Raw genomic sequence first — 114,354 nt, 5'->3', positions numbered from 1 at the left:
AGCTTGAGGATAGCCGAGTAATGATTTTCACCGATCTTCTCGAAAGGCTGTTCCATGCCGCCACAGCGCAGCAGCATTGCCGGATCTTCGGCATTGTTATGCAGAGAAACGCTCAGCCGGCCGGCGCCGCTCTCCTCCAGGACCGAGCGGATGCAGACATTGTCGATCGATATGGAATCGCGTTGCACCAATGAAATCGCCCGCCATGGCCCGACGGCATGAATATCGGGGCACCAGCCCGGCATATGGCCGAGCAGAGTAGTGCGGAAATTCTTCAGGCCCGCCGGCGTGATCATCTGCGGCCGCCAGCGCGCCCGCGAACCGGGCTCGGACAACCGGGGGCCGAGCGCCCGGAAGCAGAGCGCCAGCTCGTCGCCGCCCGAAAGCGTCACCGGGAGCTCATGCGCCGTGAACATGCTTTCGGAAAAGAGGATTTCCTGACCGTTGAGGAAGACATTGCAGATCGTGGCCAGCCCGCCGAAACGCAGGATGGCTTCGCCGGGCTCGGCATCGAAAAGCCGGCAGAGATACCAGGCGTCTTTCGTATTCAACGGTTCGGGATTTTCGCGATCGAAGAGCCCGGCTTTTTCAAGCGCTGCCGCAACCGTGCCGGGAACGGGCGCAGGGATGAACTGCGCGGAAAGAGGAATATCGTGTGGTACGGCGCAGGCACCCGGCTCCGTCAGGATCAGATTCCAGCCTTCGGAAAGCACGCTTTCCCGGGCTCCGATGCTTGCCAAACGCCCCCGCATTGTCTGATCTCCGGCCTCAGATTCGCTCCGCAAGCGATGCCATCATGGAATCCCATGCATCGGCGGCGGGATCAAGTGCCGCCTGCAGCGGCTCGAACTTCCTGCGGGCGACAGCGCGGGCAAGCTGGAACTGCACGGATTTCGCCGCGTCGGAAATGCGCCGGGCATCCTCGGCGGCGGCCGTAAATTCGGGAGAGAGCCAGACCAGGTGATCAGCCGACAGCTCGAAATTGGCGCCCACCTGACGGAGTGTGTTGAAGGCATATTTGTGGAAGAAGCCGAACGGCCGTTCCGCCACCGCTTCCACCTGCTGAGGGAAGACGCGGGCGAAGGCGCGGATCGGGTTTTGGCGGGGGCGCCTTGCGAAGTGAAAACCGGCAAGCCGCCGCGCGGTCGCGCGAAGATGCGCTTCATCGGCGGGCTTTTCCGGAAACCGTGCAAATTCCGTATAGGGCAGGAAGGGTGGGTCGTTCTCCGTCAGATGCTGCTGGAACAGCCCATCGAAATCCTCGCCTTCGAGGCGGAAATAGCCGGCATTGTGGAAATACTCAACGCGCTTTGCCGCAACATCAAGCCGGTTGACCGCAACCGTCGTCTTGCCATGCTCCTGCCGGTAGGCGGTGCCGCGCGTATCCGGCATATAGAAGGAATCCATCTCGATCAGGCACAGACGACCGCGCGCGATCTGGACTTCGACATGCCGTTCGACACGGTCGTAGATCGCAAGCTCGGTCGCGCGGATGCCGTAGAGCGCTTCGAGATCTTCGAGCGGCACCTTGAAGAAGGTGAACTGGTCGCCCTCGAAATCCTGCGCCAGGGTGAAACCCAGCATCGCCTCAGGTGCAACGCCCGCCGTCGCCAGCACCTCGATCCAGAGATCGACATAGCAGTTGGTTTCCGGCCAGGCACGTTCGCCGGAATGCAGCGCGTGCTGCCGGTAGCTTTCCGGTCTGATCCCCGGGAAAACCGATGCCATCGAGTTCATCAGCCCCATAGCGCTTTCCGCACGCTGGCCGGCCATTCCTTCACGTCGAGCCCGTGATGATGGAAGAGGGCGAGCGCGATACGCTCCAGGCCGAAGCCGACGCAGGCGGTGTGCGCGACGCTGCCGTCTTCCAGATTGAGACCCCACTTCAGGCCGAAGGAATCCTGGTGATAGTTGAAGCTCATGCAGGCCGTCGGCTTGGCAACTGAGGTAATCGGGATAAGCAGCTCGAACTTCAGGTTCTGGTCACGCTGGTTGTTGACCATCATCTTGCCGGCACGGCCGAAGAACGGGTCGTTGGCGACGTCGATGGTCACATCGAGGCCGAGTTGCTTCATCATCTCGACACCGCGATCCATCCATTTCTGACGGAAATCGGTGACGTGCTGCTCCGTTCCCATGCAGACATATTCGCGCATGCGGAACAGCTGTTGGCGGGCCGGATCCTTGGACGGCTCGTGACGGAAACAATAGGATTGCAGATCGAACAGGCCGCCCGTCTTCGGCAGGTTGCCGCGCTTGGCGACCGTTGGATAAAGCGGGTAGCAGGCGGCCGGCGTCAGCACGATATCGGTCGCCTGTTGGCCCGCGGTCCAGTCCTCACCGACTTCCATGCACTGCAGCAGGCTCATATGATCGAGCTCGCTGCCGCAGAAACTGTGTACCGTGCCGGCAAGCTGCGGGAAGCTTTTCATGTAACCGCTCTTTTCGAAGAGCGCGCGGTTCATGCCGGGCGGGAAACGCATCGCCTCAGCGCCGTCGGCGCCGCCGAAAGCATCGATCAGCCGTTCGAAAGCGGTGATGACATCTTCGAACTGGCCGCTGCGGCCATAGAGACCATCAACGCCGGTATCGATCAGCAGGCCGGACTCGAAGAGCCGGTCCAGGAACGAGGTCTGCATATCCATGACTTTACCCCAGTAGGCTAGTGTCCTGCTTGTGGACGAGAAGCATGCTCGACGTGTTGCCGAGAATGCGATCGTTCGAGATCATGAGCTGTGCGGAATGGGCGTCGCGCAGATGCCGACCGAGGCTGAAGGGCGTGCCATTCTTGTAGCCCATGATGCCGCAGATCAGCATGGCATGGTTGACAATCTCCAGGATCGTCTCGGACGAGGCGATCTTGACGTTGTTCATCGCCACCGCAAAGCCCATCGAGGACAGCCGGTCCGGATCTGACTTGGCGTCTTCATAAGCCTTCAATCCGGCAACCACGTTGGATTTCACCATCTGCAGCAGGTTCGAGACTTCGGCGAGGCGCAGGGCGCCGGGCGGCTGTGCATCGGGGGCCTTGCGGGCAGCGGCGCGCACAAAGGCCTGGGCGCGGGCAACAGCATCGACCGCGATGCCGTACCAGACGCCGCTCCAGAGCAGATGCGAGGAAGCGAGCATGGATTGCGCCGCAATCTCGGCGAATGGCTTCGGCAGGATCTGCCGCGCTGGCGCTTGGCCTTTGAAGAGGAAGCCGTCGGAGCAGGTGCCACGCATGCCGAGCGTATTCCAGACATGCGTTTTCTCGAGCGTGTACTGGTCCTTGAGGAAGGCCGTCAGCACTTGATCGGAGGATGCCGCCTGCGCGTGGGCGCGCGAAGTGATGAGAATGGCGTCGGCATGCGAGCCATAGGAAATGACGGTCGCATCCTTTTCGAGACGGCAGAGATCGCCATCGATCTCGATCGCGCAAATGCTGTTGCGCAGGTTGCCGCCGATGCCGCCTTCGGTGGTGGCCGACGCGATCAGCAGTTGTTCTGCTGCGATGCCGCGCATGAAGCCGCAATGCCATTCGCTGTCGGCGCCGTGTTCAACGAGGCTGGACAGCTTGATATGGTGCATGGCGAAGACCATGGCGCTTGCGGCACAGGCTTGGCCGAGCATCGAGCACAACTCGGCGATTTGGGTGATCGAGGCCGATTCACCGCCGAGCTGGCGCGGCACCTGAATGCCGAGCAGCCTCTCGGCCTTCATCGCATCCACGGCTTCCCTGGGGAAGCGGCCTTCGATGTCGACGGCATCCGCATGTCTCGCCGCAACTTCGGCGACACGGGTGACCCTTGCGACAAGACCGTCCTCTATGATCTTGACGGGGAAGTTCATCAGGCGACCTTCCGACCATCCTGGATGATATCGACCGTCTTGGCGATGGCCGAGATGCTCGCGAAGGATTTGCGGTTCAGCAGATTGTCGGGAAATTCGATGTCGAACGCCTCTTCAATGCCGAGCATCAGCTGCACCGAGGCAAAGGACGTCAGACCTGCCGCATAAAGATCGGCGTCGTCGGCGATCTGGTCAACCGGCGTAGGAAGTTTGCCGAATTTGGCTACGAGGTCGCGGATTGTCTTATTCATCCCATCACTCCAAGGTTCTCATGATCCCGAACCGGCGTTCATCGCCTTGTCATGAGCGTCCTTTTAGTGCGGAAAACAGAACATTCCGCTAACAGGTTGGGTTAAAGATGATGGGTCCTCATAGTTAGGATTTTAACGATCCTTCCGGTGACGGCAGGAATATTCATTTTACATCAATGAGCTAAGATCATTTCAATGGAAATGCTCGACGCGGCTTCCGACGCGGCGAGTACAGAAATGATACGCAAAAGCGCGACCTCGGGTCAGTCAGCCGGCGGATAGGAATGCTCGCCGCCGCGGTAATCCGAGATGGAATAACACCCGTCGCCCGTCGTCCGAACAGTGCTTCCGCTGACAACGGCTTTACCATGGCCGCCCGGGATGTCGAGAATGTAAGTCGGCTGGCAGAGGCCGGAAATCCGTCCGCGCAGCGCCGCGACGATCCTCTGCCCCTCGTCGATCGTCAGTCTGAAATGGCTGGTGCCGGGCGCCAGATCGGGATGATGGAGGTAGTAAGGTTTGACGCGGATTTCGACGAAAGCCTTCATCAGTTCGGCAAGAATCGCAGGGTCGTCGTTGATACCCTTGAGCAGCACCGATTGGCTGACCATCGCGATGCCGGCATCGACCAAGCGCGCGCAGGCCGCCCGCGCTTCCATCGTCAACTCTCTGACATGGTTGGCGTGCAGCGCCACATAGATCGTCTTGCCACTTGCCTTCAGCGCGGCAATGAGCGCCGCATCGATTTTCTCCGGATCGACGACGGGGACGCGCGTATGGAAACGCACGATCTTCACATGGGCAATATCAGCGAGCGCCTCCATGATCTCGCGGAGTCGCCGCGGTGAAAGCACCAGCGGGTCGCCGCCGGTCAGGATGACCTCCCAGATCTCCTGATGACTCCCGATGTAATCGAAGGCTGCCTCCATCGCCGCCGCATCGAGCGTGCCGAGACCCTGCGGCCCGACCATTTCGCGGCGGAAGCAGAAACGGCAATAGACCGGGCAGACATGCACGGCCTTCAGCAGCACCCGGTCCGGGTAACGGTGCACAATGCCCTCGACCGGGCTGTGGGCGTGATCGCCGATCGGATCGGCACGTTCTTCGGGCGCGACAATGAGTTCGGCCGCATCGGGCACGAATTGCCGGCCGATCGGGTCGCTGGGATCGGAGTGATCGATCAGCCTGGTGACGGCAGGCGTCAGCGCGATGGCGTAACGCGCGGCGACCGCCTCGAGCGCTGCGCGGTCGGCAGGCGCGGCAAGCCCCGCCTTCACGAGATCGTCGACGCTCTTGATCTGTTTGACGGCATTCATCTTCCGTACTCCGCAACCGGCGCCCACAGCACCTGGTCGATCCGCGACGCCCCCGTGGCCAGCATCACCAGCCGGTCGAAGCCGAGCGCGATGCCGCTTGCCTCGGGCATCAGCGACAGCGCGGCAAGAAAATCCTCATCGATCGGATAAGTCTCACCATAGATCCGCGCCTTCTCGGCCATTTCGATCTCGAAGCGCCGCCGTTGTTCGCCGGCGTTGGTGAGTTCGCCGAAACCATTGGCAAGCTCGACGCCGCAGGCGTAGAGCTCGAAGCGTTCGGCAACCCGGGGGTCGCGCGCCGAGGGACGCGCAAGTGCGGCCTCCGAGACCGGGTATTCGTCGAGAATGGTGATACGGCCGAAGCCAAGATGCGGCTCGATCTTTTCGACCAGCACCCGGCTGAACAGATCAGCCCAGCCATCGTCATCGGCGACGCGCATGCCGACGCGCCTGAGTTCGGCCGCCAGATGCTCGCGATCGGTCGAACCGTCGGCGGCAACGGAGGCAAGAAGATCGATGCCGGCATGCCGATCGAAGGCTTCTGCGACGCTGATCCGCTCCGGCCCGGCGAAGGGATCGCTTTCGCTGCCGCGATAGGAAAGCTTGTCCGTCTTCACCGTTTCGGCCGCGAGCGCCAGAATCCGCACGCTATCCATCATCAGGCTCTCATAGCTTTCACCGGCCCGATACCATTCGAGCATGGTGAATTCTGGATGGTGCAACGGCCCGCGCTCGCGATTGCGATAGACATGGGCAAAACACGAGATGCGCTGTTCGCCCGCAGCAAGCAGCTTCTTGCAGGCGAATTCCGGGGAGGTGTGCAGATAGAACGGCGCCGCCTGACCGTCCGTCGTTATCGCTTGCGTCGCGAAGGCATGCAGATGCGCTTCGTTGCCGGGGGAGACCTGCAGCACCGCCGTGTCGACCTCGATGAAATCCTCGCGCGCGAAAAACCCGCGAAGCGCAGCCTGAATCGCATTGCGCCCGATCAGGAACGGGCGGCGGTCGGCATGCACGGACGGGGTCCACCAGGGAGACGCTTTGGCCGAAAAGTTCATTCCAAGTTTTCTTCGCCGGAGAAGCCGGTATGGGGGTGGCTATTTCCCGGATTTTAGGTTAGTTGCGCCCCCAAAGAAAAACATTTGCGTCTTGGGGCGTCTCGACAGTCCTCTACGACGCCGAAAGCCGAGTTACAAGGAAGTCTTATGGTCAAGGTCATCGCCTCTTCGGTCCGCAAGGGCAACGTTCTCGACGTGGACGGCAAGCTCTACGTCGTTCTCACCGCCCAGAACTTTCATCCGGGCAAGGGCACGCCGGTCACCCAGGTCGACATGCGCCGCATCGTCGACGGCGTGAAGGTCTCCGAACGCTGGCGCACCACCGAACAGGTCGAGCGCGCATTCGTCGAAGACGTCAACTTCCAGTACCTTTATGAAGACGGCGAAGGCTTCCACTTCATGAACCCGGCGACCTACGACCAGGTGGTCGTCAGCGCGGAAACCATGGGCGACCAGAAGGCCTATCTCCAGGAAGGCATGACCTGCATCCTGTCCATCCACGAAGGCATTCCGCTGGCGCTCGAACTGCCCCGCCACGTCACGCTTGAGATCGTCGAGACGGAACCGGTTGTCAAGGGCCAGACGGCATCCTCTTCCTACAAGCCGGCCATGCTCTCCAACGGCATCCGCACCTCGGTTCCGCCGCATATCGATGCCGGCACCCGCGTCGTCATCGCGACGGAAGACAATTCATACGTCGAACGCGCCAAGGATTGATTACTGATTTGATCGCGTGAAAAGGCCGGCTTCGACCGGCCTTTTTGCGTCCACTTGTCACAGATGCGGGTTGCGCGGCCGGTATTTCTTGACGAGCTTCTGGTTGATCTCGGCTGCACCCGGCATGTTGGCGCTGAGATAAACCGGAGCATCGCCGCATTTCGAAAGCTCCGAGGCAACTTCGGCAAAGATCGCATTGATGATGGTCACCCCGACCGCCGTCGAGACCGGTCCGACCCGAAGTCCTGTTCCTTCGAGATCGACAATGGCGTCACCCGGCGGCAATCCGTTGTCGAGCACCACGTCGGCGACGTCGGCGAGCCGACGGCGACCATTGGCGATCGCCGAGGAATAGGCGATCGACGTGATGGCGATGACCTTTGCGCCGATGTCGCGCGCATAGTCGGCCGCCTCGATCGGCGCGGCGTTCACACCCGAATTGGAGGCGATGATGATAACGTCGCCCGGCTGCATGCCGTAACGCTCCAGCATCGGCCGGACCAGCCCCTGTGTGCGCTCATAGACCGAACTGATGACGGCGCCCTCATGCAGCATGGCGGAGCCGACGAGCACCGGAACGGTGAAGGCGAGCCCGCCGGCGCGGTAGTGCACCTCTTCCGCCAGCATGTGCGAATGGCCGGTGCCGAACACATAGACGCGCTTGTCGTCGCGGGCGGCATCGAGGATGACCGCCGCGGCCTGCGCCATCGGTTCGGCGAGCGCCTGCCTCAACGTCTCCAGCCGGCCGATCAGGTTGGAGAAATAGGCATCGGTAATGTCGGTCATCCCGCTTCTCCTTGCGTTCAGGCTGCCTCGCCGGCAAGCCAGGTGGCGGTCACGGTAAGCGCATCTGTCAGATGTACGAGATCGGCGCGCGCGCCCGGCGAGAGATGGCCACGATCGGCAAGCCTCAGGAAACGCGCGGGATAGAGGGTCGCCATACGCAAGGCCTCGGCGAGCGTCAGGTCGAGATAGGTGACGCCGTAGCGGATCGCCGAGATCATATCGACGTCGGAGCCGGCGAGCGTCCCGTCGGAAAGCACGAGCTTCGAGCAGAAGCCGCCCCTTTCGCGCCGAACGGTGCGTCCGTTCAGCGTGAACGAGTCCTGTTGCGAGCCGACAAGCGACATCGCGTCGGTGACGAAGAACAGCTTGCCTTCGCCGCGCTTGGCGCGCAGCGCCGTGCGCAGGGCCTTCGGATCGACGTGATGGCCGTCGGCAATGATGCCGCACCAGGATGCGGGATGATCGATGGCCGCGCCGACCAGCCCCGGAGCACGGTGGCCCATCTGGCTCATCGCGTTGAAGAGATGCGTGACCCCGCGCGCTCCGGCATCGAACCGTTCCTCCGCCGCCTCGCTGGAACAATCGGAATGGCCGATGCTGACGGTGACGCCGGCTTCGGCAAGCTCGCGCACCTGGGCGACCGTCACCTGCTCGGCGGCGATGGTGACGAGCAGCGTGCCGATCGACTCACGTGCCCGGATGAAGGCCTTGATGTCGCTATCCTCCACCGGCCGCATCAGCTCGGCCAAATGAGCGCCCTTGCGGGCTGGCGCCAGATGCGGGCCTTCGAGATGCAGGCCGGCGACGCCGCGGTTTTCTTGCACAGCCTCCTTCGCCGCTTCGATAGCGGCACTGGTCGCCTCGGATGTGTCGGTGATCAAGGTCGGCAGCAGCGACGTCGTGCCGTAAGGCCGATGCCCGCTGGCGATGATATCCATCGACGCTGGGGAAGGCTCATCGTTCAACATTCGGCCGCTGCCGCCATTGACCTGCGCATCGATGAAGCCGGCCGACAGGATGCCGCCCGCAAGAGCGACCGTCTCGCCATCGGGCAGGTCGTTTACCGCGATGATCGCTTCGACGCGGCCGTCGGCAACAATGAGCGCCTTGTCGTCATGGAAGCGCTCGCCGTCAAAGATGCGGGCGCCGACGAAGATCTTGCGGACCATCAGATCGTCTCCGTCACCTTGAGTAGGTTCGCCGGCCGGTCGGGATCGAAGCCCTTGCGGCGCGTCACCGATTCGATCAGCCGGTAGTAGACGAGCAGCGACACCAGCGGATCGATCAGGCCATTGCCCGTCGTCGGCACGCGCAGATTGATGCCGGGAAGCGGCTGTGCCGAGAAACCGACGGTGGTGGCGCCGAGCTTCTGCAGCCGCTCCAGCGCCTGGCCGTTATTGGCAAAGGCCGCATCGTCAGGCGCGAAGGCGACGATCGGAAAGCCGGGCTGCACCAGGCGCATCGGACCGTGCATCAGTTCCGCTAGCGAAAAGGCCTCGGCATGCAGGCCGGAGGTTTCCTTCGCCTTCAGTGCCGCTTCTAGCGCGATCGCAAACGCCGGGCCGCGGCCGGCCGTATAGAGCGAGGTCGCATGGAACAGCACCTCCTCGACCGCCGCCGTTTCGATACCGGCGGTCGCCGAAAGCGCCTCCGGCAGTTTTTCAAGCGCTGCCTGCAGGCCGGACGCGCCGCCGATCGCGGCCGTCACGCCGGAAAGGGCGGCGACGGAGGCAATGAAGGATTTCGTCGCCGCCACGCTTTTTTCCGCGCCGGCGTTAAGACCGAGAACGATATCGGCCTGTTTGGCAAGCGGGCTGTCGGTGACGTTGACGACGGCGATCGTCGTCGCGCCGCCCTTCTTCGCCGCCTCCTGCAACGCCACGATATCAGGGCTGGCGCCCGACTGCGAAACAGTGAAGTGCACACCGCCCTTCAGATGGAGGGCAGCGCCGTAGACGGAAGCGATCGACGGGCCGACCGATGCGACCGGTACGCCGCAGGTGATCTCGAAGAGATATTTGAAGAAGGTGGCGGCGTGGTCCGAGGAGCCGCGCGCCGCCGTGGTCACCACGCTCGGGCGGGCGGACGAAAACAGCCGGGCGATTTCCGCAAAGACCGGTTTTTCCTTTTCGAGAAGCGTGGCCACCACCTCCGGCGACTGGCCGGCTTCCTGCAGCATCAGCGACTGGTTCTCACTCATGGTCATCTCCAATTCTCAATTCGGCAACGAAATCATAGGCATCGCCGCGGTAGTGCGAGCGGGTATATTCGACGACGCGCTGGTCTTCCAGGCGCGAGACACGTTCGATCAGAAGCGCCGGTGCGCCTGCCTTGACGTTCAGCATCGCGGCATAGGACGCATCGAGCGTGACGGCGGTCAGCCGCTGCAGCGCACGCACCGGTCGGTGGCCATTCGCCGCCAGCGCATCATAGAGCGATCCCTCGCCGCCGGCGTTCTCCCCCAGAAACTTGACCGGCACGACGGCGCGCTCGATCGCCAGCGGCAGGCCGTCGGCGAGGCGCAGACGGTCGAGTCTCAGAACCGGTTCGCCGGCGCCGAGGCCGAGCAGAAAGGATTCCTCCGGAGACGGCGTGTTGACCTCGCGTGACAAGATGCGCGCGGCCGGCAGACGCCCGCGCGAGCGCATGTCGGCGGAGAAGGAGGAAAGCCGCCAGAGCGACTGTTCCATGCGCTCCACCTTACCCGATACGAAAGTACCGCTTCCGTGGCGCGATTCCAGTGCGCCCGCCGCCATGAGGTCGCGATAGGCAGTGCGCACGGTGACGCGGCCAAGCTTGAGAGCCTCGGCAAGGTCGCGCTCGCCCGGCAGCGCCGTGCCGGCCTTCAGCAAGCCCTCCTGAATGAGGCTGGTCAGCGCCTGCGCCAGCCGCTTGTAGAGCGGCCCGGCCAACGCTTCGTCGCGCAGGCCGCGTCTATTGAGTTCAGCTACTAGACTGGTTCTATCCATGGGTAGACAATAGAACCTATATAGAACCAATCGGCAAGTCTGAATCGGACAAGGCATAAAAAAACCCTCTCCGGCAAACCGAAGAGGGTTTATAACGGTCAAATTTGACAGCCGTGCGTCTCTAGAATGCTCAGCTCTTGGTGAAGATGTAGTCCGTCTCCTGGCGCAGCACTTCGCCGGGGCGCAACACTGCATTCGGAAAGCCTTCGTGGTTGATCGCATCCGGCCAGACCTGCGTTTCCAGGCAGAAGCCGGCGAACGGGCCGTATTTGCGCCCGCCGAGGCCGGGAGCACCTGTATTGAGCTTGAAGCCGGCATAGAACTGCACGCCCGGCTCGGTGCTGCGCACTTCCAGCGACACGCCGGAATAGAGGCTGCGGGCGAGTGCCACAGTCCGCTTGGCGGTGCGTTCGCGAGACAGGCAGAAATTATGGTCGTACAATGCCTGTTCATTGCCGACGAAACGCTTCATCGGAGCCATCTCGCGGAAATCGAATTCAGTGCCGGCAACGGGCCGGATTTCGCCGGTCGGCACCTGCTTTTCGTCGGTCGGCAAATAGTGATCGGCGGCGATCATGATGTCGTGGCCCAGCGCATCGTCGCGGCCGTCGAGATTGAAATAGGCGTGCTGGCAGACATTGGCGAGCGTCGGCTGGTCGCTTGTTGATTCGTAGGTGATCGACAGCTCGCCGTTGCCATGCACCCGGAACGTCGCCTGGATGGTGCAATTGCCGGGGTAGCCGGCGCGGCCGTCGGGATCGACGATCTTCATCACCAGCCGGTCGACGTCATGCTCGACGATCGTCCAGTTGCGCTTGCCGATGTTGTCGCTGCCGCCATGCAGATGCGTCACGCCGTTTTCGTTCCGCTCGAGCTGATAATCCTTGCCGTCGAGCGTGAACCTGCCGCCGCCGATGCGATTGGCGCAGCGGCCGGGCGTCGCGCCGAAATAGGCCGAGTAGAGCGGGTAGTTGTCGAACTCCTCGAAGCCAAGCTGCAGCGGCGCGTCATGTCCCGCAAGGCGCAGATCCTGGATGACCGCGCCCCAGGTGATGATCTTGGCCGTCAGGCCGCCGCCATTGATGACGACGCGATAGACGGTTTCGCCCGCCTTCGTCTGCCCGAAAACATCCCGCTCCAACTTATCCGACATAATCGACCGTCCGTTCCTTTGCGCGTCCGATAAGACGCGCGGCGCTATAGAGTTCCGGACCGGAACCTGCCCGCATTTGCTCCAAACCGCAACCGGGCAGGTCAGAAAGAAATGCCGGTCAAAGATCCATGCCGATCTCTTCGACGTCATAGGGCGTCGTCTGGTAAATCTCATTGATCCAGTTACCGAACAAGAGGTGCGCATGGCTGCGCCAGCGGTTCTGCGGCGCAAGCGTCGGATCATTATGCGGGAAGTAATTATGCGGCATCTTGATCGGCACGCCGGCATCCACATCGCGGAAATACTCATCCGAAAGCGAGGTGGAATCATATTCGACGTGGTTGAACATGTAGAGCCGCCGGCCCCTCTTCTCGTGCACGAGGCATACGCCCATCTCGCTGGATTCCATCAGGATTTCAAGGCTTGCGGATTTCTCGATATCTTCGCGGCGCACCTCGGTCCACCGCGACACCGGAACCTCGAAATTGTCGGAAAAGCCGTTCAGATAGATGGAGGAAGGCTTCAGGTTTCGGTGCCGGTAGACGCCAAAGGCCTTTTCCTTAAGCTCATATTTCGGAACGCCGTGGAAGTGATAGATCGCCGCCATCGCGCCCCAGCAGACGTTCATCGTCGAATGGACGTTGGTCTCGGTCCAATTAAAGATCTCCTGCATCTCTGCCCAATAGGTAACGTCCTCGTAGGGCAGAAGCTCGATCGGCGCTCCGGTGATGATGAAGCCATCGAACTTGCGCTGCTTCACCTCTTCCCAGGTCTGGTAGAAGGCGAGCAGGTGATCTTCGGATGTGTTCTTCGCCTTGTGGCCGCCGATGCGGATGAGAGACAGCTCCACCTGCAGCGGCGAAGCGCCGACGAGACGGGCCATCTGCAGTTCGGTCTTGATCTTGTTGGGCATCAGGTTGAGCAGGCCGATCTGCAACGGTCTTATATCCTGACGGATCGCCATCGTCTCGGTCATCACCCGCACACCTTCCTGAACCAGGGTTTCGAAAGCGGGCAGCGTATCGGGGATCTTGATGGGCATTTGCGGTCAACTCGATCGAAAATAAAAAACCGGCGGCGAAAAAATCGCTACCGGTCCGCACGCGGCCCTTTAGCGACTTTTTTAACGTGGCTGCAAGCCGGCCGGCCAAATCACCACGGAGTGCCTTAATTAGTCCCAGTTGAGCCGCGAATCAACTCCGAATGCATGCAGGAGCGGAGCGCCAAGAATCATCACAGTTTAATGACTGATAAAATCTGTTGATAGACCGGTAACGCCACCATGTTAATAATGACAGTATGGGCGGTGTTGGAAAAGCATGATGGCAGATAAGATCGAGGGGAGGCCGGGCACCAGGAGGCAGGATAAGGTTGGTTACGACTTCAGCCTGACATATCGCCTCGGAGTAATGTTCTCGGCATTCTGGAATTCTGAAGTGCGTGGCAAGGTGCTGTTTCTGGCAACCGTGCTGATCCTTGTCATCCTTCTGACAGCTTATGGCCAGGTCATTCTGAACGAGTGGAACGCCCCCTTCTATGATTCGCTCGAGCGCCGCGATCTCGGCGAATTCTTCCATCAGCTCGAAATCTTTGCGATGATCGCCGGCACGCTGCTGCTGCTCAACGTGCTGCAGGCCTGGCTGAACCAGATGACCGCGCTCTATATGCGCGAGGGCCTGTCGCGCGATCTCGTCAATCAATGGCTGAAGCGCAAGCGGGCGCTGCGGCTCGCCTCGAGCGGCCTGATCGGCGTCAATCCCGACCAGCGCCTGCACGAGGATTCCCGTAACCTCGCCGAAAGCACAACAGGGCTCGTTCTCGGCCTCTTACAGTCAACCATTCTTCTGGTGAGCTTCATCGGCGTGCTCTGGGAGCTGTCGAGCGGCTTCGTCTTCCACATCAGCGGCCACAGCTTCTCCATTCCAGGCTACATGGTCTGGGCAGCGATTTTTTATGCCGCCTCCGCCTCGGTGCTGAGTCAGGTCGTCGGCCGCAAGCTGGTCAAGCTCAATGCCGACCGGTTCTCGAAGGAGGCCGAGCTTCGTTTCACGCTGATGCATGCCAATGAGAACATGCCGGCAATCACCGTCGCTCGCGGCGAAGAGAATGAACGCCGGCGCATCAACACCGACATCAGTTCGGTGCTGAGGGTGGTCAAGCGGCTCGCCATGGCCAATACCAATCTCACCTGGGTTTCGGCCGGCTACGGCTGGCTCGTGATCGTTATCCCCATTATCGTTGCCGCACCCGCTTATTTTTCCGGCGGCCTCACCCTCGGGCAGCTGATGATGTCGGTCGGCGCCTTCAACCAAGTCAATACGGCGTTGCGCTGGTATGTCGCCAATTTCGGCCCGATCGCCGAATGGCGTGCCACGCTGATGCGCGTCACCGACTTCCGCCAGGCGCTGCTCGACATGGACGAGGACTTTGGCGTGAAGGGCAGCATCGCCTATGAAAACACCACCCCCGACAAGCTGACGCTGAAGGATGTGGTGATCAATGCCAAAATCGGCGAAGACATCGAGGAATGCGGCGGTTTTCGCCTGCGTGAAACCGATATCGTGATCAAGGCCGGCGAAAAAATCATGATCAACGGCGATCATAGCGTCAACCGCAAACTGCTGTTCCAGGCCTTGGCCGGGCTCTGGCCGTGCGGCAGCGGCACGATGGGTCTGCCGCCGATCGACGACATGCTGTTCGTTCCGCAGATTGCCTATATTCCGGGCGGCACTCTGCGCGAGGCGCTTGCCTTCCCCGAAAGCCCCGATGCCTACGAGCAGGCTGCCGTCGAGGCGGCCCTTGAAAAGGCCGGCCTGCACTCTCTGATCGCAAGGCTCGATACCCGCGCCCGCTGGGACAAGTTGCTCGACGGCGATGAACAGAAGGCGATCGGCTTCGCGCGCCTGCTGCTGGTGCGCCCGCGCTGGATCATCTTCGACGAAGTGCTCGAGGGCATGGAGCCGGAATGGCAGGAAACGATGTGCAGCGTGCTGACTTCGATACCCGAAGCCGGCATGATCTATATCGGCCGCTCTGAAACCTATCTGGAGGCGCTGCAGCCGCGGGTGCTGCATCTGCAGGCTCTGCCTTCGAGATCCGAAGAGCCGCAGCAGCAGGTCGCCCAGACCACCGGCGCCAGCGCCAGTGCGGGCGCAGCCGTCGTCCCCGCGCCGGCGCTTTAAGACCTCCCCATCAGCAGGGGTTTTACCTGCAGCGTGACGCGAGCGGCTGAGCGCGAGAGTCTCAGCCTTCGAGCTCTTCGCGCAGCATTTCGAGCTCCAACCATTCCTCTTCCATCTTGGACAGGCCGGCGCGCAGCTTTTCCATCTCGCTTGCAAGCCGATTGAAGGCGGCGGGGTCACGCGTGAAGAGACCGGGATCGGCCATGACAAGTTCGCGCTTGGCGAGCTCGGCCTCCGCTTTCGCCATCTCCTTCGGCAGATTTTCCAGCGCGAATTTCTGCTTGAACGAAAGCTTGCCCTTCGAGCCTCCGCCGGAAGCTGTTATCTCCTGCGTCTTCGGCTTCTCCGCCGCCTTCTCGGCCTTCCGGCGCTCTTCGATCGCGCCCTTGCGCTGCGCCAGCATGTCCGTGTAGCCGCCGGCATATTCGATCCATCGGCCGTCGGGCGCATCCGGTACGGCGGGCGCGATCGTCGAGGTCACGGTGCGGTCGAGGAAATCGCGATCGTGGCTGACGAGAATGACGGTGCCGGGAAAGCCGGCGACGATTTCCTGCAGGAGGTCGAGCGTCTCGATGTCGAGATCGTTGGTTGGTTCGTCGAGGATCAGGAGGTTTGCCGGGCGCGCCAGGATGCGTGCCAGCATCAGGCGGGCGCGTTCGCCGCCGGAGAGGCTTTTGATCGGTGTGCGCGCCTGTTCCGGCTGGAACAGGAATTCCTTCATGTAGCCGGTGACATGGCGCTGTTCGCCGTTGACGAGCAGGTTTTCGCCACGCCCGTCCGTCAGGTAGTTTGCAAGCGTATCCTCGGGGTTCAGGTCCTCGCGTTTCTGGTCGAGGGTGGCGATCTCCAGGTTGGTGCCGAGTTTCACTGTGCCGCTATCGGGCGAAAGCTGGCCGGTCAGCATTTTCAGGAGCGTCGTCTTGCCGGCACCGTTCGGTCCGACGAGACCGATGCAATCGCCGCGATGTACGCGGATCGAGAACGGCGTGACGATGGCCCGGTCGCCGAAGCTCTTGGTGATCTTCTCGGCCTCGATCACCAGCTTGCCGGATTCCTGCGCGTCCGAAACCGTCGCCTGCACCGTTCCTTGCGGTCCCTTATGGCCGCGATATTGCGAGCGCATCGTCTGCAGCTCACCGAGGCGGCGCATGTTGCGTTTGCGCCGGGCCGTGACGCCGTAGCGCAGCCAGTGTTCTTCGCGCTCGATCGCCTTGCCGAGCTTGTGCTGCTCCAGTTCTTCGGCCTCCAGCACCTGGTCGCGCCATGCCTCGAAATGCGCGAATCCCCTGTCGAGCCGGCGCGAGGCGCCGCGGTCGAGCCAGACGGTTGCCGTCGAGACTTTTTCGAGGAAACGACGGTCGTGCGAAATCAGCACCAGGGCGCTGCGGGTCTTCTGCAGCTCGCCTTCCAGCCATTCGATTGTGGGAAGGTCGAGATGGTTGGTCGGCTCGTCGAGCAGGAGAATATCCGGTTCCGGGGCCAGTACGCGGGCAAGCGCGGCCCGGCGCGCTTCACCGCCGGAAAGGGTGTTCGGATCTTCTTCGCCGGTCAGGCCGAGATGCGACAGAAGATAGGTGACGCGATAGTGGTCGTCGCCCGGTCCCAGCCCGGCCTCGGCATAGGCCTGAACGGTGCGGAAGCCGGCAAAGTCCGGGGCTTGTTCGAGATAGCGCACCGTCGAAGACGGATGGCGGAAGACCTCGCCGGACTGCGCCTCGACCAGGCCGGCGGCAATCTTCAGGAGTGTCGATTTGCCAGAGCCGTTACGCCCAACGAGACAGATCTTGTCGCCGGGCTCGACCTGCAGCGAAGCGCCCGCCAGCAGCGGTGCGCCGCCGAAGCTCAGGAAGATGTCGTCGAGTTTCAGAATGGGAGGGGCCAAAATCAGACTCCGGAAAGATCATAGGGTCGGGCAAGCACGATCGCCCGGCCGCTCTCGAGCGAAAAGCGAACCTTGCCTTCCGCGACATTTGAAATGGTGCGCGATGAGCCGAAAGGCAGATGGAAATCCGTGAGCGGATAGCGCGCATTCTCGATGGAGAGCCCCTTCAGCTCGCTGAACCCGGGGACGGAAAACAGGCAGCCCTTGGGAAGGTCCAGTTCGACCGTGCCGGCGAGCAGCGGAACGGCCTCTTCCTTGCCCGAGGTCAGCAGGACGTCGAAACCCTGTTCAGCAAGGCCGACGGCCGACAGCAGGTGCTGAAGCGCATGGTCGGAGCGTTCGCCGCCGAGCGCGCCGGCGAGGATCAGCCGCCGGGCGCCTCGGGCGACCGCTTCCGATACCGCGATCTCGCCGTCCGTTGCCGCCTTCGCTGCGGGATAGGGTTGCTTTGGCACATCGAGAAAGCCCGCTTCGAGCTCGGGGGGCGTCGAATCGAAATCGCCGACCCAGAGCTCAGGCATGACACCAAGCGCCGCCGCATGCCGCATGCCGCCATCGGCCGCGATGAAACGGCTGCCGCCGATCGCGTGGCGCAGGCGTTCCGTCAGGCTGAGTTCGCCGCCGAGCAGAATGGTGAAGGTGGATTGGCTCATGGGCACTGCCCTTAGCGCAAACGGGGGGGCGAGGGGAAGGGGCACCGACGGATCGGCGCATTCACCTCAACCGGGCGTATCCTTGTCGCGCGAGAGAAAGATCGCCTCGTAGCCGCCAATGAAACGTTCGAACAGCGTCGCGAAGCGCTCTATATCTTCGCGTGGCCAATCGGAGACGATCTCGGAAATGATGGCCATTTTCTGCGCGTGGATCTCGGCAAGCAGCGCCTGGCCGGCCTCGGTGATGACGACGACGATCCGCCGCGCATCGGCCTGGGAGGCTTCGCGGCGCAGCACGTTGCGCCCGACCATCTCGGCCACGACCCGGCTGGCACGCGACGGGTCGATGCGCAGCATCTCCGCGATCAAGCCGACAGTAACCTCGCCGGGCGACTCAGCCCGCCGCACGGCGTCCAGCACGTCGAGATGGGAAAGCTCAAGGCCCGGTGCGGCACTCTGGATCGCCAGCCTGCCGATCAGCCGCCGGCCGGTCATCAGGCGCATGCGTGCCATGCTCTTGCCGATGCGAGGCAGGTTCTCATCGTCTGGCTCGGCCCGACCGTTGGACAGGATCTTCGTCAGCGTCTCATTCATGACGGCACCATAGCAGAGCGGAGGTTAAAATTGAATATGCCGGAGTCACTCATGTGCCATTGACAATTACATGCTAATGGCACATAAAATGGATCGAACCCGGAAATATGCCCCATGGACATGCAACCCGCGCCTGCGCCGCTCGTGACGGATCCTCGTCGCCGGCTTATCCTCTTCTTCTTTCTGATGACCGCCATGTTCATGGCGACCCTCGATAATCAGATCGTCTCCACGGCGCTGCCGACGATCGTCGGTGAGTTCGGCCATCTCGAGCGTTTCGGCTGGATCGGCTCGGCCTACCTGCTGGCGCTCAGCGCCGTCATGCCGCTCTACGGCAAGCTCGGCGATCTCTTCGGCCGCAAATATGTGATGATGACGGCGATCGCAATCTTCACCACCGGCTCCGCGGTCTGCGGCCTCGCCGTCTCGATGAATACGCTGATCGCCGCCCGTGTGCTGCAGGGGCTCGGCGGTGGCGGCATCATGGTATCGATCTTTGCCGTCAACGCCGATCTGTTCGAGCCGCGCGAGCGGGCGCGCTATCAAAGCTATTCCAGCCTCGTGCTGATGGCTTCGGGTGCGATCGGCCCGGTGCTCGGGGGAACGATGAGCGATCTCTTCGGCTGGCGCTCGATCTTCCTCGTCAACGTGCCGATCGGTTTCATCGTGCTCACCGGCCTTGCCTTCATGCTGCCCTACCGCAAGCCGCATCGGCGCCCCAAGATCGATTATGCCGGCGCGCTCCTGATCGCGCTGACGACGACGAGCATCGTGCTTGCTACAGACAGCAGCCAATTGTTCGGCTCGTTGATCTCACCACAGAGTATCGGCATTGTCGCCTTCGGCGTAGTCTGCGCCGTCACCTGGGTGTTCGTCGAGCGCCGCGCGCCGGAGCCGATCGTTCCCCTGCAGCTCTTCCGCAATTCGACCTTCAGCCTCCTGCTGCTAATATCGGTGATGGGCGGCGCCATCGCCATCGGCATGGTCAACTATCTCGCTCTCTTCCTACAGACGACGACCGGCCTTTCCCCATCGGCCGCCGGCCTTCTGTTCATTCTTCTGACCGGTGGTCTCGTCTGCGGATCACTGTCGGCCGGGCGCATCATCTCGCTGACCGGCCGCTACAAACCCTTCGCCATCGCGAGCCTCACCTGCAGCGCCATTGCCTTCGCGCTGATGTCGCAGGTCCATGCGGGAACGCCAATCGCCTTCATCGGCGCGATCATGATGCTGCATGGCATCGGCATCGGCCTTGCGCAGCAGGTCCCCGTCATCGGCGTGCAGAATGCCGCCCCCGCCCGCGACGTCGGTGCCGCGACCGGCTCGGTGACGCTCTCGCGCATGGGCGGCGCCTCAATTGCCATTTCGATCTATGGCGCGATCATCGCCTCCGGGCTCGGCAAGGTCGGTGCTCCCATTCCCGGTGTCGCCGATATCGAACAACTGACGCCGAAGATGATGGCAGCCCTTCCCGAAGCGAGCCGCCAGGCGGTCGCAGATGTCTATGCCGCCGCCTTCTCGCCCCTTTTCATGACTTCCTGCGCCATTGCCCTGATCGGCCTTGCTGCCGCAATGATGCTGAAGCCCGTGCAGCTGCCCCGCACCGGGGAAATGAAGCGACCGCAATCGCCGGCGGCGGAAGCGGCGGAATAGCGGGCCGTACGACGGGAATATTCACCAGCGGACGTTCCATTATCGCGTAAATAAATTAAGAGTTGCGATTTTCTTGCGGGGCTGCCGTTTTCCAGCCTGTTACTTCAATCAAGCCGTCTTTTTCCGTGCCGGCGACAAATCTATGCCTGGTGACGGAACTTTCGCCATAATTTCATCCGAGCGAAGGGAACCTCGATGCCTGAGGCTTGCTAAAATGCAACGGCGCCACAATTAAACAGAGTCTCGCTATGCAACCGATGCGTAAATCAGTTACAGCAACGACGTGTATCGGCTTAGCACGCGGCGCGAGATCAGGGGTGCGCACCCGTTGAGTTTCCCTTGCCAAGGCCGGTCCCCATCTGCGGCAAACCGGCAAAACAGCGACATGATGCGGAGAACCAGACTGGACAGCTTGACGACGTGGAAATCGCCCGCGCTTTCCAGTGATGCCATCTCTGCGACGCGGCGCTTCGTCCGTCGCCTGATGCTGCTTTCAGCCGTCGCAATGGCGCTGAACGGGTGTCAGTCGCTGATCGAACAATCCTACCAGCCGAGCATCTCGCCTTCTTCCAATCCCCAGATCGTCGACGAGGTGCAGAAGAACGATCCGCGTGCGGCGATGGGCGCCCGCGAGCATCCGCGTATCGTGGCAAGCTACGGCGGCGAATATAAGGATGCCAGGACCGAGCGCCTCGTCGCCCGCATTGCCGGCGCACTGACGGCAGTGTCGGAAAATCCGAGCCAGTCCTACCGTATTACCATCCTGAACTCGCCTGCGATCAACGCCTTTGCGCTGCCGGGCGGGTATCTCTACGTCACCCGCGGCCTGCTCGCGCTTGCCAACGACGCCTCGGAAGTCGCCGCTGTGCTGTCGCACGAAATGGGCCACGTGACAGCGAACCACGGTATCGAGCGGCAGAAGCGCGAGGAAGCCGAAGTCATCGCCAGCCGCGTCGTCGCCGAGGTCCTCTCGAGCGACATTGCCGGCAAGCAGGCGCTGGCCCGGGGCAAGCTCAGGCTTGCCGCCTTCTCCCGCCAGCAGGAGCTGCAGGCCGATGTCATCGGCGTGCGCATGCTCGGCGAAGCCGGCTACGACCCCTATGCCGCCGCCCGTTTCCTCGATTCCATGGCGGCCTACAGCCGCTTCATGTCGGTCGACCCGGAAGCCGACCAGAGCCTCGACTTCCTCTCGAGCCATCCGAACTCCGCCCAGCGCATCGAGCTTGCCCGCACCCATGCGCGCGCCTTCGGCCAGGAAGGGACTGTCGGCGACAAAGGTCGCGATTATTATCTCGACGGCATTGACGGCCTGCTCTACGGTGACAGCCCGGAAGAGGGCTACGTGCGCGGTCAGACCTTCCTGCATGGCGGCCTCGGGATCCGCTTCGACGTGCCGGCGGACTTCAAGATCGACAACAAGGTCGAAGCCGTGATGGCCACCGGCCCCAACGACATCGCCGTCCGCTTCGATGGCGTCGCCGACAACCAGAACCAGAGCCTCACAAACTATATCTCCAGCGGCTGGGTGACCGGTCTCGACCCATCGACCATTCAGCAGATTACCGTCAATGGCATGGAAGCAGCCACTGCGCGCGCAAGTGCCGACCGCTGGGATTTCGATGTCACCGTCATCCGCAACAATGCGCAGATCTTCCGTTTCCTGACCGCCGTGCCGAAGGGCAGCGATGCCCTCGAACCGACGGCCAATGTACTGCGCGCCAGTTTCCGGCGCATGACACCGGCGGAAGCTGCCTCGCTAAAGCCGCTGCGCATTCGCGTCGTCACCGTGCGGCCCGGCGAGAACATCTCGACGCTTGCCGCCCGCATGATGGGTACCGACCGCAAGCTCGATCTCTTCAAGCTCATCAATGCCCTGCCGACGGGTGCGGCCGTTTCCCCCGGCGACCGCGTCAAAATCATCGCCGAATAAAAAAGCCCGGCTGGCGCCGGGCAGTCGGTGCTGCTGGAGGGTAAAGACGTTCAAGCGTAGGCCGCCATATGCGGATCGGCGCTGACCAGCGCGCTGCGAAGCTTTTCCATCGCCCGGCTTTCGATCTGGCGCACGCGCTCCTTGGAAATGCCGAGATCGGCGCCGAGTTCTTCGAGCGTGGCGCCGTCTTCCGCTAGGCGCCGGGCGCTGATGATCTTCATCTCGCGTTCGTTGAGATGTTTCAGCGCCGAGGCGAGCCAGACGCGGCGGCGCTCGCCGTCGATCATATTGGAAACCTGCTCGTCCGGCAGCGGATCGTCGCTGACGAGGAAATCCATCTTCTCCGCGCTCTCGGCATCGCCGGAGACGGAAGGCGCCTGCAGTGAGGCGTCGTTGCCGGAAAGCCTGGCATCCATGGTCTGCACATCGGCGAGGCTGACGCCGAGAGCCGCCGCGATTTCCTGATGAATGGATTGCAGTGTCAGTTGCGTATCGCCCCTGGCAAGCTTAGCGCGCAGGCGGCGCAGATTGAAGAATAGCGCCTTCTGGGCCGAACTGGTGCCGCCGCGCACGATCGACCAGTTGCGCAGGATATAATCCTGGATCGACGCCCTGATCCACCAGCTGGCATAGGTCGAAAAACGCACGTCACGTTCCGGTTCGAAACGCGCGGCGGCTTCCAGCAGGCCGACATAGCCCTCTTGCACGAGGTCGCTCATCGGCAGACCGAAATTGCGGAACTTGCCGGCCATGGAGATAACCAGGCGCATATGCGCCATGGCGATTTGGTTGCGCGCACCGCGATCATCGTGATCTTTCCAGCGGGTGGCGAGATCATGCTCTTCCTGGCGGGCGAGATATGGGGCGGCCATCGCGATTTTGATCATGCGCCGATCTGCAGACATGTTCTTCATTTCGATCTCCCGAAACAGGCCTTCGCCCTCAAAATGAACAATAAAACTCACCTTCCGGAACATCGCTGTCCGGACTGAATGGGTTCCGTATGCAAAAGGGCCTCACCCTGGACTTCTCAGGGAAAGGCCCTATTTCTTATCATGTGCCGCTAAGACGGCTGGGTCGGACCTGTTTCTTCACGTTGCCGAACGGGCAATATTGAAAAGGCATGAGCCGCTCCTCACCGAATATTGACGGAATAGCAGTTCGCCCGACGAGCCAGCGCCCGACGAGCAGTCCGCAATTACGTGTGATAAACGCGTCAGTCGGGAAAAAGTTCCAATAAAAAACCCGGCGCAAAGGCCGGGTTTTTTCATGGGAGAGACAGGCTTGCCTTAAGCGGCTTCGTCCTGCGAATCGTCTTCTTCGATCGCCTTGCCGCGCTTCGGACCCTTGTTAAGGTTGGTCTCGACGAGGCGGACGGCTTCGGTTTCCGACATCTTGTTGACGGCGGCAATTTCGCGCGCCATGCGATCGAGTGCTGCTTCGTAGAGCTGGCGCTCGGAATAGGACTGTTCAGGCTGGTTCTCTGCACGATAGAGATCACGCACGACTTCAGCAATGGAAATCAGATCGCCGGAATTGATCTTGGCATCATATTCCTGGGCGCGGCGAGACCACATGGTGCGCTTGACGCGCGCCTTGCCCTGCACAACCTTCAACGCACGATCGACGAAGTCCGTTTCCGAAAGCTTGCGCATTCCGATGCTCATCGCCTTGGCGACCGGAACCTTCAGGCGCATCTTGTCCTTCTCGAAATCGATAACGAAAAGTTCGAGCTTCATGCCGGCAACTTCTTGCTCTTCGATAGCGGTGATGGTACCGACGCCATGAGCGGGGTAGACGATCGATTCACCGGTCTTGAAGCCGTGACGTGCTGTAGAAGGCTTTTTCTGCTGAGTCGTCATTCTATTCAAAAACTCCCTGTTACGCTTCCGGCGGCGGCCGGAGCCGGGTCAGTCAGGCCCGGATGAGACGGGTAGATCCGTCGGGTGACTTCACTCTGGTCCCATCAGGCAAAAGCAAATGTGTCTTGCGCGCCATCTTGGGATGCGACGCTCAAGGCGTTGATATATCACGGAAACCGTGGGACGGATTGGTTTTGCTTTCGTGATGGTTTTGGGCATGCGTCATGCCACAAATGGAACAGTGCAGGGAACCTATCACAAAAATATGAGGAAATCAATAATTTGCTTCGCCTGAGTCATGCGAGCAACACAGATCACCCATATGCCAGACGCAGGATTTAAAACGTTTCACCACATGGCCGCTCAAATGCAGCGGCCGAATCGCGCAGGGTCTTAGTCGCCGGAACCGGGTTTTTCGGAGAAGTATTTCTCGAATTTTCCCGTCTGGCCGTCCATTTCCTTGGCCTCCGGCAACGGGTCCTTCTTAACCGTGATATTCGGCCAGATGCTGGCATACTCAGTATTGATCTTCAGCCACTTGTCGAGGCCCGGCTCGGTATCCGGCTTGATCGCCTCGGCGGGACATTCCGGTTCGCAGACGCCGCAATCGATGCATTCGTCGGGGTGGATGACGAGAAAATTCTCGCCTTCATAAAAGCAGTCGACAGGGCAGACTTCCACGCAATCGGTGTATTTGCACTTGATGCAATTGTCGGTCACGACATAGGTCATGAAGAACTCCAGGATTTCATGCGGTGGGACCGGGCAACCTGGAACGTCGCGCCTATCCCCGTGCCGGGCGAAAAGCGTGGACAGGCTTGGCAGGCAAGCACGCTTCCGGCAGGTTTTCAGTGACCTATCGGCTTTAGCGGCGGATTTCAAGGATAAACGATCTGCAAAAGCCGCCACCACAGACAGAGTTTTCTAATCCTCGTCCGACATCAACCTGTCGATTGCACGTCTTTCCTTTTTGGTCGGACGGCCGGTACCGGTCGCACGGGTCGCTTGCTCAAACGGCGTGAGACGTTTTGTCTCATCCGGCGGCAGGGATTTGTCATCATAGAGCAGGCGAGCCTCTTCATAGGGACCCCGCCGTTCCCCGGCGAGACGCACGATGAGAATGACGTCGCGCCGCTCCAGCGTCAGTTCGACGCGGTCGCCCGGCTTGACCGTCTGGCTCGGGTGACTGCAGCGCTCGCCATTGATGCGCACATGCCCTGACTGGACGTGGCTCTGGGCCAGCGAGCGCGACTTCACCACGCGCGTGAAGAACAGCCACTTGTCGATGCGCTGGCGCGAACCGCTTACCGGCTGTGTCTCCCCGCCCATGACTACTTCTTCATCTGTTCCTTGAGGGCTGCGAGCTTGGCGAAGGGCGAATCCGGATCGATCGGCTTCTCCTTGCGCGGCGGCTTGGCCTCGAAGCGCAGCGGCTGGGCGCCGCGATTGTTGTTCCGGTCGTTACGGTCATTGCGATCGTTACGCTCGCCGCGGTCCTTCCGATCGCCACGGTCCTGACGATCACCGCGCGGCTGGTCCTTGCGCTCGCCCCTTGCCTGCTGCGGCCTGCCGCCGTCGCGGCCGCCACCGTCCTTGCCGCGGCCGTGACGGTTGTCGCGCCCGTCGCCGCTGCGATTGCCCTCGCCGCCTTCACCGCCGTTCGGACGACGATTGCGCTCGCCGCGCTCCTGGTTCTGGCCGCCCCTGCGTTCGCCATGGCCGCCGCGTGCCTGGCGGTGATTGTCATTGCGACCGCCGAGACGCCACAAAAGAACCGGCTTTGGTTCCGCCGGCTCGCCAGCTTCCCCGGAAGCGGCAGTCTCTGCCGACGCGGCTGTCTCGGTCACTTCGGCCGCAGCGTCGTTGTCGGTCGCTTCTGGCGCGGGGGTCTCGGCTGCCGTCGACGCCGCCTCGGCTGCTGGTGGCTCGGAAGCAGCCTCTTCCGTCGCCGCGTCGGCATCGTCGTGATCGGCTTTTTCCGCCGCTTCTTCCCCGGACATTTCCGCGGAGGCGGCAGGGGCTGAAGCTGCGTCCTGCGCCGCAAGATGGGCCGACGCCTCTTCCGCCTTCACGGCATCGGCGCGATAGCCGAGGCCCTTGAGGATCTCTTCCATGTCCTCGAGCGTCGCCCCGAGAATCGACAGCATCGCCGTCGTCGTCGTGAAACGGCGACCGTCATAGGCGCCTTCCGGACGATTGTTCTGACCGGGCTTCCATTGCAGCAGCGGACGGATGATATCGGCAAGCCGCTCCAGAATGTCGATGCGCACGGCGCGCTTGCCGAGGAAACGGAAACCGGCGAGCTTGTAGAACATCCGCTCGAAGCTCGGATCGGTGACGACCGAGGTGCGGCCGGCGGCAAGCACGGGGATGAGATCGCCGTAGCCCGGCTTGTCCAAACCGTCGTTCTTCAACGCCCAGAGCAGCGTGATCAGTTCGGCAGGCGCCGGCTTTAGCAGGGCCGGAACGAAGATATGATAGGCCCCGAAACGCACGCCGTAGCGGCGCATGGAGGCGCGAGCCTCCTGATCCAGCGACTTCACTTCTTCGGTGACGTCGCGACGGAAGAGCACGCCGAGATTTTCGACCAGCTGGAAGGCAAGTCCCTTGGCAAGACCCTGCAGGTCTTCGGCGCGCGACAGATCGTCCAGCGGCTTCAGCACTGTGCTGATGTGATGGTTGACGAAGCGCTCGATTCGGGCGGCGACGTGATCGCGGGCATTGCCCGTCAACTGCTCGTCGGCGAGCAGGATCACGCGCGGCCGCATGATGTGATCGCTGCCGGAAAGCCGCGCCACCGGATCGCCGAGCCAACGGATCAATCCATCCGAACCGATCGCCAGATCGCTATTGCCCGCGGCATGCAGCCGGGCCGCACGGGCCTCGAACTCGAGCGCGAGCGCCTTCTGCGACGCAGCCTGAACCGCCTTGGCATCCGGTCCATCCGCTCCCGCCACCGGGGTGAAACGGAATCCGCTCAACTGCCCTACATGATGTCCTTCAACGAAGACATCGCCATTCACACTGATTTCAGCTTCCAGCATCGCATTCTCTCTCAGGCGCTTCATGAGCACAGATGTCCTGCGATCAACAAAGCGTTTCGTCAACCTTTCATGTAACGCATCGGACAATCGATCTTCGATTTCCCGCGTCTTTTCCTGCCAATGTGTCGGATCGGCAAGCCAGCCGGGCCGATTCGAAACGTAGGTCCAGGTCCTTATCTGCGCGATTCGCGCCGAAAGCGTGTCAATTTCCCCATCAGTTCGATCCGAGCGATGAACCTGCTCCGCGAGAAACTGCTCGTTCACCGTGCCATAGCGCACGAGATCGGAAAAGAGGGTCGAAATAAGATCGGCATGTTGGGCCGGAGTGATACGCCGGTAGTCGGGCAGGGCGCAAGCCTCCCAGAGTTTTTCGACGCGGGCCGGCCTGTCGGCGAGGTCCATTACCTCAGGATAGCGCGAAAGCTGCTCGAGCGCCTGCTGGTCGACCGCCGGCAGCGCCCGCGTCAGCCCGGGCACGCGCGGCCCGGCCTCCAGGCTGGCGCGGAGCGACTGAATCGAGGAGAAGTCCATCTCCGTCGTGCGCCACTGCAGAACCTTGACGTTGTCGAATTCATGTCCCTCGATGCGCTGCACCAGTTCCTCGTCGAAGGGGGAGACCTGTCCGGTGACGCCGAAGGTGCCGTCCCGCACGTGCCGCCCGGCGCGGCCGGCGATCTGGCCGAGTTCGGCCGGATTGAGGTTGCGGAACTGATAGCCGTCGAATTTCCGGTCCTGGGCGAAGGCGACGTGATCGACGTCGAGGTTGAGGCCCATGCCGATCGCATCGGTCGCCACCAGATATTCGACGTCGCCCGCCTGATAGAGCGCGACCTGCGCATTGCGGGTGCGCGGGCTCAGCGCCCCCAGCACGACCGCCGCGCCGCCGCGCTGCCGGCGGATGAGCTCGGCGATGGCATAAACCTCGTCGGCCGAAAAGGCGACGATGGCGGAACGCTGCGGCAGCCGGGTGATTTTCTTCTGCCCGGCGTAAAGGAGATGCGAAAGCCGCGGCCGCTCGATGATGGTAATGCCGGGCAAGATGTGCTGCAGGATCGGCCGCATCGTCCCGGCACCTAGCAGCAGCGTTTCATCGCGGCCGCGAAGATGCAGAATACGGTCGGTAAAGATATGGCCGCGCTCGAGATCGCCGGCGAGCTGCACCTCGTCGATCGCGACAAAGGCGGCTTTGGTCTCCCGCGGCATCGCCTCGACAGTGCAGACGGAAAAACGGGCATTGGGCGGCGAAATCTTTTCTTCGCCGGTGACCAGCGCCACGTTCTGTAGGCCGACCTTCTCCACCACTCGCGTATAGACCTCGCGGGCCAGGAGCCTGAGCGGCAGGCCGATCACGCCGGTCCCGTGTGCGACCATGCGCTCGATGGCATAATGGGTCTTGCCGGTATTGGTTGGTCCAAGCACCGCGGTCACACCGCGCCCGCTCAGAATCATCGGCTGCGAAGTCAGAGTCATCGTCCATGCAAGTGAGGCAGGCGCGCCCCGGGAAAAGTTTTGCCATCTCGATGGAGGCACAGAACACATGGACAGCTACCGCCGCAAACGCAAGGGCAGATTTCAAAATGCGTCGGGGGTTGCGACCTCTGCGAGTCGTCTCGAGGGTGCGTATTTCCGATTCGGAACAGCGGGAGAACGAATCAGAGACGAATCGCTGACTCCTGCTGATTCAGCTTTTGTTCACGGCTAAGTATTGATTTTGAATCACTTTTTCCTACCAAATGCTGAATCGCGGGACTCTCTCCTGTTTGTATTTTGTGACCCTGCCCGAGGTCTGGCGTGCGCCTTTTGCCAAGTGAAAATCCGCCGAAATTAACATCCCGATCAAATCCGGAACGAATCAGCGACGAATCGCCGACTGCTCGGCTTTCCCCTTCGTTCACGGCCATATCTGGTGGCGTCGTCATGTTCTGCCGCTAGATGCGGGGCAGGCGGCGAGGTCTCGTCACGTCGGTGTTAATCTTCCGGCGAGCAAACCCATTGGGGCCGATCAAAAACGGAACGAATCACCGACGAATCGTAGACATCGAGACCTTCCTGCTTTGTTCACCGCAACATATTGTATTTAAATGCTTTTTTAACCATACGGGCGTTTTATGAGGGGTGACGGATCACAAACCATGAATCGCCTTGGGTGCTAATTCGCGCGCCCAACCGGGAACAAAAATCGCCAATGCGTGTTTCTTGCCCATCCAGATTGCGGATGAAATGAAGGAAAAACACCATGCTTGGCACGATACTTCTCGTTATCCTCATTCTGCTCTTGATCGGAGCTCTGCCAAACTGGGGTTATAGCCGTGGCTGGGGCTATGGACCTTCCGGCGGTTTGGGGCTAGTTCTCGTCATTATCATTATCCTTGTACTAATGGGCCGCATCTAAAGCCCGACAACCTGGGGAGTTACGACATGATGAAGAAGATTGTTCTTATCGGCGCGCTCGTGGGCGCTCTCGCATCCTGCACGGCGACCGAGCAGGGCACGGCGATCGGCGCCGGCACCGGTGCGGTCATCGGTGGTGCCGTCACCAACAGCTGGGGTGGTGCCGCAGTCGGCGCCGTTGCCGGCGGCCTGACCGGCGCTCTCATCGGCCAGTCGGTCGAACGCCGCGGCTACTGCATCTATCGCGACCGCTATGGCCGCCGCTACGAGGCTCGTTGCCGCTACTGACCGACAAGTCATATCGGACTCCCAACGGGCGCTTCGGCGCCCGTTTTCTTTGCCGCCACGTTCGTCAATGTGACGTTGACGATCGGTCGTGAAAGTCAAATCTACCGGCGCTCACTAGCTTGGCGCATATTTCCTTCGTGAGCGCAGGGCAGGCACCATGGCCCGAGGCCCTGAAAGGAATATTTGCATGGACCAGATTGTCCTGAATTCCACCGTCGCCATTCTCCTCGCCGCGGCTTTTCTGACATCCGCGGTCTCAGCTCTTCGGAGAGGAGATCGCTCGCGGCAACGAATGCCTGTCAAGATTCGGGTTCAGCGAGACCGGAACACCGGCAACCGCTTCTGACCTCCCGAAAAAAGCAAAGGCGCGTCCTGCAACGCGCCTTTGCTTATCAACAAACGTTCGTCCTGTCTTAAACGAAGAACTGCCCGCCATTGGCTGTGAGCGTCGAACCGGTGATGAAGCCGGCATCGTCGGAGACGAGGAAGGTGACGCAACGCGCGATTTCTTCGGGCTCGCCGAGGCGGCCGACGGGAATCTGCGGAATGATGCGTTCATTCAGCACTTTCTCCGGCACGGCAAGCACCATTTCCGTTCCGATATAACCGGGGCAGATGGCATTGACGGTGATGTTTTTCGCCGCCCCTTCCTGGGCAAGCGCCTTGGTAAAGCCGAGATCGCCCGCCTTGGCCGCCGAATAGTTTGCCTGGCCCATCTGGCCCTTCTGGCCGTTGATCGACGAGATATTGACGATGCGGCCGAAGCTGCGGTCGCGCATGCCGCTCCAGACCTGATGCGTCATGTTGAACAGGCCGGTCAGGTTGGTGTTGATCACCTCGTGCCACTGCTGCGGCGTCATCTTGTGGAACATTGCGTCGCGGGTGATGCCGGCATTGTTGACGAGGATTTCGACCGGTCCGATCTCTCGTTCGACCTTGGTGATCCCTTCAACGCAGGCAGCGTAGTCCGAAACATCCCATTTGAATACCGCAACGCCGGTGACGTCGTGGAAGGCATGAGCCTTCTCGTCATTACCGGCATAAGTGGCCGCAACCCTGTAGCCGGCATTTTTCAGCGCCATGGATATCGCTGCGCCGATGCCGCGTGTACCTCCGGTGACCAGAGCCACTCTGCTCATGTTCCGCTCCCCCTCTGTGTTTTCGCCCGCTCGCGGCGGCATTTCAATCAATGACGGATCGTATGCTATTTAAAGTGCTTCAAAGCACATGGCGACGCCCATGCCGCCGCCGATGCAAAGCGTGGCGAGGCCCTTCTTCGCGCCGCGGCGCTTCATCTCGAACAGCAGGGTGTTGAGAATGCGCGCGCCGGAGGCGCCGATCGGATGGCCGATCGCAATCGCGCCGCCATTGACGTTGACGATCGACGGATCCCAGCCGAGATCCTTGCTGACGGCGCAAGCCTGAGCCGCGAAGGCCTCGTTGGCCTCGACGAGATCGAGATCGTTCACAGACCAGCCGGCTTTTTCCAGCGCCTTGCGCGACGCCGGGATCGGGCCGGTGCCCATGATCGACGGATCGACGCCCGCCGTTGCCCAAGAAACGATGCGGGCAAGCGGCTGAATGCCGCGCCGGGCCGCTTCTGCCTCGCTCATCAGCACGGCGGCGGCAGCGCCGTCGTTGAGGCCGGAGGCATTGGCGGCGGTGACCGTGCCATCCTTGTCGAAGGCCGGGCGCAGCTTGCCCATCGCCTCGATCGTCGCGCCGTGGCGGATATATTCGTCGGAATCGACGGTCACGTCGCCCTTACGCGTCTGGACGAGGTAGGGGATGATCTCATCGGCAAAACGGCCAGCCTTCTGCGCGGCTTCAGCCTTGTTCTGCGAGGCGACGGCGAACTGATCCTGCTCGTCGCGCGACAGCTGCCACTGCCGCGCAATATTCTCGGCGGTGATGCCCATATGGTAGCCGTGGAAGGCATCGGTCAGGCCGTCCTTGATCATCGTGTCGACCATCTTCATGTCGCCCATCTTCACACCGCCGCGCAAATGCGCGGCATGCGGCGCCATCGACATGGATTCCTGGCCGCCGGCAACGATGATCCTCGCATCGCCGGTGGCAATCTGCTGCATGCCCAGCGCGACTGCGCGCAGGCCTGAGCCGCAGAGCTGGTTGACGCCCCAGGCCGTCGTTTCCTTCGGAAGGCCGGCCTTGATCGCTGCCTGACGGGCCGGGTTCTGGCCTTCGCCCGCGGCCAGCACCTGGCCGAGGATCACCTCATCCACCTCGCCGGCATCGACGCCGGCACGCGCGAGCGCGCCCTTGATGACGGCCGCGCCGAGTTCATGCGCGGGGACCGTTGCAAAAGCGCCGTTGAACGAGCCGACTGCTGTCCGACCTGCGCTGGCGATGACGATGGATGAATTGCTCATGGGGTGGCTCCTCGTTTTTCGTCTTACTTACATAAGGGGAAACTGGCAAAGCTTTGAGCACAAGTCAAACGGGAAGACCGACCGCCGCCATTTTTCGGCGGCAGCCGTCAAGGCCGATTCGTTTGATCTCCTAAAGGTTTGCCGCAACGCACAAAGAGATTGTCACCGGCCTTCTTTTGCGTTTACAGTCTGAAGTGGAGGAACATCCAAAATCAGACGGGGGTTCAGGAGACTGATATGGCGAAGAATGAGGGTCAGATTGTCATCAAGAAATACGCCAATCGCCGCCTGTACAATACAGGCACCAGCACCTATGTGACGCTGGAAGATCTGGCGGAGATGGTGAAGAAGGGCGAAGACTTTACCGTCCAGGACGCAAAAAGCGGGGACGACATCACTCATTCAGTGCTGACGCAGATCATCTTCGAGCAGGAATCGAAAACCGGCAACACGCTGCTTCCGATCTCCTTCCTGCGCCAGCTCATCACCTATTACGGTGACCAGATGCAGATGGTCGTGCCGAGCTTCCTCGAACATTCGATGCGCGCCTTCAGCGAACAGCAGGCCCAGATGCGCGAACAGGTAAACCGCGCCTTTGGCGAGACGCCGCTCGGCAAGAACCTGCAATTGCCGATGCAGATGGTCGAGGACCAGGTTCGCCGCAATACCGAGCTGTTTCAGCAGGCAATGCAGATGTTTTCGCCATTCATGGCGCCGCCAGCGGCCAAGGAAAGCCGCAAGGCCGAGGCCAAGGACATCGACGAGTTGAAGGAGCAGCTCCGAGCTCTCCAGAATAAGCTCGACAACCTATAGGCCGATTGAGACATCCCGCCCGGCGCTTCGGATCGAAACGGCAAAACCGCCGATCACATCAATCAGAGCGATCGTCATCAAAATGAAGAACACCTGCGTCGCAGCGTCCTGGACGAGCAGAAACTCGACCAGGAAGGCGATGAAGACCAGCATCGACAATATGTGATTGAGCAGGTTGCCAGGCCCGGTTCGCGTTGCTTTCAGGATTTCGAAGAACAACACGACGAGGGCAACGACAATGAAGAGATCGCCGAGGGCCATGCTCCAGATCGCGCCCGAGAGCATCGACAGCACAATGATGTCATGCTCCAAGGCGGCGATGCCGCCGCCGCCCATCAGGCCGAGCATCGCCAGATTGTAAAGAATAAACGGAATAATCATCAGCGGCATTGCGGCTACCATCGGCAATCTCCTTGCGCAGCAAGAATACTGCCGCAAACCGCTGTCCTACTGCAAGTCGTTGCAATATTATCTTGCCGAAATGCAAAAGGCCGGCATGAGGCCGGCCTTGAAACTTGCGATCGGACGAGCCGGTCGGAAATTACGCGCCTTCCTTCGGCGTCAGAACCTGTCGGCCGCGATACATGCCGGTCTTCAGGTCGATATGATGCGGGCGGCGCAGTTCGCCGGAATTCTTGTCTTCGACGTAGGTCGGAGCTTTCAGCGCATCAGCCGAACGGCGCATGCCGCGCTTGGACGGGCTCGTTTTTCTCTTCGGTACAGCCATTTTTCTTACTCCACTTGCGGGCAAAACATTCCCACGGCCAGACTGGCGGCCGAAACGGACATGTCGCGATTTCGGAAATTTTGCGCGCTTATACATGCAAGGGGCGGCCTTGACCAGTCCCCATGCGTATTTTTTGCGAGGCCGATGATTCGAGCCTCAGACCTCGTCTTCCGCCACGATCCAAGGCTCGGCCCGGGCAGCCTCTTCCCATTTGCGCCAGGCAGGATGCGCCTTCATCGTCTCCATATAGGCGAAGGTATCCTCCCGGCTGACGAGTTCATAGATGTCGAACCGGTTGACCACAGGCGCAAACATCGCATCCGCGCCGCTGAACGCACCAAAGAGAAGCGGTCCGCCGGATTTCTGCAGAAGGTCTCGCCAGATCGTCTCGATACGGCTGACATCGGCGTCGACGCCGTCAGGCAATGCGATCGTCCCCTTCGGCCGGCGAATATTCATCGGGCAGGCATTGCGCAGGGCTCGGAAGCCGGACAGCATTTCCATCGAAACAGAACGGGCGAGCGCCCGTTCGGCACGGGCGCGCGGCCAAAGGCCGGCGTCCGGATAAAGCTCGGCGGAATATTCGATAATCGCCAGCGACTCCCAGATTTTCAACGCGCCATGCTGCAGGACCGGCACCCGGCCACTCGGCGATATCGCCTTGATCTTGGGATTGCCGCCCGCATCATCGAAAGGGATCAGGATTTCTTCGAAATCGACGCCGGCGCTCGTCAGCGCCATCCAAGGCCGGAACGACCAGGAAGAATAATTCTTGTTGGCGATGTAGAGCGTCGGTCTGTCCATAGGCCACTCCCGTTCAGGCATCGAAATCGAAGATCAGCAGTTCGTGAAAATGGTTCATGTCCTCGTACACGCAGAATGCCGGTGGCGTCAGCTCGAAAACGGGGACATTGCGGCTGACGTCCTCGACCACGTCGTCGAGCATCGCCTGCCAGCGCGGCAGGGCTTCGTCCTCCAGCCAGTCGATAGGATAGGCGAAAGTGACGTGGAACTTGTAGTCCGCATGGTTCGGCTGCCGATAGCCGAGAAGATCGGCAAAGGCGTCGCGCCAGGCGCGCATGATCCTGCGGTCCTTCTCCGTCACCCCATCGACAAGAAGACCCGAGGGACGAGCACCGATGACCGCGACATTGAAGGGCTCGGCCATCGAAAAACTGTCGAGACGCGCGGCCAGCAGCGCGGTCATGTCGTCGATCGGCGTGTCGAGAGGGAGGTCTGCAGGCCAGCAGTCCTGCCGGCGCCTGGTCTCAATGACGCCTTCGAAAAGCGTCATGTGAAGGCTCGAGATCGGCGTGAAGAGAAATTGCGACGCCTCGGGCATCGCCAGATATTTTTCACGCGCCTCGATCAGTGCCGTGAGCGTCGTTGAACCTTTCTCGGGATGACAGACGATGGTGTTGCCGGCTTCGGGCAGGAAACCGCCGATCCTGCGATAGCGGCTGCCGAGATGGGCAGGTGGGTTTTGATTGTGCGTCTTCGAGTAAAGAAGAAGTTCGGGAGAAAAGGTCGGGGCGGTCATGGGCGACTCGGGGGCTCTGATTGAACTGCATTCGCCCATATGGCAGAACCAAGAATGGCAGATGACGCCCACCGCTTCTAATGACAAGTTGTGATCTTATTCATAGATGCACTTGATGTAATCGCCTGAGCCCTGCGCACGCCTCTCGATGACGCCGGCAAGCCGGCGAAGGCCTCGTCCGGGCTTCCCGGCATTGCGGTCGATCGGGTTGGGCAGCGAAACGGCGAGCAGCGATGCCTGGCGTCGCGTCAGCTTCGAGGCCGGCACCTTGAAATGATGCTGGGCGGCGGCCTCGATGCCGTAAATGCCGGGGCCCCATTCGGCGATATTGAGATAGATTTCCATCAGCCGCCGTTTCGACAGGACGAAATCCGTGGTGACGGCGAGGGGAAGCTCCATCGCCTTGCGCACGAAGGAGCGGCTGTTCCAGAGGAAGAGGTTCTTGGCCGTCTGCATCGGGATTGTGCTGCCGCCGCGTGTCGCCTGACCTTTCAGCGTGTCCTCGACCAGCATCCGCATCTCTGCCCAGTCGACGCCGCCGTGGAAGCAATATTGACCGTCTTCCGACATCATCACCGATTGCACCAGGACCGGAGAGATCTCATCCAGCGACACCCATCTGCGGTCATAGCCGCGCAGCAGCACCAAATCGCGCAGCATCAGCGTCGAGACGGGATGGATGAAGGGCAGCAGGTAGAGGAAGATCAGTGCGTAAGGAAGGATCAGCACGGCCAGAACGGCAAGACCGACGCGTCTCAGCACAGGCCGATCTTCGAACAATCGCCGACGGGCCGGCATGTCGGCGATATCCTCTCTCTCCGTCGCTATGTCCAATGTCCCCAGCCCATTTCTCTCCCTTTCGTTCTCATAACGCCTGTGAGCCGCTTATGCCAGAGGACAAGGGAAATCTTGCGGCAGTCATCGACAATTCCGTTGCAAGCCCCGATGCCCCATGCCAAACAGCGCCCATGGACGCGAACCGGAACACTTTCGAGACGAGGCTTAGCAACAACGCCCGCGAAATCGAGGCGCTGCTCGATACATTGCTTTCGCCGAGCCCTCTTTCCGATGAAATCGTCAGGCCTGACACCCTGCGCAGCGCCATGCATTATGCCGTGCTGAATGGGGGCAAGCGATTGCGCCCATTCCTTGTGGCCGAAAGTACGGCCCTTCTCGGCGGCGATGTACAGGCGGCCCTTCGGGTCGGCGCCGCACTCGAATGCGTGCACTGCTATTCTCTCGTGCATGACGACCTGCCGGCCATGGACGATGACGACCTGCGCCGCGGCAAACCGACAGTGCACATCAAGTTCGATGAAGCCACCGCAATCCTCGCCGGCGACAGCCTGCTGACCTATGCTTTCGACATCGTTGCCGCGCCGGAAACCGCCCTTCCCGATACGAGCAAAGCGGCGTTGGTGCTGGCGCTCGCCCGCGCAGCAGGTCTCGGCGGCATGGCCGGCGGCCAGGCCCTCGATCTGGCGGCGGAAAAGCAGGCGCCCGACGAAGCCGGCATCATCCGTCTGCAGGCGATGAAAACAGGCGCGCTGATCCGCTTCGCCTGCGAGGCGGGCGCCATTATCGCGGCAAGCCCGCCCGAAGATCGCCGCCGCCTGCGTGCCTTTGGCGAAAAGATCGGCCTCGCCTTCCAACTCGCCGACGACATCCTCGACCTGACCTCGGATGCTGAGACCATGGGCAAGGCGACCGGCAAGGATGCGGCCCGCGGCAAGGGAACGCTGGTGGCGCTTCACGGCGTGGAATGGGCCGAGACCGAGCTCCGCCGGCATGTGCGCGAGGCCGAGGATCTGCTCGCCCCCTACGGGGGGCGCGCCTCCACCCTCACCGCCGCTGCGCATTTCATCGCCGACCGCAAGAGCTGAGGCGAAGGTCAGGCCGCCAATATCTCCTTGAGGGCGGAAACCAGGCGGGCGCATTCCTCGTCGGTGCCGATGCTGATGCGCAGGAATTCCGCAATGCGCGGCTCGGCGAAACGCCGGACGAGCACGCCACGCTCCCGCAGCTCAGTCAGAAGTGCAGCGCCCGGTCGGCCTGCGTGCCTCGCAAATATGAAATTCGCCTGCGACGGCAGCACCTCGAAATCCAGCGCCTCAAGCTCCCGGACGAGGTTTTCCCGGCTGGCGATGATTTTCCGCCGGCATGTCTCGAACCAAGCCTCGTCTCTGATCGCCGCCGTCGCCCCGACCTGTGCCAGGCGATCGAGCGGATAGGAATTGAAGCTGTCCTTGACGCGCACCAGCGCCTCGATCAGGTCCCGGTGCCCCAGTGCGAAGCCAACGCGCAGACCTGCGAACGAACGAGATTTCGACAAGGTCTGGATGACCAAAAGGTTCGGATAGCGAGAAATGAGCGGCACTGCGCTTTCGCCGCCGAAATCGACATAGGCCTCGTCGATCACGACTAACGCATCCGGATGAGCAGCAAGAAGCGTCTCGATCCCGGTCCGCGGCAAGCCTATACCCGTCGGAGCATTCGGATTGGGGATGATGATGGCGCCGCAAGGTCTGGCGTAATCCGACAGCCGGATCCGGAACTGATCGTCGAGCGGTATCTCGATAGTCTCGATGCCATATAGCAGGCTATAGGTCGGATAGAAGCTGTAAGTCACATCGGGATAGAGAAGCGGCAGATCGTGGTTCAGCAGCGCCTGGAACGTATGGGCGAGAACCTCGTCGGAGCCGTTGCCGACGAACACTTGTTCGCTCGTCAGCCCGAAACGGGCAGCGATCGCCTCGCGCAACTCGGTGGCGGCGGGATCGGGGTAGAGCCGCAGATGGTCGTCCGTCGCTTGCCTGATCGCCTCGATCGCCTTTGGGGACGGTCCGTAGGGATTCTCATTGGTGTTGAGCTTGACCAGGCCGGGAATACGAGGCTGCTCCCCCGCGACATAGGGCCGAAGCTTGCTGACAATATCAGACCAATACCGGCTCATTCGAACGCGCGGGCCTTCATTCCGCAGCCGTCCGCTGGCCGAAGCGCTTCTCGATATAGTCGACGACAAGCGCCTCGAAGTCGGAGGCGATATTGGGGCCGCGCAGTGTCAGCGCCTTCTTGCCGTCGATAAAAACGGGAGCGGCCGGCGTCTCGCCGGTGCCGGGAAGCGAGATGCCGATGTCGGCATGTTTGCTTTCGCCCGGTCCGTTGACAATGCAGCCCATGACGGCGACGTTCAGCGCCTCGACGCCGGGATATTTCTCGCGCCAGACCGGCATGTTCTTGCGGATGTCGTTCTGAATGTTCTGCGCCAGTTCCTGGAAGACTGTCGAGGTCGTGCGCCCGCAGCCGGGACAGGCGGCAACGACGGGCACGAACTGCCGGAAGCCCATGACCTGCAGGATTTCCTGCGCCACCTGGACCTCGCGGGTGCGGTCGCCGTTCGGCTCGGGCGTCAGCGAGACACGGATCGTATCACCGATGCCGTGCTGCAGCACGAAGCCCATGGCAGCCGACGAAGCGACGATGCCCTTGCTGCCCATGCCGGCTTCGGTGAGGCCGAGATGCAGCGCGTGATCGGAACGTTCGGCGAGCATGGAATTGACGGCGATCAGGTCCTGCACCTGGCTGACCTTGGCCGACAGGATGATGCGGTTGCGCGGCAAGCCGATCTCCTCGGCAAGGGCGGCCGACAGCAGCGCCGACTGCACGATCGCCTCGCGCGTCACCTGCCTTGCCGAAAGCGGCGAGCCGGCCTCGGCATTCTGATCCATCAGCGCAGTCAACAGGTCCTGATCGAGGGAGCCCCAGTTGACGCCGATGCGTACCGGCTTGTCAAAGCGGATCGCCATCTCGATGATCTCGGCGAACTGTTTGTCCTTCTTGTCCTTGAAGCCGACATTGCCGGGATTGATGCGGTATTTCGCCAGTGCCTCGGCGCAGGCAGGATGATCGGCAAGCAGCTTGTGGCCGATATAATGGAAGTCGCCGATCAGCGGCACGTCCATGCCGAGCCGCAGTAGCCGCTCGCGGATTTTCGGCACGGCGGCGGCACTCTCGTCGCGGTCGACGGTGATACGCACCAGTTCCGAACCCGCCCGGTGCAGGGCTGCGACTTGCGCAACGGTCGAATCGATATCGGCGGTATCCGTATTCGTCATCGATTGCACGACAATCGGCGCACCACCGCCGACAATGACGCCGCCGACATTGACGGCGACGGAAGCGCGGCGCGGTTTCGGATCAAAATCGGCGGCTGACAACATGCAGAGTTCTTGCACCCCTAGAAACAGTGCCTTTCAGGTGGATCAAGCCCGGCTCCTTGTCAACCGCCGACTATATCACTTTTGTTTGGAGGCGCTCAGTGGCCGCCTTCGGAGACCCCATCGGCATAATGGGCCAGCTTGGAGAACATGAGAACGAACAGCAGCAGCACCGGCAGCGCCATGAAGACGACGGCAAAGCCGATATGTTCGGCAACGAAGCCGATCACCGACGGCGCGACCAGCATGCCGGAATAGCCCATCGTCGTAACCACCGAGATGCCGATGCCGGGTTTGAGACCGGGTATATTGCCCGCAGCCGAGAAAGCGATCGGCACCATGTTTGAAATGCCGATGCCGCAAAGGGCAAAGCCCAGAATGGCGATCTCAGCGTCCGGCGCAAGGCTTGCAAGCAACATGCCGACGATTGCAAAGAGCGTGCAGATGCGCAGTGTCTTGACCCCTCCGAGGCGGTCGCGCACCAGGTCGCCGGCAAAGCGCATGGTCGCCATGGTCGCCGAAAAGGCTGCGAAACCGAGACCGGAAAGCGCCACCGACGCATCCATGTCCTGCCGGAGATAGAGCGCACCCCAATCCAGAACCGCGCCTTCCGGCACCATGGAGAACAGCGCCATCAAGCCGAGCAGCCACGGCAGCGGCACCATCGGCAGCCTCGTCTTCTCCTTTTTGGCATCGGGATGGGGCGGATCCGCAAGGATCATCGGCCAGGCGACAGCGAGGAAGATCGCCGCCAGCGCAGTCGCGAGCTGGGCATGGCCGAGAACGCCGAGTTTGGCAATCACGATGCCGCCGAGGCCCGAGCCGATCAAGCCGCCGAGGCTCCAGAAAGCATGGCAGGACGACATGATGGCCCGGCGCATGGATTTTTCGACGGACACCGCATTGGCGTTCATCGCCACATCCATGGCGCCGATGAAGCCGCCGAACAGGAAGAGCGAGATTGCCGCGGTAAACACATTCGGCGCGAGCGTCAGAGCCAGGAGCAGCGGCAGCACGCAGACGGCGGTTGCCCGTACAACGACGCGCGAGCCGTGCCTGGCGATCTGCGCGCCGGCGATCGGCATCATGACCAGCGAGCCGACACCGAAGACGATGATCATCATCCCGAGCTCGAACTTGCTCAGCCCGAGACGCTCGGCAAAATCCGGAATCTTCGGTGCCCAGCAGCCGACGACAAAGCCGTTCATGAGAAAGAGCAGGGAAACCGCTGCCCTGCTTCTGGTAATGAAGCCGCTGCGGACCCCCGACGGCGCATTCACATGACTGTCCATTTTCGGTCTTTCCTCGCTATCGGGCTTGGGAGCGCCCGCTTTTTCTAAACTCCGTGACGCCGGCTCAGTTCGTTTTTTCGGCGATGACGGTCCGGCAGCCGCGCTCGCGATAACCCGCAAGAATGGCGGGATCGGCATCGTGCTCGACGACCAGGCATTCGCAATGCGCAACCGGAAGGATGCTGTGGGGCGCAGCCGTGCCGAATTTCTCCGAGGTTACCGCCGCCATAACCCTTTTGCTTCTCGATGTTGCAAACCGCTTGAATTCCGCATCCTCGAATCCGAAGGCGGTGATGCCGGCCTCGAGATCGATGCCGCAGGCGCCGAGAATGCAGAGATCGGGCGAAATCTGCTCCATATCCCGCAAGGCCTTGGCGCCGAGCGCTCCACCTGTCTGCCGGTCCACCATGCCGCCGATCAGGATGACGTTGACGGCGGGCTTGTCGATCAGCGCTGCGGCAATCACCGGCGCATTGGTCGCAGCCGTCAGTTCAAGTTCGGCAGGCAGGGCGTTGGCAATCGCCAGATTGGTGCTGCCGGCATCGAAAAACACGCACGAACCGGCAGGGATCTGCTTCGCGGCAGCCCGCGCCAAGGCCTGCTTGCGGTCGGCGGCAAATCCCGTGCGCTGCGTCAGGCTTCCATGCGCCGGCGAAACCGGCAGCGCGCCGCCATAGACCCGCTCGCAGAGGCCCGCCGCCGCCATCTCACGCAGGTCGCGCCGCACCGTATCCTCGGAGACGCCGAATTCGAGCGCAAGTTCCGCCGCCAGCACGCGGCCATTCAGCCGCAGCCGCTCGGAAATAACACCTTGGCGCTCTCGCAACAGAAAATCCTGCATGTTCCTACCGAATCTGCATGTGAAGTATTGAAAACGTGCATAACCGTTTACGACCGTGCAGGCAATATGCGCGATCACACACTTTCTGACGCGGTGACACAAAGCGCCACCACCTGGCGAACTAACTATTGACCGGCTCAGAAGGCAAGATTATCGATCCACTACTCCCGATTCCGCCGGCAAACCTGCCCCCTGGTGCGTCCCCGTGAAAAATTCCGTCAGCCTGGGCATTCTGCTCACGAGCCTCGCCTACATGGCGTTCACGTTCCATGATGCGATCATCAAGATTCTGACTTCAAGCATTCCCGTCTGGCAGATCCTGTTTTTCCGCAGCCTGACGATCCTGCTCGGTTGTCTCGCCTATGGTCGCGTCAGGCTCATCCGTCAGACAATGACATCGCCGATCATCAAACCAATGATTGCCCGCAGTATCCTTCTCCTTTGCGCCTGGCTTTCCTACTACTCCGCCGCAAGCCGCCTGCAACTGGCCGAAGTCACCACGCTTTATTACGCCGCACCCGTCGTCGGCACCTTGCTTGCATGCTTCGTTCTGAAGGAGGACGTCATGCCAGCGCGATGGCTGGCCGTTGGCGTCGGTTTCGTCGGCGTGCTCATCGCCTGCGACCCGATCGGTCTCACTGTTTCCTGGCCCGTGTATCTGGCGCTACAGGCGGCGGTCCTCTGGGCGGCGGCCATGGTGCTGCTGCGCAAGACCTCGCTGCACGAAAAGACCATCGTCCAGCTTGCGGTTTCGAACGTCTTTTTCCTCGCCATGACGGGCATTGCCGTTCCTTACACTTGGCAGACACCCGACATGACGCAGTTGGCGCTTCTCATCGCAACCGGCGTAGTCGCCGGCTGTGCGCAGTTCGCCCTCTTCGAGGGAATTCGACAGGCACCCGTCTCCGTGCTTGCGCCGTTCGAATATACTTCCCTCGTCTGGGCCTTCATCCTCGGCTATCTGATCTGGGGCGATATCCCACCGCCGAATGTCGTCGGCGGCGCGGCGATGATCCTCGGCGCCGGTTTGATCATCATCGTCTGCGAAAGGCTGCGCCGCCGGGCCACGGTGTGATGCCCGTTTCCATGGAATTGATGCTTCAGAAGACGGCTTGAGAAAAATATTCGCAGTTGCTGCTTTTATTCGCAGTTTTCTACGCTTCCGGCGCCCTAGTTTTCTGCAAAGTATCGCTCATCCGATCGCAACCTCCCAAGGATGGATAAAACAATGAACTGGTTGAAAACCGTCGCCGCCGCTGCCCTTATTCAGGCCGCAGCCCTCCTGCCCGCCCATGCGGGCGAAAACCTCGCCGCCATCAAATCGGCCGGCGTCTTCAAAATCGGCACCGAGGGCACCTATGCGCCCTTCACTTATCATGACGAAAGCGGCAAGCTCGTCGGCTTCGACGTCGAGATCGGCGAAGCCATCGCCGCCAAGCTCGGCGTCAAGGCCGAGTTCGTCGAAGGCAAGTGGGACGGCCTGATCGCCGGCCTCGACGCCAAGCGTTACGACACTGTCATCAACCAGGTCGGAATCACCGAAGCCCGCAAGCAGAAATATGATTTCTCCGAACCCTATATCGCTTCCAAGGCCGTGCTCATCGTTCGCGAGGGCGACGACAGCATCAAGACCTTTGCCGACCTGAAGGGCAAGAAATCAGCCCAGTCACTGACCAGCAACTTCGGCAAGATCGCCACCGAATCCGGGGCCGAGCTCGTCGGCACGGACGGTTTCGACCAGTCGATCCAGCTTGTGCTGACCAAACGCGCCGATGCGACGATCAACGACAGCCTGTCCTTCCTCGACTTCAAGAAGCACAAGCCGGACGCGCCGGTAAAGATCGCCGCCGAGCAGGAAAATGCCGATTACTCCGGCATCATCATCCGCAAGAACGAGCCGGAACTGCTGGAAGCGATCAACAAGGCGCTCGCCGATATCAAGGCCGACGGCACTTACAAGAAGATCGCCGACAAATATTTCGGCCAGGACGTCTCGAAGTAAGCTTCGTCTAAAAAACTCCCCTCCCTCCCCACAAGGGGGAGGGGCTTTGGCCGGGGGACCGCCTCACCTCAAAATAGACGTCCCGACTTGCAGCTCGGTGGTCATTTCATGCAGCGCGGGAGGCAGATTAAGTCCCTGCCCCTTGTGGGAAACGGTTGGGGAGGGGTATTTCGAAGTATTGCTGCTCAACCGACGAGAGGGAATATCCCTTGCCGCACTGGCTCCAACTGATGGCGGAATCGCTTCCCTCGCTCCTCTGGGCGGGATTGATCTTCACCATTCCACTGACGCTGCTCTCCTTCGTCTTTGGTCTGATCCTCGGCCTGATCACGGCGATCGCCCGCCTTTTCGGCCCGACGCCCGTCGCGGCGATTGCCCGTTTCTATGTCTGGGTCATTCGCGGCACGCCGCTGCTCGTCCAGCTCTTCGTGATCTTTTACGGGCTGCCGAGCATCGGCATCCTGCTCGACGCCTTTCCTGCCGCCCTGATCGGCTTTACCCTGAATATCGGCGCCTACAGCTCCGAAATCATCCGCGCGGTCATCTCCTCCGTGCCGAAGGGCCAGTGGGAAGCGGCCTATTCGATCGGCATGAACTGGCGCCAGGCGATGAGCCGGACGATCCTGCCGCAGGCCGGCCGCGTCGCCGTGCCACCTCTGTCGAATACCTTCATCTCGCTGGTCAAGGATACCTCGCTTGCCGCCGCCATCACCGTGCCGGAGCTCTTCCAGGCGGCACAACGCATCGTCGCCACCACCTACGAGCCGCTGATCCTTTATATCGAGGCGGCGCTGATCTATCTCGTCCTCAGCTCCGTCCTCTCGCAGCTGCAGGTGCGGCTGGAACGCCGTTTCGCGCGTTATGGCGGCATGCTGGAGGCAAACGCATGATCGAGCTTTCCAACATCGAAAAGCGCTTCGGCGATGCCGTCATTCTGAAGGATATCAGCATCCGCATTCCCGAGGGCAGCGTCACCGCTCTCGTCGGGCCGTCCGGTGGTGGCAAGAGCACGCTACTGCGCTGCATCAACCTGCTCGAAATCCCGACATCAGGCGGGATCCGCCTCGGTGAGGAAGAGCTTTCCTTCGCGCCCGGCAAACGCTTGGGATGGCAGGCGATCCAGAAAATCCGCCGTCAGACCGGCATGGTCTTCCAGAATTTCCAGCTCTTCCCGCATCAGACCGCGATCGAAAACGTCATGGAAGGTCTGGTCACGGTGCTGAAATGGCCGAAGGAGCAAGCGCGCGAACGCGCCATGGAACTGCTGACCAAGGTCGGAATGGCGCACAAGACCGATGCCTGGCCCTCGACCTTATCGGGTGGTCAGCAGCAACGCGTGGCAATCGCTCGGGCGCTTGCGCCGTCGCCGCGGGTGCTTCTCTGCGACGAGCCGACCTCGGCGCTCGATCCGGAACTTTCGGCGGAAGTGGTCGATGTGCTGGGCCAGCTTGCCCGCGAAGGCACGACGATGGTCATGGCCACCCATGATCTCCGACTCGCCTCGAAAATCGCCAACGACGTCGTCTTCCTGGAAGACGGGAGCGTGGTCGAAACCGGCAGTGCGAAAGCTATTTTCAGCGCGCCTAAGCGCGAGCGTACCAAGCGCTTCATCTCGACGATCAACGCCGCCCATACATATGACATCTGAACTGTCTCACGTGAATCGTGATTCACGTGAGACGCTTTTGATTTAAGCGGCCTGCCTCAGGCCGAGGTGACGACCGAACGCGCCGCCTTCAACGCGTTGCCCCACCAGACGAGCTGATCGAGCTGGTTCTTGGCCGCCTCGTTGAGGTGCGGGTAATCGCCAAGGCTCTTACCTTCCTTGAGCACGCTCAGATATTCGCTGAAAGCGATGTGCACGCCCGTTTTCACCGAGGCGGCGCCCATTTCCACAAAGATCAGCCGAAGCTGCTCGACGGCGCGCGCACCGCCAACGCCGCCGTAACCGACGAAGGCGACTGGCTTCTGAATGAACTCGCCGAGATCGATTGCGTTCTTCAGAACCGCCGTCGGCGCATGATTGTACTCGGCAACGGTGAATATGTAGCCGTCGAATTCGCGCAGCTTCTTCTTCCAGCGCTCGGCGGTGTCGCTTTCTGCCGTGGTGGCGCGCTCTTCGCCGAAGAAATGCATGGGATAGTCGAGAAGATCGAGAACCTCGACTTCCAGATCGGAGCGCTGGCCGACGAGCGCGGCAATCCATTTTGCCGGATGTTCGGCGAAACGCCCAATACGAGTGCTGCCGACAATGACGGCGATCTTCAATTTGCTCATGAAATCGTTTCCTGATTGATCTTGGGAGGGGCAGGCAGGCAAGTCTACGAAAAAGCCTCCCCGCCGGGCAAGGCGAGGAGGCCATTCGCTTTTCGAAAAACGCGGCCTTTTAACAGCCTAGTTCTACACAATCGGGTGATTAGCCCGATCTAAGGAGGGCGGACGAAACCTTTCGTGCCGCTCGCTCATCCGCCGTAAACCACCAGCAGGTCCTTTGCGTCGATCTGGTCGCCGGCTTTGACCAGCACTTCGGCAATGGTGCCGTCCTTTTCCGCATGGATCGCGGTTTCCATCTTCATCGCCTCGATGGAGACGAGCACGTCGCCGGCGCTGACCGCCTGGCCCGGCGAGGCGAAGACGCGGCTGATGACGCCGGGCATCGGCGCGCCGACATGGGCGGCGTTGCCGACCTCGGCCTTGCGGCGCACGGCAGCGCCCGTCGCCCCATGGGCCCGATCGGGCACCTTGATGCGGCGCGGCTGGCCGTTGAGTTCGAAGAAGACAGTGACCATGCCCTGGCTGTCGGTTGCGCTCATCGCCTGGTTGACGATAACGAGCGTCTTGCCCTTCTCGATGTCGGCGAACAGTTCCTCGCCGTCCGCCAACCCGTAGAAATAGGCGGGCGTCGGCAGCACCGAAACCGGGCCGTAGGTATCCGAAGCAAGCGCAAAGTCGGTGAAGACCTTCGGATACATCAGATAGGAAGCGAATTCGAAGTCGCTGACTTCGCGCTCCAGCTTCTTCTCGATGACCTTGCGTTCCGCATCGAGATCGGCGGCCTTCAGCAGTGAGCCTGGACGCACCGTATAAGGTTTTTCGCCCTTCAATGCCTTCTTCTGCAGCGCTTCCGGCCATCCAGACGGTGGCTGGCCGAGATCGCCCTTCAGCATCGACACCACCGATTCCGGGAAGGAAACCTCGCGGTCGGGGCTGACGACATCGGCAACGGTCAAGTCCTGGGAGACCATCATCAGCGCCATGTCGCCAACGACCTTGGAGGAGGGCGTCACCTTGACGATATCGCCGAACATCTGGTTGGCGTCGGCATAGGCCTGCGCCACTTGATGCCAGCGGGTTTCCAGCCCCAGCGAGCGGGCCTGCTCCTTCAGGTTGGTGAACTGGCCGCCCGGCATCTCGTGGAGATAGACTTCGGAGGCTGGCCCTCTGAGATCGCTTTCGAAGGCGGCATACTGGTTGCGCACCGCTTCCCAATAGAAGGAGATACGGCGGATCCATTCCGGATCGAGACCAGGGTCGCGCTCGGAGCCGGAGAGCGCCTCGACGATCGAGCCGAGACAGGGCTGCGATGTATTGCCGGACAACGCATCCATTGCCGCATCGACGGCATCGACGCCGGCTTCGACCGCGGCAAGAACCGTTGCCGCCGCAATGCCCGAGGTATCATGCGTGTGGAAGTGGATCGGCAGACCGGTCGCCTCGCGCAGCGCCTTGAACAGAACCTTCGCCGCCGCAGGCTTCAACAGGCCCGCCATGTCCTTCACAGCGATGATATGGGCGCCGGCCTTTTCGAGCTCGACGGCAAGGTCGGTATAATACTTCAGGTCATACTTCGGCCGCGCCGAATTCAGGATGTCGCCGGTATAGCAGATCGCCGCTTCGCAGAGCTTGTTCTCCTCGGCAATGGCATCCATCGATACCCGCATATTCTCCACCCAGTTCAGGCAGTCGAAGACGCGGAAGAGATCGATGCCGCCCTTGGCGGCCTGGCGGACGAAGTATTTGACGACATTGTCGGGATAGTTGGTGTAGCCCACACCGTTGGCGCCGCGCAGCAGCATCTGCAGGAGCAGGTTCGGCGCCCCCTCGCGGATCAGCGCCAACCGCTCCCACGGATCTTCCGTGAGGAATCGCATCGAGACGTCGAAGGTGGCGCCGCCCCAGCATTCGAGCGAGAGCAGGTTCGGCAGCGCATGCGCATAGGTGCCGGCAATGCGGGCAATGTCATAGGTGCGCATGCGGGTGGCGAGCAGCGACTGGTGGCCGTCGCGCATCGTCGTGTCGGTCAGAAGCACCCGCTTCTCCTTGCGCATCCACTCGCCGAACTTCTTCGGACCAAGCGTGTCGAGAAGCTGCTTCGTGCCGTCCTTCACCCCATTGCCATTGGCATAGGGCACCACCGGCTTGGCGGCATTTTCCTGCGGCTTCGGCCGGTCCTTGGCCTCGGGATGGCCGTTGACGGTGACGTCGGCGAGATAGGTCAGGAGTTTCGTCGCGCGGTCCTGGCGCTTGACCTGCTGGAAGAGCTCCGGCGTCGTGTCGATGAAGCGGGTGGTGTAGCTGTTGTCGCGGAATTTCGGATGGCCGATGATTGCTTCGAGGAAGGTCAGATTGGTGGCGACGCCGCGGATACGGAATTCCCGCAGCGCCCGGTCCATGCGGGAAATGGCTTCCAGCGGGTTCGGCGCCCAGGCCGTGACCTTGACGAGCAGCGGATCGTAATAGCGGGTGATGATGGCGCCGGAATAGGAGGTGCCGCCGTCAAGGCGGATGCCGAAGCCGGAGGCCGAACGGTAGGCGGTGATGCGGCCGTAATCCGGAATGAAATTATGCTCCGGATCTTCCGTCGTCACGCGGCACTGCAGGGCGTGACCGTTGAGACGGATGTCTTCCTGCTTCGGCACACCGGATTGCGGCGTGCCGATGGCGAAGCCGTCGAGGATGTGGATCTGCGCCTTGACGATATCGATGCCGGTGACGACTTCGGTCACCGTATGCTCGACCTGGATGCGCGGATTGACTTCGATGAAGTAGAATTTGCCGGTATCGGCGTCCATTAGATATTCGACGGTGCCGGCGCCGATATAGTTCGTCGCCTCTGCGATCTTCAGCGAATAGGCGGCGAGTTCCTGGCGCTGCGCTTCGGTGAGATAGGGTGCGGGCGCGCGCTCGACGACCTTCTGATTGCGGCGCTGAACGGAACAGTCGCGCTCGAAGAGATGCACGACATTGCCGTGGGTGTCGCCGAGGATCTGGCTTTCGACGTGGCGGGCGCGCTCAACGAGCTTTTCGAGATAGACCTCATCCTTGCCGAAGGCGGCCATTGCCTCGCGCTTGGCTTCCGTCACTTCCTTGGCGAGATCGGCCTCGGAACGGATGACGCGCATGCCGCGACCGCCGCCGCCCCAAGAGGCCTTCAGCATGACGGGATAGCCGATCTCGGCGGCCATTCTGGCGACTTCCTGCATATCGTCCGGCAGCGGTTCGGTCGCCGGCACGACCGGCACGCCGACGGAGATCGCCAGATTACGCGCCGCCACCTTGTTGCCGAGCTGGCGCATCGTATCGGCCTTCGGGCCGATGAAGATGATGCCGGCCTTGTTGCAGGCATCGACGAATTCCGGGCTTTCCGACAAGAGGCCGTAGCCCGGATGGATGGCGTCGGCACCGGAAAGCTTGGCGACGCGGATCACCTCGTCGATCGACAGATAACTTTCGATCGGCCCGAGATCGCGGGCAAGATGCGGGCCGCGGCCGACCTGATAGCTCTCGTCCGCCTTGAAGCGGTGTAGCGCCAGCTTGTCCTCTTCCGCCCAGATCGCCACCGTTTTTATGCCGAGCTCGTTGGCCGCGCGGAACACGCGAATGGCTATTTCGGAGCGGTTGGCAACGAGTATCTTCGATATGGGCAAAACGGTCTCCTCCGTCGTTCAGACACGGGCATGCTGCACCCGCGAAGAAAATCCTTAACTTCTTGTCACGGGAAGTTCAATTTCTCTTGCGACTGCGAAACGCACTTTCTCGCCATGCCAGCGCATGTCGGCCGGCAGTATGCAGCGATTTCGACGGAGTGGATAAGGAAAAGCCTAGCTTATCAGACCGTGGCGGAAGGCAAGCGCCACTGCCTGCTGCCTGTTCTTTGCCTTCAGCTTGGCCTGCAGACCGTTCATATACCAGTCGACGGTATGGTTTGAGATCTTCAGCATTTTGCTGATCTCCATCGACGTCATGCCTTCGGCGAGATAGTGGAGGATTTCCATCTCGCGCCGCGTCAGCGGCGTCTCGGTCGGCAGCACCGTTTCCAGCGCCTCGGCCTCGCCTTTCAGGTCGAGTAATCGCCAGAAGGTCTTGCGCGCCACCGCCTCAAGCAGCGCGATTTCAACCGGCGACAGATCGATCGGCTTGCCGCCTAGGCTGAGGCTGCCGAGAATGCCGTTGCGCCCGTGAATCGGAAAGAGATAGCCGTCCTCCAATCCGTGGCCGAAGGCATCGACCATCATCTGCTCCATGCGGCGCTGATGCACGTCACCGTCGAAGGCTGCCATGCTCTCCCGCCAGCGGAAAGGCCGTTGCGCATGCGCGAGATAACGCACCATCGGATCGATCCGGACATATTTTTTTGCGGCATATATCTGTAGCCATTGTTCCGGCCAGCGGCCGGCAAGCGGGGCGGCGCGCAATTCGATATTCTGCTGCGCCGGGCCTTGCTGCAAATGTCGCAGCAGACCGTAATATTCGAAACCGGAACCGTGGAGGGCCTGCTCGAGTTCGGTGACGACGGCGTCCGGATTTGGGCACTCTTCCAGAATTACAAGCAATTGAATTAAAGAATTAATATTCACAAATAGCGCCTTTGTCCGGACTAGATGCCCGCAGGCCGTTGGCGGCTGTTCAGATTGGTCGCGTAACGGTCTTCTGCAGAAAATGCAGTCTCTAATTTAATGCTGCGCTAAACATTGATTAAAATGCAAGCGCAAATTGTTGCGAGATATAATCATGGTGGAATTCCGGCGCCAGACCCCGCTGCCGAAAAATCTGATGAGCCCGAGAATGTCTCTCTGTTCTATCCTATTGAGGCAGCTTCAATTTCATCGCAGATGCGATCGTGCGATCAAGTTAACCACCCGGCGGACTGAATCCCGAATACTCCGTTAATCGCCGGTTCAGGTAGCCTTTTGTAGCATCCCACCATTCCCGTTTTCGCAGATGCACAAGAGGTTAGACGTGTCGCTATTCAAGGTCTATGCAAGAGCTCTGCGCTATCTAGGCGCTTACAAGCTCCGCGTATCCCTGGTCGTTATCGCCAACATTGTTCTGGCGACCATCACCATTGCGGAACCGATCCTGTTCGGTCGCATCATCGATGCGATATCGGGCAAGGGCGAAGTCAAACCCATCCTCTTCATGTGGGCTGGTTTCGCCGTGTTCAATACTGTCGCCTTCGTTCTGGTATCCCGCGAGGCCGACCGGCTTGCCCATGGCCGGCGGGCAACGCTGCTGACGGAAGCCTTCGGGCGCATCATTTCCATGCCTCTTGCCTGGCACCATCAGCGCGGCACCTCCAACGCGCTGCATACGCTGCTGCGGGCCTGCGAGACGCTGTTCGGCCTCTGGCTTGAGTTCATGCGCAACCACTTGTCAACGGTCATTGCGCTGGCTCTGCTGGTGCCGACCGCAATATCGATGGACTTGCGCCTCTCCGCCGTGCTGATCGTGCTTGGCATCGCCTATTGGCTGATCGGCCGCGTGGTCATGAGCCGCACCAAGGATGGCCAGGCTTCGGTCGAAAACCACTACCATACCGTCTTCTCGCATGTCAGCGACTCGATCAGCAATGTCTCCGTTCTGCATAGCTACAACCGCATCGAAGCGGAAACCAAGGCATTGAAATCTTTTGCTGACCGGCTGCTCGAAGCGCAGTATCCGGTGCTCGACTGGTGGGCGCTTGCCAGCGCGCTGAACCGTATGGCTTCGACCATTGCGATGATGGTGGTTCTGATCATCGGCACGATGCTCGTTCAGTCCGGCCAGCTGCGCGTCGGTGACGTCATTGCCTTCATCGGCTTTGCCAACCTGCTGATTGCCCGTCTCGACCTGATGCGTCAGTTCGCTACGCAGATCTTCGAGGCCCGCTCCAAGCTGCAGGATTTCTATACGCTTGAGGATTCAGTGCGCGATCGTGAAGAGCCGGCCGGCAATGGTGAGATCAAGAACGTCAAGGGTGCGGTTGAATTCCGCGACGTCTCCTTCGGCTTCGGCAACAGCTCGCAGGGCCTGCACAATGTCTCCTTCTCGGTGAAGGCAGGCCAGACGGTCGCCATCGTCGGCCCGACTGGCGCCGGCAAGACGACACTGGTCAACCTGCTGCAGCGCGTCTACGACCCGCAGGGCGGCCAGATCCTCGTCGACGGCACCGATATCACCAAGGTGACCCGAAAGTCGCTCCGTCGCCATATCGCTACCGTCTTCCAGGATGCGGGCCTGCTGAATCGTTCCATCAGCGACAATATCCGCCTCGGCCGCGAAGGTGCGAGCGAGGAGGACATGCGCCGTGCTGCCGAAGCCGCCGCCGCCGCCGATTTCATCGAGACCCGTGAAGATCGTTACGATACCCATGTCGGCGAACGCGGCAACAAGCTCTCCGGTGGTGAACGCCAGCGCATTGCGATCGCCCGCGCCATCCTCAAGGATGCGCCGATCCTGGTGCTCGATGAAGCGACCTCGGCGCTCGACGTCGAGACCGAAGCGCGCGTCAAGGCCGCGATCGACAATCTGCGGCAGAACCGCACCACCTTCATCATCGCCCACCGCCTCTCGACGGTCCGCGAAGCCGATATGGTGCTCTTCCTCGATGATGGACGTGTCGTCGAGCAGGGCGGCTTCGATGAGCTCAGCCACAGCAACGGCCGCTTCGCCGCGCTGCTGCGCGCCAGCGGCATCCTGACGGACGAGGAAGTCCGCAAGGCCCACACCACCGAAGCCGCCTGAGCGCTCCGGGTTACAGGATAAGGCCGGAAGGGCAGGCGCTCTTCCGGCCTTTTGTTTTTCTTGGGAGCGAAACGACGCGTAGCTCCCTCTATCCCGCCGGCCACCCCCTACCAGGCAAGGGTAGAGACAGAAGGCGGCGCAGGGGATGTCGTCAGAGGCACTACGTGTCTGGCGGCGGGACTGATTGATCGCGCCGCCGATCCCCTCTAAATTCTTGTCCTTACCCGATACTCAGGAGAGCGGCATGAATGTCCTGCGCATCGTTGCCAATATCCAGGCGCCCGACCTCATGGCCGCCAAACGCTTCTATCAGGATATTCTCGGGCTCGATCTGATGATGGATCTCGGCTGGATCGTCACGTTCGGCGCGAATACTTCCATGAAGGTTCAGCTCAGTGTCGCCAGCCAAGGCGGTTCCGGGACTCCAGTACCCGATCTCTCCATCGAGGTGGATGATCTCGATGCTGCTTTCGAGGCGATGTCTGGCGCCGGCATTCCGATCGAATACGGTCCGGCCGACGAGCCCTGGGGCGTCAGGCGCTTCTACGTGCGCGATCCTTTCGACCGGCTGGTGAATATTCTCGTTCATAAAAGTTGAGCCGGCGGCATTACAGCGCAGCGCGTCTTTTCAGACGCGCGAAAGGCGCTGCAATGCCGTGGGGCTTTCAATGCGATTTCGGGACGCCGCTAAGCCCGCGGCCGTTCAATCAAAGCGGTGGACCCTATTTCCGATTGGTGCGGCGATAGGTATTTGCCGCTCCGCCGACCCGCACAGGCACAGGGACGGCGGCAATCTCAGTCACGAGCTTGTGCTTGATTTTGCCCAGCTGGCGCTTGTGCTCGAGATAATAGGCATAGGCGAATTGCGTCGCGATGCCCGCGATGACGAAGAACGGGCCGACCAGCGGATCCTTGTTGGTGATATAGAGCACGACCTGGCCGATCATGGCGAGGATCGTGCCGGCGACGAAGATGTTCAGCGAATGGCGGCCGAGGATCGTCAGCGGGTGGTCGGCGGGGCGCCGCAGGATGCGCGAGAACGCCGGGATGCTGATGATGAGATAGGTTAGCGCCAGCACATGCAGCAGCCGCGGCAGCGACAGGAAAGTCTTGTCGAAACCGGTGATGACGGTGGGCAGGCCAAGCGCTGCCAGCGAATTACCGAAAATCCAGAGATGGCCGGTTACCCAGACGAAGGACAGCAGGACATAGAAGGCGGCAGCCGCAAACAACAACGGATGCCGCGGGATCGTGCCGCCGCGCTTGATATGCAGGATCGAAACAATTCCAATCGAAAACAGGAACTGCCAGGAGAGCGGATTGAGGAACCAGTAGCCCTCTATCAGCAAATTGTGCGGCGCCACTTCGTAAATGCCGGCCAGCAGCCAGACCGTGCCGGAAACCGCGAGCGCCAGAAGCGGGCTTCGCTCGTTGAGGAGCAGGATGATCGGCACCATCAGCAACAATGCGCCATACATCGGCAGGATATTGTTGTAGCCGATCTGGTGGCCGAGCAGCAGCAGCGCCGGAATGCCTTCCTTCAGGTTCATCAGAACCGCCAGGATGTTGATCTCGACCAGCAGCCCCGGCCGGTGGAACAGCCAGGCACCACAGATGAAGAGCGCCAGCGTCATGAAGGTGGTGATCATATGCGCAAGGTAGAGCGTGAAGGCACGCCGCGCCGCCTTGATCGCCGTCTTGATGCGGCCGCCCGGCTTGAAGCGGGAACCATAGGCGAGACCGACGGCGATGCCGGAGATCAGGACGAAGGCCTCGGCGGCGTCGGAAAAACCAAAATTCTTCGTCGTCACATATTCGAAGATCTGTCCGGGCACATGATTGATGAAAATCATGATCAGGGCCAGGCCACGCAGCACGTCAAGCCTTGTATCGCGCCCCGTCGCAGCTGCGGATGAGGAACTGCGCTCGGTGCCGATGGCTTCGGTCAGCGTGCTTGCCATATGGGTTTCTCCTGTTGTCCGGTTTTGCAAACGCGACGACGGCCAAAAGGGTTCCCTTTTGGCCGTCGCGAATCGCCGTGTTCTTCAGCGTGGAGAACGCTGTTATCCGAGCGGATATCCCTCTTCGGGATCGGTGACTTCGCTGCCGTTGATCGACAGAGTGTAGCCGCTGGCATTGGACGCTTTTGAGACCGAAATGCGGTATTTGACGCCGCCCCGCTCCACCTCCGCCGCAAAACCGTCCCATTCCGACGGAAGCGACGGACGCACATGGAGCCGGCCGTCCTTCAACCGGATCCCCAGAATGCCCTCGACGGCGGCTCGGTAGAGCCAGCCAGCCGATCCGGTATACCAGGTCCAGCCGCCGCGCGACGTATAAGGCTCATGCCCATAGACGTCAGCTGCCACGACATAGGGTTCGACCCGGTATTGTTCGGCCGAAGCCTTGTCGAGGGCATGCGTGATCGGATTGAGGATCTGGAAGCAGCGCAGCGCGTCGTCACCCCGCTTCAGTTCCGCAAGCGCCATCACCACCCAGGTCGCGGCATGGGTATATTGCCCGCCGTTTTCACGCACGCCCGGCGGATAGGCCTTGATGTAACCGGGATCCCTGGCGGAATTGACGAAAGGCGGCGTGAACAGTCGGATGATGCGCGCCTCCTCATCGACCAGTTGGTCGAGCACGGCATCCATCGCCTTTCCGGCACGAGCCGGGTCGCCTTCGCCGGACAGAACGCTCCAGGATTGTGCGATCGAGTCGATCCGGCATTCCGGGCTCTCTTTGGAGCCGAGCAGCGCGCCGTCGTCGAATGTGCCGCGGCGATAGTAGCTGCCGTCCCACGCCGCAGTTTCGAGCGCCTTCTTCAATTCGGCGAGATGGGCTGACCAGCGCTCCACTCGAGCCGAATCGCCGCGCTCTTCGGCATAGGGAATGAAGGCGCGCAATGCACCCGCCAGGAACCAGCCAAGCCAGACGCTGGTGCCGCGCCCGCCGATGCCGACGCGGTTCATGCCGTCGTTCCAGTCGCCGCCGAGGAACAGCGGCAGACCGTTTGCGCCCTTGCGGGCGATGGCGAGATCGAGCGCCAGGGCCGCATGTTCGTAGACGCTCGCCTTGTCCTCCGAAATCTCCGGCTTGTAGAACGAGTCGTGCTGACCTTCGAGGAGAGCGGGTCCTTCCAGAAAGGCAAGCTCCTCGTCGAGCACGGTCTTGTCGCCGGTGACGCTGCAATAATGGTGGATCGCGTAGCTCAGCCAGACGACGTCGTCCGAAATCAAGGTGCGAACGCCCGCACCCGTTCCCGGCAGCCACCAATGCTGAACATCACCTTCGCGGAACTGCCGTGAGGCGGCATTCAGAATCTGACGCCGGGCGATCGAGGGTTCGTGCATTAGGAAGGCCAGCGTATCCTGCAACTGGTCGCGGAAACCGAAGGCGCCGCTTGCCTGGTAGAAGGCGGTGCGGGCCATGATGCGGCAGCCGAGGCTCTGATAGGGCAGCCAGGTGTTGACGAGATTGTTCATCCCGCGATCTGGCGTGGAGATCTGTAGCCTGCCGGTGAAATCCCGCCAGAAGGCGCGGTTTGCCTCGACCGCATCGTCGAACGAAGACTTGCGGATCTCGGCGATAAAGGCGCGCGCTTCTTCCTCCGTCGGCGTATCGCCTAGCAAGAAGGTGACGTCGCGCTCTTCGCCGGCCCCGAGTTCGATGTCGATCGCCAGAGCCGCGGCCGGATCGCCATCGAGCTCGGTGATGCCCGAAAGCGGGGCTGCGGAGGTGACGGCCTGAGGCATCTGGATCGTGCCAGCCTTGCCGATAAATTCGCGCCGGCTTGCCGAGAAGCTTGAAAGCTTCTCGCTCGCCGCGAAGAAAGCGGTTCGGTTGGAAAAATCGATGCTGTAGGGATTGGTGGCAAACAGCGCCCCCGTCTCCTCGTCATGGCTCGACAGAATGAAGGGCGCAGTGCGTCCCGGGTTGCTGCCAAGAACCCATTCGACGTAACCGTAGAGACGCAGCTTGCGGCCGGTCGAACCGGTGTTGCGCAGGCGCAGGCGCTGCAGTTTCACCGGCTTCTCGCGGTCGATCGTCTGCGTCAACTCGAGCGCAATCTCGTGCTGAACGGTGGAGAAGACCGAATAGCCGAGTCCGTGGCGGGCTTCGAAGCGGATATCCGGCCGACGCGAAAGCGCTGCGAACGGTGTCATGACGGCGCCGCTTTCGAGATCGGCGAGATAGAAGGCCTCGCCCGACCGGTTGATCACCGCATCGTTCGACCAGGACGTCAGCTGATAATCGCGCGAGTTGACGCTCCAGGTGAAACCTGCGCCTTCGGCCGACACGTGGAAACCGAAGCTGTCGTTGGAAATGACGTTGATCCAAGGCTGCGGCGTCGCATGACCGCCCGGCAGGCGAACGACATATTCGCGGCCGTCGCGCGCAAAGCCGCCAATGCCGTTCCAGAAGTCGAGGTCGCCTTCCTCCTCGATGGCAACGGCCGGCACCACGGGCGGCGGCACCGGCGCGATGCGTTTGACTGGCGCCCTGTTGCGCTCGGCGCGCTCCATCTCCTGCAGTTCATCCTTCGACGGTGCAAAGAGGGCGACGGCGCGGTTGATCTGATCGACGACCTTGCCGTTCTTCGCATGCAGGGTAACCCGGGAAGCCGCGATCAATGCCTTATAAGTGTTCTCTTCCATCAGGTCCTTGCGAACCGCGAAAATATGCTGGCGCAAGCCGTCGGCCTGGCCCATGCGGCGTACGTTCTCGCACATGGCGTCGAGCGCGTGTTGCATGTCCTGCGCATAGGAAGAGGCGCGTTCGTTCATGATGACGAGATCGGCGGTGACGCCGCGCGAACGCAGATATTCCTGCGCCAGCAGTGCCTCGCGGGCGATATCGAGATCCATGTCGTCGTCGACGCGCAACGTGAAGATCGGGAAATCGCCGGAGATAGCCAGCGGCCAGAGCGCCGATTGCGATTGCAGCCCGGCCTCGACCGTCGCCTCATCCTTGCGCAGCTGCATGTCGGGATAGACGAGGTAGCGCCCGAGATGCTGGAACGCTGCCGCCTGCTGCGAGGTGACGCCGACATGGCGCATCTGCACCTGCGTGCGCGTCCAGGCCTGGACGAGCTCGTGGTTGAAGGCGTCGGGATGACGATAGCGGTTGACCGCCTTGTCGACCTCGTCGCGGCTTGGCGCGGCAATCGTCCAGAAGAACACGCTGACCTTCTTGCCGGCCGGCACCCGCACGGTGCGGCGCAACGACATCACGGGATCAAGCGTGAAGCCGTCGCTGCCGGAAAGTGTCGCACCCGGATCGAACGCCGCCGCATCGGCAAGGCTGCGGCCGCGGCCGATGAACTTGCGCCGATCGGTTTCGAATTCGGTGTGACGGGTGTCGCCGGCATTGTCGACGATCAGATGTGCGAGGCTGATGTTCGGCTCGTTCGGATCACGCTTGTTGCGTTCGGCGCGGATGACGTCGCCGCGCTTGCCGATCTCGGTCTTGACGAACATGCGGGCGAATGCCGGATGCGCGCTGTCGGTATCATCCGAGGTGATCACCGGTTCGAGATAGGACGTGACTTCGATGAAACGATCTTCCGTTCCCATGTTGAGCAGGGTGACACGACGGGCTTCGGCATCGTGCTCGGTGGCGATGATGCACTCCACCTCGCTCGTCAGGTCGCCGACCGTCTTGGTGAACTGCGCCTTTTCGTCGGCGAATTCGACCTTGATCTTTTCGCCCTCGACACCCTTCGGCTCCGCTGTCGCCGACCACCATTCGTTGGTGGCGGTATCGCGCAGGAAGATGAAGGTGCCCCAGCGGTCTTCGGTCGGATCGGCCTTCCAGCGGGAAACGGAAAGGCCGTTCCAGCGGGAATAACCGGCGCCCGTCGCCGTCAGCATCATGGAATAATGGCCGTTCGACAGGAAGACGAGCTCGCGGTCGCGCGAAAGGGGATCGCTGATCTTCCTGATTTCCGGCCGCATGAGATCGTCCTGAATGCTGGCCGGCGTATCGGATTCATGCTTGCCGCTCATGACGGGAATGTCGCGGGGCGCCTTTTCCTGCAGCAGAAGCTCCGCCGCCTCGATCACCGGGTCGGAGTGGAAGAGTTCGCGCAGATGGCCGTTGAAGGCGACGTTGGCGACGGCCGCGATCGACATGCCGTGATGGTGGGCATAATAATTGTAGACCACCGCGCATTTCTTGCCTTCCGGCACGCGCGTCGGCGTGAAATCGACCGCGTCGTGGAAGCCGAACTTGCCGAGTGCGCCGACCTTGCGCAGCCTCTGCAGGTTTTCGAGCGCGCCCGGCGGGTCGTACTGGCTGGCCAGCAGCGAAGCATAGGGGGCGATGACGGCATTGTGGCCGAGGCCGCGCTTGAGACCGAGCGTCGGCACGCCGAAATTCGTGTACTGGTAATTGAGGTTATGGTCGCGGGCATTGAAAGCCGCTTCCGAAATGCCCCACGGGATACCGAGCTTGCGGGCATAATTCATCTGCTCGATGACGACCAGATTGTTCGTCTGATTGAGAATACCCCCGCCACGCTCCTGCATGACGAGCGGCGGCATCAGATATTCGAACATCGAGCCGGACCAGGAGACCAGCGCGCCGCGTGAACCCACCGGCACGACCTGGCGGCCCAGACGATACCAGTGTTCCGTCGGCAGGTCGCCCTTGGCGATGCCGAAGAGGCTGGTCAGGCGGCATTCCGAGGCGAGAAGGTCGTAGCAGGCCTGGTCGAGTTCGCCGCTTTCGACGCGGTAGCCGATCGACAGCAGGCGCCGTTCCGGCCGGAACAGGAAGCCGAAATCCATCGAGAAGGCGAGATCGCGGGCCTTGTCGCGCAACGCCACCAGGCGCGGCCTGAGGGCATCGACCTTGGAGAGATCGAAGGTGCTGTCTGATATATGCGCCTCGCAGACCTTGACCAGCGACGCCGCCCATTGGGTGACCTCTTCGCTCTGCTTCGACTTGACCTCATGGTCGAGATTGGCGGCGAGCTTTTCGATGTCGCGTGCGAGAACGGCGAGGTTGATGATGCGGATCGAGGCGAACTCGTGCTCGCGCTTGACGGCGGCAAGCGCATTCTGGAAGCCGACGATCCGTTCTTCCAGGCGCCGGCGCAACGGGCGCACGGTCTTGCGGTCGTCGGGCAGGTCCGCCAGCACTTCGCCGAGGATGCCGGCGGTGTCGCCGACGCCGTCGAGATTGCCCTGCATGTGGGCCGACGGCGCCTCAGCCCAGTTGCGGCAGGCCGAGGAAATCGCGATGAGGTGGCCGGCGAGATTGCCGCTGTCGACGGCAGAGACGTAACGCGGCCCGAGCGTCTGCAGCGTATCGGTGTGATACCAGTTAAACAGGTGGCCGCGGAATTTCTCCATCTTGTCGATCGTCGCGATCGTCTGCTCCAGCCGCTCGAGCGTCTCCTCAAAGGAGAACCAGCCGAAATGCCGGCCAGAAACGACGGAGAGCAGATAGACGCCGATATTGGTCGGCGAGGTGCGCGCCGCCACGATGACGTGCGGCGTTTCCTGGATATTGTCCGGCGGCAGATAATTTTGTTCAGGCGTGGTGAAGGTCTCGAAATAACGCCAGGTGCGCCGGGCGATCTTGCGCAGCTCGCTCGATACGGAATCGGCGACCTCGAGCCGGTCCTCGGTCTCGGCCGACTGGCTGACATACCAGGCGACGACAGGCGAGAGAATCCATAAAAGCGCGAAGGGGATGCCGACGAGGAAAGCGTTGCCGCCGGGAAGGGCTGCGAAACCGAGCGCCAGCAGCGCCAGTACCGGCGCATGCCACATCTGCCTGTAATAAGAGGCGAGGGTGCCTTGGCCGCCTGCCTGGACGCTGGCGGCGGTCCGCCACTGCAGCATCAGCTTGCGGCTGACGAACAGCCGGTAGAGCGACCGGCCGATCGCATCCGCCATCATCGCCGCCGAATCGGCGATGAAGACGATCCGCAATGCGACCTGCGCATTGGCGGCGGTGATATCCGACCAGACCGTATAGAGATGGGCGCGGGCGACGATATCGCTGGTGCGCGGGATGATGCCGTTGATGAGCGACAGCGTCGGCGCCACGAACAGGCAGAAGATCAAGAGAATCTGCCAGACGAGCGCGCCGAGCGGACCCATGAAATACCAGCCGAGCACGGAGGCGAAGAACCATGCGATCGGCGTCAGCGAACGGCGAAGATTATCGAACATCTTCCAGCGGCCAAGGGCCGTAACGCCGTATTTCGGATTGAACATATAGGGCAGGAGCTGCCAGTCGCCGCGCGCCCAGCGATGCTGGCGCGAGGTCTCCACCTCATAGCGGATCGGGAAATCCTCGACCAATTCGAGATCGGTGACGAGCGCACAGCGCGCCATCGAGCCTTCGAGAAGGTCGTGGCTGAGCACCGAGTTCTCCTCGATGCGGCCCTTCAGCGAGGCTTCGAAAGCATCGACATGATAGAGGCCCTTGCCGGTGAACGTGCCTTCGCCGGCGAGATCCTGATAGACGTCGGACACCGTGAAGACATAGGGGTCGAGGCCTCGGTTGATCGAGAAGACGCGCTGGAAGACCGAGGCATCCTTGCCCGTGGTCAGCGACGGCGTCACGCGCGGCTGCAGCACGCCATAGCCGCTTTCGACGCGGCCGGTCTTCGGATTGATGACCGGGCGGTTGATCGGATGATAGAGCTTGCCGACGAGCTTGGTGACGGCATCGCGCATCAGGCGTGTGTCGGCATCGAGCGTCATGACATATTGCACATTGGCCGGCACGGTGTTGGCGCCGGGCAGATAGGTCGTGTCGCGGTCGCCGCGCAGCAGCATATTCAGTTCATGCAGCTTGCCGCGCTTGCGCTCCCAGCCCATCCACACACCTTCCGAGGGATTGTAGAGGCGGCGGCGATGCAGCAGGTAGAAACGCGTCTTGCCGTCATAGGCATAGCGGGCGGAAAGATTAGCGATCTCGCGTCTTGCATAGTCGAGAACCTCGAGATCGGCAGGCGTTTCCTCGGCATCGCTGTCGGGCCAATCGCTGAGCATCGCGAAATAAATCTCTCCACGCGGATTGGCGAGATAATGAACTTCGAGATTGCGCACCTGATCGTCGACGCTGTCGCGGTTCGAGATCAGGCAGGGCACCACGAGCAGCGTGCGCGCATCCTCCGGAATGCCTTCCTTGAACTCGTAGCCGACGAGGCGGGCCGGGGTGACGAAGAAGGACAGCAGGGTATTAAAGAGACCTGTTGCGCCCTCCGAGGCCGGCAATGAGAACATGATCAGCAGGATTGCCATTTCGATGGCGCCCATTCCGGCACTTGCCATGAACCTGCCGACGATCGCCATGGCGATGATCGTCAGCAGCATGACGGGCAGCGCGATCGACAGCCAGTTGAACCGGCGCACGGCGCGCACGAAGTGCTGGGTGATCGTCGGGCGATAATTCGCCCGCGCCTCGAGCTTCGGCCGTTGCGCGCCTGACAAGAAGCCACCGACATTCGGCTCATGTGGCTGCGGCTCGTCGGAGGCCTTGGCGGCCTCGGTCATGTCGAGCGCCAGCTGGGCGATTTGCATTTCGGTCAGCGGCGAGCGCTTGGCCAGTTTCTCGATCTGCTTGCGGTATTTGTTTCGTGAACCGGAATCGAGGATGCCGTAATCCGAATGCTCCCAGAGCAGCTTGTCGACATGGCTGACCTGTTCGACCCAGACCGACCATTCGGTATCGTCGATCTCGCGCAGGCTACGGATGATGTTGCCCATCGTCACGTTGCCGGAAGAGAGACGGCTGTGTTCGGCCGTCGTCGCCTCTTCGGTGTTGCGACCGAGCTCTTCCAGGCGTTCATCGAGCCAGGTGATCGCCAGACTCGACGTCTGTGAGCCGTCACGCAGGCGATAGAGGAACTGCGTCGAGAAGGTATTATCTTCGGCAAGCGGTTCCAGCGTCTTCAGATAGGCGGCCGCCTTGGCTGGATCGGTCAGGCGCACCAATTCGTCGGCCGCCTCATTGGCGCGCCGGCGCAGGCGGCGGCTGGCTTCGACACGGCTCGAAATGCGGCGAAGGTTTTCCACCAGCACATAGCGCACCAGCGAGGGCAGTGCCCAGAGTTCGCCGATCCTCAGCGTCTCCCTGCTCTGGAAGCCGTCGACCAGCGCCGTCAGGCTTTCCTGCGAGATCGTGCTGTGGGTATGGGCGACGTAGAGCCAGGCAAGCACCAGTGTGCGCGGAATGTCGACGCCGCCGACACGCATCGTCGGCAGTTCGCGGTAGAAGCGGCGGGGAAAGTCGCGCCGCACCTCCTGGATCGCCTCTTCGACGATGTAGTGATTGTCCAGCAGCCATTCCGCCGCCGGCGTGATCGTCTCTCCGGCCTCGACGTCGGTTGCCGTGGTGCGGTAGACGCGCAGAATTTCCTTCTCGTTTTCCTTGTGGCGCGCGAAGAAATCAAAGGGTGCGAAAGCCGGCAGCTTGTCGACGCCGTTGACGACGACCGCTTCGCCCATCGCCTTGATGTCCTCGATGGAAAGATAGGTCGAGCGGATCGAATCATTGTGATCAATCTGCTTCGTATCGGATTCGCGCGGAAGGCTCGGAGAAAGATTGGCAATAGACATGGGTTCGGTTCTGGATCCAAACAAAGTTATGGCTGTTTTGCTCAGCCTTTTGCACTGCTTATCATGACTGCTACATGAACGGGGCCTGATTCTTCGAAGATCGATGAAGCCGGGTGAATGACGTCTGGGCAAGCGATGTAACCGGGCCTAGCCTTGGTCCAGCGCAGCCTGAAGGTCGATCAATACCCTCTCCGCAAAACCATGGCGAAAAGTTGGACACTATCGCGATAATTCAAGTCAAGAATGGTGAGCCGAGCGGGCCGGCGCGCTTGCTGCGCAAGGCAGAGCGCCGTGCATGTCGCAACCTTGCGGCCCGGCCGCGGCTTGTCGATAGGAGGATGGTTCGCCAGATCATGGTCTGGCTGCGCTTTGATCGGGCTTGCCCCGAGCGAGGTAACGCGCCGCATGAGGCGCAGGCGGCCCCGGCACGTGCCGAGGCCTATCATCTGCCGACTATCCGAGGACGCCGCAGACCATTGCCACCACGAACAGGAATGCCGCGGTGAAGATCGTCCCATGGAGCACCGTCTGAAGCCTGTGGCGCGTCGCGTGCGGCTTCTTGGTGGCTACCGAACCATAGTGGTTCACGTGAGTATGCGAAATACCCAGCTCTGCCATGTGTCGCCTCCGTTGTTCTCGTGCGGCCGGTTGTGCGGCTCGCTGTTATATTTCTTATTCCCTATCAGGTAGGTAGAGATAAATTTGCGTCCAGAGCGGGCGGAAGAGAAAATTCAACCGCTCTTTAGCGAAGCGTGCGCCATGCCCAGATCAGGGAGCGCTCGATGGCGTTCTCGTTCTGCTGCAGATCGGAGGTCTCGGTCCCGATCAGGCGCCGGTCCTGTTCCGCCGGTATGGAGACCGTGATCTGTTCCTTGCGATCGGCTTTTACGGGAGGATCGAGATAGCCCATGGTCATCCCACCGAGAAAGAACATGCCTCGACCTCCATCGATCACGAAAGCTAACAATCGTTAACAGGATCATGACAGAAGCGCGGCGGCTGTCAATAGTCTAGTCGAATGGTCGTCTTTTAAGGGAACATTATCCTTAACGCCCCCGCCGGCCTTTTCTTTTCAATGGCTTGAAATGATTACCTTTAGGCTTTGACGAAACCCTTGCTCGCGATCATCAAATTTTTCGTGTAATCCTCCTGGACCGTGCCCCGCGCCAGCTCATCCGAGCTCAATCGTTCGACGACAGCGCCGCTGCGCATCACCGCGAGCCTTTCGCACATATGGGTGATGACGCCGAGGTCATGGCTGACCATGACGAAAGTGAGCTTGCGGTCGCGGCGTATCTGTTCGAGCAGGTTCAGCACCTCCGCCTGCACTGAGGCGTCGAGCGCCGATGTCGGCTCGTCGAGCAGCAGGATCGACGGTTGCACGATCAGCGCCCTGGCGATCGCCACGCGCTGTCGCTGACCACCGGAAAGCTGATGCGGATAGCGGAAACGGAAACCATTGCCGAGACCGACTTCGTCGAGCGCGCGGGCAATACGCTTGTCGCTGTCGGTAACGGCGTGGATCGCAAGCGGTTCGAGCAGCAACCGATCGATCGTCTGACGCGGATGCAGCGAGCCGTAGGGATCCTGGAAGACCATCTGCACCCGCCGATAGAAGGCCTTGCTGCGCTTCGAACCCTTCAACTCTTCGCCGTCGATGCGGACCGCGCCGCCGCTGATGGGCGCAAGTCCGGCAACGGCGCGCAGCAAGGTCGATTTGCCTGACCCGGATTCACCGACGAGGCCGAAAGATTCACCGCGGTCGACGCTGACGCTGACATCCTTCAGCGCATGAAAATCATCGTAGGCGACACTGAGATTGTCGACGTGGAGGGCTGCGCTCATGCCGCCCACTCCGGCTTGCGGTCGAGCACCGGCAGCGGATGGCGGTTCGCGCCGATTTCCGGCATGCAGTTCAGCAGTCCCCTGGTATAGGGATGCTGCGCATGTTTGAGATCGGCAGCCGCCAGCTCTTCGACGATCTTGCCGGCATACATGACGATGACCCGGTCGCAGAAGGAAGAGACCAGCCTCAGATCATGGGAAACGAAGATCAGCCCCATTCCGCGCTCAGAGACCAGCCTGTCCATGATCCGCAGCACATCGAGCTGCACCGTCACGTCGAGCGCCGAAGTCGGTTCGTCGGCAATCAGCAGTTCAGGCCCGGCAATCAGCATCATGGCGATCATGGCGCGCTGTCCCATGCCGCCCGAAACTTCGTGCGGGTGCAGGTCGAAGACGCGTTTGGGATCGCGGATCTGCACCGCTTCCAGCATGGCGAGCGCCCGTTCGCGCGCTTCCGCTTTGCCGATCTTCTCATGAGTGCGCAGCGTTTCGCAGATCTGCCGTCCGATCGTCATGACTGGGTCGAGCGAATATTTCGGATCCTGCAGGATCATGGCGATGCGCTTGCCGCGCAACCTGCGCCTTTCGCCGGCGGATGCCTTGAGGAGATCGATGCCGCTGAAATCGAGCCTGTCGGCCGTGACGATCCCGTGTTTCGGCGTCAGCCCCATGATCGCCCGGCCGGTCTGCGATTTGCCGGAGCCGGATTCGCCGACGATGCCGAGCCTTTCTCTGCCGAGCGTGAAGGAGACGCCGCGCACTGCCTCGATCAGGCCGGTGCGGGTGGGGTAACTGACCTTGAGCTTGTCGACCGTTAGAAGCGTCGTCATCGGCCGCTCTCCTTCGGATCGAGCGCATCGCGCAGGCCGTCGCCTAAGAGATTAAAACCGAGACTGACGATGAGAATGGCGATGCCGGGCATGGCCGCGACCCACCACTGATCCAGAATGAAGCGCCGGCCCGAGGCGATCATCGCGCCCCATTCCGGCAGCGGCGGCTGTGCGCCGAGACCCAGAAAGCCGAGGCCGGCCGCTGTCAGAATGATGCCGGCCATATCGAGCGTCACGCGCACGATCAGCGAGGAAATGCAGAGCGGCATGACATGGCGCACGATGATGCGGAACGGCGAGGCGCCCATCAGCTTCACCGCCGCAATGTAGTCGGAACACCGGACCGTCAGCGTCTCGGCCCGAGCGATGCGGGCATAGGGGGGCCAGGAGGTGATGGCGATGGCGATGACCGCGTTCTGGATGCCGGGGCCGAGCGCGGCGACGAAGGCGAGCGCCAAAACCAGCTTCGGAAAGGCAAGAAAGATATCGGTGATGCGCATCAGGGTCGCATCTACCCAGCCTCCGGCATAACCTGAGACCGTGCCGACGATCAGCCCGATCGGCGCGGAGATGATGGCGACGAGCACGACTACGAACAGGGTCAATCGCGATCCATAGATCAGCCGTGAATAGATGTCGCGGCCCTGATCATCCGTGCCGAGCAGGTAGCCGCTCGTTCCCGGCGGCAGCAGGCGGGCATTGCGGAGATCGCCGACGACGGGGTTGTGCGTGGCGAGGAGATCCGCGAACGCGGCGACGAGGAGCAGGGCGACGATGATCAGCAGGCCGACGACGGCAAGCCTGTTGGCCGTGAACTGCCGCCAGGTGACGTAAGCGCGGCCGAGACGGGCCTGCCTTCGCGATTGCGGCCGGTCGGAAAGCAGCCATTCGCGGCGGCTCATCGCAGGAGAGGGGCTGGCAGGAGCCGTCATCGGTTTCGCGTCCTCGGATCGAGCGTCCGGTAGAGAAGATCAGACAGAAGATTGATGCCGATGAAGATCGTCCCGATGACGATCGTGCCGCCGAGCACGGCGTTCATATCGGCGTTCTGCAGCGAATTGGTGATGTAGAGCCCGATGCCCGGCCAGGAAAATACGGTCTCGGTCAGCACCGATCCTTCGAGCAGCCCGGCATAGGAAAGCGCGATGACGGTGACGAGCGGCACGGCGGCATTGCGTAGCGCATGGCCCCAGATCACCCGTGTTTCCGAAAGACCTTTGGCACGCGCGGCGACGATATATTCCTGCGAAAGCTCGTTCAGCATGAAACTGCGCGTCATGCGGCTGATATAGGCAAGCGAAAAATAGCCGAGCAGCGACGCGGGCAGGATGATGTGGCGGAAGACGTCGTAGAATACATCCCATTGCCGCTGCCAGGCGCTGTCCAGAAGATAGAAGCCGGTGATCGGCGTGAAGGTATATTCGAAAACGATGTCGATTCGGCCGGGAAAAGCCACCCAGCGCAGCTGCGCATAGAAGATGACGAGGGAGATCAGCGCCAGCCAGAAGATCGGCACCGAATAGCCGATGAGACCAATGACGCGTACGATCTGGTCGGCGATGCTGCCGCGGCGCACTGCGGCGAGAACGCCAAGCGGCACGCCGACGCAGGCGCCGATCAGCGTTCCCAACGTCGCGAGCTCGATCGTCGCCGGCATGACCCGGCGGATGTCGACCATGACAGGATTGGTCGTCAGCACCGAGTTGCCGAAATCGCCGGACAGGACGCCTTTGATATAGATGTAGAACTGCTGATAGAGCGGCAGGTTGAAACCCATCTCCTGGCGCACCCGCTCGACGACATGGGTGGGAGCGCGGTCGCCGAGAATGGCGAGCACGGGATCGATCGGTACGACTCGGCCGATGAAGAAGGTGACGGCCAGCAAGCCAAGATAGGTGGTGACGGCGGCGAACAGGAACCGCCCCAAAGCCTTGGCGAAGGCGCCGGCACGGCCCTTGCGGGGCCGCGCCTCCTGCCTGGTTTCGATGGTGCTCACGCCGTTGATCCCGCCGGATTATTCCTTGGCGATCGGACCGACGAAGTTGGTGTCGAAGCTCGGCCCCAGTTTGAAGTCCTTCAGATTCTTCCGATAGCCCGCTACCTCGGTCTGCTGGAAGATGATGACGAAGGGGCTGTTGGCAAGGAACTTCTTCTGGATATCCTCATACATTGCCGCGCGCTTGGCGTTGTCGCGTTCAAGCAGAGCAGCCTTTGTCTGCTTGTCGAGTTCCGGCGCCTCCCAAGTGTTGCGCCAGGCGAGCGTCTTCACCGTGCCGGCATCGGAATTGTCCGGATTGCTGGTGAAGGTATCGGCATTGGAATTCGGATCGAAATAATCCGAGCCCCAGTTGCCGATATAGATGTCGTGGGTGCGAGCGCGATATTTTGTCAGCGTCTGCTTGCCGTCGCCGGGAATGATTTCCAGCTTTACGCCAGCCTGCGCCAGAGTCTGCTGCATGGATTCGGCGATACCAGTGACCGGCTGCGTGTTGCGCACGTCCATCGTTACCGAAAAACCGTCGGGGACGCCGGCCTTGGCAAGGAGCTCCTTGGCCTTGGCAACGTCGAGCTTGTAGGGGTTTTCATCCAAGGCACCCAGTTGACCCTTCGGCAGGAAGGTCTGGTGGATCTCGCCGATGCCCTTGATCAAGGTCGCGCCGATCGCATCGTAGTCGACCAGATACTTGAAAGCCTCTTGGACTTCAGGCTTCTTCAGGTTCTCGTTCTTGTTGTTCAGGCTGACATAGTAGATCGTGCCTTTCGGCGCACTTGTCGTGGCGAGATCGGCATTCTTGGAAACGGCGTCGATATCGCCCGGCTCCAAATTTCGGGCGATGTCGATATCACCAGCTTCGAGCGCCAGCCGCTGGGCCGAACTTTCCTTCATATAGCGGTAGATGACGCGGTTGAGCTTGGCCTTGTCGCCGTAATAATTGTCGTTCCGCTCAAGCACGACGACTTCGTTTGCCCGCCATTCGCGCAGTTTGAAGGCGCCGGAGCCGGCATAACCGGTCTTCAGCCATTCATTGCCGAAATCATTGTCGTATTTATGCTCGGCATCCGGCGTCACCGCCTTCACATGTTCCATCACGAGCTTCTTGTCGACAACCGAGGCGACAGTCGCCGTCAGGCAGTTGAGCACGAAGCTCGGCGCATAGGCCTTGTCCACGGTGAAGACGAAGGTATTGGCATCAGTCGCCTTGGCCTTTTCGGTGACATTGTCGCCCGTCAGGCCGAACTGGGTGAGGATGAACGCCGGGCTTTTGTCGAGCTTGACGGCGCGTTCGAACGACCATGCAACGTCTTCGGCGGTAATGGGGTTTCCGGAGGCGAACTTCAGGCCGGGCTTCAGCTTGAACGTATAGGTGAGGCCGTCATCCGAAACGCTCCAGCTCTCGGCAAGATCACCCTTCACCTTGGACGTGTCGGCGAGATCGAGACGGACGAGCAGGCTGTAGCTGTTGCTGGTGATCTCCGCGGTCGAAAGCTCGAAGGCTTCGCCCGGATCCATGGTGATGATGTCGTCGATGGCAAACCCTTCGACCAGCGTGTCCTTGGGCGTCTCGGCAAAGGCGGCGGGTGCCGTCATCATCAGGAGCGATATGGCGGCCCCTGCGGAAAGTAGGCGGAAATTGCGGCTGAGCTTGGCGATCATCATGGTCTGTTCCCCTGTTCTTGATTGATTACGAAGCGTTTTGTCGGTCCCATTAAAATATTGTCCGTTTTCAGTGCGTCGAGAGGCGCGCCGCACTTTAGGCGTGGTCCTCCCGCCAAGCTTGCGCCAGAATACGAAGCCAATTTTCACGGGCAAGTTTCTTGAGGTCGGCCTCACCATATCCAACCTCCCGGAGAGCGGCAATCAGCTTCTGATTGCCGGCCGCGTCGCCGATTTCTTCCGGAATGGTTGCGCCGTCGAAGTCCGATCCGAGGCCGACGCAATCGATGCCGATGCGGTTCACCAGATAGTCAATGTGGCGGATCATATCGGCAAGCGGTGTGTCGCTGTCCGAGCGACCGTCGGGACGCAGCATGGCGGTGGCATAGTTGATGCCGACGAGCCCGCGGCTTTCGCGGATCGCATCGAGCTGCCTATCCGTCAGATTGCGCGCCACCGGCGTCAGTGCATGCGCATTGGAATGGCTGGCGACCAGCGGCTGGTCCGTCGTCTTCGCTACGTCCCAGAAGCCCTTTTCGGTAATGTGGGCGAGGTCGATAAGGATACCGAGCCGATTGCACTCTCTCACCAGCTCGAAACCGGCCTCGGTGAGGCCGGGCGCCGTATCCGGCGACATCGGGAAAGCGAAGGGCACGCCATGTCCGAAGACGTTGTGCCGGCTCCAGACCGGGCCAAGCGATCGCAGTCCCGCTGCATAAAATAGTTCGAGAGCCGAAAGGTCGGGGCCGATAGCCTCACAGCCTTCCATATGCATGACGGCGGCAAAGATGCCCTCCTGCATGGCGCCGCGGATGTCCTTAACCGTCCGGCAGAGCCGCCAGGCGCCTGCCTGGTCGAGCCGCAAAGCGATCGCCGCCATTTCGGTGGCGATGGCAAGCGACGGCAGCGGATCGAGAGGAGCCGCCATCGGCGTGATGTAGCGGCCATCGGCATCCGGATCGGCGAAGACAAGATCGCCCGAGGGAATGTAGATGGCGCAGAGGCCGCCTGAGAGGCCTCCTTCCCTGGCGCGACGCGCATCGATATGGCCGGTCGTCGTTCCGTCTGCGAATTCCGCGATCGGGTCGCTGCCGTCTTTTGAATGTGTCCAGAGCCGGAGGAGAACGTCGTTGTGGCCGTCAAATACGAATTGCATCTGTCTTCCTGCGCTGCCCGAGCGGGCCAATAAGCGGCAGAATAGAAAAGCTGACGGAATTCGCCACCTCTTTTTTTGGGCATCGGCATCGTGGAGCATGACCAAAAGCGAAACGGGGGCCGAAGCCCCCGCAAAATCATCGGATCACATGGTCGTCCTCAGTGCTTGCGGCGCTTCTTCTGTCTGTAGACGTCGATGACGACTGCCGCGACGATGATGAAGCCTTTGACGATCTCCTGGTAATAGGCGTCGATCCTGAGGAAGGTGAAGCCCGAGGTCATGACGCCAAGAATGATGGTGCCGATGACGGTGCCGGTGATGCGCCCAACGCCGCCGGTGAGCGAGGTGCCACCGATGACGGTCGCGGCGATCGCGTCCAACTCATATCCGACGCCCATGCTTGCCTGCGCAGTTTCCGCGCGCGCCGCCGTGACGATGCCGGCGAGACCCGCAAGCAATCCAGCAATCACATAGACTTTGACGAGGTGCGCTTCGATGTTGATACCGGAAACTCGAGCCGCCTGGGGGTTCGCGCCGATGGCGTAGGTGAACTTTCCATAGCGGGTGTAGCGCAGAGCGATATGGAAGATCAGCGCGACGACGAGGAAGACGACAACCGGCCACGCCTTCGTCCCGATGAAATGGAACTGCTCGGTGATCCCGGAAACCGGCTGTCCTTTCGTATACCACTTGGCGACACCTCTGGCGGAAACGAACATGCCAAGTGTTGCAATGAACGGAGGGATCTTCGTATAGGCGATCAGCGCGCCGTTCGCGAGACCCGCCGCCGCTCCGATCAGCAGACCGATCATGATGGGCACGAGCGCCGGAAGATCAGTCAGCGAGGGGAAGACGGCCCGCCCCCAGGTGGAGGACTGTGCGAAACTTGTTGCGATCATCGCCGTCATGCCGACGACCGAGCCCGATGATAGATCGATGCCGCCTGTTATGATGACCTGCGTGACGCCTACGGCGATAATGCCGATGACGGAGACCTGCAGGATCATGATTGTCAGGCGCTGCGAATTCATCAGGAAGCTTTGGCCGATGAACATCCAGCCGAGCGCTTCATAGATGAGCGCGATGCCGACAAGCACCAGGAAGATGCTGAGTTCCGGCGGCATACGCCGCCGTCTCTGCCGGGTTGCGAGCGGGGCCGTACCCTCTGCTGCCTTGGTACTCATATCAAACCTCCCTTAGGCGATCCCAAGTTGCGCATTACCGCGCAGCCAGTTCCATCACCTTGATCTGCGTTGCTTCATCGCGATTGAGGAAACCAGTCACCAGGCCCTCATGCATGACCATGATGCGGTCGCTCATGCCCAGAACCTCGGGCATTTCGGATGAGATCATGATAACCGCCACGCCGTTTCGCGCCATTTCCGTGACCAGCCGATGGATTTCCGCCTTGGCGCCGACATCGATGCCGCGCGTCGGTTCATCGAGGATCAGGATCTTCGGATGGGTGAGCAGCCAGCGCCCGATCAGTACTTTCTGCTGATTGCCGCCCGAAAGGTTTTCCACCCGCTCGTAGAGATTGGGGGTTTTCACGCGCAGCCTCTTTGCCATGTCTTCGCAGGTGGCCTCGATTGCGCCCTGCTGCACGAAACCACCCTTGACGAATTTGTCCTGCAGGACGGCGATCTGCATGTTTTCCAGGATATCCAGGATCAACAGGCAGCCGGTGTCTTTGCGATCCTCCGTCAGGAATGCCATCTGGTGACGGATCGCTTCGGTCGGCGAGGAAATCGTCACCGGCTTGCCGAACAGTTCGATCGTGCCGGAGCTTGCCGGCGTCACGCCGAACAGCGTTTCGGCGACATTCGACCGTCCGGAGCCGACGAGGCCGGCCACACCTAGAATCTCGCCGGCCCTGACCTCGAAGGAAACATTGCGGAAGACGCCTTTGAGACAGAGGTCCTTGACGGAGAGCACGACCTCGCCGATCGGTACCTGTTCCTTCGGAAACATCTGAGTGATCTCGCGCCCGACCATCATGCGGATGATGTCGTCGCGGGTGACGTCGGTCGAGGCGTGCGTGCCGATATATCGGCCATCGCGGAAGACGGAAAACTCATCGGCGATCTCGAACAGCTCGTTCATCTTATGGGTGATGTAGACGATGCCGATTCCCTCAGACCTGAGGTCGCGGATAATGCGGAAAAGATGCTCGACCTCGCGCTCCGTCAGGGCCGAAGTGGGTTCGTCCATGATGAGGACATCGGAATTATACGACACCGCCTTGGCGATCTCGACCATCTGCCGGTTGGCGACCGAGAGGTGCCGGACTTCGATATCGGGATCGATATCAATATTGAGCCGGGCAAACAGCTCCTCGGTCATGTTATGCATCACGCCATGGTCAATGAAACCGAAGCGGTTCTTCGGTTCGCGGCGGATCCAGATATTTTCGGCAACGGTCATGAACGGCATCAGGTTCAGCTCCTGATGGATCATGGCGATACCGTTCTCCAGCGCATCGAGCGGAGATTTCAGCTGGATCTCGACCCCTTTGAGGCGAATATCGCCTTTATCGGGCGTATAGATGCCGGCGAGGATCTTCATCAATGTCGATTTGCCGGCGCCGTTTTCACCCATCAGCGCATGCACGGAGGCGCGCTTCAGCCGAAACTGCACGTCATCGAGTGCGACGACGCCGGGAAACTCCTTGCGAACGCCCTCGGCGCTCAAGAGAAACTCCGCATTCGGAACGGCGCCGCTTGCACGCACGGCTGCCATGGTTGTCGGGCTGACGGCCATATCATCTCCTCCGGATACGGACAGGCGGAAAGGATGCGGGCAGAGCCCGCATCCTGCTTGGCACTTACCTCAGTTCTTGGTGACGAAGTCCTTGACGTTTTCAGGCGTGACGAGCTGGAAGGGGATGTAGACCTTCTTCTCGGTCTTTTCGCCCTTGGCAAGCTTGAGCGCCGTATCGAGTGCGCCCTTGCCCTGGCCGGCAGCGTCCTGGAACACGGTGACGTCGAGGTCGCCCGCCTGCATGGCGGCAAGCGCGTCCTGGGTGGCGTCGACACCGCCGATGACGATCTTGCTCAGGTCCTTGCCGGCTGCCTTCAGCGCCTGGATGGCGCCGATCGCCATTTCGTCGTTGTTGGAGATCACAGCGTCGAACTCGATGCCGCTGGAGAGCCAGTTGGTCATAAGATCGGCGCCCTGGGTACGATCCCAGTTGGCCGTCTGCTCTTCGACGATCTCAAGGCCCTTGCATTCATCCGTCTTGATGACGTCATGGACGTCCTGGGTGCGCATGCGGGCAGCCTGGTTGGAAAGCTCGCCCATGATGACGACGGCCTTGCCCTTGCCACCAAGAATGCGGCAGATTTCCTTGGTTTCCAGCGTGCCGGATTCCTGCTCGTTGGAAGCGACGAAGGCCTGCTTTTCCGGAAGCGTGTCGACGTTGACCGGCTGGCGGTTCACGTAAACCAGCGGAATGCCGGCATCGGCGGCAAGCTTCGACATCGCCGTCGTCGCATCGGTATCGACAGGGTTGACGATGATTGCATCGACCTTGGAGGCGATGAAATTCTGGATCTGGCTCTGCTGCTTGGAAACGTCGTTCTGTGCGTCTTCGACCTGCAGCGTGACGCCGGAAAGCGTCTTTGCATAATCGGTCATGCCGTTGCGCAGAACGGTCAGGAAGTTGTCGTCGAACTTGGCCATCGACACGCCAACCGTTTCCGCATGGGCGGCCGTCGACATGACGAGCGCCATCGCAGTGCCCAGGATAAACTTTTTCATTTTTACTTCCTCCACAAAGCGGTGCCCGGCTGCACCCTCCTCACGCCGGAGCTCCAGGCATCTGCCCTGAAGCCGCAATTTGCTGCGCCGCCTCTCCCGCGGCGTTCCGAAAACGGAACAAACAAACCGTAAAATTTGTTCTGCGGAATATTCATTCCATTTTCTGGGAGCGACGTCAAGCCTCTCTTTAGCGGCACTCGGGATATTGATGGGGCAATGCATGGGAATTGCGGGTGGCACAGGCGTTCGGCGACATTGCGCACGAAGTGGGCAGCCGCCATCTATGGAAAGGTCGAAGACAGGCCCCGCCGCAGGCCCTTCGACATCGCCGCGGCCGCTCATTTTGAAAATCCTGGAGACAGACTGATGTCCATTTCGATCTATCGCCTTACCGTTCCGATGTTCCAGCGCGGCCTCGCCAGCCTGAAGACCTATCTCGATAAGGCTGAAGCCTATGCGAAGGAAAAGAATATCGATCCGGTGATACTCGTCTCCGCGCGGCTTGCACCCGACATGCTGTCGCTGGCCGGCCAATATCAGCGGGCCAGCGACAGCGCCAAGTTCACGCTCGCTCGCCTGACCGCAACCGACGCGCCAAAGTTCGACGATAACGAGACGACGATCGAGCATTTGCGCGAGCGCCTGGCAAAGACAGAAGCCTATCTCGCCGGCTTCTCGGCGCAAGCCCTGGAGGGCGCGGAAAGCCGACAGATCACTCTGCCGGGCAAAAGCGGCATCGTGCTGCCGGGTGACGAATATGTCACCACCTTCGCCCTACCGAACTTCTACTTTCACGTCGCCACCGCCCACGCCATCCTGCGCAACCAGGGCGCACCGATCGGCAAGCGCGACTATCTGGGCTGATTCAAGGCAATTCCGGCAAAGCGCACAGCGGGTCTTGCTTGACATAAAAATAAAGCGAGCGTTGCCTCCATTCGAAGAAGACGGAAACGCTCTACCGGGGTCGGTGCGTCACCGGCCCCTTTTCCGTCAGCTCGGTATAGGCAAGCGTCTGGTCGAGATGCCGCGCTCTCAGCGAGAGCAACTTCTCGGCATATTCAAGCCGGATCGCCGCATAGGCCGGATCAGTCGCGACGTCGTCGAGCTCCATCGGATCATTGCTGAGGTTGAAGAGCAGCGGCGGCAGTGCGGCAAAATGCACATATTTGAACCGATCGTCGCGGATCACGGCGAGGTTGCATTGGTTCGGCCCCAGCCCGAAATGCCGCTCCGCCTCGCCCTTGGCGATGTCGCGGAAATCGAATTCCCAGAATATCGCGTCGCGCCAGCCTTCGGCGACCTCGCCCGTGATGAACGGCATCAGCGACCGACCGTCGAGCCCGTTCTTTGGCTCGATGCCGAGCCTTACGCACAAGGTGGGAAAAATATCCGCAGCGCTGGTGAAATCGTCAACGATCCTGCCGGCCGCAGCGGTTGCGGGATCGCGGATGATCAACGGGATATGGTAGCTGCCATCGAAGAAGCCACCCTTGCCGAGCGTCCAGTGATCTCCCGCCATCTCGGCGTGGTCCGAGGTGAAGACGACGAGCGTATTCTCCCAAGCGCCCGCATCCTTCAGCGCCTGCCAGATCCGGCCGAGCTGGGCATCGACCTCTGAGATCATCCCGTAATAAATCGCCCGGATCGCCGCGAAGTCCTCGCTGCTCCAGGCGCTGAGCGGCCCTTGCGCCCCGTGAATGAAGCTGCCCTTGTCGGTGAGCGGCATGGCATGGGCGAGATAGGGATGAGCTTCCTGTTCCGCTTCGCGGTTTTCCGCACGCGCAAAGGCCGGCCCGTCATCCGGCTTGTACATCCGGTTGAACGGCGCCGGCACTGAGAATGGCGGGTGCGGACGCAAGAAGGAGACATGCGCAAACCACGGCCGGTCCTGTTCGCCCATCCAGCGAATGAACTCGCCGGCCAGGAAGGCGGTCTGGGTCTCATCGCTGGAATAGGCTGGTGCAGCATCGGAAATTTCGCCGGCTCGCGCACCGACGGGGATGTGGATGTCGCGGCTGACGGCATTTGCATGGCTACGTGACCTGAGCCATGAGAGCCATTGCCGCTCATGCTCGGGCAGGAGTTGGCGAGCGGTAAAACCCGGCAACACGCCTTCGTAGGTGGTCAGATGCGGGTCAGCCGCATCCATGCCGCGCGGATCGGGCGCCGTGTCGGTATAGCCGAACAGCGTTGGGTCGTATCCCGCCCGCCGGGCAGCTAGAGCCAGATTGTCGAAGCGAGCGTCGAGCGGCGAACCATTGCGGCAGACGCGGTGGTTCATCTGATAAAGGCCGGTATAAAGCGTGGCCCGGGCCGGAGAGCAGGGCGCGGCCCCGGCATAATGCTGCCGGAAGAGCGTGCCTTCGCGCGCCAGTGCATCGATGTGAGGTGTTTTCACACAAGTATGACCGACCGCCGACAGGCAGTCGCCACGCCATTGGTCCGCGGTGATCAGCAGAATATTGGGCCGGCGGAGCTTTTCAAGGCTTTTTGGCTCAATGCTGCTTGGCTCAATGCTGGTTGGATTTTGCATGCCAATTCCAGGCGGAGCGGATGATCTCGGACAGATCATATTGCGGCACCCAGCCGAGCACGTCGCGCGCCTTGTCGTTGTTGGCGACCAGCGTATGCGAATCCCCTTCGCGCCGGCCGATATATTCGACAGGGAAGGGTCGGTTCGACACGTCTTCGATCGCGCCCAGCAATTCCCTGACCGTCGTACCCGTGCCGGTACCGAGGTTGAGCGCGACGGAATCGCCGCCCTTCAGCAGATATTCGACGGCGCGCACATGCGCGTCGGCAAGGTCGAGCACATGGATGTAGTCGCGCACGCAGGTGCCGTCGCGCGTCTCGTAGTCGCTACCGAACACCTTGAAGCCCTGGCGACGGCCGAGTGCGGCGTCGATCGCCAAGGGAATCGCATGCGTTTCCGGCTGGTGCCACTCGCCGATCCGACCTTCGAAATCAGCACCGGCCGCATTGAAATAACGCAGCACCACCGAGCGCAGGCCCTTGTACTGGTCGTAATCGGCAAGCGCCTGTTCGACGATATATTTCGTCCGCCCATACGGGTTGATCGGCACCTGCCGGTGCGTCTCGTCGAGCGGTACGCTCTGTGGCAGGCCATAGGTGGCGCAGGTGGAGGAGAAAACGAAGGCGTTGACGCCAGCCGCCTGCGCCGCCGAAAGCAGCGTCAAAGTGCCGATCACATTATTTTCATAGAATGAAACCGGATCCTTGACCGATTCGCCGACCTCGATCAGCGCCGCGAAGTGCAGGATTGCCGCCGGCTTGTGCTTGGCCAGCACCTCGTCCAGCCGGGCACGATCGCGAATGTCGCCCTCTTCCGCCGGCCCCCATTTGACGAACTCGCGATGGCCGTTCGAAAAATTATCGAAGACGACAGGCCTATAGCCCTTGTTCGCCAGGTCGAGGCACGTATGCGAGCCGATATAACCGGCGCCGCCGACCACAAGAATCGTTTCACCTGCCATGCACCACCCTTAATTATCAGTGAGAGATGGAAGAAACCTAGACGAGATACACGTCAATAAAAAGAAGGAACTTCGATCGGCGCGAGAGGACAATACGTCAAATGCCGAAACCGGCGGTTTTGCGATTTGGCCGAAACGGGGAAGTCGATCCATTATTCGCGTGATTTGCATGACCGCTCGATTTAAGCCGCTTGTACCATCGGGCGATGCTCAACGATCCGCGACAGACAGCAAGGAGAACGGGAATGAGGAAGGCATTGATCGTCTGGGGCGGCTGGCAGGGCCATGAGCCGGAACACTGCGCCCATATCGTCGCCGATCTCCTGCGCGAGGACGACTTCGCCGTGGAGGTGACCGGCGATCTCGGCATATTCGGATCTCCGATCCTGGCCAAGGCGGATTTGCTGGTGCCCATCATCACCGGCGGAACGCTGGAAAAGCCCCATGCTAGCGCCCTGGTCGAGGCTGTACGCGGAGGTCTCGGACTAGCCGGCCATCACGGCGCACTCGCCACCTCCTTCAAGGAAAGCGCGCCTTTCCGCTACGTCTCCGGCGTCACCTGGGTCGCCCATCCCGGCAACATCATCGATTTCCGTGTCGCCGTCACCCGCCAGGACGATCCCGTCATGGAGGGCATTCCCGATTTCGACTACCGGTCGGAGCAATATTATCTGCATTATGATCCGACGGTCGAAATCCTTGCGACCACCACTTTCACCGGCGCTTACGATCCGGCGGCGCGCAACGTGGTGATGCCCGTCGTCTTCAAACGCCATTTCGGCGCCGGCCGCATCTTCTATTCCGCTCTCGGCCATGTCGCCGCCGAGTTCGACCATCCCTTTATGCCACTCATCCTGCGGCGCGGCCTCGGCTGGGCCGCGCGCCAATAGTATCAGGACGACACATTGCTGCATCCGGGCGGGATGAGTGCTTCAATTCGACTGGAAAAGGTTTTAACGCGCCCCTTTCAGCTGAAGGCCGTTCTCGACAGCGGGGACCGCCCCGTCATAGACCCGCATCAGCCGTCCGGCCGCTTTCAGCTTCTCGATAAGGTCGTTTCCGTCGGGCGAGGCTTTGGTCAATTCCAGTTGCTCGAATTCCTTGAGCGCCTGCATCCAGTGGCTTTCCCCGCGCCCCTCCGGCCGGCCTTCCGATTCCCACAGCGAATAAGCGCGCTGGCTGACCCAGGCGTCCCGATTGTGACTCATAACAAACCCCAGCCGAAAAATTTGGAAGCAAATTTCGATAGCCAACAAGGTGCCAGAGTTGGCTTTAGGAGTGGTTACGAGGCAACGTTAGTTTTTAGATAATGCGAAGAGATGCGGATACTTAGGCCCTGATAAAGTAATAGGAACCGGCGGCAGAATTGCCGCACGTATCCTGCTGCGCCCCTTGCCAATACGGCAAAGGCCGGAGCACTGGAGGCAATCAACGGCGTTCCCGCTTGCGACGCCAGGGTGCGTCCTTCTGCCAGTCGCCGGCCATGATGCTTCCGTACGGAACGACCTCGTCGACCACCTCGGCCAGACCGTAGTGCTCGATCTGCGCACGCACATTGGCGGCGGACTTGTAGGCGCTCGGCAGTTCCGAGACGTCGGCAAAGCCCGAGAAGAAGCGAACGTCCAGACCCGCCGTCTCCTTTTCCATGATCGCCGCCATGTTGTTCGGGCTCAAGCCGCGGGCATCCGCGCCATATTCTTCCGCCAGGCGCCTAATATGGGCGCTGCGCGAAAAATTACGGCCGGCGCCGTGTGGCGAGAAGCCGAGGCCATGGGCGGCGTTGGAGCCGCGGACGATCAGGATCGGTTCCGCCATGTTCAGCGGAATGATCGTCAGATCGGTGGCATCCTCAGCCCATTTGTCGAAGGCCGGCGTCGCTCCCTTGCCGTGATAGAAGAGGCCGTCCGATTTCCGGAAAACGAAATTGTGCTCGTTCCAGAAACGATCGGCCACCTTCGCCGAGAGTGTCTTTGCCGCCATGTCATGCACGACATAATGGTTTTCCCTCGTCCACTGCCGGATGGCCTGCAGAGCCGACCAGTAGAGGTCGCCCTCTTCGGTGTCGGCGGGAATCCATGCATTGTCCCGCAGGGTTTCCGGCGAGATCTGCTCGCGAAAGCGGTTCGCGGCCTTCATGCCCTTGTCGTAGAGCCGGGCACCCGGTGCACGCGACCCGTGATGGGTGACGAGCGCGGTCTCGCCGGTCGATTTCATCGTTCCGACAAAAGCGAAATGATTGCCGTCGCCCTGCGTGCCGAAATGTTCGATGCCGGCACTGAGCGCCCCGTCCCGCAGGAACGGGTTCTGCTGGAAGGCCGACAGCGTCGCTTCGGAAGGCTTGATCTGCGCACCGCGCGGACGGCCACCAGGCCCGAAATGCGTTACCGCATGCACGGCGTCGAGAAGCGATTTCGGATCGACATCCGGAAAGATCGAGATTGCCATGGAGCAGCAGATGTCAGCCGAGTGCATGCCGGGATGGATCGCCTCGGATGCCACGACACCGCCAACCGGAATGGTGCCGACCGGCCCGGCCGGGCAGGCGTCCGGCATGATCGCCGCAGCCCGGACGACCGGCGTGCGCACCAGCGCCCGCATCGTAGCATTGACCTTTTCGACATTGTCCTGCTCGAAGGCGTTCTCGGCGCGGATATTGGAATAGATCTCGATATCGTTATCCGATCTCAGGGCGAGCGTCGGCCCCGGCTGAAAATCCCTTGCTGCTTCAAGCGCCTCCGCGGCCGAACCGCCCTGGCTCAAAACCCTGTTGGCAGCATCGAGAGCCGGACGAAACCACTTGCCCTGGCTCATGCCTGCGTCGATCAGATCCTGTCCGCTCATTATCTCGGTCATCTTCTTTTCTGCGTCTGCAGTCCTTCTTCTTGGTTACGTTTCATGCTCGCCTGGGCGACGATTTTTCCGGACGCCAGGCATTTTTGCAGCGGCGACAAAGGTGGACGAAACCGAGTGGCCCCGCTCGTGCCAGAGAGCGCCGCCGGGACAGGAGTCGAACCTGTCAGGCCACCTCGATACGGAGGCTGTAGTTTCGTCCGGCATTCGCCGCTGCAATTCTCGTCATGGCGACAAGTCCTGAGGAAACATCTTGCGCATCCTTCTCCCTTTCGGGATTCGGGCGACAAGGCGGGCCTTGAACCCGCGCCCGGCGTTACCGATGTAGTTTCCCCGGCATTCGCCATGTCCTTTACATGTCTTTCGATTGGTCCGTGACGACGAGATGTGGTGGAACACCCGCTCTATCCGCTGAGCTACGGGTCCTTGTTTTCTGGGGGACCCGACGGGATTCGAACCCGCGACCTGGAGAGTGACAGTCTGTAGTTCCATCCGGCATTCGTCACGGTGCCTCGCGCCGTTCACTGGCGGCGCGAAGCAATTTCAAAGATCGGTCGCCTCGATCCTGCGAAGCCATTCGCCCGGACCGGACTTGCCGGCCGCGAAGCTGGTGATGGCTCCGTACACGGCATCCGAGAAGCCGCCGATATTCAGCACGTCCTCTCCCGTTGCCGGCGTCTGGACGTAGGGCTGGATGTCGAGGCAGACCAGCTTCGCCGCCGGGTTCAGCCTCTTGATCCGCGCCCATTCAGCCATCATCGCGGTCGCCTGGCCGTGCCCCCGCGCATCCATCCAGGACTGGTTGTCCGAGACGAAGAGCACGAGGTCGACCGCCGCCTTCTCCTTAGCCAGCAGCCGCAGCGGCGCGGAGCAGTTCGTTCCGCCGCCGCCGACTGCCGCGAGCTTCGCCGCATTGGTCATCACGCTGTCACGCCCGTTCAGCTGGACGTTCACGACGTCCTGTTCGAACGGGATGATACGCGTCTGCCGGTTACGCCGCAGGAACGACGCAGCCACGAGTGCTGCGACATCGATGCAGCGGACGGTTGATGTCGCGCCCTTTCGGGAGCCGGTGACGGGGGACGACATGGAGCCGGAGACATCCGGGCAGACCACGATCTTCCCGCCGATCGTCGGCACGCTGGAGACTGCCACCTCCATCGCATCCTGCAGAGCATCCGCAACGACAGCCGGAACCGACCGGTTCGCCATATGCCACGCCACCATCAACTGATAGGGGAAGACACGCGCCTTGCGCACAGCTTCCGGATCGGCGATCCGCGCAGCAAGCCGTGCGGCCATGCCATTCACCTCGAACACGCCGTTTCGGGCAAAGGTGTTGAGGTTCTGCCGCACCATCTGCCACGAGCCCTTCAAGGCGATTTCCGACCACTGCTCCTTGCTCAGACCAAGCGAGGTCAACATCTGGAACGGCACGGGCGGCAGCGGCAAGCTGCTATCGCGCTTGAACGCTTCGAACGCCTTTACCTCCGCCGGCAATGCGGCGACATCATACGGCTTGCCGACTGCCCAGGCGTAGAGTGCCTGACGCTCCGCGTCTCGCGGCTTCGGATGTACCATCCGGATCACATCCGGCAGCGACGGATCGTTGCCGACCATCGCATGCAGAAACTGTTCCGTCGTCACCCGGTCGAACCAGGCCTGCACCATCTTCTTCGGCCGCGATCCGAGCGATTTCCGGCCGGTCACACCCGACCGCATAACCTGCACGAAGCCGCGCAACATCTTGCCGCTCTTCACGACACGCGGAAACGCCCGCGCAAAGGCATCGCTTTCGAGGCCCGAAAGCATCGCCAGCAGCATGACTGGCATGTCCTTCATATGGCCCTTCTCCGCCGCGTAGACCGCGAGCTTTGCCAGGAATTCCGACTCGACCTCCGCGCCAAGGCGCATCACGGCATCGAGCTGTTCCCCGGCATCCGCATAGAACGTGTCGCCGAATGTTCCGGTGACGGCATATTGCGCCAGGGCTTCACGCGGCGAGAGAGTATAGGCTGCTGCGCCTTCGTGGTTGGTCGTCGTCGTGCCGGCGAGCAGCTTTCCGAAATAGGATTTGAAGATTGCCTTGTTCACCATGGCAGCACCTCTTTGATTGGTTCTGCCGAATACAATTCAAGTGGCGTGCCAGTTTCTAAAATCCGCGACAAGTTTCCGCGAAATAGATCATAAACTTTTGATTATAATGATAAAAACTTATAAGACAATTTCTGCCTTGCAAATTGCCAAGTTCGAGAAAGGGGAATAGTCTATCTGATGATATAGGATTTTATAATTTTGGATAAATGATGAAGCGCCGAGTCGCCATCAGCATGCTTGGAACGACTCTCGACGTGGGCCGGCGTGAAGACCGATGGACGCGCTGGCGGCCGAACGTCGGCCTTTGCCAACAGGCCGGTCTCTTTATCGATCGGCTGGAATTGATCCACGACAACCATTCCGACTGGCTGGCCAAAACTGTGATCAGGGATATCGAGACGATTTCGCCTGCGACGGAGGTTCGCCAGCGCATTATCAATCTGCGGGACCCCTGGGACTTTTCCGAAGTCTATACGAGCCTCAGGGATTTTGCCCGGGACTACAGTTTCGATCCCGAGGCCGAAGACTATTTCGTCAACATCACCACCGGCACCCATGTCGCCCAGATCTGCTGGTTCCTCCTGACCGAAGCGCGCATCATCCCCGGCAGGTTGCTGCAGCTCTCTCCGCCGCGCGAGCGCGAGCCGGGACAGGATTTCGCGGGAACCCATCGCATCATCGATCTTGATCTCTCGCGCTATGACGAAATCGCCAAGCGCTTCGCATCCGAACAGGCCGATGCCGCCTCATTTCTGAAATCCGGTATTTCGACGCGAAACCCCGCCTTCAACCGCATGATCGACGAGATCGAGCGCGTTGTGATCCGTTCTACCGCACCCGTCTTGCTGACCGGCCCGACCGGCGCGGGAAAATCCCAGCTTGCCAAGCGCATCTACGAACTCAAGAGGGTCGAGCGAAAAGTCAGCGGTCCGTTCGTTGAGGTCAACTGCGCAACGCTCCGCGGCGATCACGCCATGTCGGCGCTTTTCGGCCATGTCAAAGGCGCCTTTACCGGCGCGGCAGGCGAACGGCCCGGCCTGCTGAAGTCGGCGGACAAGGGTGTGCTCTTTCTCGATGAGATCGGCGAACTCGGCCTGGATGAACAGGCCATGTGCCTGCGGGCGATCGAGGAGAAGCGCTTCCTGCCGGTCGGCGCGGACCGCGAAGTTTCCGCCGACTTCCAGCTTCTGGCGGGTACCAATCGCGATCTCGGTGAAGCCGTCCACCACGGTCAATTCCGCGAAGATCTCTTTGCCCGGCTCAATCTATGGACTTTCCAGCTGCCGGCGTTGCGCGAGCGCAAGGAAGATATCGAGCCCAATCTCGATTTCGAGCTTCGACGGTTCCTTGAACGTGAAGGGCAGAACGTGACGTTCAACAAAGAGGCGCGAAGCCGCTATCTCGCATTTGCAACCGGCTCGGAAGCTGTCTGGAGCGCGAACTTCCGCGACTTGTCCGCCTCCGTCACGCGCATGGCAACGCTCGCGCCTCAAGGCCGAATCACTGTCGAGGTAGTCGATGACGAGATCCGACGCCTGAAGGCAGCCTGGCGCGGCTCCTCGGGACGCCGGTCATCCGACGACATCCTCATCGATCTGCTCGGCGAGGACGCCGTTAACAGCCTCGATCGTTTCGACGCCGTTCAACTCGCCGCCGTTGTTCGCACCTGCCAGGAGCATGTCAGCGCCAGTGCCGCGGGCCGGGCACTGTTTGCAAACTCGCGGCTGGAAAAGAAGAGCAGCAACGACGCCGATCGGCTTGCCAAATATCTCGCGCGCTTTGATCTGAAATTCGAAGACGTAAGAAAATCCCGATAGGCGGCGTCTCCTCATCAGACCTGGCCCTTGCGAACCATCGCCAACCGGTCGCTGGCAGGCTGCCGCTTGAGTCCGTTCCGTACCTGTGTCTTCGGGATGTGCAAGAGTGCCCGGCCTGAGAGATAGGTGACGTTTTGTACCGGAGACATGGGTAACACTTTTCGCTTTTTTGCGGGAGGTGTTGATGCCGTGGAGAGAGACTTCGGTCATGGATGAGCGTCTTCGATTTGTCGCCCGGTTGCTGGAGGGCGAAGGGATGAGCGAGGTTTGCCGGGAGTTCGGGATCTCGCGCAAGACCGGCTACAAGATCTTCAATCGCTACAAGGAGGACGGGCTGGAGGCCCTGACGGACCGGTCTCGGCGACCGGTGCGCTATGCCAACCAGTTGCCCGAGCCGGTCGAGGCGATGATCGTGCGATGCAAGAAGGACAAGCCGCACTGGGGCGCGCGCAAGATCCGCGAGCTCCTGGTCCGCCGTCTGGCCGGCGACGTGCGCATCCCAGCCAGAAGCACGGTGCACGCGGTGCTCGACCGGTACGGCCTTGTGAGCCAGGCCCGCAAGAGGAACCGGGCGAACAAGGCCGTGGGCACGACGCTCTCGACAGCCATCGGACCCAACGATCTTTGGTGCGCCGACTTCAAGGGCGAGTTCAAGCTGGGCGACGGCAGATATTGTTACCCCCTGACGATCACCGACCAGGCTTCGCGCTATCTCCTGTGCTGCGAGGCCTTCGAGACGACCCGCGAACGCGGCGTCTTCGGTGCGTTCCGGCGAGTCTTTGCCGAGCGTGGGCTTCCGCTTGCCATTCGTTCCGACAACGGCCTGCCGTTTGCCAGCCCGAACGGGCTCTACAATCTCTCGAAACTGTCGGTCTGGTGGCTCAGACTCGGCGTCGCCTTCGAACGCATTCGCCCCGGCCACCCGCAGGAGAATGGCCGCCATGAACGCATGCATCTGACGCTGAAGAAGGAAGCCACCCGTCCGCCGGGACGCAATATTCTCCAGCAGCAAATGCGCTTCGACGCATTCGTCAGCGAGTTCAACACCGAAAGACCGCATGAGGCCCTGTCGATGAAGGTCCCAGCCGATGTCTACAAGGCTTCGCCGCGACCCTATGAGGGGCTGCCCGAGATCAGCTATCCCTTCCATGACCGCGATGCCATCGTCACCAACTGCGGCCGTCTGTGCATCCATCGCAAGAAGATCAACATCTCAACCGTCATGGCCGGTCAGAGGCTCGGCCTCAAGGAGGTCGACGACGGCATTTGGCTCGTCAGCTTCATGCACTATGATCTCGGATATATCGATCTGGAGCAGAGGACTTTACAAACCATCGACAACCCGTTCGGCACGAGGTTGTCACCCATGTCTTAGGGACAATCTGTTACCTATGTCTCCGGGTCGGACAGGGAAAAACTGGAGCGGGCGAAGGGATTCGAACCCTCGACCCCAACCTTGGCAAGGTTGTGCTCTACCCCTGAGCTACACCCGCTCAATCCGCATCGGTCCGGGGTAGTCGTTGGACCGTGGGCGCCGCCTCGTGGCGACGGGCGCTATATGGCCTAACGGATTTTCAAATGCAACAGGGAAATGACGGAGAAGCGAAGAAAAATTTCGGTGTCCGGCGAGGCAGAGCGGAAAGGGCGCAAAACTGGGGGTAGAGCATCGGTTGTGAAGATTGCCAAACATTGTGGACGGACTTAATCAGGACGCCTCGACTTTTCCTTATCTCCGTTCGATGGATTACCCGATGTCCGATAATACCCCCAAGACAAGACAAGAATTGTTCGCCTTCCTCGACGGGCTCGGCATCGCCCATAAGACAGTGGATCATGAGCCTGTTTTCACCGTGGCCGAATCAGTTGCGTTGCGCGACGCGATCCCCGGCGGCCACACGAAGAATCTTTTCATCAAGGACAAGAAGGACAGGTACTTCCTGCTGACGGTGGAGGAGAATGCCGAGGTCGACCTCAAGCAGGTTCACACCATTATTGGCGGGTCCGGCCGGGTCTCCTTCGGCAGAGCGGAGAAGCTGATGGAGTATCTCGGTGTCATTCCGGGAGCGGTCACTGCCTTCGGCGCGATCAACGACATCGGCGGAAACGTCACTTTCGTGCTCGATGCCGATCTGATGGCCGAGGAAATCATCAACTGCCATCCGCTCTCCAACGATGCGACAACATCGATTGCGAGCGGCGACCTCATCCGTTTCATGGAAGCGACCGGACATAAGCCGCTTGTCTTGAAAGTGACGTCCTGACATACGATTTTAGCGCTACAATGACGCCGGCAGGATCGGCGCGGCGGGAGATACCTATGAGCGGCAGCAACAACCCCTATAACGGTTCCTTCGGAAATCAGATGTCGGCGACGGCAAGCTTCGGCGCTCAGCCGGAAGCGGCGGCTGCGGCCGGCAGCTACATCAGCGACACGACGACTGCGAATTTCGGCAAGGACGTCATTGAGGCGTCGCGCAAACAGCCGGTGCTGGTCGATTTCTGGGCGCCGTGGTGCGGTCCCTGCAAGCAGCTGACGCCGGTCCTGGAGAAGGTAGTCAATGAAGCCAAGGGCCGCGTTCGACTGGTCAAGATGAACATCGACGACCATCCCTCGATTGCCGGTCAGCTCGGAATCCAGTCGATCCCCGCCGTCATTGCCTTCGTCAACGGCCGTCCGGCTGACGGCTTCATGGGTGCGGTGCCGGAAAGTCAGATCACTCAGTTCATCGACCGTATTGCCGGGCCTGCCGGTGCCGATGAGGCGGCCGAAATCGAAGCCGTGCTGACGGAAGCGGCGGAGCTGCTCGCTGCTGGCAACGTCAACGAGGCGGCGCAGCTTTACGGCGCGGTCATGCAGGCCGATCCGGAGAATGCCAAGGCGCTTGCCGGGATGGCCGAATGCATGATCGCCGCAAACCAGCATCAGCGGGCCCGCGAAACGCTGACTGATCTGCCCGAGGAGCTTGCGAAGGACGCCGGCATCCAGGCGGTGCTGAAGAAGCTCGACCAGATCGAGGAGGCGCGCAAGCTCGGCGATCCCGTCGCGCTCGAGCAGGAGCTGGCGACCAATCCCGACAATCACGAGGCGCGGCTGAAGCTCGCCAAGATCCTCAATGTCGAAGGCCGGCGCGAGGAAGCCGCCGAACATCTGCTTCTCATCATGCGCAAGGATCGCGCCTTCGACGATGACGGCGCCCGCCGGCAACTGCTGCAGTTCTTCGAGGTCTGGGGTTTCAAGGATCCGGCGACGGTTGCCGCGCGGCGCAAGCTTTCGGCAATGCTGTTCTCTTAAGATGAACATCCGCCCTTGCGTTTTCGGGCGGGGGCACCACATTCTCGTCAGGACGGGCGCGCCCGTCCACCAGAATGCGGGACGGTTTCATGCAAGTCGGTAATGCCAGATACCTGAAGCCGGGCGATCTGCCTGATGCGATCGCAGTCTTCCCCCTGACCGGGGCCCTCCTCCTGCCCGCCGGGCAGCTTCCCCTCAACATCTTCGAGCCGCGTTATCTGGCGATGCTGGATGCAGCCCTTGCCGGAAACCGGCTGATCGGCATGGTCCAGCCGGCACTCGGCGAACATGAGGACAAGGGCGGCGAGCACAACCTTGCCGCCGTCGGCTGCCTCGGTCGCATCACCTCCTTTGCCGAGACCGGCGACGGGCGCTATATCGTGTCGCTGACCGGCGTCTGCCGCTTCCGGCTCCTGGAGGAGAAGGTGACCAGCGATCCCTTCCGCACCTTCCGCATCGCGCCCTTCATTGCCGATCTCTCGGCCGAGAACGAGGAGGAGGCGGTCGACCGTACGGCGCTGCTGACCGCTTTTAAGGCCTATCTCGATGCCAATAAGCTGGAGGCCGACTGGGAGAGCGTCGAGCGGGCCAGCAACCTGACGCTCGTCAATTCACTTGCCATGATGTCGCCGTTCGGGCCGGCTGAAAAACAGGCGCTCCTGGAGGCGCCGGACCTGAAGACGCGGGCCGAGACGCTGATCGCCATTACCGAAATCGTGCTGGCGCGGGTCTTCGGTGACTCCGATACGGTTCTGCAGTAAACTGCGGTCATGGACGAAAAACTGAGCCGCGTCGATCCGAAACTGCTGGAACTCCTGGTCTGTCCGCTCTCCAAGGGCCGGCTTTCCTATGATCGCGAACACAACGAGCTCGTCTCGGAAAAGGCGCAGCTTGCCTATCCGATCCGCGACGGCATTCCGATCATGCTGGTGTCCGAGGCCCGCCGCCTCGACGAATAGCCTCTCCGAATTCGGCTAAATCGTCTGGCCGGCCAGCAGCCGCGGATTATCCTTTGCCGCTGTTCCGGCCGCCTGGCTGATGAAGAAGGATTTGAGGCGCGGCAGCCGGTCGACGATGCCGAGACCGACATCGCGAGCGATACGGATCGGCATTGCGTCGTTGGAGAAGAGCCGGTTCAGCACGTCGGTCGTCACGCCCATACGGAAGGTGTCGAAGCGCCGCCAGGTCTGGTAGCGCTCGAGGATGTTGATCGAGCCGATATCGAGACCGAGGCGGTCGGCCTCGACGATCGTTTCGGCGAGCGCCGCCACGTCCTTGAAGCCGAGATTGAGGCCCTGTCCCGAGATTGGATGGATGCCGTGGGCGGCGTCGCCGGCCAGCGCCAGACGTGGAGCGACGAAGGCGCGGGCAAGCGTCAGGCCGAGCGGAAAGGCGCGTTTGTCGCCGATGACCTTGAGCGCCCCGAGCTTGTGGCCGAAGCGGCGTTCCAGTTCCTCCTCGAAGATCAGATCGTCGGCGGCGACCAGCCTGTCGGCATCATGCGTGCGTTCCGTCCAGACGAGCGAGGAGCGGTTGTTCCGGAGCGGCAGGATGGCGAAGGGGCCGGCCGGCAGAAAATGCTCTTCGGCACAGCCGTCATGCGGCCGCTCATGTTCGACGGTCGCGACAATGCCGGACTGCCCGTAGTCCCAGGTGACGGTCCTGATGCCGGCGAGATCGCGCAGCCTTGAGCGCACGCCGTCGCAGGCAACCACCAGCCGGGATTCCAGCGTGCTGCCGTCCGAAAGCGTGACGTCGACATGGCTGTCGTGGGTTTTGAATTCGGTCGCCCCAAGCCCGTGGCGGATGTCGATGCCGAGCCGCTGGCAGAGACCGCGCAGTGCTGCCACCATTGCAACGTTCGGGATCATGTGTGCGAAGGGCCGGCCTTCCTCCACTTCGCCGTCGAACGTCAGGAATACGGGACGGACCGGATCGGAGGTCCGGGAATCGGTGACGATCATCTTGGTGATCGGCTGCGCTTCAGGCTCTATCTCGTTCCAGATGCCGAAGACTTCGAGCATCTTTGAGGCCGCCGCGATGATGGCTGAAGCGCGCGTATCGTTTTTCCAGACATGCTCGGGGGCGGCCTCCACGACCGCGACGTTCAGATGGGGCGTTGCCTGCTTGACCGCGACCGCCGCAGAAAGGCCGACATACCCCCCGCCCACAACCAGCATATCCAGCATCGCGCCGCTCCCGTACCTTGTGCCTCAGATGTGATCTATATAGATCATCGCAACTTCACTTCCTACCGCCGGGAGGCATACAAAATGACGCGCGAGACGAGCGAACCTTCGGCGATGGAGAGGCTGCTTGCGACGCTCGATCTGGAGCCGATCGAGGTCGATATCTTCCGCGGCCGCAGTCCGCAGGCCGGCTGGCAGCGGGTCTTCGGCGGCCAGGTCATCGGCCAGGCGCTGATGGCGGCACAGCGCACCATCGGGGCCGAGCGCTTCGTTCATTCGCTGCACGCTTATTTCATGCGCCCCGGCGATCCCTCGGTACCGATAATCTACCAGGTGGAGCGCATCCGCGACGGATCGAGCTTCAACACCCGGCGCGTCGTCGCTATCCAGCACGGCAAGGCAATCTTCGCGCTGTCGGCTTCTTTCCAGGTCGAGGAAGCGGGCTTCGACCACCAGATCGCCATGCCCGAGGTGGCGATGCCCGAAGAGCTGCTTGGCGAGCAGCAGATCAAGGAGCAATATCTCGCGCATGCACCGGAAGCGATCCGGAAATATTGGGAGCGCGAGCGGCCGATCGAGATCCGTCCCGTCTCGCTGACCCATTATTTTTCCGACAGGAAGCTCGAGCCCCGGCAGGACGTCTGGGTGCGCGCCACCGGTCCGGTTCCCGATGACCGGCTCTATCAGGCGGCGGTGCTTGCCTATCTCTCAGACATGACGCTGCTCGATACGTCGCTTTATGCCCACGGAACGTCCATCTTCGACCAGAGCCTGCAGGTGGCAAGTCTCGATCACTCCATGTGGTTCCACCGACCCTGCAAACTCGACGACTGGCTGCTCTATACGCAGGACAGCCCCTCGGCTTCGGGCGCCAGGGGATTAACCCGCGGGAGCCTGTTCACCCGGACAGGTGTGCTGATCGCGTCGGTCGCGCAAGAAGGATTGATTCGGAAAAAGGCAAATGAATAAATAACAGGCATATTTGCAGATTTGCGCATTATTTGTGCGCTTATTGCTCGGTCAATTGCCTGTTTATTGGCATTCCCAATTATAACATTTATTTTTCAATAAGTTAACTTCGGCTTCGAATCTGGCACGTCCTTTGAATGTATATCGCCGGTCGCTGTTCAGGAACGTCAGCGGCAAGGAGAGTCGGCTCCGCGCCGAGGATAACGAAGGATGGGAAACCAGATGAAAATTGTGATGGCTATTATCAAGCCGTTCAAGCTCGATGAGGTCCGCGAAGCCCTTACGGCGATCGGCATTCAGGGCCTGACAGTAACCGAAGTGAAGGGCTACGGGCGCCAGAAGGGGCATACCGAAATCTATCGCGGCACCGAATATGCGGTCAGCTTCCTGCCGAAGCTCAAGATCGAAATCGCGGTTGCATCGGAACTTGTCGACAGGGCGGTCGAAGCCATCGCGGCGTCGGCCAAGACCGGCCAGATCGGTGACGGCAAGATTTTCGTCTATTCGATCGACCATGCCGTGCGCATCCGTACGGGCGAAACCGATTCAGAAGCGCTGTAAGAACGGCAGATCAAGGAGCCTTTTCCAATGTCAATCTCGAAGTTTTCTTCCACCTTTGCGCGCGTCGGCGCTGCATCGGCCGCGCTTCTTGCGCCGGCCGTCGCTTTTGCGCAGGAGACTGCCGCGCCAGCTGCTGCCGCCGCTGCTCCTGCCTTCACCATGGACAAGGGTGACAATACCTGGATGCTCGTCTCCTCGGCGCTCGTCCTTCTGATGACCATCCCCGGCCTTGCGCTTTTCTACGGCGGTCTCGTGCGCGCCAAGAACATGCTCTCCGTGCTGATGCAGGTCTTCATGATCACGGCGGTCGTGTCGCTGATCTGGGTGACCTACGGCTATTCGCTCGCCTTTACCGACGGCGGCTCGCTGAACAGCTTCATCGGCGGCTTCTCCAAGGCCTTCCTCGCCGGCGTCAACACATCGTCGCTTGCCGAAACCTTCTCGAAGGGCGTCGCCATTCCGGAATACACCTTCATCGTCTTCCAGATGACCTTCGCCTGCATCACGCCCGGCCTGATGGTCGGCGCCTTCGCCGAACGCGTCAAGTTCTCGGCCGTCATGCTCTTCGTCGTGCTGTGGGTCACCTTCATCTACTTCCCGATGGCGCACATGGTCTGGTTCTGGGGCGGCCCGAGTTCCTACAGCGCACCGGCCGGCCTGATCTTCTCCTACGGCGCAATCGACTTCGCCGGCGGCACGGTCGTTCACATCAATGCCGGTATCGCCGGCCTTGTCGGCGCCATCATGCTCGGCAAGCGCACGGGCTATAAGAAGGAAATCATGGCTCCGCATTCGATGACGCTGACCATGGTCGGTGCCTCGCTGCTCTGGGTCGGCTGGTTCGGCTTCAATGCCGGCTCCAACCTCGAAGCCAATGGCTACGCATCGCTTGCGATGATCAACACCTTCGTCGCGACGGCCGCCGCCGCCGTGTCCTGGTGCATCGTCGAAAGCCTCGCCCGCGGCAAGGCCTCGATGCTCGGCGGCGCTTCCGGTGCCGTCGCCGGTCTCGTCGCCATCACGCCGGCGGCAGGTTTTGCCGGTCCGATGGGCTCGATCGTTCTCGGCCTCGTCGTCTCGCCGATCTGCTACTTCTTCGTCGACGTCGTGAAGAACAAGTTCAACTATGACGACAGCCTCGACGTCTTCGGCGTGCATTGCATCGGTGGCATCATCGGCGCTCTCGGCACCGGCATCCTCGTCAATCCGGCGCTGGGCGGTGCAGGCATTGTCGACTATTCGACGGCTGATTTTGCCGCCACCTATGCCGGCACGGCAACCCAGGTCTTGAACCAGGCGAAGGGCGTTCTCACCACCCTCCTGTGGTCGGGCATCGGTTCGGCGATCCTCTACAAGATCGTCGACGTCATCATCGGCCTGCGCGTCTCCGTCGAGGCCGAGCGCGAAGGTCTCGACCTGGCGACCCACGGCGAAGCCGCCTATCACTCGTAATCTCGGCTTTGGGCGCCCGCGTGAGGGCGCCCCACACAGCCCGTCGCGGCTCTCACCAAGAGCCGCTCTTGGCCCGAACCTTCCACCGGTTCGGGCCTTTTTATTTTCATCGCCGGCATTGGGCACGCCGCAATGCATGGTTAACATCGCTTTAACCCGGCTCTGGTTAGGTAGAGCGGACGCATTTGGCATGGCGAGGCTTCGGCGATTCGCCTGCCCTCAGGCATTGGACGGGTTAGACACATGGCAAGAAGCACGTCGCCGGCAATGGATGGCCGTCCGGATCGGTTCTCCTTCTCGGCATTCATGCTGCGGCAGATCCAGGCACTCATCGGCTTTGCGATCTTTCTGCTGCTGGCTTTCTCAGTTGCGGCGCTGGCGACGTGGAATGTCGCCGATCCGAGCTATTCCTACGCCACTGCCAACCTGCCGACGAATATTCTCGGCTACAGCGGTGCTGCCTTTGCCGATATCGTCATGCAGTTTCTGGGGCTTGCCAGTGTCGTGGCGATGCTGCCGATCGTGGCCTGGGCGCTGACGATGATCTCCGGTCGTCGCTTCGACCGCATTCCCGCCCGCATCGGCGCCTGGCTTGCCGGCTCCGTGCTTTCCTCCGCCGTCATCGGCTGTTTTCCTCCGCCGCTCACCTGGCCGATCCCGAACGGTATCGGCGGCGTCATCGGCGATATGATTCTGCGTTTTCCCGCACTCTTCGTCGGCGCCTATCCCACAGGGACCTTCGCCATGGTCGTCGGCTGCATTTTTGCCGTGCCGACGGCCTGGATGATGCTCTTCGCATCAGGCCTCGTCGGCCGCAGCGAGACCGAGGACGAAATCGAGGACGATTACGTCGAGACAACAAGCAAGGCGCGGGTGGTCGGAGACGAGGATGAGGAAGAGGACGAATCGCGCTGGGTCGCTTTCAGCGGCGCGATGACGCATGCCTGGTTCATGAGCCAGGGCCGGCTGCGCCGGCTGTTCGGCATGGGACCGCGCAAGCGGCGCCAGGGTGATTTCGAATCGCCCTATGATTTCAACGACGATGAATTCGGCACGCTGAACGAACCGGTCCGCGCCAAAGCGCCGGCCGTTCGCGGCGAGCGCCTCGAGCCGTCGATGGAGCCGCGCTCGGCTTCGCTCCGCCGCGTCGCCGCGCCATCGCTTTCCATCGACGATGAGGATGAGGACGACGATCCGCCCTTCGATACCGACATGCCGCCGCGTCCGGCCGACATTCTGCCTGACGACGATGATGACGACTGGATGATCCGTGCGCCGGCAAAAGCCGCCGCCAAGCCGGAGCCTCGCGTCGTCCCGGCGATCACGCGTCCGAAGCCCGGCGCGCGTGTCGAGCGGGAAGCGCAGGGCTCGTTCATTCGTCCCGAGGGCTTCCAGCTTCCCTCCATGCATTTGCTCGCCGAGCCCAGGAACGTGGTGCGCGATTCGACACTGTCGGCCGATGCGCTTGAGCAGAATGCCCGCATGCTCGAAGGCGTGCTCGAGGATTTCGGCGTCAAGGGCGAAATCATTCATGTCCGTCCCGGCCCCGTCGTCACGCTGTACGAACTGGAGCCGGCGCCCGGCATCAAATCGTCGCGCGTCATCGGCCTTGCCGACGATATCGCCCGTTCGATGAGCGCCATTGCCGCCCGCGTCGCCGTCGTGCCGGGCCGCAATGCGATCGGTATCGAACTCCCGAACCAGACACGCGAGACCGTCTATCTCCGCGAACTGATCGCGTCGCGGGATTTCGACGGCAGCAAGGCCAAGCTCGCCATGGCGCTCGGCAAGACGATCGGCGGCGAAGCCGTCATCGCCGACCTCGCCAAGATGCCGCACCTGCTCGTCGCCGGCACCACCGGTTCGGGCAAATCGGTCGCCATCAACACGATGATCCTGTCGCTGCTCTACCGCATGACGCCGGAACAGTGCCGGCTGATCATGATCGACCCGAAGATGCTCGAACTCTCCGTCTATGACGGCATTCCGCATCTGCTTTCGCCTGTTGTCACCGATCCGAAGAAGGCTGTCGTCGCGCTGAAATGGACGGTGCGCGAGATGGAAGAGCGCTACAAGAAGATGTCGAAGATCGGCGTGCGCAACATCGACGGCTTCAACACGCGCGTCGAACAGGCCTTGTCGAAGGGTGAGGTGATCTCGCGCACGGTGCAGACCGGCTTCGACCGCCATACCGGCGAAGCCATGTACGAGACCGAGGAATTCGATCTGAAGCCGATGCCCTATATCGTCGTCATCATCGACGAAATGGCCGATCTGATGATGGTCGCCGGCAAGGATATCGAAGGCGCGGTCCAACGCCTGGCGCAAATGGCGCGTGCGGCCGGCATCCACGTGATCATGGCGACCCAGCGCCCTTCGGTCGACGTCATCACCGGCACGATCAAGGCGAACTTCCCGACCCGCATCTCCTTCCAGGTCACCTCGAAGATCGACAGCCGCACGATTCTCGGCGAGCAGGGCGCCGAACAGCTGCTCGGCATGGGCGACATGCTCTACATGGCGGGCGGCGGGCGCATCCAGCGCGTCCACGGCCCGTTCGTTTCTGATGTCGAGGTGGAAGAGATCGTCTCCTACCTGAAGACGCAGGGCTCGCCGCAATATCTCGATGCGATCACCGCCGATGACGACGAGGACGGCGATTATGGCGGCGGCGGCCCGGCCGGCACGTCGAACCTTTCGGATTCGGAAGATCCCTATGATCAGGCCGTCGCCATCGTGCTGCGCGACGGCAAGGCTTCGACCTCTTACGTCCAACGCCGACTTGGTATCGGCTATAATAGAGCCGCCTCGCTGATCGAGCGCATGGAGAAGGAAGGCATCATCGGGCCGGCCAACCATGCCGGCAAAAGAGAAATCCTCGTTCCGACCGAGGGCGACATCCTCGACCGCTGAGACAAGCGCCATATATTTCTGATGTGACCGCTTTGGCGGAAACGTAACGGCATCAACGCCGTTGCTTTTCGCGCGCCGATCGCAACGCCTTGAAGACGCCGCCTTTCAGCGGCATGCAGATCGCATTAAGGAGATTTAGATGCGTAACTCCGATTCCTTCCTCTCCGGCCTGGCGATGACGCGCCGCGATCTTCTCGGCGCTTTCGCCGTCGCTGCTATGGCGAGCGCCGTTCCTCTCAGCGCCATCGCGCAGGCGGCAGCGCCCGCCTCCGGCACGGCGCAGGCAATCGCCGATCATTTCTCCGGCGTCACGACGATGCAGGGCGAATTCGTCCAGTTCGGTCCGCGCGGCGAACAAACCGGCGGCAAGTTCTTCATCCAGCGTCCCGGCAAGCTGCGTTTCAACTACGACGACCCGTCGCCGATGCGGGTGATAGCCGACGGCAAGAATGTCGCCATCGGCAATATGAAGCTCAAGACCTGGGATCTCTATCCGCTCTCGAAGACTCCGCTCAGCCTGCTCCTGGCGCAGCATATCGACCTTTCGGCCGGCATGGTGAAGGGCGTGAAGGAGGAGTCGGACCTGACGACGATCGCGCTCGGCAACAATACAGTGTTCGGAAACTCGACAATCACCATGATGTTCGATCCGAAGACCTATGATCTGCGCCAGTGGACGATCACCGACAACCAGGGCAAGGATACGTCGGTGATGATCTTCAACGTGAAGACGGGCGTGCAGTTCGACGACCGCGTCTTCCGGGTGCCCTACGAGAGCATTCCCGGCACGGCAGCTTCACGCGACTAAGGGTTTTCGATTGATCGCCTGAAGCCTTTGCACGCTGCCAGTTTCCTCCTGCGTGCCTTTGTTCTAAAGCCCTTCCATGAAAGTGTGAAAGGGCTTGGGCATGGGTTTTTCGATTACGACTTGGAACATCAATTCGGTGCGGCTGCGCATGCCGCTCGTCGAGCAGCTCGTGCTCAAACAGAGGCCTGACATTCTCTGCCTGCAGGAGACCAAGGTGCCGAACGAGCTCTTCCCGGCAGCACCTTTGCGGGCGATGGGCTACGATCACATCATCATCCATGGCCAGAAGGGCTATCACGGGGTCGCAATCGCCTCGCGCATTCCGCTGACGGAGGATCACCGGCAGGATTATTGCGGCGTCGGCGATGCCCGCCACATATCGGCGGTGTTCGAACGCGGCAATCGTCGTGTCCGGCTGCACAATTTCTACGTCCCGGCCGGCGGCGACGAGCCGGATCGCACCATCAATCCGAAATTTGGCCACAAGCTCGATTTCATCGAGGAGATGAAGCTGTTGAAAGCCAATGGCGAGGCCAATACCTCCGCCATCCTCGTCGGCGACCTCAATATCGCGCCGCTGGAGCACGATGTCTGGTCGCACAAGCAGCTGCTGAAGATCGTCAGCCATACGCCTGTTGAAACCGACGGGCTCATCGAGGTGATGAAGCGCGGCGGCTGGCTCGATCTCATGCGCCAGCACGTGCCGGCAAGCGAGAAGCTTTATACCTGGTGGAGCTACCGGGCCAAGGATTGGGAGGCTGCCGATCGTGGCCGTCGCCTCGACCACATCTGGTCCTCATCCGATCTCGGGCCGCATCTCCAGCGGATCGAGATCCTGAAGGAAGCGCGCGGCTGGGACCGGCCGTCGGATCATGTGCCGGTCACGGCGCATTTCGACTTCTGATGCAGTGGCTTCTTCAGCAGTTCGAAGACACCCAGAAGCTGGCCGAGACGCTCGACCAGCTCGGTATCTCGTATACATGGCACAAAGTCGTCCCGTTCGTCGGCGAGCTCATCCCCGAGCCGGTCGTCCCGGATCCCGGCTCCGTGGTGATGTTCGGCTCCTATTCACTGTGGAAGAACGCCGAGGCGAACGGCTACTGGCCGGGCGTGTTCAAGCTCCGTCCGTTCGTCCAGGAAAAGGCGTGGCATCCCTATCTCCTGAACGGAGCCGACGCGCTGTTCCTGACGCTCCGAGACATCCCGAGGCGCCTGGCCGATGATGGGAGGGAATGGTTCCTGCGCCCCGTCGACGACAGCAAGGAAGAGCCCGGCACCGTGAAATCGACGGGCGAGATCGTCCGGATGGCGGAGCGTGTGCTTGCGCTTGACGAAGAGGAAATCCCGGCAGGATCGCTTCGCCATGACACGCTGCTGATGCTCACCAAGCCTGTGCGCATCCTGCGTGAATGGCGTCTCTGGGCCGTCAATGATCGGATTGTCACCTATTCGCTCTACAAGGATGGTTCACGTGTCACCCACCGTTACGAGATCGATGACGATGTGCTGGAGTTCGGGCAGCGCATGGTGGACATCAACCCCGGCTACTCGCCGGCCTATGTCATCGATGTCTGCCGTACCGAAGAGGGACTGAGGCTGCTCGAAACGAACTGCATCAATGCCGCCGGGTTCTACGCTTCAGATCTCGTGAAGCTTGCGGCGGCGATCGACGGCCTCGGCCGCGGCTGAGCTTACGCTCCTGGGCTGCGCTCCATCATTGCCCGGCGCTCTGGCAAGATTCAGCTGAATCGATGGAACTGGCTTGCCGCCTTGGCTGCAAGTTCGGCGAGATTGTCGCGGATGCGGTTTTCGATCAGGCGGGCCGCATCGGGATATTCCTCGAGTAGCCGATGGAAGAGGGCGCGGGTGATGCGGATGATGCTTGTGTCTTCACGCGCGATCGCGGTGAACTTGCGCTCCACCAGGGTGACCAGCGCCAGCTCCGAAATCAGTGTTCCCGGTCCGGCGACAGCCTCCGCCCGCTGCATGCCGTCGCTGCTCGTCGTGCTGAGTTCCAGGCTGCCGCTCAAGACGACGTAGGCGCTCTCGGCCGGGGAGCCTTGGCGGAACAGCATCTGGCCGGCGGCGATCATGCGCCGGTCGGCGCCGAAGGCGATCAACCGCAACTGGTCCTCGCTCATGTCCTTGAACAGCGGAAGCTGGGAAAGCAGATGAATGTCGTCGGTCAGCGCCATGTCGGCTTTTCGCCTTAGAGCAATTCCAACAGAAGCGCCTGGCGGTTTTGCCAGGAAAAGCGTGAAACGCTTTTGCTGGGAGCTACGTGAAAACAAAGAGTTAGAGCATCTCTGGAGAAAACGGAATGCTCTAGGGTATGATCTTGTAGCCGCCGTTTTCCGTCACCAGAATTTCGGCGTTGGAGGGATCGCGCTCGATCTTCTGGCGCAGCCGGTACACATGGGTTTCCAGCGTGTGCGTGGTTACACCGGAATTGTAGCCCCAGACCTCTTCAAGAAGCACGTCACGGGTGACGACCTTCTGTTCGGCGCGGTAGAGATAGCGGATGATCGCCGCTTCCTTTTCCGTCAGGCGGATCTTCTGGCCATTGTCGGTGGTGAGCAGTTTCTGGCTTGGCTTGAAGAGGTAAGGACCGACGGTAAAGGTCGCGTCTTCGCTCTGCTCGTGCTGGCGCAATTGCACGCGAATGCGCGCCAGCAGCACAGCGAAGCGGAAGGGCTTGGTGACATAATCGTTGGCGCCTGCTTCAAGGCCGAGGATCGTGTCCGAATCGGTATCGTGACCGGTGAGCATGATGATCGGCGCCTTGAAGCCGCCCTTGCGCAGGAGCTTCACCGCTTCGCGGCCGTCCATATCGGGCAGGCCGACATCCATGATCAAGAGGTCGACCGGCGTCGAACGGGCGGTCGCAACACCTTTGCCGGCGTTGGCTTCCTGCAGAACCGTGAATTCCTCATAAAGCGACAATTGCTCCGTCAGGGTCTGACGAAGGTCCTCGTCGTCATCCACCAGAAGAATGGTGCGTGCGGTCATGCCGTTGCGTCCTCAAAGTTAAGTCCCCTAGTCCTACGCCAAATTGCAGCTTTGGCAAGGATCGGCCGGCGGTGCTGTTGCCGCGCAGCTTTTCATATGATTTCAATCAACGCCTCAGGCAATGCAAGACATGCGAGAAAAATGGAAAAAGCAAGGCGGAGCCGGGGCATGCGGCCATCGACGATCGTGGTGCGCCCCGCGCCAGGGAAGAAGAGCCGCGCCATCGTCCGATTCGGCGCAATCACCATCCCTGCCGCGATCGGCCGTTCGGGCCGGACCATCCTCAAACGCGAGGGCGACGGCGCCACGCCGATCGCGGCAATGCGGCTGATTACCGGTTTCCGGCGCGGTGAACGGAACGGTCAGCTCATCACCTCGCTCCCCATTCGCCGCATCCGCGCAGACATGCTCTGGTGCGACCAGCCCGGCAACGCCAACTACAATCGCCTTGTGCGGGCGCCATTCGGCGCAAGTCATGAGGAGATGCGGCGTAGTGACGGCCTCTACGATATCTGCCTTGTCATGGACTGGAACATTTCCTCGCGGCTGCGCAACCGCGGTTCGGCGATCTTCTTCCATCTCATCAGGCCTGGCTACGAGCCGACGGCCGGCTGCGTAGCCGTAAGCCTGCATGACATGCGCCGCCTTCTGCCCCACCTTCGAAAGGGAACGATTGTCCGGGTCCTCTGATTGTCTTCAGGATGCCGGCACCTATATGGTTCCGGTGACCGAACGCTCCGGCTGAAATGCGTTCCGGGACGTCCGCAGGTGCGGGCGCAATCCATGCCTCGTCCAATTCTTCAAACTCCCGGAGATATATTGTGACCGCTCAACCCATCATCACTTTCCATGACGGACATTCCGTTCCCCAGGTCGGTCTCGGCGTCTGGCAGACGCCGCAGGAGATTGCCGCGCCGACGGTACGCACTGCCATTGCCGCCGGCTATCGGCATATCGATACGGCTTCGGGTTACGACAATGAAGAGGGTGTTGGCGAAGGCATCCGCTCGTCCGGCCTCGACCGAAAGGATATCTTCGTCACCACCAAACTCAGGAATACCGACCAGGGCTACGACAATGCGTTGCGCGCCTTCGACGGCAGCCTCAAGAAGCTCGGCTCCGACTATGTCGACCTCTATCTCATTCACTGGCCGTCGCCGCATCGCGGCCTCTACACCGAGACCTGGAAAGCGTTCGTGCGCATCCGCGAAGAGGGCCGCGCCCGCTCGATCGGCGTGTCGAACTTCTATCCCGAACATCTCGAGCGCATCATCGGCGAGACCGGCGTCGTTCCGGTGATCAACCAGATCGAACTGCATCCCGACTTTCAGCAGAAGGCGGCGCAGGAGGTTCACAAGAAACTGAATATCGCCACCGAATCGTGGAGTCCGCTCGGTCAGGGCAAATTCATCTCGAACAAGGTCATCGGCGAGATTGCCAAGAAACATCGGAAGACACCGGCCCAGGTGATCATCCGCTGGCATATCGATACCGGCCCCGTCGTCATCCCGAAGTCGGTCACGCCGTCGCGCATCGAGGAGAACTTCCAGGTGTTCGACTTCAAGCTCGATGCCGACGACATGGCGGAGATTGCCAAGCTCGACAATGCTGGCGCCCGCATGGGTCCGGATCCGATGACGGCGGCTTTCTGATCGCCGGTTGCGCGAACACCGCCGATCGGCTGTAGGCGCCGCAATGTAAAAGCCGCCCGATGCGCGCAGACGCATCGGGCGGCTTTATCTTTCATTCCGTCGGACGGATCAGTTCCACTCGCGGATATCGACGAAGTGCCCGGCAATTGCGGCGGCGGCGGCCATGGCCGGCGAGACGAGATGCGTGCGGCCCTTGAAACCCTGACGGCCTTCGAAATTTCGGTTCGAGGTCGAGGCGCAACGCTCGCCCGGCTTAAGGCGGTCGTCGTTCATGGCAAGGCACATGGAGCAACCCGGCTCGCGCCAGTCAAAACCGGCAGCCTTGAAGATCTTGTCGAGGCCTTCGGCTTCCGCCTGTTCCTTGACGAGGCCGGAGCCGGGGACGATCATCGCGTTGACGGTCGAGGCGACGGTCTTGCCCTCGACGACCTTGGCAGCGGCGCGAAGGTCTTCGATGCGGCCGTTGGTGCACGAGCCAATGAAGACGCGATCGACAGCGATGTCGGTCATCTTCGTGCCCGGCTTCAGGCCCATATAGTCAAGCGCACGCCACTTGGAGGCACGCTTCGTTTCGTCCTGGATTTCATCCGGATTGGGTACGATGCCCTGGACGGAGACGACGTCCTCAGGGGAAGACCCCCAGGAGACGATCGGCGGCAGTTCGGCGGCGTTCAGTTTGACGACGCGGTCGAAATGAGCGCCTTCGTCTGATTTCAGCGTCTTCCAGTAGGCGATCGCCTGTTCCAGCGCTTCGCCCTTGGGCGCGCGCGGCTTGCCCTTGATATATTCGAAGGTGGTTTCGTCGGGAGCGATGAGGCCGGCGCGGGCGCCGCCTTCGATCGACATGTTGCAGATCGTCATGCGGCCTTCCATCGACAGCGCGCGGATCGCTTCGCCGGCATATTCGATGACGTAGCCGGTGCCGCCTGCGGTGCCGATCTCGCCGATGATGGCAAGAACGATATCCTTGGCGGTGACGCCTGCCGGCAGCTGGCCGTCGACCTGCACCAGCATGTTCTTGGCCTTCTTCTGGATCAGCGTCTGGGTGGCGAGAACGTGCTCGACCTCAGATGTGCCGATGCCGTGGGCGAGCGAGCCGAAGGCGCCATGGGTGGAGGTGTGGCTGTCGCCGCAGACAATCGTCATGCCCGGCAAGGTGAAGCCCTGTTCCGGCCCGATGATGTGGACGATGCCCTGGCGCTTATCGTTCTCGGAATAATATTCGACGTGGAATTCGGCAGCGTTCTTGGCGAGCTGCTCGACCTGGATGCGGCTTTCCTCGTTCTTGATGCCGAGATGGCGGTCGGCCGAAGTCGGAACGTTGTGGTCGACGACGGCGAGCGTCTTTTCAGGGGCGCGAACCTTGCGGCCGGACATGCGCAGGCCTTCGAAAGCCTGCGGCGAGGTGACTTCATGGACCAGGTGGCGGTCGATGTAGAGAAGACAGGTGCCGTCTGCCTGCTCGTCGACCAGGTGGTCGTCCCAGATCTTGTCGTAGAGGGTACGCGGTGCGCTCATGGCGGTAAGTCCGTTTTTGGAAGCTTTGGAAAATCGGAAAAAGCGGATCAGGCTCCGCCGGCCGTCATTCGATCAACGAAGTCGGCTGTTGAGCGCGCCGGAGACGCATGCAAAGAACCGCGCCGGCAGGCGATAATGATCCTGCAGCACGAAGATATGCGCGCCAATGCAACTGAACTTGGATTCCATGGCGCTGGATATAGCGATTTTTGATCGAAACGGCAATTCGAATCGTGAGGCGCGTCCTTTCTGCATCCGAATGGACGCAGGTGTTTAGTGTCGCGGCATCTGCTTCATCTTCTTCTCGATCCGCCGCAGCGCCAGCGACAGTCCGATCGTCAGGATCAGATAGATATAGGTGACGATCGAATAGGTCTCGAAGAAGCGGAAGGAGCCGGAGGCATAGACCTTACCCATCTGCGTAATATCGGCCACGCCGAGCACCGACACGAGAGACGAATCCTTCACCATCGAGACGAAATCGTTGGAGAGCGGCGGGAGGATGACCCGGATCGCCTGCGGGAAGACAACGAGCCGGAACCGGCGGTAGCGCGACAGGCCGAGCGACTTTGCCGCCTCGATCTGACCGATATCGACCGATTGAAAGCCGGCTCGGAAGACCTCGGCGATGAAGGATGAATAGCCGATCATCAGCGCGATGATGGCCCGCCACATCAGCGATAGGTCGCGCACCAGGATCGGCTCGGCGATACCTGATTTCACCAGGGGCGTGATGATGAAGTTATACGTCGTGACGAAACCGGGCGCACCGACGAAGGCGACGTAGAAGAGCAGCACCAGCATAGGGATGCCGCGGATGATCTCGATGTAGAAGCGGGCGATCTGGCGCAGCACGATGCTGTCCGCCAGCCCGAGCAGCGCGATGCCGAGACCAAGCACGGTTGCCAGCGCAAAGGCGACGAGCGTCACGAACACGGTGACGCCGACGCCATTCACCACGGTCCGGAAGACCTGGGTGTAAATGTCATTGGTGATGATGACGACGGCGAGAACGATGCCGATCAGGACAAGGACGGCCAGCCACCAGGGACGGTCGTCCTTCTCGTGTCGCGGGGATGGTTGTGGCGCCATCTGCGATCGCTCGGCGGATTATTCGCCCATCTTGTAGTCGAGGAACCATTTCTTGTTCAGTGCGTCGAAGGTGCCGTCAGCCTTCAGCGCTGCGATCGCGGCGTTGATGGGAGCGACGAGATCGGAACCCTTCGGGAAGATGAAGCCGAAGTCCTCGGTGCCGAGCGGCTCTCCGACCACCTTGAGGGCGCCGTTCGAAGAATCGACATAGCCCTTGGCAGCGACGCTGTCGGTGAGGACGAGATCGACGTCGCCTGTTTTCAGGGCTTGCACGGTTGCGCCGAATGTTTCGAAAAGCTTGATGCGCGGGTTCTGTTCGTTGCCGTCGAGGATTTCATAGACGGCTGTGTAGAAAGGCGAGGTGCCGGGCTGGGCGCCGATCAGGCCTTCCTTGAATTCACCAAAGGACTTGGCGTCGGTGAAGCGCTTCTCGTCGCCGCGCACCAGCATGAATTGCTGCGAGCGCATATAAGGATCGGAGAAATCCACCTTCTGCTTGCGGTCGTCCTTGATCGTGATGCCGGTCATGCCGATGTTGTACTGGCCGTCGGAAACCGCCTGGATCATCGCGTCCCAGCTGGTGTTCTGGTACTCGACCTTGAAATTCAGCCGCTTGGCGATCTCGTTCATCGCATCATATTCCCAGCCGATCGCCTTGCCGGATTTCGGGTCGACGAACTGCAGCGGCGGATAGGCATTCTCGGTGACGACGACGACGGTCTTGCCGCCAAGATCCGGCAGTTCGGCGGCCGATGCGGCAAGCGGCAGAAGAGCAAGGGCGGCAAAGCCAGCAAGAACGGTGCGGCGAAACAACATTGAACGGTTCCCTCAAATGAACGGCAAAAACTGTCACGGAAGATGGGTGTGAGGCAAGGCCGCCGGCTGCGTGGCGAAGCAAAAAATAGAAAAGGCGACCCGAAGGCCGCCTTTCCAGGAATAGAATTTTGCGCAGATCTTATTCTGCTGCCGGTTCCGCTGCGGCGGCTGCTTCAGCAGCGGCCTTGGCTTCGGCAGCTTCTGCTGCTGCCTTTTCGGCGGCGAGCGCCTGGGCGGCTGCAACCTTCTCGGCTTCGATACGGGCCTTCTCCTCGGCGACAGCAGCGCGTTCGGCGTCGTTGAGCTTGCGGGCGCGAACGCCGGTGTCTTCGACGATACGAGCGGACTTGCCGCGACGGTCGCGGAGGTAATAGAGCTTGGCGCGACGGACCTTACCGCGACGAACGACGTCGACGCTTTCGATCAGCGGCGAGTAGACCGGGAATACGCGCTCGACGCCTTCTCCGTAGGAGATCTTGCGGACCGTGAAGTTTTCCTGCAGGCCGCCGCCGGAGCGGGCGATGCAGACGCCTTCATAGGCCTGAACGCGGGTACGGTTGCCTTCCGTAACCTTCACGTTGACGCGGACGGTGTCGCCCGGGGAGAACTCGGGGAGGGTGCGCTTGGCTTCGATCTTGGCGGCCTGTTCGGCCTCAAGCTGCTGGATGATGTTCATCGTCTTAACCTTTGGTTCTTCTGAAACAGCCAGAGCGCTCGACACTGATCCTTTGGGTTAGCCTCAGGATTTTGCCCTTGCGGGCGGGAGCGGATTCGCCATTCTTTGTTTGCTGCCAGACGGGGCTAACCCCATTTCCGCGTGCGCCAATACACGAAAGGCCGGGGCTTGTCATCCCTCGCACGACATTTTTGTGAAAAGGCCGGCGAAATCAGCCGTTTTTCTCGGTTTTAACGCTATCGAGCAAGTCCGGCCGCCGTTCCCGCGTCAGTCGCACCGCTTCCTGGTGGCGCCATTTCTCGATGGCCCCGTGGTTGCCGGACGTCAAGACGGAGGGAATTTCCCGGCCTTCCCACTCTTGGGGGCGGGTATAATGGGGATGTTCCAGCAGGCCGCCCTCGAAGCTTTCGTGCAGGCCGGAAAGATCGTTGCCCATAACGCCGGGCAGGATGCGGATGATCGCATCAAGCAGAACCAGCGCCGCCGGTTCGCCACCCGACAGCACGTAATCGCCGATCGAGACCTCTTCCAATCCGCGTGCCTCGATCACCCGCTGGTCGACGCCCTCGAAGCGACCGCAGACGATGATGACACCGTCACCCGCCGCAAGCTCACGCACGCGCTGCTGAGTCAGCGGCCGCCCGCGCGGGCTCATCAGCAGGCGCGGCCGGGGATCATTCTCACCGCCGCTGTCGATCGCGCGAGCAAGAACGTCTGCCTTCAGCACCATGCCGGCGCCGCCGCCCGCCGGGGTGTCGTCGACGGTGCGGTGTCTATCAGTGGCGAAATCACGTATTTGCACCAGATCCAGCGACCATTGCCCACGCTCCATCGCCTTGCCGGCGAGCGAGAAGCCAAGATGCCCCGGAAACATTTCCGGATAAAGTGTCAGTATGCGTGCCCGGAAAGCCATTACTTCTTCTTTTTCGGCTTGCCCGCAGTGAACTGCGACAGCTCGGGCTCATCGACCAGTCCCGCCGCCAGCGGATCGATCAGCAGCGTACCGGCTTCGAGATCGATTTCCAGCACCGAGGCTTCCGAGAAGGGAATGAGGACCGGGCGCTTGCCCGGGCCCTTGAGCTCCAGGAGATCGCCGGCGCCGAAATCGAATACACCGGTGACCGTCCCGTAGCTGACGCCTTTGTCATCAAGCGCTTCGAGCCCTTCGAGATCGGCATAGTAGAATTCGTCGTCCTCAAGCTCCTCGTCCGGCAGGTTGTCTCGTTCGATATAGAGTTCGAGTCCGTTCAGCGCTTCGGCGGCGTTGCGGTCGTTAATGCCGCGGAAACGGACAACGACGACGTTCTTCATCTCGCGGATTTCGAGGATTTCGAAGCTGCGCCCGTCCATGCTGTGCAGAAGGCCATAATCGCCGAGCGCGGTCGGATCGGCCGTGTAGGCCTTGGCGCGCACCTCGCCCCTGAGGCCCTGTGCGCCGCCGATGGTAGCCATCAAAACCGGGTTTTCAAGCTTTGTCATGGGTTCCTTCATGTGAAGCCGAAAGACAGGTTTCTCATAAACGAAGTGCGGGCGATTGGAAACGAAAACGGGCGGCATGTCGCCATGCCGCCCGCTCGAAAAGGGGATGTCCGGATTATTCCGCGGCGTCAGCAGCAGCTGCTGCGGCGTCGGCGATCTTCTGGGCCTTTTCGGCGGCGCGTTCCTGGGCGCGTTTGCCAGGCTTCGCCTTGATCGGGTTGTTCTTGGCTTCGCGCTTGGCAACGCCGGCTTCGTCGAGGAAGCGCAGGACGCGGTCAGTCGGCTGAGCGCCGTTGTCGAGCCAATGCTTGATGCGCTCGGCGTTCAGCTGAACGCGCTTTTCGTCATCCTTGGCGAGCATCGGGTTCCAGGAGCCGAGATTTTCGAGGAAGCGGCCGTCACGCGGGCTGCGCGCATCGGCGAGAACGACGTGGTAATACGGGCGCTTTTTGGAGCCACCGCGGGCGAGACGAATTTTCAGTGCCATGTTCTTTACTCCTTAGGCTTTTCTAGACCGCTTCGTAAGGCGGTATGGTTATCGGGCTGCGGCGTTCTGTTCAGCGTGGTCCGCAGCGATCTGCTCATGATGCCGGATGACTTCCTTGATGACGAAGTTCAAGAACTTCTCGGCGAAATCCGGGTCCAGATTGGCGGCTTTCGCCAGCTGGCGAAGGCGTTCGATCTGGTATTCCTCGCGCGCCGGATCGGCCGGCGGCAGATTGTATTTGGCCTTCAGCACGCCGACCTCTTTGGTGCAGCGGAAGCGTTCGGCCAGCATATGCACGAGAGCGGCATCGATATTGTCGATCGACTGACGATAGCTCCCGAGCTGGGCTTTGACGTCCGGATCAATCATGGGGCAAGCGATCCTTTCACTTCTTCTTCGGCAATCCGGGCAAACCCGGGAAACCACCGCCAAGACCCGGCAGCTTGGCGCCGCCGAGGCCAGGCAAACCACCCGGCAAGCCGCCGAGACCGGGCATACCCCCACCCGGTTTTCCCAAACCCGCCGCTTCCGCCTGTTTCTGCAGGGCTTCCAGCTGCTTCGGGTCGATATTCGAGAGATCGGGCATGCCGCCCATGCCGCCGAGGCCCCCCAGCCCCATCTTGCCCGCAAGGCCGCCCATCATCTGCTTCATCAGGCCGCCTTTGCCCTTGCCGCCCATCATCTTCATCATATCAGCCATCTGGCGGTGCATCTTCAGAAGCTTGTTGATGTCGGCGGCATCGGTGCCTGAGCCGGCGGCGATTCGCTTCTTGCGCGAATGCTTGAGCAAGTCGGGATTGGCGCGCTCGGCCTTGGTCATCGACTGGATGATGGCGATCTGGCGGCCGAAAAGCTTGTCGTTCAGACCGGCGGCGGCCATCTTGTCCTTCATGCCGGCCATGCCGGGCATCATACCCATGATGCCGCCCATGCCGCCCATCTTCTGCATCTGGCGCAGCTGGTCGGCGAGGTCATCGAGGTCGAACTTACCCTTGGCCATCTTGGCGGCCATCGCGGCCGCCTTCTCAGCGTCGATGTTCTCGGCCGCGCGCTCGACAAGCGAGACGATGTCGCCCATGCCGAGGATGCGGTCGGCGATGCGGCGGGGATGGAATTCCTCGAGCTCGCTCATCTTCTCGCCGACGCCGATCAGCTTGATCGGCTTGCCGGTTACGGCGCGCATCGAAAGGGCAGCACCGCCGCGCCCGTCGCCGTCCATACGGGTCAGCACGAGACCGGTGATGCCGACGCGTTCGTCGAAGTTGCGGGCGAGGTTGACGGCGTCCTGACCGGTGAGGCTGTCGGCGACCAGCAGGATTTCATGCGGATTCGATCGCTTCTTGATGTCGGCCATCTCGACCATCAAGGGCTCGTCGATATGGGTGCGGCCGGCGGTATCGAGGATGACAACGTCGTGGCCGCCGAGCTTGGCCGCCTGCACGGCGCGGGCGGCGATATCGGTCGGCGACTGACCCGTGATGATCGGCAGCGTGTCGATATTGGTCTGGGCGCCGAGCTGACGAAGCTGTTCCTGAGCGGCCGGACGGCGCGTGTCGAGCGACGCCATCAGCACCTTCTTCTTATCGCGCGTCGACAGGCGATTGGCGATCTTGGCGGTCGTCGTCGTCTTGCCCGACCCCTGCAGGCCGACCATCATGACCACGACGGGGGCCGGCGCATGCAGATCGATGCCGACACCTTCGCCGCCCAGCATCTCGATCAGCTCGTCATGCACGATCTTGACGACCATTTGGCCGGGTTTGATCGACTTCAGGATCTCGGCGCCGACTGCCTTTTCACGCACGCGGTCGGTGAAGGAGCGCACGACGTCGAGTGCGACGTCGGCCTCCAGCAACGCGCGGCGAACCTCGCGCAGCGCTGCAGAAACATCGGCTTCCGAAAGCGCGCCACGGCCTGTCAGTCCATTCAGAATGGATCCAAGACGGTCCTGGAGGTTTTCAAACATCGGCTCTTCCTTGATACGTTTCGGGCGGGTTGATCTGCCCGGAAACGTCGTGCTTTTCCTTGACGAAAACAAGACGCAAAGCCAAAAAGCACCCGAGGGCGCATCGCGCTGTCGGGTGTTGACCTCCGGGATCTCGGTGTCCCGGTCGGCGGCTCGGAGTCATGTAGCTCGTCGCGGATTGGCCGCGATAAACAGGAAAGCGGCGGGAAAGTCAAGGCGAATGCGGGCCGATGGCTGCATGACCGGCTTTTCGGAAGCAATGGGACATGGATCCGGTAGTTAAATGCCGCTTACAGGCCAATATGCTATTTACGCCAGTTGCAAAATATTCCGCTTGTGATTCTACTTTCTACTTAAGTGCGTCCTGTAAAATGATTCGTGAATATCCTTGATGCCGGATGATCCGGCGGAGATATCGAATGATCAATGCTGATATTGAAAGTTGGGCGCTGGCACGGGCCCATCATATTGTTCTCAACGAAGGCCTTAGTCTTGCAAAAGCGGCACAGGATCTGGATCGCAAACGATCCCGCTCGCTGGTCTACGAGCTGAGGAAGGTCATCACCGCCGCTATCGTCGAGGCGCATGCGGCGTCCTTCGAAGCCGACGGCGGGCAGCGGTAGAAGACGGACCACCCGGAGGCTCAGTCGGCTGCAAGGCCTGCATGGCACTCACCCACTGGTAATTCCCTCGCGTTTCCGCCATATACAGCGGAAAGACGGACGGAATGATATTATGAGCGCAACGGTCGAATTCGCGAGGATGAACGGGCTTGGCAACAAGATCCTGGTCGTCGACATGCGCGGACGGCCTGATAAGGTGACGCCCTCGGCGGCGGTCGCGCTCAATGCCGATCCGCAGACCGAGTTCGACCAGATCATGGCGATCCATGATCCGAAGGCCGACGGCACAGATGCCTTCATCGATATCCTGAACTCCGATGGCTCGAAGGCGCAGGCCTGCGGTAACGGCACCCGCTGCGTCGTGCAGGCGCTTGCCGCAGAGACCGGTCGGAAGGCCTTCACCTTCCAGACGGTCGCCGGAATCCTCAATGCCGTCGAGCACGAGGACGGGACGATCTCCGTCGATATGGGAAAGCCGGTTTTCGATTGGGACAGGATCCCGCTGGCGGAAGAATTTCACGACACCAGCCGTATCGAGCTGCAGATCGGCCCGATCGACAATCCGGTGCTGCATTCGCCTTCCGCCATGTCGATGGGAAATCCGCATGCGATCTTCTGGGTGGATAAGGATGTAATGTCCTATGATCTCGCCCGCTTCGGGCCGCTGCTCGAAAATCATCCGATGTTTCCCGAGCGCGCCAATATCACCCTGGCGCAGGTGACGTCGCCGACATCCGTGACGACATGCACTTGGGAGCGCGGCGCGGGGTTGACACTCGCCTGCGGCTCGGCTGCCTGTTCCGCTGCTGTCAGCGCCGCGCGTACCGGCCGCACCGGGCGCAAGGTGACGATCAATGTGGCGAGCGCCAAGCCGCCAGCCGTGCTTTCGATCGAATGGCGCGAGCGCGACGATCACGTCATCATGACCGGTCCGGCCGAATGGGAATGGTCGGGCCGACTCGATCCGTCGACAGGTCTCTGGTCGCGCGGTGGTACACAAGAGGCGGGGGCGCAGTGAGCGGCGTCGAGGTCATTACCTTCGGCTGCCGCCTCAACACATATGAATCCGAAGTGATGAAGGCGCAGGCCGAGAAGGCCGGGCTCAACAACGCCATCCTGGTCAATACTTGCGCCGTGACCGGCGAAGCCGTACGTCAGGCCCGCCAGGCGATCCGCCGGGCGCGGCGCGACAATCCACATGCCCGCATCATCGTCACCGGCTGCGCCGCGCAGACGGAAAAACAGACCTTCGCCGAGATGGCGGAGGTCGATGCGGTGCTCGGCAACGAGGAGAAGCTTTCAAGCGCCTCCTATCGCAGCCTGCCGGATTTCGGTGTTTCGGCCGAGGAGAAGCTCCGCGTCAACGATATCATGAGCGTCAGGGCGACGGCGCCGCAGATGGTCAGGCACATCGACGGTCATGTTCGTGCCTTCATCCAAGTCCAGAACGGCTGCGACCATCGCTGCACCTTCTGCATCATTCCCTATGGCCGCGGCAATTCCCGCTCGGTGCCGATGGGCGCCGTGGTTGACCAGGCCCGCAAGCTCGTCGACAGCGGGTATCGCGAGATCGTGCTGACCGGGGTCGACGCCACCAGCTATGGCGGCGATCTGCCGGGCGCGCCGACGCTCGGGCTTCTGGCAAAGACGCTTTTGAAACAGCTCCCGGAGATCCGCCGACTGAGGCTATCCTCGATCGACAGCATCGAGGCCGATGCCCATCTGATGGACCTGATCGCCGACGAGCCTCGCTTCATGCCGCATCTGCATCTGTCGCTGCAGCATGGCGACGACATGATCCTGAAGCGGATGAAGAGGCGGCATTCTCGCGCCGACGCGCTGCGTTTCATTGAGGATGCGCGCCGCCTTCGCCCGGAGATGAGCTTCGGCGCCGATATGATCGCAGGTTTCCCAACGGAAACGGAAGAGATGTTCGCCAATGCGGTGCGGCTCGCTGAAGAAGCTGATATCGCGCACCTGCATGTTTTCCCCTACAGCCCGCGTCCCGGTACGCCGGCCGCCCGCATGCCGCAGCTCGACCGGTCGCTGGTCAAGGACCGCGCCGCACGGCTGCGCGCCACGGGACATAGGCTGCATCAATCCCACCTCGATGGCATGGTAGGAACCCGGCAGTGGCTGCTTGTCGAAAACAACGGCCTTGCGCATACGGAAAACTTCACGCTGGTCACAGCCGCCGGCCTTCGTCCCGGCGAACTTGTGCCGGTCACGATCACCGGCCACAATGGCAAGCATCTCGACATGCAATTGACGGCCGCAGCGGCCTGACTTTCACGGAATCCCCATGGCGCTCAGTTTCATCAAAAAGGTCTTCACCTTCGGCAAGCCGGCTGAAGAACCCGTGCCTGAGGCTGTGGAAAGGGAGCTCGAGCAGCGTTCGCGCGACGAAGACCTGCCGATCGCGGATGATCCTGTTCTTCCCGAGGAGATGGATACCGCCGGCGGACCGGCTGCGGATGTCGTGCAGGATGCCGAGGAAGAGCGTGACGATGCCGAGCCAGCGATCCTGCCGGCTCCGGACCAGCTCAGGGATATGGGCGTCGTGCCGCTGTCGCTGCTGGAAGCCGAGGCGGAAGCGGAGGTGAGTGCCGAGAGTGCTGCGGAAGCACCCCCCTCTGTCCCTTCGGGACATCTCCCCCACAAGGGGGGAGATCATTCGGAGTCTGATGCGCCGGCTTCGATCGAAGGGACCGAAGAAGTCGCAGAAGCGCCTGTAGAGGAAATTCTACCTGAGATCGATGAGGTGCTGGACGCCTCTGTTCAACCGATCTCCCCCCTTGTGGGGAAGATGCCCGGCAGGGCAGAGGGGGGTAGCCCCACGGTGGAATCGGCGACCAGCACTCCCATCCTTCCCAAAGGCTTCGCTACCGGCCCGAAGGTCGCCGAACCCGAACCCGTTGCCCCGCAACCCAGACTCAGCTGGTTCCAGCGCCTGCGCAACGGGCTTGCGCGTACGTCCTCGCAGCTCACCGGCCAGATCACCGCGCTCTTCACCAAGCGCAAGCTCGACGACGAGACCCTGCAGGATCTCGAAGACCTGCTGATCCAGGCCGATCTCGGCGTCGAGACGGCGCTGCGCGTCACCGATACGCTCGCTTCCGAGCGCTACGGCAAAGATGTGACCGGCGTGGATGTCAGCCGGATCATGGCGTCGGAAATCGCCAAGGTTCTGAAGCCGGTCGCCAAGCCTCTACAGCTCGATCTTTCGCACAAGCCGCATGTTATCCTCGTCGTCGGCGTCAACGGCACCGGCAAGACGACGACTATCGGCAAGCTCGCGGCGAAGCTCTCTGGTGCCGGGCTGAAGGTGATGCTCGCCGCCGGCGATACCTTCCGCGCGGCGGCGATCGAGCAGCTTAAGATCTGGGCCGAGCGGACCAATTCCGAATTCATCGGCACCAAGCTCGGCGCCGATGCAGCCGGTCTTGCCTACGACGCCTTTGAGCAGGCCAAGGCAAAAAAATGCGACGTGCTGATCGTCGATACCGCCGGCCGCCTGCAGAACAAGGCCGAGCTGATGGCCGAACTCGAGAAGATCGTGCGTGTGCTCGGCAAGCTTGATCCCGACGCGCCGCACACCGTGCTGCAGACGCTCGATGCCACGACGGGGCAGAATGCGCTGAGCCAGGTCGAGATCTTCCGCAATGTCGCCGGCGTCAACGGGTTGATCATGACTAAGCTCGACGGCACGGCGCGCGGCGGCATTCTCGTCGCGATCTCCGCCAAGCACAAGTTGCCGGTCTATTTCATCGGCGTCGGCGAAGGCGTGGAAGATCTGGAGCCGTTCGAGGCCGAGGATTTTGCCCATGCCATTGCCGGGCTCGAGCAATGATGCCACAGATATGCCGCCGAAAGCCTGCAAGGGACGGTCGGAAACGGGTTTTCAGCAATAGCAGGTTCGAAGAACGCATGACCACCGAAAGCGACATCACCCCGTCCGCGGCCGACCGCCATCATCCGATGCTGAAACTGGCGCTGGAACTCGGGCCGCTGATGATCTTCTTCTTCGCCAATCTGCGTGGCCAATGGCTGGTCGAAAAATTTCCCGCCCTTTCCGAACTGGGCGGGCCGCTGTTCGTCGCGACTGGGCTCTTCATGGCGGCGACGGTGATTTCGCTTGTGGTTTCGAAGATCGTGCTCGGCCATCTGCCGATCATGCCCTTCGTCTCCGGCATCGTGGTCGTCATCTTCGGCTCGCTGTCGATCTGGCTGCAGAACGAGACCTTCATCAAGATGAAGCCGACCATCGTCAACACGCTCTTCGGGGTGGCGCTGCTCGGCGGGCTCGCTTTCGGCCGGTCTCTGCTCGGCTATGTCTTCAACGCCGCTTTCCAGCTCGATGCCGAAGGCTGGCGCAAACTTA

The 114,354-nt window shown here is 61.2% G+C and carries 102 protein-coding genes, 1 tRNA gene and 1 riboswitch (2 of these 104 running past the window's edge); of the genes, 36 read left to right on the top strand and 67 right to left on the bottom strand.

Annotated elements, in window-relative coordinates:
- From NMA58_RS19830 to epmA, 7 genes are all read right to left on the bottom strand, one after another.
- On the bottom strand, positions 1-752 hold the 5' end (the start) of the coding sequence (locus NMA58_RS19830; RefSeq protein WP_434711671.1) for a glycosyl hydrolase 2 galactose-binding domain-containing protein. Its footprint begins 1,729 nt before the window's first position; the window shows 752 of its 2,481 coding nt (coding positions 1-752); it begins with the start codon at positions 750-752; the stop codon falls past the left edge of the window.
- A gap of 16 nt (positions 753-768) precedes the next feature.
- Entirely contained in the window at positions 769-1,746 is a 978-nt protein-coding gene (locus NMA58_RS19825; protein ID WP_430960021.1) for a DUF1839 family protein, read from the bottom strand.
- Positions 1,737-2,645: an amino acid--[acyl-carrier-protein] ligase gene (locus tag NMA58_RS19820; protein WP_430960022.1), complete on the bottom strand. Its 909-nt coding sequence runs from the start codon at positions 2,643-2,645 to the stop codon at positions 1,737-1,739. Before NMA58_RS19820 ends, NMA58_RS19825 begins: the two co-directional genes overlap by 10 nt.
- A gap of 4 nt (positions 2,646-2,649) precedes the next feature.
- The gene (locus tag NMA58_RS19815) at positions 2,650-3,831 is read right to left on the bottom strand and encodes an acyl-CoA dehydrogenase family protein (protein WP_430960023.1); all 1,182 of its coding nucleotides are present in this window, start codon (positions 3,829-3,831) and stop codon (positions 2,650-2,652) included.
- Positions 3,831-4,082 carry an acyl carrier protein gene (locus tag NMA58_RS19810; protein ID WP_085779839.1) on the bottom strand — a complete coding sequence of 84 codons (252 nt, stop codon included), beginning with the start codon at positions 4,080-4,082 and terminating at the stop codon, positions 3,831-3,833. Before NMA58_RS19810 ends, NMA58_RS19815 begins: the two co-directional genes overlap by 1 nt.
- A 263-nt stretch (positions 4,083-4,345) precedes the next feature.
- Complete coding sequence (locus tag NMA58_RS19805) at positions 4,346-5,398, bottom strand: lysine-2,3-aminomutase-like protein (RefSeq protein WP_430960025.1); 1,053 nt, start codon at positions 5,396-5,398, stop codon at positions 4,346-4,348.
- Complete coding sequence (gene epmA, locus NMA58_RS19800; RefSeq protein WP_434711670.1) at positions 5,395-6,456, bottom strand: EF-P lysine aminoacylase EpmA; 1,062 nt, start codon at positions 6,454-6,456, stop codon at positions 5,395-5,397. The genes NMA58_RS19805 and epmA overlap by 4 nt, the downstream gene beginning before the upstream one ends.
- Before the next feature lie 147 nt (positions 6,457-6,603).
- Here epmA and efp point away from each other — a divergent pair, with 147 nt between their 5' ends.
- Positions 6,604-7,173 carry an elongation factor P gene (gene efp / locus NMA58_RS19795; protein WP_064696465.1) on the top strand — a complete coding sequence of 190 codons (570 nt, stop codon included), beginning with the start codon at positions 6,604-6,606 and terminating at the stop codon, positions 7,171-7,173.
- A gap of 57 nt (positions 7,174-7,230) precedes the next feature.
- On the opposite strand, the gene NMA58_RS19790 is transcribed toward efp, so the two are convergent.
- The 6 genes from NMA58_RS19790 to metA all read right to left on the bottom strand — a co-directional run bounded on the left by NMA58_RS19790 (position 7,231) and on the right by metA (position 13,123).
- Positions 7,231-7,959: an SIS domain-containing protein gene (locus NMA58_RS19790; RefSeq protein ID WP_434711669.1), complete on the bottom strand. Its 729-nt coding sequence runs from the start codon at positions 7,957-7,959 to the stop codon at positions 7,231-7,233.
- 17 nt (positions 7,960-7,976) lie between these two features.
- Positions 7,977-9,128, bottom strand: a complete 1,152-nt coding sequence (nagA, locus tag NMA58_RS19785) for an N-acetylglucosamine-6-phosphate deacetylase (protein WP_434711668.1) — start codon at positions 9,126-9,128, stop codon at positions 7,977-7,979.
- Positions 9,128-10,159, bottom strand: a complete 1,032-nt coding sequence (locus NMA58_RS19780) for an SIS domain-containing protein (RefSeq protein ID WP_434711667.1) — start codon at positions 10,157-10,159, stop codon at positions 9,128-9,130. Before NMA58_RS19780 ends, nagA begins: the two co-directional genes overlap by 1 nt.
- Positions 10,152-10,928: a GntR family transcriptional regulator gene (locus NMA58_RS19775; protein ID WP_097598267.1), complete on the bottom strand. Its 777-nt coding sequence runs from the start codon at positions 10,926-10,928 to the stop codon at positions 10,152-10,154. Before NMA58_RS19775 ends, NMA58_RS19780 begins: the two co-directional genes overlap by 8 nt.
- A gap of 130 nt (positions 10,929-11,058) precedes the next feature.
- The gene (locus tag NMA58_RS19770) at positions 11,059-12,081 is read right to left on the bottom strand and encodes an aldose epimerase family protein (protein ID WP_434711666.1); all 1,023 of its coding nucleotides are present in this window, start codon (positions 12,079-12,081) and stop codon (positions 11,059-11,061) included.
- A gap of 118 nt (positions 12,082-12,199) precedes the next feature.
- Complete coding sequence (metA, locus tag NMA58_RS19765; protein ID WP_020922563.1) at positions 12,200-13,123, bottom strand: homoserine O-acetyltransferase MetA; 924 nt, start codon at positions 13,121-13,123, stop codon at positions 12,200-12,202.
- Between the two features lie 49 nt (positions 13,124-13,172).
- Positions 13,173-13,250, bottom strand: a riboswitch (SAM riboswitch).
- 153 nt (positions 13,251-13,403) lie between these two features.
- Here metA and NMA58_RS19760 point away from each other — a divergent pair.
- Positions 13,404-15,263 (top strand): ABC transporter ATP-binding protein/permease, encoded by a 1,860-nt coding sequence (locus NMA58_RS19760; protein WP_434711665.1) that lies wholly within the window; start codon positions 13,404-13,406, stop codon positions 15,261-15,263.
- Positions 15,264-15,324: 61 nt separating this feature from the next.
- Here NMA58_RS19760 and NMA58_RS19755 read toward each other — a convergent pair whose 3' ends face one another.
- The 3 genes from NMA58_RS19755 to NMA58_RS19745 form a co-directional block, all read right to left on the bottom strand.
- Positions 15,325-17,145 (bottom strand): ABC-F family ATP-binding cassette domain-containing protein, encoded by a 1,821-nt coding sequence (locus tag NMA58_RS19755; RefSeq protein WP_434711664.1) that lies wholly within the window; start codon positions 17,143-17,145, stop codon positions 15,325-15,327.
- A 2-nt stretch (positions 17,146-17,147) separates the two neighbouring features.
- Positions 17,148-17,798 carry a thiamine diphosphokinase gene (locus NMA58_RS19750; RefSeq protein WP_430960036.1) on the bottom strand — a complete coding sequence of 217 codons (651 nt, stop codon included), beginning with the start codon at positions 17,796-17,798 and terminating at the stop codon, positions 17,148-17,150.
- 66 nt (positions 17,799-17,864) lie between these two features.
- Positions 17,865-18,392 carry a MarR family winged helix-turn-helix transcriptional regulator gene (locus NMA58_RS19745; protein ID WP_085779823.1) on the bottom strand — a complete coding sequence of 176 codons (528 nt, stop codon included), beginning with the start codon at positions 18,390-18,392 and terminating at the stop codon, positions 17,865-17,867.
- A gap of 114 nt (positions 18,393-18,506) precedes the next feature.
- On the opposite strand from NMA58_RS19745, the gene NMA58_RS19740 reads away from it, so the two are divergent.
- Both NMA58_RS19740 and NMA58_RS19735 read left to right on the top strand, forming a co-directional pair.
- Complete coding sequence (locus NMA58_RS19740) at positions 18,507-20,045, top strand: MDR family MFS transporter (protein ID WP_430960037.1); 1,539 nt, start codon at positions 18,507-18,509, stop codon at positions 20,043-20,045.
- 385 nt (positions 20,046-20,430) lie between these two features.
- Positions 20,431-21,975 carry a M48 family metalloprotease gene (locus NMA58_RS19735; protein ID WP_434711663.1) on the top strand — a complete coding sequence of 515 codons (1,545 nt, stop codon included), beginning with the start codon at positions 20,431-20,433 and terminating at the stop codon, positions 21,973-21,975.
- Between the two features lie 50 nt (positions 21,976-22,025).
- Here NMA58_RS19735 and NMA58_RS19730 read toward each other — a convergent pair whose 3' ends face one another.
- The 6 genes from NMA58_RS19730 to NMA58_RS19705 all read right to left on the bottom strand — a co-directional run bounded on the left by NMA58_RS19730 (position 22,026) and on the right by NMA58_RS19705 (position 28,800).
- Positions 22,026-22,889: an RNA polymerase factor sigma-32 gene (locus tag NMA58_RS19730; protein ID WP_011427212.1), complete on the bottom strand. Its 864-nt coding sequence runs from the start codon at positions 22,887-22,889 to the stop codon at positions 22,026-22,028.
- A 375-nt stretch (positions 22,890-23,264) separates the two neighbouring features.
- Positions 23,265-23,837: a CarD family transcriptional regulator gene (locus NMA58_RS19725; protein ID WP_011427211.1), complete on the bottom strand. Its 573-nt coding sequence runs from the start codon at positions 23,835-23,837 to the stop codon at positions 23,265-23,267.
- A gap of 393 nt (positions 23,838-24,230) precedes the next feature.
- Positions 24,231-24,569, bottom strand: coding sequence for a ferredoxin FdxA (gene fdxA / locus NMA58_RS19720; protein ID WP_011427210.1), 339 nt, complete (start codon positions 24,567-24,569; stop codon positions 24,231-24,233).
- Positions 24,570-24,761: 192 nt separating this feature from the next.
- The gene (locus NMA58_RS19715) at positions 24,762-25,166 is read right to left on the bottom strand and encodes an RNA-binding S4 domain-containing protein (protein ID WP_434711662.1); all 405 of its coding nucleotides are present in this window, start codon (positions 25,164-25,166) and stop codon (positions 24,762-24,764) included.
- A 2-nt stretch (positions 25,167-25,168) separates the two neighbouring features.
- The gene (locus NMA58_RS19710; RefSeq protein WP_434711661.1) at positions 25,169-28,351 is read right to left on the bottom strand and encodes a helicase-related protein; all 3,183 of its coding nucleotides are present in this window, start codon (positions 28,349-28,351) and stop codon (positions 25,169-25,171) included.
- A 182-nt stretch (positions 28,352-28,533) separates the two neighbouring features.
- Positions 28,534-28,800 (bottom strand): hypothetical protein, encoded by a 267-nt coding sequence (locus tag NMA58_RS19705; protein ID WP_434711660.1) that lies wholly within the window; start codon positions 28,798-28,800, stop codon positions 28,534-28,536.
- Between the two features lie 317 nt (positions 28,801-29,117).
- Between NMA58_RS19705 and NMA58_RS19700 the strand changes: the two genes are divergently transcribed.
- Together NMA58_RS19700 and NMA58_RS19695 are read left to right on the top strand one after the other, a co-directional pair.
- Positions 29,118-29,273, top strand: a complete 156-nt coding sequence (locus tag NMA58_RS19700; RefSeq protein ID WP_003543790.1) for a DUF3309 family protein — start codon at positions 29,118-29,120, stop codon at positions 29,271-29,273.
- Positions 29,274-29,299: 26 nt separating this feature from the next.
- Positions 29,300-29,560 carry a YMGG-like glycine zipper-containing protein gene (locus tag NMA58_RS19695; RefSeq protein WP_009991900.1) on the top strand — a complete coding sequence of 87 codons (261 nt, stop codon included), beginning with the start codon at positions 29,300-29,302 and terminating at the stop codon, positions 29,558-29,560.
- A gap of 413 nt (positions 29,561-29,973) precedes the next feature.
- Here NMA58_RS19695 and NMA58_RS19690 read toward each other — a convergent pair whose 3' ends face one another.
- Positions 29,974-30,699 (bottom strand): beta-ketoacyl-ACP reductase, encoded by a 726-nt coding sequence (locus NMA58_RS19690; RefSeq protein WP_434711659.1) that lies wholly within the window; start codon positions 30,697-30,699, stop codon positions 29,974-29,976.
- A 69-nt stretch (positions 30,700-30,768) separates the two neighbouring features.
- Positions 30,769-31,950 (bottom strand): acetyl-CoA C-acetyltransferase, encoded by a 1,182-nt coding sequence (locus tag NMA58_RS19685; protein ID WP_434711658.1) that lies wholly within the window; start codon positions 31,948-31,950, stop codon positions 30,769-30,771.
- Between the two features lie 237 nt (positions 31,951-32,187).
- On the opposite strand from NMA58_RS19685, the gene phaR reads away from it, so the two are divergent.
- Complete coding sequence (gene phaR, locus NMA58_RS19680; RefSeq protein WP_085779817.1) at positions 32,188-32,763, top strand: polyhydroxyalkanoate synthesis repressor PhaR; 576 nt, start codon at positions 32,188-32,190, stop codon at positions 32,761-32,763.
- Here phaR and NMA58_RS19675 read toward each other — a convergent pair.
- The 5 genes from NMA58_RS19675 to mtgA all read right to left on the bottom strand — a co-directional run bounded on the left by NMA58_RS19675 (position 32,758) and on the right by mtgA (position 35,864).
- Positions 32,758-33,165, bottom strand: coding sequence for a hypothetical protein (locus tag NMA58_RS19675; protein WP_183703929.1), 408 nt, complete (start codon positions 33,163-33,165; stop codon positions 32,758-32,760). The genes phaR and NMA58_RS19675 overlap by 6 nt on opposite strands.
- 139 nt (positions 33,166-33,304) lie before the next feature.
- Positions 33,305-33,490 (bottom strand): 50S ribosomal protein L32, encoded by a 186-nt coding sequence (gene rpmF / locus NMA58_RS19670; RefSeq protein WP_085779815.1) that lies wholly within the window; start codon positions 33,488-33,490, stop codon positions 33,305-33,307.
- A gap of 156 nt (positions 33,491-33,646) precedes the next feature.
- A complete protein-coding gene (locus NMA58_RS19665) occupies positions 33,647-34,294 on the bottom strand; it encodes a glutathione S-transferase family protein (protein WP_434711657.1) in 648 nt (215 codons plus the stop codon).
- A gap of 13 nt (positions 34,295-34,307) precedes the next feature.
- Positions 34,308-35,030: a DUF1868 domain-containing protein gene (locus NMA58_RS19660; RefSeq protein ID WP_434711656.1), complete on the bottom strand. Its 723-nt coding sequence runs from the start codon at positions 35,028-35,030 to the stop codon at positions 34,308-34,310.
- 96 nt (positions 35,031-35,126) lie between these two features.
- A complete protein-coding gene (mtgA, locus tag NMA58_RS19655) occupies positions 35,127-35,864 on the bottom strand; it encodes a monofunctional biosynthetic peptidoglycan transglycosylase (RefSeq protein ID WP_430960045.1) in 738 nt (245 codons plus the stop codon).
- 134 nt (positions 35,865-35,998) lie between these two features.
- Here mtgA and NMA58_RS19650 point away from each other — a divergent pair, with 134 nt between their 5' ends.
- Complete coding sequence (locus NMA58_RS19650; RefSeq protein ID WP_430960046.1) at positions 35,999-36,913, top strand: polyprenyl synthetase family protein; 915 nt, start codon at positions 35,999-36,001, stop codon at positions 36,911-36,913.
- An 8-nt stretch (positions 36,914-36,921) separates the two neighbouring features.
- Here NMA58_RS19650 and hisC read toward each other — a convergent pair whose 3' ends face one another.
- The 4 genes from hisC to NMA58_RS19630 form a co-directional block, all read right to left on the bottom strand.
- Entirely contained in the window at positions 36,922-37,983 is a 1,062-nt protein-coding gene (hisC, locus tag NMA58_RS19645; RefSeq protein WP_434711655.1) for a histidinol-phosphate transaminase, read from the bottom strand.
- Positions 37,984-37,999: 16 nt separating this feature from the next.
- On the bottom strand, positions 38,000-39,250 hold the full coding sequence (ispG, locus tag NMA58_RS19640; protein ID WP_430960048.1) for a flavodoxin-dependent (E)-4-hydroxy-3-methylbut-2-enyl-diphosphate synthase: 1,251 nt from the start codon (positions 39,248-39,250) through the stop codon (positions 38,000-38,002).
- A gap of 95 nt (positions 39,251-39,345) precedes the next feature.
- A complete protein-coding gene (locus tag NMA58_RS19635) occupies positions 39,346-40,539 on the bottom strand; it encodes an MFS transporter (RefSeq protein ID WP_434711654.1) in 1,194 nt (397 codons plus the stop codon).
- Between the two features lie 64 nt (positions 40,540-40,603).
- Positions 40,604-41,380: a DeoR/GlpR family DNA-binding transcription regulator gene (locus NMA58_RS19630; protein WP_434711653.1), complete on the bottom strand. Its 777-nt coding sequence runs from the start codon at positions 41,378-41,380 to the stop codon at positions 40,604-40,606.
- 205 nt (positions 41,381-41,585) lie between these two features.
- Between NMA58_RS19630 and NMA58_RS19625 the strand changes: the two genes are divergently transcribed.
- From NMA58_RS19625 to NMA58_RS19610, 4 genes are all read left to right on the top strand, one after another.
- Positions 41,586-42,455 (top strand): DMT family transporter, encoded by an 870-nt coding sequence (locus tag NMA58_RS19625; RefSeq protein ID WP_434711652.1) that lies wholly within the window; start codon positions 41,586-41,588, stop codon positions 42,453-42,455.
- 153 nt (positions 42,456-42,608) lie between these two features.
- Positions 42,609-43,382: an amino acid ABC transporter substrate-binding protein gene (locus NMA58_RS19620; RefSeq protein WP_430960050.1), complete on the top strand. Its 774-nt coding sequence runs from the start codon at positions 42,609-42,611 to the stop codon at positions 43,380-43,382.
- Positions 43,383-43,591: 209 nt separating this feature from the next.
- Positions 43,592-44,272 (top strand): amino acid ABC transporter permease, encoded by a 681-nt coding sequence (locus tag NMA58_RS19615; RefSeq protein ID WP_434711651.1) that lies wholly within the window; start codon positions 43,592-43,594, stop codon positions 44,270-44,272.
- Positions 44,269-45,030, top strand: a complete 762-nt coding sequence (locus NMA58_RS19610; RefSeq protein WP_434711650.1) for an amino acid ABC transporter ATP-binding protein — start codon at positions 44,269-44,271, stop codon at positions 45,028-45,030. Before NMA58_RS19615 ends, NMA58_RS19610 begins: the two co-directional genes overlap by 4 nt.
- 56 nt (positions 45,031-45,086) lie before the next feature.
- On the opposite strand, the gene NMA58_RS19605 is transcribed toward NMA58_RS19610, so the two are convergent.
- The 3 genes from NMA58_RS19605 to NMA58_RS19595 form a co-directional block, all read right to left on the bottom strand.
- Positions 45,087-45,659 (bottom strand): NADPH-dependent FMN reductase, encoded by a 573-nt coding sequence (locus tag NMA58_RS19605; protein WP_430960052.1) that lies wholly within the window; start codon positions 45,657-45,659, stop codon positions 45,087-45,089.
- Positions 45,660-45,844: 185 nt separating this feature from the next.
- Entirely contained in the window at positions 45,845-49,309 is a 3,465-nt protein-coding gene (gene pyc / locus NMA58_RS19600) for a pyruvate carboxylase (RefSeq protein ID WP_434711649.1), read from the bottom strand.
- 174 nt (positions 49,310-49,483) lie between these two features.
- On the bottom strand, positions 49,484-50,239 hold the full coding sequence (locus NMA58_RS19595) for a helix-turn-helix transcriptional regulator (RefSeq protein ID WP_430960054.1): 756 nt from the start codon (positions 50,237-50,239) through the stop codon (positions 49,484-49,486).
- A 382-nt stretch (positions 50,240-50,621) separates the two neighbouring features.
- On the opposite strand from NMA58_RS19595, the gene NMA58_RS19590 reads away from it, so the two are divergent.
- Positions 50,622-52,385: a glucan ABC transporter ATP-binding protein/ permease gene (locus tag NMA58_RS19590; RefSeq protein ID WP_097598244.1), complete on the top strand. Its 1,764-nt coding sequence runs from the start codon at positions 50,622-50,624 to the stop codon at positions 52,383-52,385.
- A 244-nt stretch (positions 52,386-52,629) separates the two neighbouring features.
- The gene (locus NMA58_RS19585; RefSeq protein WP_434711648.1) at positions 52,630-52,983 is read left to right on the top strand and encodes a VOC family protein; all 354 of its coding nucleotides are present in this window, start codon (positions 52,630-52,632) and stop codon (positions 52,981-52,983) included.
- A 124-nt stretch (positions 52,984-53,107) separates the two neighbouring features.
- Here the strand turns inward: NMA58_RS19585 and NMA58_RS19580 are convergent, their stop codons facing one another.
- The 13 genes from NMA58_RS19580 to NMA58_RS19520 form a co-directional block, all read right to left on the bottom strand.
- Positions 53,108-54,346: an OpgC family protein gene (locus NMA58_RS19580; RefSeq protein ID WP_434711647.1), complete on the bottom strand. Its 1,239-nt coding sequence runs from the start codon at positions 54,344-54,346 to the stop codon at positions 53,108-53,110.
- 102 nt (positions 54,347-54,448) lie between these two features.
- Positions 54,449-62,968 carry a GH36-type glycosyl hydrolase domain-containing protein gene (locus NMA58_RS19575; protein ID WP_434711646.1) on the bottom strand — a complete coding sequence of 2,840 codons (8,520 nt, stop codon included), beginning with the start codon at positions 62,966-62,968 and terminating at the stop codon, positions 54,449-54,451.
- A gap of 453 nt (positions 62,969-63,421) precedes the next feature.
- Positions 63,422-63,586: a hypothetical protein gene (locus NMA58_RS19570; protein ID WP_020922541.1), complete on the bottom strand. Its 165-nt coding sequence runs from the start codon at positions 63,584-63,586 to the stop codon at positions 63,422-63,424.
- A gap of 124 nt (positions 63,587-63,710) precedes the next feature.
- Positions 63,711-63,902 carry a hypothetical protein gene (locus NMA58_RS19565; protein WP_434711645.1) on the bottom strand — a complete coding sequence of 64 codons (192 nt, stop codon included), beginning with the start codon at positions 63,900-63,902 and terminating at the stop codon, positions 63,711-63,713.
- Positions 63,903-64,063: 161 nt separating this feature from the next.
- The gene (locus NMA58_RS19560; RefSeq protein ID WP_434711644.1) at positions 64,064-64,813 is read right to left on the bottom strand and encodes an ABC transporter ATP-binding protein; all 750 of its coding nucleotides are present in this window, start codon (positions 64,811-64,813) and stop codon (positions 64,064-64,066) included.
- Entirely contained in the window at positions 64,810-65,643 is an 834-nt protein-coding gene (locus NMA58_RS19555; protein ID WP_085779796.1) for an ABC transporter ATP-binding protein, read from the bottom strand. The genes NMA58_RS19560 and NMA58_RS19555 overlap by 4 nt, the downstream gene beginning before the upstream one ends.
- The gene (locus NMA58_RS19550) at positions 65,640-66,575 is read right to left on the bottom strand and encodes an ABC transporter permease (RefSeq protein WP_434711643.1); all 936 of its coding nucleotides are present in this window, start codon (positions 66,573-66,575) and stop codon (positions 65,640-65,642) included. The genes NMA58_RS19555 and NMA58_RS19550 overlap by 4 nt, the downstream gene beginning before the upstream one ends.
- The gene (locus tag NMA58_RS19545; RefSeq protein ID WP_434711642.1) at positions 66,572-67,639 is read right to left on the bottom strand and encodes an ABC transporter permease; all 1,068 of its coding nucleotides are present in this window, start codon (positions 67,637-67,639) and stop codon (positions 66,572-66,574) included. The genes NMA58_RS19550 and NMA58_RS19545 overlap by 4 nt, the downstream gene beginning before the upstream one ends.
- Before the next feature lie 18 nt (positions 67,640-67,657).
- Positions 67,658-69,301 (bottom strand): ABC transporter substrate-binding protein, encoded by a 1,644-nt coding sequence (locus NMA58_RS19540; RefSeq protein ID WP_434711641.1) that lies wholly within the window; start codon positions 69,299-69,301, stop codon positions 67,658-67,660.
- 94 nt (positions 69,302-69,395) lie between these two features.
- The gene (locus NMA58_RS19535) at positions 69,396-70,454 is read right to left on the bottom strand and encodes a dipeptidase (protein WP_097598236.1); all 1,059 of its coding nucleotides are present in this window, start codon (positions 70,452-70,454) and stop codon (positions 69,396-69,398) included.
- A gap of 158 nt (positions 70,455-70,612) precedes the next feature.
- Complete coding sequence (locus tag NMA58_RS19530) at positions 70,613-71,638, bottom strand: ABC transporter permease (protein ID WP_064805578.1); 1,026 nt, start codon at positions 71,636-71,638, stop codon at positions 70,613-70,615.
- Positions 71,639-71,672: 34 nt separating this feature from the next.
- Entirely contained in the window at positions 71,673-73,214 is a 1,542-nt protein-coding gene (locus NMA58_RS19525; RefSeq protein ID WP_430960064.1) for a sugar ABC transporter ATP-binding protein, read from the bottom strand.
- Positions 73,215-73,283: 69 nt separating this feature from the next.
- Positions 73,284-74,213 carry a sugar ABC transporter substrate-binding protein gene (locus NMA58_RS19520; RefSeq protein WP_430960065.1) on the bottom strand — a complete coding sequence of 310 codons (930 nt, stop codon included), beginning with the start codon at positions 74,211-74,213 and terminating at the stop codon, positions 73,284-73,286.
- A gap of 366 nt (positions 74,214-74,579) precedes the next feature.
- Between NMA58_RS19520 and NMA58_RS19515 the strand changes: the two genes are divergently transcribed.
- The gene (locus tag NMA58_RS19515) at positions 74,580-75,077 is read left to right on the top strand and encodes a DUF1993 domain-containing protein (RefSeq protein WP_430960066.1); all 498 of its coding nucleotides are present in this window, start codon (positions 74,580-74,582) and stop codon (positions 75,075-75,077) included.
- Between the two features lie 91 nt (positions 75,078-75,168).
- Here the strand turns inward: NMA58_RS19515 and NMA58_RS19510 are convergent, their stop codons facing one another.
- Both NMA58_RS19510 and galE read right to left on the bottom strand, forming a co-directional pair.
- On the bottom strand, positions 75,169-76,746 hold the full coding sequence (locus NMA58_RS19510) for an alkaline phosphatase family protein (protein ID WP_434711640.1): 1,578 nt from the start codon (positions 76,744-76,746) through the stop codon (positions 75,169-75,171).
- Positions 76,724-77,707, bottom strand: a complete 984-nt coding sequence (gene galE / locus NMA58_RS19505; RefSeq protein ID WP_183706412.1) for a UDP-glucose 4-epimerase GalE — start codon at positions 77,705-77,707, stop codon at positions 76,724-76,726. The genes NMA58_RS19510 and galE overlap by 23 nt, the downstream gene beginning before the upstream one ends.
- Before the next feature lie 245 nt (positions 77,708-77,952).
- Between galE and NMA58_RS19500 the strand changes: the two genes are divergently transcribed.
- Complete coding sequence (locus NMA58_RS19500) at positions 77,953-78,597, top strand: ThuA domain-containing protein (RefSeq protein WP_434711639.1); 645 nt, start codon at positions 77,953-77,955, stop codon at positions 78,595-78,597.
- Between the two features lie 63 nt (positions 78,598-78,660).
- Here the strand turns inward: NMA58_RS19500 and NMA58_RS19495 are convergent, their stop codons facing one another.
- From NMA58_RS19495 to NMA58_RS19485, 3 genes are all read right to left on the bottom strand, one after another.
- The gene (locus tag NMA58_RS19495) at positions 78,661-78,915 is read right to left on the bottom strand and encodes a DUF2934 domain-containing protein (protein WP_434711638.1); all 255 of its coding nucleotides are present in this window, start codon (positions 78,913-78,915) and stop codon (positions 78,661-78,663) included.
- A gap of 220 nt (positions 78,916-79,135) precedes the next feature.
- Entirely contained in the window at positions 79,136-80,548 is a 1,413-nt protein-coding gene (locus NMA58_RS19490; RefSeq protein ID WP_434713457.1) for an RtcB family protein, read from the bottom strand.
- A 552-nt stretch (positions 80,549-81,100) separates the two neighbouring features.
- The gene (locus NMA58_RS19485; protein WP_434711637.1) at positions 81,101-82,654 is read right to left on the bottom strand and encodes a vWA domain-containing protein; all 1,554 of its coding nucleotides are present in this window, start codon (positions 82,652-82,654) and stop codon (positions 81,101-81,103) included.
- 209 nt (positions 82,655-82,863) lie between these two features.
- Between NMA58_RS19485 and rtcR the strand changes: the two genes are divergently transcribed.
- Entirely contained in the window at positions 82,864-84,471 is a 1,608-nt protein-coding gene (gene rtcR, locus NMA58_RS19480; RefSeq protein WP_434711636.1) for an RNA repair transcriptional activator RtcR, read from the top strand.
- A gap of 184 nt (positions 84,472-84,655) precedes the next feature.
- On the top strand, positions 84,656-85,846 hold the full coding sequence (locus NMA58_RS19475; protein ID WP_430961215.1) for an IS481 family transposase: 1,191 nt from the start codon (positions 84,656-84,658) through the stop codon (positions 85,844-85,846).
- Between the two features lie 43 nt (positions 85,847-85,889).
- Here the strand turns inward: NMA58_RS19475 and NMA58_RS19470 are convergent.
- A tRNA-Gly gene (locus NMA58_RS19470) sits at positions 85,890-85,964 on the bottom strand.
- Positions 85,965-86,222: 258 nt separating this feature from the next.
- On the opposite strand from NMA58_RS19470, the gene NMA58_RS19465 reads away from it, so the two are divergent.
- From NMA58_RS19465 to NMA58_RS19450, 4 genes are all read left to right on the top strand, one after another.
- A complete protein-coding gene (locus NMA58_RS19465; protein ID WP_434711635.1) occupies positions 86,223-86,732 on the top strand; it encodes a prolyl-tRNA synthetase associated domain-containing protein in 510 nt (169 codons plus the stop codon).
- Positions 86,733-86,788: 56 nt separating this feature from the next.
- Positions 86,789-87,763 carry a thioredoxin gene (gene trxA / locus NMA58_RS19460; protein WP_183706492.1) on the top strand — a complete coding sequence of 325 codons (975 nt, stop codon included), beginning with the start codon at positions 86,789-86,791 and terminating at the stop codon, positions 87,761-87,763.
- Positions 87,764-87,837: 74 nt separating this feature from the next.
- On the top strand, positions 87,838-88,524 hold the full coding sequence (locus NMA58_RS19455) for an LON peptidase substrate-binding domain-containing protein (RefSeq protein ID WP_176536246.1): 687 nt from the start codon (positions 87,838-87,840) through the stop codon (positions 88,522-88,524).
- A 9-nt stretch (positions 88,525-88,533) separates the two neighbouring features.
- Positions 88,534-88,722 (top strand): Trm112 family protein, encoded by a 189-nt coding sequence (locus NMA58_RS19450; protein WP_003567459.1) that lies wholly within the window; start codon positions 88,534-88,536, stop codon positions 88,720-88,722.
- A 15-nt stretch (positions 88,723-88,737) separates the two neighbouring features.
- On the opposite strand, the gene NMA58_RS19445 is transcribed toward NMA58_RS19450, so the two are convergent.
- A complete protein-coding gene (locus NMA58_RS19445; RefSeq protein ID WP_434711634.1) occupies positions 88,738-89,952 on the bottom strand; it encodes a ubiquinone biosynthesis hydroxylase in 1,215 nt (404 codons plus the stop codon).
- 84 nt (positions 89,953-90,036) lie between these two features.
- Here NMA58_RS19445 and tesB point away from each other — a divergent pair, with 84 nt between their 5' ends.
- From tesB to NMA58_RS19410, 7 genes are all read left to right on the top strand, one after another.
- A complete protein-coding gene (gene tesB, locus NMA58_RS19440; protein WP_434711633.1) occupies positions 90,037-90,921 on the top strand; it encodes an acyl-CoA thioesterase II in 885 nt (294 codons plus the stop codon).
- A gap of 210 nt (positions 90,922-91,131) precedes the next feature.
- Positions 91,132-91,482: a P-II family nitrogen regulator gene (locus NMA58_RS19435; RefSeq protein ID WP_003543684.1), complete on the top strand. Its 351-nt coding sequence runs from the start codon at positions 91,132-91,134 to the stop codon at positions 91,480-91,482.
- A gap of 27 nt (positions 91,483-91,509) precedes the next feature.
- Complete coding sequence (locus NMA58_RS19430; protein ID WP_434711632.1) at positions 91,510-92,934, top strand: ammonium transporter; 1,425 nt, start codon at positions 91,510-91,512, stop codon at positions 92,932-92,934.
- A 243-nt stretch (positions 92,935-93,177) separates the two neighbouring features.
- Positions 93,178-95,847: a DNA translocase FtsK 4TM domain-containing protein gene (locus tag NMA58_RS19425; RefSeq protein ID WP_434711631.1), complete on the top strand. Its 2,670-nt coding sequence runs from the start codon at positions 93,178-93,180 to the stop codon at positions 95,845-95,847.
- A 139-nt stretch (positions 95,848-95,986) separates the two neighbouring features.
- Positions 95,987-96,655: an outer membrane lipoprotein carrier protein LolA gene (locus tag NMA58_RS19420; RefSeq protein ID WP_064805551.1), complete on the top strand. Its 669-nt coding sequence runs from the start codon at positions 95,987-95,989 to the stop codon at positions 96,653-96,655.
- Positions 96,656-96,755: 100 nt separating this feature from the next.
- A complete protein-coding gene (locus tag NMA58_RS19415) occupies positions 96,756-97,559 on the top strand; it encodes an exodeoxyribonuclease III (protein WP_183706499.1) in 804 nt (267 codons plus the stop codon).
- Complete coding sequence (locus tag NMA58_RS19410; RefSeq protein WP_434711630.1) at positions 97,559-98,344, top strand: ATP-grasp domain-containing protein; 786 nt, start codon at positions 97,559-97,561, stop codon at positions 98,342-98,344. Before NMA58_RS19415 ends, NMA58_RS19410 begins: the two co-directional genes overlap by 1 nt.
- A 50-nt stretch (positions 98,345-98,394) precedes the next feature.
- On the opposite strand, the gene NMA58_RS19405 is transcribed toward NMA58_RS19410, so the two are convergent.
- On the bottom strand, positions 98,395-98,850 hold the full coding sequence (locus tag NMA58_RS19405) for a cyclic nucleotide-binding domain-containing protein (RefSeq protein WP_011427160.1): 456 nt from the start codon (positions 98,848-98,850) through the stop codon (positions 98,395-98,397).
- Between the two features lie 130 nt (positions 98,851-98,980).
- Positions 98,981-99,664 carry a response regulator transcription factor gene (locus tag NMA58_RS19400; protein ID WP_011427159.1) on the bottom strand — a complete coding sequence of 228 codons (684 nt, stop codon included), beginning with the start codon at positions 99,662-99,664 and terminating at the stop codon, positions 98,981-98,983.
- Between the two features lie 168 nt (positions 99,665-99,832).
- On the opposite strand from NMA58_RS19400, the gene NMA58_RS19395 reads away from it, so the two are divergent.
- Both NMA58_RS19395 and NMA58_RS19390 read left to right on the top strand, forming a co-directional pair.
- Positions 99,833-100,354, top strand: a complete 522-nt coding sequence (locus NMA58_RS19395) for a L,D-transpeptidase family protein (RefSeq protein WP_434711629.1) — start codon at positions 99,833-99,835, stop codon at positions 100,352-100,354.
- Positions 100,355-100,485: 131 nt separating this feature from the next.
- Positions 100,486-101,316, top strand: a complete 831-nt coding sequence (locus NMA58_RS19390; protein ID WP_434711628.1) for an aldo/keto reductase — start codon at positions 100,486-100,488, stop codon at positions 101,314-101,316.
- Positions 101,317-101,424: 108 nt separating this feature from the next.
- Here NMA58_RS19390 and leuC read toward each other — a convergent pair whose 3' ends face one another.
- The 9 genes from leuC to ffh form a co-directional block, all read right to left on the bottom strand.
- Positions 101,425-102,834, bottom strand: coding sequence for a 3-isopropylmalate dehydratase large subunit (leuC, locus tag NMA58_RS19385; protein ID WP_183706507.1), 1,410 nt, complete (start codon positions 102,832-102,834; stop codon positions 101,425-101,427).
- A gap of 273 nt (positions 102,835-103,107) precedes the next feature.
- Complete coding sequence (locus NMA58_RS19380) at positions 103,108-103,926, bottom strand: amino acid ABC transporter permease (RefSeq protein WP_085779773.1); 819 nt, start codon at positions 103,924-103,926, stop codon at positions 103,108-103,110.
- 18 nt (positions 103,927-103,944) lie between these two features.
- Complete coding sequence (locus NMA58_RS19375; protein WP_183706509.1) at positions 103,945-104,742, bottom strand: basic amino acid ABC transporter substrate-binding protein; 798 nt, start codon at positions 104,740-104,742, stop codon at positions 103,945-103,947.
- 139 nt (positions 104,743-104,881) lie between these two features.
- A complete protein-coding gene (gene rplS / locus NMA58_RS19370) occupies positions 104,882-105,418 on the bottom strand; it encodes a 50S ribosomal protein L19 (RefSeq protein WP_085779771.1) in 537 nt (178 codons plus the stop codon).
- A 211-nt stretch (positions 105,419-105,629) separates the two neighbouring features.
- Positions 105,630-106,331 (bottom strand): tRNA (guanosine(37)-N1)-methyltransferase TrmD, encoded by a 702-nt coding sequence (gene trmD / locus NMA58_RS19365; protein ID WP_183706511.1) that lies wholly within the window; start codon positions 106,329-106,331, stop codon positions 105,630-105,632.
- Positions 106,331-106,897 carry a ribosome maturation factor RimM gene (gene rimM / locus NMA58_RS19360; protein ID WP_097598324.1) on the bottom strand — a complete coding sequence of 189 codons (567 nt, stop codon included), beginning with the start codon at positions 106,895-106,897 and terminating at the stop codon, positions 106,331-106,333. The genes trmD and rimM overlap by 1 nt, the downstream gene beginning before the upstream one ends.
- A gap of 115 nt (positions 106,898-107,012) precedes the next feature.
- A complete protein-coding gene (gene rpsP, locus NMA58_RS19355) occupies positions 107,013-107,384 on the bottom strand; it encodes a 30S ribosomal protein S16 (RefSeq protein WP_097598210.1) in 372 nt (123 codons plus the stop codon).
- A gap of 48 nt (positions 107,385-107,432) precedes the next feature.
- Positions 107,433-107,753, bottom strand: coding sequence for a chorismate mutase (locus NMA58_RS19350; protein ID WP_085779768.1), 321 nt, complete (start codon positions 107,751-107,753; stop codon positions 107,433-107,435).
- Positions 107,754-107,769: 16 nt separating this feature from the next.
- The gene (ffh, locus tag NMA58_RS19345) at positions 107,770-109,350 is read right to left on the bottom strand and encodes a signal recognition particle protein (RefSeq protein ID WP_097598209.1); all 1,581 of its coding nucleotides are present in this window, start codon (positions 109,348-109,350) and stop codon (positions 107,770-107,772) included.
- A gap of 398 nt (positions 109,351-109,748) precedes the next feature.
- Here ffh and NMA58_RS19340 point away from each other — a divergent pair, with 398 nt between their 5' ends.
- The 5 genes from NMA58_RS19340 to NMA58_RS19320 form a co-directional block, all read left to right on the top strand.
- Positions 109,749-109,973, top strand: coding sequence for a hypothetical protein (locus NMA58_RS19340; RefSeq protein ID WP_064805530.1), 225 nt, complete (start codon positions 109,749-109,751; stop codon positions 109,971-109,973).
- 112 nt (positions 109,974-110,085) lie between these two features.
- Entirely contained in the window at positions 110,086-110,991 is a 906-nt protein-coding gene (dapF, locus tag NMA58_RS19335; RefSeq protein ID WP_434711627.1) for a diaminopimelate epimerase, read from the top strand.
- Positions 110,988-112,259, top strand: a complete 1,272-nt coding sequence (gene mtaB / locus NMA58_RS19330) for a tRNA (N(6)-L-threonylcarbamoyladenosine(37)-C(2))-methylthiotransferase MtaB (protein ID WP_430959602.1) — start codon at positions 110,988-110,990, stop codon at positions 112,257-112,259. The genes dapF and mtaB overlap by 4 nt, the downstream gene beginning before the upstream one ends.
- Positions 112,260-112,275: 16 nt before the next feature.
- Positions 112,276-113,823: a signal recognition particle-docking protein FtsY gene (gene ftsY / locus NMA58_RS19325; protein WP_430959603.1), complete on the top strand. Its 1,548-nt coding sequence runs from the start codon at positions 112,276-112,278 to the stop codon at positions 113,821-113,823.
- 77 nt (positions 113,824-113,900) lie between these two features.
- Positions 113,901-114,354, top strand: the 5' portion of a protein-coding gene (locus tag NMA58_RS19320) for a septation protein A (RefSeq protein ID WP_430959604.1). 191 nt of this gene lie beyond the right edge of the window; 454 of the gene's 645 nt are visible here — the first part of the coding sequence; its start codon is at positions 113,901-113,903; its stop codon lies beyond the right edge, outside the window.

It is taken from the genome of Rhizobium sp. YTUHZ045 (assembly GCF_051124255.1).
GTDB lineage: Bacteria > Pseudomonadota > Alphaproteobacteria > Rhizobiales > Rhizobiaceae > Rhizobium.
The sequence above is the reverse complement of the archived record's forward strand: the minus strand, read 5'-3'. Positions and strand labels throughout refer to the sequence as shown.

What these genes read in the sequence shown, in the direction of transcription:
- rpmF (WP_085779815.1), bottom strand. Translation starts at nt 33,490, where the DNA reads ATGGCTGTACCGAAGAGAAAAACGAGCCCGTCCAAGCGCGGCATGCGC.
- NMA58_RS19685 (WP_434711658.1), bottom strand. Translation starts at nt 31,950, where the DNA reads ATGAGCAATTCATCCATCGTCATCGCCAGCGCAGGTCGGACAGCAGTC.
- NMA58_RS19515 (WP_430960066.1), top strand. Translation starts at nt 74,580, where the DNA reads ATGTCCATTTCGATCTATCGCCTTACCGTTCCGATGTTCCAGCGCGGC.
- nagA (WP_434711668.1), bottom strand. Translation starts at nt 9,128, where the DNA reads ATGGTCCGCAAGATCTTCGTCGGCGCCCGCATCTTTGACGGCGAGCGC.
- trxA (WP_183706492.1), top strand. Translation starts at nt 86,789, where the DNA reads ATGAGCGGCAGCAACAACCCCTATAACGGTTCCTTCGGAAATCAGATG.
- NMA58_RS19400 (WP_011427159.1), bottom strand. Translation starts at nt 99,664, where the DNA reads ATGACCGCACGCACCATTCTTCTGGTGGATGACGACGAGGACCTTCGT.
- NMA58_RS19415 (WP_183706499.1), top strand. Translation starts at nt 96,756, where the DNA reads ATGGGTTTTTCGATTACGACTTGGAACATCAATTCGGTGCGGCTGCGC.
- NMA58_RS19550 (WP_434711643.1), bottom strand. Translation starts at nt 66,575, where the DNA reads ATGACGGCTCCTGCCAGCCCCTCTCCTGCGATGAGCCGCCGCGAATGG.
- NMA58_RS19560 (WP_434711644.1), bottom strand. Translation starts at nt 64,813, where the DNA reads ATGAGCGCAGCCCTCCACGTCGACAATCTCAGTGTCGCCTACGATGAT.
- NMA58_RS19725 (WP_011427211.1), bottom strand. Translation starts at nt 23,837, where the DNA reads ATGACGACTCAGCAGAAAAAGCCTTCTACAGCACGTCACGGCTTCAAG.
- NMA58_RS19775 (WP_097598267.1), bottom strand. Translation starts at nt 10,928, where the DNA reads ATGGATAGAACCAGTCTAGTAGCTGAACTCAATAGACGCGGCCTGCGC.
- NMA58_RS19750 (WP_430960036.1), bottom strand. Translation starts at nt 17,798, where the DNA reads ATGAGCCAATCCACCTTCACCATTCTGCTCGGCGGCGAACTCAGCCTG.
- metA (WP_020922563.1), bottom strand. Translation starts at nt 13,123, where the DNA reads ATGCCCATCAAGATCCCCGATACGCTGCCCGCTTTCGAAACCCTGGTT.
- NMA58_RS19455 (WP_176536246.1), top strand. Translation starts at nt 87,838, where the DNA reads ATGCGGGACGGTTTCATGCAAGTCGGTAATGCCAGATACCTGAAGCCG.
- NMA58_RS19340 (WP_064805530.1), top strand. Translation starts at nt 109,749, where the DNA reads ATGATCCGGCGGAGATATCGAATGATCAATGCTGATATTGAAAGTTGG.
- rtcR (WP_434711636.1), top strand. Translation starts at nt 82,864, where the DNA reads ATGAAGCGCCGAGTCGCCATCAGCATGCTTGGAACGACTCTCGACGTG.
- NMA58_RS19410 (WP_434711630.1), top strand. Translation starts at nt 97,559, where the DNA reads ATGCAGTGGCTTCTTCAGCAGTTCGAAGACACCCAGAAGCTGGCCGAG.
- NMA58_RS19710 (WP_434711661.1), bottom strand. Translation starts at nt 28,351, where the DNA reads ATGACTCTGACTTCGCAGCCGATGATTCTGAGCGGGCGCGGTGTGACC.
- NMA58_RS19535 (WP_097598236.1), bottom strand. Translation starts at nt 70,454, where the DNA reads ATGCAATTCGTATTTGACGGCCACAACGACGTTCTCCTCCGGCTCTGG.
- NMA58_RS19580 (WP_434711647.1), bottom strand. Translation starts at nt 54,346, where the DNA reads ATGGCAAGCACGCTGACCGAAGCCATCGGCACCGAGCGCAGTTCCTCA.
- NMA58_RS19660 (WP_434711656.1), bottom strand. Translation starts at nt 35,030, where the DNA reads ATGACCGCCCCGACCTTTTCTCCCGAACTTCTTCTTTACTCGAAGACG.
- NMA58_RS19810 (WP_085779839.1), bottom strand. Translation starts at nt 4,082, where the DNA reads ATGAATAAGACAATCCGCGACCTCGTAGCCAAATTCGGCAAACTTCCT.
- NMA58_RS19770 (WP_434711666.1), bottom strand. Translation starts at nt 12,081, where the DNA reads ATGTCGGATAAGTTGGAGCGGGATGTTTTCGGGCAGACGAAGGCGGGC.
- NMA58_RS19490 (WP_434713457.1), bottom strand. Translation starts at nt 80,548, where the DNA reads ATGAGCGGACAGGATCTGATCGACGCAGGCATGAGCCAGGGCAAGTGG.
- rplS (WP_085779771.1), bottom strand. Translation starts at nt 105,418, where the DNA reads ATGAACATCATCCAGCAGCTTGAGGCCGAACAGGCCGCCAAGATCGAA.
- NMA58_RS19565 (WP_434711645.1), bottom strand. Translation starts at nt 63,902, where the DNA reads ATGTTCTTTCTCGGTGGGATGACCATGGGCTATCTCGATCCTCCCGTA.
- hisC (WP_434711655.1), bottom strand. Translation starts at nt 37,983, where the DNA reads ATGAGCCGGTATTGGTCTGATATTGTCAGCAAGCTTCGGCCCTATGTC.
- NMA58_RS19705 (WP_434711660.1), bottom strand. Translation starts at nt 28,800, where the DNA reads ATGACGACGCCACCAGATATGGCCGTGAACGAAGGGGAAAGCCGAGCA.
- NMA58_RS19570 (WP_020922541.1), bottom strand. Translation starts at nt 63,586, where the DNA reads ATGGCAGAGCTGGGTATTTCGCATACTCACGTGAACCACTATGGTTCG.
- NMA58_RS19740 (WP_430960037.1), top strand. Translation starts at nt 18,507, where the DNA reads ATGGACATGCAACCCGCGCCTGCGCCGCTCGTGACGGATCCTCGTCGC.
- NMA58_RS19675 (WP_183703929.1), bottom strand. Translation starts at nt 33,165, where the DNA reads ATGGTAGCCGCAATGCCGCTGATGATTATTCCGTTTATTCTTTACAAT.
- NMA58_RS19375 (WP_183706509.1), bottom strand. Translation starts at nt 104,742, where the DNA reads ATGTTGTTTCGCCGCACCGTTCTTGCTGGCTTTGCCGCCCTTGCTCTT.
- NMA58_RS19450 (WP_003567459.1), top strand. Translation starts at nt 88,534, where the DNA reads ATGGACGAAAAACTGAGCCGCGTCGATCCGAAACTGCTGGAACTCCTG.
- NMA58_RS19650 (WP_430960046.1), top strand. Translation starts at nt 35,999, where the DNA reads ATGGACGCGAACCGGAACACTTTCGAGACGAGGCTTAGCAACAACGCC.
- ftsY (WP_430959603.1), top strand. Translation starts at nt 112,276, where the DNA reads ATGGCGCTCAGTTTCATCAAAAAGGTCTTCACCTTCGGCAAGCCGGCT.
- NMA58_RS19820 (WP_430960022.1), bottom strand. Translation starts at nt 2,645, where the DNA reads ATGGATATGCAGACCTCGTTCCTGGACCGGCTCTTCGAGTCCGGCCTG.
- NMA58_RS19540 (WP_434711641.1), bottom strand. Translation starts at nt 69,301, where the DNA reads ATGATGATCGCCAAGCTCAGCCGCAATTTCCGCCTACTTTCCGCAGGG.
- NMA58_RS19575 (WP_434711646.1), bottom strand. Translation starts at nt 62,968, where the DNA reads ATGTCTATTGCCAATCTTTCTCCGAGCCTTCCGCGCGAATCCGATACG.
- NMA58_RS19610 (WP_434711650.1), top strand. Translation starts at nt 44,269, where the DNA reads ATGATCGAGCTTTCCAACATCGAAAAGCGCTTCGGCGATGCCGTCATT.
- NMA58_RS19510 (WP_434711640.1), bottom strand. Translation starts at nt 76,746, where the DNA reads ATGCAAAATCCAACCAGCATTGAGCCAAGCAGCATTGAGCCAAAAAGC.
- epmA (WP_434711670.1), bottom strand. Translation starts at nt 6,456, where the DNA reads ATGAACTTTTCGGCCAAAGCGTCTCCCTGGTGGACCCCGTCCGTGCAT.
- NMA58_RS19760 (WP_434711665.1), top strand. Translation starts at nt 13,404, where the DNA reads ATGGCAGATAAGATCGAGGGGAGGCCGGGCACCAGGAGGCAGGATAAG.
- NMA58_RS19380 (WP_085779773.1), bottom strand. Translation starts at nt 103,926, where the DNA reads ATGGCGCCACAACCATCCCCGCGACACGAGAAGGACGACCGTCCCTGG.
- NMA58_RS19500 (WP_434711639.1), top strand. Translation starts at nt 77,953, where the DNA reads ATGAGGAAGGCATTGATCGTCTGGGGCGGCTGGCAGGGCCATGAGCCG.
- NMA58_RS19405 (WP_011427160.1), bottom strand. Translation starts at nt 98,850, where the DNA reads ATGGCGCTGACCGACGACATTCATCTGCTTTCCCAGCTTCCGCTGTTC.
- NMA58_RS19425 (WP_434711631.1), top strand. Translation starts at nt 93,178, where the DNA reads ATGGCAAGAAGCACGTCGCCGGCAATGGATGGCCGTCCGGATCGGTTC.
- NMA58_RS19730 (WP_011427212.1), bottom strand. Translation starts at nt 22,889, where the DNA reads ATGAAGAACATGTCTGCAGATCGGCGCATGATCAAAATCGCGATGGCC.
- dapF (WP_434711627.1), top strand. Translation starts at nt 110,086, where the DNA reads ATGAGCGCAACGGTCGAATTCGCGAGGATGAACGGGCTTGGCAACAAG.
- NMA58_RS19485 (WP_434711637.1), bottom strand. Translation starts at nt 82,654, where the DNA reads ATGGTGAACAAGGCAATCTTCAAATCCTATTTCGGAAAGCTGCTCGCC.
- NMA58_RS19555 (WP_085779796.1), bottom strand. Translation starts at nt 65,643, where the DNA reads ATGACGACGCTTCTAACGGTCGACAAGCTCAAGGTCAGTTACCCCACC.
- NMA58_RS19745 (WP_085779823.1), bottom strand. Translation starts at nt 18,392, where the DNA reads ATGAATGAGACGCTGACGAAGATCCTGTCCAACGGTCGGGCCGAGCCA.
- ispG (WP_430960048.1), bottom strand. Translation starts at nt 39,250, where the DNA reads ATGTTGTCAGCCGCCGATTTTGATCCGAAACCGCGCCGCGCTTCCGTC.
- NMA58_RS19780 (WP_434711667.1), bottom strand. Translation starts at nt 10,159, where the DNA reads ATGAGTGAGAACCAGTCGCTGATGCTGCAGGAAGCCGGCCAGTCGCCG.
- NMA58_RS19635 (WP_434711654.1), bottom strand. Translation starts at nt 40,539, where the DNA reads ATGGACAGTCATGTGAATGCGCCGTCGGGGGTCCGCAGCGGCTTCATT.
- NMA58_RS19430 (WP_434711632.1), top strand. Translation starts at nt 91,510, where the DNA reads ATGTCAATCTCGAAGTTTTCTTCCACCTTTGCGCGCGTCGGCGCTGCA.
- NMA58_RS19825 (WP_430960021.1), bottom strand. Translation starts at nt 1,746, where the DNA reads ATGGGGCTGATGAACTCGATGGCATCGGTTTTCCCGGGGATCAGACCG.
- NMA58_RS19815 (WP_430960023.1), bottom strand. Translation starts at nt 3,831, where the DNA reads ATGAACTTCCCCGTCAAGATCATAGAGGACGGTCTTGTCGCAAGGGTC.
- NMA58_RS19520 (WP_430960065.1), bottom strand. Translation starts at nt 74,213, where the DNA reads ATGAAAAAGTTTATCCTGGGCACTGCGATGGCGCTCGTCATGTCGACG.
- rimM (WP_097598324.1), bottom strand. Translation starts at nt 106,897, where the DNA reads ATGACAAAGCTTGAAAACCCGGTTTTGATGGCTACCATCGGCGGCGCA.
- NMA58_RS19665 (WP_434711657.1), bottom strand. Translation starts at nt 34,294, where the DNA reads ATGGACAGACCGACGCTCTACATCGCCAACAAGAATTATTCTTCCTGG.
- NMA58_RS19630 (WP_434711653.1), bottom strand. Translation starts at nt 41,380, where the DNA reads ATGCAGGATTTTCTGTTGCGAGAGCGCCAAGGTGTTATTTCCGAGCGG.
- NMA58_RS19465 (WP_434711635.1), top strand. Translation starts at nt 86,223, where the DNA reads ATGTCCGATAATACCCCCAAGACAAGACAAGAATTGTTCGCCTTCCTC.
- NMA58_RS19530 (WP_064805578.1), bottom strand. Translation starts at nt 71,638, where the DNA reads ATGAGTACCAAGGCAGCAGAGGGTACGGCCCCGCTCGCAACCCGGCAG.
- NMA58_RS19445 (WP_434711634.1), bottom strand. Translation starts at nt 89,952, where the DNA reads ATGCTGGATATGCTGGTTGTGGGCGGGGGGTATGTCGGCCTTTCTGCG.
- NMA58_RS19700 (WP_003543790.1), top strand. Translation starts at nt 29,118, where the DNA reads ATGCTTGGCACGATACTTCTCGTTATCCTCATTCTGCTCTTGATCGGA.
- rpsP (WP_097598210.1), bottom strand. Translation starts at nt 107,384, where the DNA reads ATGGCACTGAAAATTCGTCTCGCCCGCGGTGGCTCCAAAAAGCGCCCG.
- NMA58_RS19690 (WP_434711659.1), bottom strand. Translation starts at nt 30,699, where the DNA reads ATGAGCAGAGTGGCTCTGGTCACCGGAGGTACACGCGGCATCGGCGCA.
- galE (WP_183706412.1), bottom strand. Translation starts at nt 77,707, where the DNA reads ATGGCAGGTGAAACGATTCTTGTGGTCGGCGGCGCCGGTTATATCGGC.
- NMA58_RS19790 (WP_434711669.1), bottom strand. Translation starts at nt 7,959, where the DNA reads ATGACCGACATTACCGATGCCTATTTCTCCAACCTGATCGGCCGGCTG.
- NMA58_RS19525 (WP_430960064.1), bottom strand. Translation starts at nt 73,214, where the DNA reads ATGGCCGTCAGCCCGACAACCATGGCAGCCGTGCGTGCAAGCGGCGCC.
- NMA58_RS19435 (WP_003543684.1), top strand. Translation starts at nt 91,132, where the DNA reads ATGGGAAACCAGATGAAAATTGTGATGGCTATTATCAAGCCGTTCAAG.
- NMA58_RS19715 (WP_434711662.1), bottom strand. Translation starts at nt 25,166, where the DNA reads ATGGGCGGGGAGACACAGCCGGTAAGCGGTTCGCGCCAGCGCATCGAC.
- NMA58_RS19620 (WP_430960050.1), top strand. Translation starts at nt 42,609, where the DNA reads ATGAACTGGTTGAAAACCGTCGCCGCCGCTGCCCTTATTCAGGCCGCA.
- NMA58_RS19695 (WP_009991900.1), top strand. Translation starts at nt 29,300, where the DNA reads ATGATGAAGAAGATTGTTCTTATCGGCGCGCTCGTGGGCGCTCTCGCA.
- trmD (WP_183706511.1), bottom strand. Translation starts at nt 106,331, where the DNA reads ATGGCTTTCCGGGCACGCATACTGACACTTTATCCGGAAATGTTTCCG.
- NMA58_RS19805 (WP_430960025.1), bottom strand. Translation starts at nt 5,398, where the DNA reads ATGAATGCCGTCAAACAGATCAAGAGCGTCGACGATCTCGTGAAGGCG.
- NMA58_RS19350 (WP_085779768.1), bottom strand. Translation starts at nt 107,753, where the DNA reads ATGATTGATCCGGACGTCAAAGCCCAGCTCGGGAGCTATCGTCAGTCG.
- NMA58_RS19475 (WP_430961215.1), top strand. Translation starts at nt 84,656, where the DNA reads ATGCCGTGGAGAGAGACTTCGGTCATGGATGAGCGTCTTCGATTTGTC.
- leuC (WP_183706507.1), bottom strand. Translation starts at nt 102,834, where the DNA reads ATGAGCGCACCGCGTACCCTCTACGACAAGATCTGGGACGACCACCTG.
- NMA58_RS19395 (WP_434711629.1), top strand. Translation starts at nt 99,833, where the DNA reads ATGCGGCCATCGACGATCGTGGTGCGCCCCGCGCCAGGGAAGAAGAGC.
- ffh (WP_097598209.1), bottom strand. Translation starts at nt 109,350, where the DNA reads ATGTTTGAAAACCTCCAGGACCGTCTTGGATCCATTCTGAATGGACTG.
- tesB (WP_434711633.1), top strand. Translation starts at nt 90,037, where the DNA reads ATGACGCGCGAGACGAGCGAACCTTCGGCGATGGAGAGGCTGCTTGCG.
- fdxA (WP_011427210.1), bottom strand. Translation starts at nt 24,569, where the DNA reads ATGACCTATGTCGTGACCGACAATTGCATCAAGTGCAAATACACCGAT.
- NMA58_RS19585 (WP_434711648.1), top strand. Translation starts at nt 52,630, where the DNA reads ATGAATGTCCTGCGCATCGTTGCCAATATCCAGGCGCCCGACCTCATG.
- NMA58_RS19420 (WP_064805551.1), top strand. Translation starts at nt 95,987, where the DNA reads ATGCGTAACTCCGATTCCTTCCTCTCCGGCCTGGCGATGACGCGCCGC.
- NMA58_RS19495 (WP_434711638.1), bottom strand. Translation starts at nt 78,915, where the DNA reads ATGAGTCACAATCGGGACGCCTGGGTCAGCCAGCGCGCTTATTCGCTG.
- phaR (WP_085779817.1), top strand. Translation starts at nt 32,188, where the DNA reads ATGGCGAAGAATGAGGGTCAGATTGTCATCAAGAAATACGCCAATCGC.
- efp (WP_064696465.1), top strand. Translation starts at nt 6,604, where the DNA reads ATGGTCAAGGTCATCGCCTCTTCGGTCCGCAAGGGCAACGTTCTCGAC.
- NMA58_RS19735 (WP_434711663.1), top strand. Translation starts at nt 20,431, where the DNA reads ATGATGCGGAGAACCAGACTGGACAGCTTGACGACGTGGAAATCGCCC.
- NMA58_RS19605 (WP_430960052.1), bottom strand. Translation starts at nt 45,659, where the DNA reads ATGAGCAAATTGAAGATCGCCGTCATTGTCGGCAGCACTCGTATTGGG.